The organism is Streptomyces sp. NPDC044044, assembly GCF_056434405.1.
In genome coordinates this window covers 335,434-447,673 of the sequence record NZ_JBWKFG010000010.1, presented here as the reverse complement: position 1 = coordinate 447,673, position 112,240 = coordinate 335,434, and the positions used below count along the sequence as shown (strand labels likewise).

112 protein-coding genes and 1 riboswitch (2 of these 113 running past the window's edge) are annotated in these 112,240 nt (G+C 70.9%); of the genes, 72 read left to right on the top strand and 40 right to left on the bottom strand.

Annotation, left to right across the window (positions count from 1 at the left end; all coding sequences use genetic code 11):
- Positions 1-61, bottom strand: partial view of a glycosyltransferase 87 family protein gene (locus AC07AG_RS35650; protein WP_478760535.1) — the start only. The gene continues 1,208 nt to the left of window position 1, outside the view; the window shows 61 of its 1,269 coding nt (coding positions 1-61); its start codon is at positions 59-61; its stop codon lies off the left edge, out of view.
- Positions 62-176: 115 nt separating this feature from the next.
- On the opposite strand from AC07AG_RS35650, the gene AC07AG_RS35645 reads away from it, so the two are divergent.
- Positions 177-1,319 carry a glycosyltransferase family 4 protein gene (locus tag AC07AG_RS35645; protein WP_478760533.1) on the top strand — a complete coding sequence of 381 codons (1,143 nt, stop codon included), beginning with the start codon at positions 177-179 and terminating at the stop codon, positions 1,317-1,319.
- 172 nt (positions 1,320-1,491) lie between these two features.
- Here the strand turns inward: AC07AG_RS35645 and AC07AG_RS35640 are convergent, their stop codons facing one another.
- Positions 1,492-3,288: an AMP-dependent synthetase/ligase gene (locus tag AC07AG_RS35640; RefSeq protein WP_478760531.1), complete on the bottom strand. Its 1,797-nt coding sequence runs from the start codon at positions 3,286-3,288 to the stop codon at positions 1,492-1,494.
- 319 nt (positions 3,289-3,607) lie between these two features.
- Between AC07AG_RS35640 and AC07AG_RS35635 the strand changes: the two genes are divergently transcribed.
- From AC07AG_RS35635 to AC07AG_RS35610, 6 genes are all read left to right on the top strand, one after another.
- Entirely contained in the window at positions 3,608-4,378 is a 771-nt protein-coding gene (locus AC07AG_RS35635) for a metallophosphoesterase family protein (RefSeq protein ID WP_478760529.1), read from the top strand.
- Between the two features lie 89 nt (positions 4,379-4,467).
- Positions 4,468-4,911 (top strand): SRPBCC family protein, encoded by a 444-nt coding sequence (locus tag AC07AG_RS35630; RefSeq protein ID WP_478760527.1) that lies wholly within the window; start codon positions 4,468-4,470, stop codon positions 4,909-4,911.
- A 114-nt stretch (positions 4,912-5,025) separates the two neighbouring features.
- Entirely contained in the window at positions 5,026-6,162 is a 1,137-nt protein-coding gene (locus AC07AG_RS35625; protein ID WP_478760525.1) for an ArsA family ATPase, read from the top strand.
- Between the two features lie 71 nt (positions 6,163-6,233).
- Positions 6,234-6,704 (top strand): DUF5304 domain-containing protein, encoded by a 471-nt coding sequence (locus AC07AG_RS35620; RefSeq protein ID WP_478760524.1) that lies wholly within the window; start codon positions 6,234-6,236, stop codon positions 6,702-6,704.
- 54 nt (positions 6,705-6,758) lie between these two features.
- Positions 6,759-7,700: an ROK family glucokinase gene (locus tag AC07AG_RS35615; RefSeq protein ID WP_249590389.1), complete on the top strand. Its 942-nt coding sequence runs from the start codon at positions 6,759-6,761 to the stop codon at positions 7,698-7,700.
- 89 nt (positions 7,701-7,789) lie between these two features.
- Positions 7,790-8,545 carry an endonuclease/exonuclease/phosphatase family protein gene (locus tag AC07AG_RS35610; RefSeq protein WP_478760522.1) on the top strand — a complete coding sequence of 252 codons (756 nt, stop codon included), beginning with the start codon at positions 7,790-7,792 and terminating at the stop codon, positions 8,543-8,545.
- 4 nt (positions 8,546-8,549) lie between these two features.
- On the opposite strand, the gene AC07AG_RS35605 is transcribed toward AC07AG_RS35610, so the two are convergent.
- The gene (locus AC07AG_RS35605; protein WP_478760520.1) at positions 8,550-9,257 is read right to left on the bottom strand and encodes a hypothetical protein; all 708 of its coding nucleotides are present in this window, start codon (positions 9,255-9,257) and stop codon (positions 8,550-8,552) included.
- Positions 9,169-9,948, bottom strand: coding sequence for an alpha/beta hydrolase (locus tag AC07AG_RS35600; protein ID WP_478760519.1), 780 nt, complete (start codon positions 9,946-9,948; stop codon positions 9,169-9,171). The genes AC07AG_RS35605 and AC07AG_RS35600 overlap by 89 nt, the downstream gene beginning before the upstream one ends.
- Positions 9,949-10,095: 147 nt before the next feature.
- Between AC07AG_RS35600 and AC07AG_RS35595 the strand changes: the two genes are divergently transcribed.
- From AC07AG_RS35595 to AC07AG_RS35575, 5 genes are all read left to right on the top strand, one after another.
- Positions 10,096-10,842 (top strand): lysophospholipid acyltransferase family protein, encoded by a 747-nt coding sequence (locus AC07AG_RS35595; protein WP_249593080.1) that lies wholly within the window; start codon positions 10,096-10,098, stop codon positions 10,840-10,842.
- Positions 10,843-10,906: 64 nt separating this feature from the next.
- On the top strand, positions 10,907-12,184 hold the full coding sequence (gene macS, locus AC07AG_RS35590; RefSeq protein ID WP_478760517.1) for a MacS family sensor histidine kinase: 1,278 nt from the start codon (positions 10,907-10,909) through the stop codon (positions 12,182-12,184).
- Positions 12,181-12,864 carry a response regulator gene (locus AC07AG_RS35585; RefSeq protein WP_478760516.1) on the top strand — a complete coding sequence of 228 codons (684 nt, stop codon included), beginning with the start codon at positions 12,181-12,183 and terminating at the stop codon, positions 12,862-12,864. Before macS ends, AC07AG_RS35585 begins: the two co-directional genes overlap by 4 nt.
- 134 nt (positions 12,865-12,998) lie before the next feature.
- Entirely contained in the window at positions 12,999-14,027 is a 1,029-nt protein-coding gene (locus AC07AG_RS35580; RefSeq protein ID WP_478760515.1) for a 6-phosphofructokinase, read from the top strand.
- Between the two features lie 116 nt (positions 14,028-14,143).
- Positions 14,144-15,148: a 2-hydroxyacid dehydrogenase gene (locus AC07AG_RS35575; protein ID WP_478760514.1), complete on the top strand. Its 1,005-nt coding sequence runs from the start codon at positions 14,144-14,146 to the stop codon at positions 15,146-15,148.
- Here AC07AG_RS35575 and AC07AG_RS35570 read toward each other — a convergent pair.
- The 3 genes from AC07AG_RS35570 to AC07AG_RS35560 all read right to left on the bottom strand — a co-directional run bounded on the left by AC07AG_RS35570 (position 15,145) and on the right by AC07AG_RS35560 (position 17,760).
- Positions 15,145-16,995, bottom strand: coding sequence for an anthranilate synthase family protein (locus AC07AG_RS35570; protein ID WP_478760513.1), 1,851 nt, complete (start codon positions 16,993-16,995; stop codon positions 15,145-15,147). The two genes, AC07AG_RS35575 and AC07AG_RS35570, sit on opposite strands and share 4 nt — an antisense overlap.
- 110 nt (positions 16,996-17,105) lie before the next feature.
- A complete protein-coding gene (locus AC07AG_RS35565; protein ID WP_361046300.1) occupies positions 17,106-17,162 on the bottom strand; it encodes a trp operon leader peptide in 57 nt (18 codons plus the stop codon).
- A 10-nt stretch (positions 17,163-17,172) separates the two neighbouring features.
- The gene (locus AC07AG_RS35560) at positions 17,173-17,760 is read right to left on the bottom strand and encodes a TetR/AcrR family transcriptional regulator (RefSeq protein WP_478760512.1); all 588 of its coding nucleotides are present in this window, start codon (positions 17,758-17,760) and stop codon (positions 17,173-17,175) included.
- A gap of 51 nt (positions 17,761-17,811) precedes the next feature.
- On the opposite strand from AC07AG_RS35560, the gene AC07AG_RS35555 reads away from it, so the two are divergent.
- From AC07AG_RS35555 to AC07AG_RS35545, 3 genes are all read left to right on the top strand, one after another.
- Complete coding sequence (locus tag AC07AG_RS35555; RefSeq protein ID WP_478760511.1) at positions 17,812-18,741, top strand: DUF2867 domain-containing protein; 930 nt, start codon at positions 17,812-17,814, stop codon at positions 18,739-18,741.
- 35 nt (positions 18,742-18,776) lie between these two features.
- Positions 18,777-20,129, top strand: coding sequence for a class II 3-deoxy-7-phosphoheptulonate synthase (locus tag AC07AG_RS35550; protein WP_249590400.1), 1,353 nt, complete (start codon positions 18,777-18,779; stop codon positions 20,127-20,129).
- Between the two features lie 136 nt (positions 20,130-20,265).
- On the top strand, positions 20,266-20,517 hold the full coding sequence (locus AC07AG_RS35545) for a (2Fe-2S)-binding protein (RefSeq protein ID WP_249590401.1): 252 nt from the start codon (positions 20,266-20,268) through the stop codon (positions 20,515-20,517).
- Positions 20,518-20,535: 18 nt separating this feature from the next.
- Here the strand turns inward: AC07AG_RS35545 and bfr are convergent, their stop codons facing one another.
- On the bottom strand, positions 20,536-21,015 hold the full coding sequence (gene bfr / locus AC07AG_RS35540; protein WP_160504564.1) for a bacterioferritin: 480 nt from the start codon (positions 21,013-21,015) through the stop codon (positions 20,536-20,538).
- Between the two features lie 174 nt (positions 21,016-21,189).
- Here bfr and AC07AG_RS35535 point away from each other — a divergent pair, with 174 nt between their 5' ends.
- Positions 21,190-21,822, top strand: coding sequence for a sulfite oxidase-like oxidoreductase (locus AC07AG_RS35535; protein WP_361045532.1), 633 nt, complete (start codon positions 21,190-21,192; stop codon positions 21,820-21,822).
- Positions 21,823-21,847: 25 nt separating this feature from the next.
- On the opposite strand, the gene AC07AG_RS35530 is transcribed toward AC07AG_RS35535, so the two are convergent.
- The 6 genes from AC07AG_RS35530 to thiO all read right to left on the bottom strand — a co-directional run bounded on the left by AC07AG_RS35530 (position 21,848) and on the right by thiO (position 27,752).
- Entirely contained in the window at positions 21,848-22,390 is a 543-nt protein-coding gene (locus AC07AG_RS35530; RefSeq protein WP_478760509.1) for a DUF4396 domain-containing protein, read from the bottom strand.
- Positions 22,391-22,468: 78 nt separating this feature from the next.
- Positions 22,469-23,380 carry a deoxyribonuclease IV gene (locus AC07AG_RS35525; RefSeq protein ID WP_478760507.1) on the bottom strand — a complete coding sequence of 304 codons (912 nt, stop codon included), beginning with the start codon at positions 23,378-23,380 and terminating at the stop codon, positions 22,469-22,471.
- An 85-nt stretch (positions 23,381-23,465) separates the two neighbouring features.
- On the bottom strand, positions 23,466-25,448 hold the full coding sequence (pknB, locus tag AC07AG_RS35520) for a Stk1 family PASTA domain-containing Ser/Thr kinase (protein ID WP_478760506.1): 1,983 nt from the start codon (positions 25,446-25,448) through the stop codon (positions 23,466-23,468).
- Positions 25,449-25,539: 91 nt separating this feature from the next.
- Positions 25,540-26,334 carry a thiazole synthase gene (locus AC07AG_RS35515; RefSeq protein WP_478760504.1) on the bottom strand — a complete coding sequence of 265 codons (795 nt, stop codon included), beginning with the start codon at positions 26,332-26,334 and terminating at the stop codon, positions 25,540-25,542.
- 6 nt (positions 26,335-26,340) lie between these two features.
- Positions 26,341-26,559 carry a sulfur carrier protein ThiS gene (thiS, locus tag AC07AG_RS35510; protein WP_478760503.1) on the bottom strand — a complete coding sequence of 73 codons (219 nt, stop codon included), beginning with the start codon at positions 26,557-26,559 and terminating at the stop codon, positions 26,341-26,343.
- Positions 26,556-27,752, bottom strand: coding sequence for a glycine oxidase ThiO (gene thiO / locus AC07AG_RS35505; protein ID WP_478760502.1), 1,197 nt, complete (start codon positions 27,750-27,752; stop codon positions 26,556-26,558). The genes thiS and thiO overlap by 4 nt, the downstream gene beginning before the upstream one ends.
- A riboswitch (TPP riboswitch) is annotated at positions 27,750-27,862 on the bottom strand. Its footprint overlaps the gene before it by 3 nt.
- Before the next feature lie 183 nt (positions 27,863-28,045).
- Between thiO and AC07AG_RS35500 the strand changes: the two genes are divergently transcribed.
- From AC07AG_RS35500 to AC07AG_RS35480, 5 genes are all read left to right on the top strand, one after another.
- A complete protein-coding gene (locus AC07AG_RS35500) occupies positions 28,046-29,212 on the top strand; it encodes an NAD(P)/FAD-dependent oxidoreductase (RefSeq protein WP_478760654.1) in 1,167 nt (388 codons plus the stop codon).
- Positions 29,213-29,279: 67 nt separating this feature from the next.
- On the top strand, positions 29,280-29,645 hold the full coding sequence (locus tag AC07AG_RS35495; RefSeq protein ID WP_478760500.1) for an Rv2175c family DNA-binding protein: 366 nt from the start codon (positions 29,280-29,282) through the stop codon (positions 29,643-29,645).
- 86 nt (positions 29,646-29,731) lie between these two features.
- On the top strand, positions 29,732-30,382 hold the full coding sequence (gene thiE, locus AC07AG_RS35490) for a thiamine phosphate synthase (protein WP_478760498.1): 651 nt from the start codon (positions 29,732-29,734) through the stop codon (positions 30,380-30,382).
- Between the two features lie 89 nt (positions 30,383-30,471).
- Positions 30,472-31,392 (top strand): methylenetetrahydrofolate reductase [NAD(P)H], encoded by a 921-nt coding sequence (gene metF / locus AC07AG_RS35485; protein WP_478760497.1) that lies wholly within the window; start codon positions 30,472-30,474, stop codon positions 31,390-31,392.
- A 45-nt stretch (positions 31,393-31,437) separates the two neighbouring features.
- A complete protein-coding gene (locus AC07AG_RS35480; protein WP_478760496.1) occupies positions 31,438-32,322 on the top strand; it encodes a hypothetical protein in 885 nt (294 codons plus the stop codon).
- Positions 32,323-32,365: 43 nt separating this feature from the next.
- Here AC07AG_RS35480 and AC07AG_RS35475 read toward each other — a convergent pair whose 3' ends face one another.
- The 5 genes from AC07AG_RS35475 to AC07AG_RS35455 form a co-directional block, all read right to left on the bottom strand.
- The gene (locus tag AC07AG_RS35475; protein ID WP_478760494.1) at positions 32,366-33,892 is read right to left on the bottom strand and encodes a phytoene desaturase family protein; all 1,527 of its coding nucleotides are present in this window, start codon (positions 33,890-33,892) and stop codon (positions 32,366-32,368) included.
- Positions 33,893-33,937: 45 nt separating this feature from the next.
- Positions 33,938-34,552: a DUF4126 domain-containing protein gene (locus AC07AG_RS35470; protein ID WP_249590415.1), complete on the bottom strand. Its 615-nt coding sequence runs from the start codon at positions 34,550-34,552 to the stop codon at positions 33,938-33,940.
- Between the two features lie 389 nt (positions 34,553-34,941).
- Complete coding sequence (locus tag AC07AG_RS35465; RefSeq protein WP_478760492.1) at positions 34,942-35,559, bottom strand: TetR/AcrR family transcriptional regulator; 618 nt, start codon at positions 35,557-35,559, stop codon at positions 34,942-34,944.
- Positions 35,560-35,609: 50 nt separating this feature from the next.
- Positions 35,610-37,694: a YhgE/Pip family protein gene (locus AC07AG_RS35460; protein ID WP_478760490.1), complete on the bottom strand. Its 2,085-nt coding sequence runs from the start codon at positions 37,692-37,694 to the stop codon at positions 35,610-35,612.
- Complete coding sequence (locus tag AC07AG_RS35455; RefSeq protein WP_478760489.1) at positions 37,666-38,448, bottom strand: ATP-binding cassette domain-containing protein; 783 nt, start codon at positions 38,446-38,448, stop codon at positions 37,666-37,668. The genes AC07AG_RS35460 and AC07AG_RS35455 overlap by 29 nt, the downstream gene beginning before the upstream one ends.
- A 161-nt stretch (positions 38,449-38,609) precedes the next feature.
- On the opposite strand from AC07AG_RS35455, the gene AC07AG_RS35450 reads away from it, so the two are divergent.
- From AC07AG_RS35450 to AC07AG_RS35440, 3 genes are all read left to right on the top strand, one after another.
- Positions 38,610-39,137, top strand: coding sequence for an SAV_6107 family HEPN domain-containing protein (locus tag AC07AG_RS35450; protein ID WP_249590419.1), 528 nt, complete (start codon positions 38,610-38,612; stop codon positions 39,135-39,137).
- A gap of 136 nt (positions 39,138-39,273) precedes the next feature.
- The gene (locus tag AC07AG_RS35445) at positions 39,274-40,050 is read left to right on the top strand and encodes a class I SAM-dependent methyltransferase (protein ID WP_249590420.1); all 777 of its coding nucleotides are present in this window, start codon (positions 39,274-39,276) and stop codon (positions 40,048-40,050) included.
- Positions 40,051-40,324: 274 nt separating this feature from the next.
- Positions 40,325-40,738, top strand: coding sequence for a DUF3040 domain-containing protein (locus AC07AG_RS35440; protein WP_249590421.1), 414 nt, complete (start codon positions 40,325-40,327; stop codon positions 40,736-40,738).
- A 99-nt stretch (positions 40,739-40,837) separates the two neighbouring features.
- On the opposite strand, the gene AC07AG_RS35435 is transcribed toward AC07AG_RS35440, so the two are convergent.
- The 4 genes from AC07AG_RS35435 to AC07AG_RS35420 all read right to left on the bottom strand — a co-directional run bounded on the left by AC07AG_RS35435 (position 40,838) and on the right by AC07AG_RS35420 (position 46,563).
- On the bottom strand, positions 40,838-43,270 hold the full coding sequence (locus tag AC07AG_RS35435; RefSeq protein ID WP_478760486.1) for a transglutaminase TgpA family protein: 2,433 nt from the start codon (positions 43,268-43,270) through the stop codon (positions 40,838-40,840).
- A 49-nt stretch (positions 43,271-43,319) separates the two neighbouring features.
- Positions 43,320-44,687: a DUF58 domain-containing protein gene (locus tag AC07AG_RS35430; RefSeq protein ID WP_361045490.1), complete on the bottom strand. Its 1,368-nt coding sequence runs from the start codon at positions 44,685-44,687 to the stop codon at positions 43,320-43,322.
- The gene (locus AC07AG_RS35425) at positions 44,687-45,706 is read right to left on the bottom strand and encodes an AAA family ATPase (RefSeq protein ID WP_361045487.1); all 1,020 of its coding nucleotides are present in this window, start codon (positions 45,704-45,706) and stop codon (positions 44,687-44,689) included. Before AC07AG_RS35425 ends, AC07AG_RS35430 begins: the two co-directional genes overlap by 1 nt.
- A 224-nt stretch (positions 45,707-45,930) precedes the next feature.
- Positions 45,931-46,563, bottom strand: coding sequence for a beta-class carbonic anhydrase (locus AC07AG_RS35420; RefSeq protein WP_478760484.1), 633 nt, complete (start codon positions 46,561-46,563; stop codon positions 45,931-45,933).
- A 357-nt stretch (positions 46,564-46,920) separates the two neighbouring features.
- Between AC07AG_RS35420 and rsmH the strand changes: the two genes are divergently transcribed.
- From rsmH to AC07AG_RS35340, 16 genes are all read left to right on the top strand, one after another.
- A complete protein-coding gene (gene rsmH, locus AC07AG_RS35415; protein WP_478760483.1) occupies positions 46,921-47,877 on the top strand; it encodes a 16S rRNA (cytosine(1402)-N(4))-methyltransferase RsmH in 957 nt (318 codons plus the stop codon).
- A gap of 48 nt (positions 47,878-47,925) precedes the next feature.
- Positions 47,926-48,495 (top strand): cell division protein FtsL, encoded by a 570-nt coding sequence (gene ftsL / locus AC07AG_RS35410; protein ID WP_478760481.1) that lies wholly within the window; start codon positions 47,926-47,928, stop codon positions 48,493-48,495.
- Between the two features lie 5 nt (positions 48,496-48,500).
- Positions 48,501-50,462 carry a peptidoglycan D,D-transpeptidase FtsI family protein gene (locus tag AC07AG_RS35405; RefSeq protein ID WP_478760479.1) on the top strand — a complete coding sequence of 654 codons (1,962 nt, stop codon included), beginning with the start codon at positions 48,501-48,503 and terminating at the stop codon, positions 50,460-50,462.
- A gap of 19 nt (positions 50,463-50,481) precedes the next feature.
- Positions 50,482-52,134 (top strand): UDP-N-acetylmuramoyl-L-alanyl-D-glutamate--2,6-diaminopimelate ligase, encoded by a 1,653-nt coding sequence (locus AC07AG_RS35400; RefSeq protein ID WP_478760477.1) that lies wholly within the window; start codon positions 50,482-50,484, stop codon positions 52,132-52,134.
- A 4-nt stretch (positions 52,135-52,138) separates the two neighbouring features.
- On the top strand, positions 52,139-53,551 hold the full coding sequence (locus AC07AG_RS35395) for a UDP-N-acetylmuramoyl-tripeptide--D-alanyl-D-alanine ligase (protein WP_478760475.1): 1,413 nt from the start codon (positions 52,139-52,141) through the stop codon (positions 53,549-53,551).
- Positions 53,548-54,618 (top strand): phospho-N-acetylmuramoyl-pentapeptide-transferase, encoded by a 1,071-nt coding sequence (gene mraY, locus AC07AG_RS35390; RefSeq protein ID WP_249590431.1) that lies wholly within the window; start codon positions 53,548-53,550, stop codon positions 54,616-54,618. Before AC07AG_RS35395 ends, mraY begins: the two co-directional genes overlap by 4 nt.
- Entirely contained in the window at positions 54,600-56,024 is a 1,425-nt protein-coding gene (gene murD, locus AC07AG_RS35385) for a UDP-N-acetylmuramoyl-L-alanine--D-glutamate ligase (RefSeq protein WP_478760473.1), read from the top strand. Before mraY ends, murD begins: the two co-directional genes overlap by 19 nt.
- A gap of 80 nt (positions 56,025-56,104) precedes the next feature.
- Positions 56,105-57,427 carry a putative lipid II flippase FtsW gene (ftsW, locus tag AC07AG_RS35380; protein ID WP_478760471.1) on the top strand — a complete coding sequence of 441 codons (1,323 nt, stop codon included), beginning with the start codon at positions 56,105-56,107 and terminating at the stop codon, positions 57,425-57,427.
- A 6-nt stretch (positions 57,428-57,433) separates the two neighbouring features.
- A complete protein-coding gene (murG, locus tag AC07AG_RS35375) occupies positions 57,434-58,528 on the top strand; it encodes an undecaprenyldiphospho-muramoylpentapeptide beta-N-acetylglucosaminyltransferase (RefSeq protein ID WP_160504531.1) in 1,095 nt (364 codons plus the stop codon).
- Positions 58,529-58,562: 34 nt separating this feature from the next.
- On the top strand, positions 58,563-59,360 hold the full coding sequence (locus AC07AG_RS35370; RefSeq protein WP_478760470.1) for a cell division protein FtsQ/DivIB: 798 nt from the start codon (positions 58,563-58,565) through the stop codon (positions 59,358-59,360).
- Positions 59,361-59,635: 275 nt separating this feature from the next.
- Positions 59,636-60,862 (top strand): cell division protein FtsZ, encoded by a 1,227-nt coding sequence (gene ftsZ, locus AC07AG_RS35365; RefSeq protein WP_478760469.1) that lies wholly within the window; start codon positions 59,636-59,638, stop codon positions 60,860-60,862.
- Positions 60,859-61,590 (top strand): peptidoglycan editing factor PgeF, encoded by a 732-nt coding sequence (gene pgeF, locus AC07AG_RS35360; protein WP_478760468.1) that lies wholly within the window; start codon positions 60,859-60,861, stop codon positions 61,588-61,590. The genes ftsZ and pgeF overlap by 4 nt, the downstream gene beginning before the upstream one ends.
- Positions 61,591-61,596: 6 nt before the next feature.
- A complete protein-coding gene (locus tag AC07AG_RS35355) occupies positions 61,597-62,316 on the top strand; it encodes a YggS family pyridoxal phosphate-dependent enzyme (RefSeq protein ID WP_478760466.1) in 720 nt (239 codons plus the stop codon).
- Between the two features lie 124 nt (positions 62,317-62,440).
- Positions 62,441-63,085 carry a cell division protein SepF gene (locus AC07AG_RS35350; protein WP_249590438.1) on the top strand — a complete coding sequence of 215 codons (645 nt, stop codon included), beginning with the start codon at positions 62,441-62,443 and terminating at the stop codon, positions 63,083-63,085.
- Positions 63,086-63,155: 70 nt separating this feature from the next.
- A complete protein-coding gene (locus tag AC07AG_RS35345) occupies positions 63,156-63,440 on the top strand; it encodes a YggT family protein (RefSeq protein WP_249590439.1) in 285 nt (94 codons plus the stop codon).
- A gap of 46 nt (positions 63,441-63,486) precedes the next feature.
- A complete protein-coding gene (locus tag AC07AG_RS35340) occupies positions 63,487-64,596 on the top strand; it encodes a DivIVA domain-containing protein (protein WP_361045454.1) in 1,110 nt (369 codons plus the stop codon).
- A 190-nt stretch (positions 64,597-64,786) separates the two neighbouring features.
- On the opposite strand, the gene ileS is transcribed toward AC07AG_RS35340, so the two are convergent.
- Positions 64,787-67,927: an isoleucine--tRNA ligase gene (gene ileS / locus AC07AG_RS35335; protein WP_478760463.1), complete on the bottom strand. Its 3,141-nt coding sequence runs from the start codon at positions 67,925-67,927 to the stop codon at positions 64,787-64,789.
- 351 nt (positions 67,928-68,278) lie between these two features.
- Positions 68,279-68,470 carry a DUF1059 domain-containing protein gene (locus AC07AG_RS35330; protein ID WP_478760462.1) on the bottom strand — a complete coding sequence of 64 codons (192 nt, stop codon included), beginning with the start codon at positions 68,468-68,470 and terminating at the stop codon, positions 68,279-68,281.
- A 317-nt stretch (positions 68,471-68,787) separates the two neighbouring features.
- Between AC07AG_RS35330 and AC07AG_RS35325 the strand changes: the two genes are divergently transcribed.
- The 5 genes from AC07AG_RS35325 to AC07AG_RS35305 all read left to right on the top strand — a co-directional run bounded on the left by AC07AG_RS35325 (position 68,788) and on the right by AC07AG_RS35305 (position 73,733).
- Positions 68,788-69,735: a TraR/DksA family transcriptional regulator gene (locus AC07AG_RS35325; protein WP_478760460.1), complete on the top strand. Its 948-nt coding sequence runs from the start codon at positions 68,788-68,790 to the stop codon at positions 69,733-69,735.
- A 78-nt stretch (positions 69,736-69,813) separates the two neighbouring features.
- The gene (lspA, locus tag AC07AG_RS35320) at positions 69,814-70,500 is read left to right on the top strand and encodes a signal peptidase II (RefSeq protein WP_478760459.1); all 687 of its coding nucleotides are present in this window, start codon (positions 69,814-69,816) and stop codon (positions 70,498-70,500) included.
- Positions 70,501-70,607: 107 nt separating this feature from the next.
- A complete protein-coding gene (locus tag AC07AG_RS35315; protein WP_478760457.1) occupies positions 70,608-71,549 on the top strand; it encodes an RluA family pseudouridine synthase in 942 nt (313 codons plus the stop codon).
- Entirely contained in the window at positions 71,546-72,016 is a 471-nt protein-coding gene (locus tag AC07AG_RS35310; protein WP_478760455.1) for a GNAT family N-acetyltransferase, read from the top strand. The genes AC07AG_RS35315 and AC07AG_RS35310 overlap by 4 nt, the downstream gene beginning before the upstream one ends.
- Before the next feature lie 127 nt (positions 72,017-72,143).
- The gene (locus AC07AG_RS35305) at positions 72,144-73,733 is read left to right on the top strand and encodes a Na+/H+ antiporter (protein WP_478760453.1); all 1,590 of its coding nucleotides are present in this window, start codon (positions 72,144-72,146) and stop codon (positions 73,731-73,733) included.
- Positions 73,734-73,768: 35 nt separating this feature from the next.
- Here AC07AG_RS35305 and AC07AG_RS35300 read toward each other — a convergent pair whose 3' ends face one another.
- Positions 73,769-74,860, bottom strand: a complete 1,092-nt coding sequence (locus tag AC07AG_RS35300; RefSeq protein WP_478760452.1) for a mechanosensitive ion channel family protein — start codon at positions 74,858-74,860, stop codon at positions 73,769-73,771.
- 30 nt (positions 74,861-74,890) lie between these two features.
- Between AC07AG_RS35300 and AC07AG_RS35295 the strand changes: the two genes are divergently transcribed.
- Positions 74,891-75,460 (top strand): dienelactone hydrolase family protein, encoded by a 570-nt coding sequence (locus tag AC07AG_RS35295; protein ID WP_478760450.1) that lies wholly within the window; start codon positions 74,891-74,893, stop codon positions 75,458-75,460.
- Between the two features lie 43 nt (positions 75,461-75,503).
- Here AC07AG_RS35295 and AC07AG_RS35290 read toward each other — a convergent pair whose 3' ends face one another.
- The 5 genes from AC07AG_RS35290 to AC07AG_RS35270 all read right to left on the bottom strand — a co-directional run bounded on the left by AC07AG_RS35290 (position 75,504) and on the right by AC07AG_RS35270 (position 81,808).
- Complete coding sequence (locus AC07AG_RS35290; RefSeq protein ID WP_478760449.1) at positions 75,504-77,009, bottom strand: serine/threonine-protein kinase; 1,506 nt, start codon at positions 77,007-77,009, stop codon at positions 75,504-75,506.
- A 41-nt stretch (positions 77,010-77,050) separates the two neighbouring features.
- Positions 77,051-78,730 carry an alkaline phosphatase D family protein gene (locus AC07AG_RS35285; protein ID WP_478760448.1) on the bottom strand — a complete coding sequence of 560 codons (1,680 nt, stop codon included), beginning with the start codon at positions 78,728-78,730 and terminating at the stop codon, positions 77,051-77,053.
- Positions 78,731-78,834: 104 nt separating this feature from the next.
- Positions 78,835-79,653, bottom strand: coding sequence for a thioredoxin domain-containing protein (locus AC07AG_RS35280; protein ID WP_478760447.1), 819 nt, complete (start codon positions 79,651-79,653; stop codon positions 78,835-78,837).
- A gap of 44 nt (positions 79,654-79,697) precedes the next feature.
- Positions 79,698-80,387, bottom strand: a complete 690-nt coding sequence (locus tag AC07AG_RS35275; RefSeq protein ID WP_478760445.1) for a hypothetical protein — start codon at positions 80,385-80,387, stop codon at positions 79,698-79,700.
- A 92-nt stretch (positions 80,388-80,479) separates the two neighbouring features.
- Positions 80,480-81,808 (bottom strand): DUF2252 domain-containing protein, encoded by a 1,329-nt coding sequence (locus AC07AG_RS35270; RefSeq protein ID WP_478760443.1) that lies wholly within the window; start codon positions 81,806-81,808, stop codon positions 80,480-80,482.
- A 190-nt stretch (positions 81,809-81,998) separates the two neighbouring features.
- On the opposite strand from AC07AG_RS35270, the gene dnaE reads away from it, so the two are divergent.
- Complete coding sequence (gene dnaE / locus AC07AG_RS35265; RefSeq protein ID WP_478760442.1) at positions 81,999-85,541, top strand: DNA polymerase III subunit alpha; 3,543 nt, start codon at positions 81,999-82,001, stop codon at positions 85,539-85,541.
- Positions 85,542-85,619: 78 nt separating this feature from the next.
- On the opposite strand, the gene AC07AG_RS35260 is transcribed toward dnaE, so the two are convergent.
- Positions 85,620-85,805 (bottom strand): hypothetical protein, encoded by a 186-nt coding sequence (locus AC07AG_RS35260; RefSeq protein ID WP_361045419.1) that lies wholly within the window; start codon positions 85,803-85,805, stop codon positions 85,620-85,622.
- A gap of 236 nt (positions 85,806-86,041) precedes the next feature.
- Between AC07AG_RS35260 and AC07AG_RS35255 the strand changes: the two genes are divergently transcribed.
- The 4 genes from AC07AG_RS35255 (at position 86,042) to AC07AG_RS35240 (ending at position 90,026) form a co-directional block, all read left to right on the top strand.
- The gene (locus tag AC07AG_RS35255; protein ID WP_478760440.1) at positions 86,042-87,310 is read left to right on the top strand and encodes an NYN domain-containing protein; all 1,269 of its coding nucleotides are present in this window, start codon (positions 86,042-86,044) and stop codon (positions 87,308-87,310) included.
- Between the two features lie 185 nt (positions 87,311-87,495).
- Positions 87,496-88,458 (top strand): ABC transporter ATP-binding protein, encoded by a 963-nt coding sequence (locus AC07AG_RS35250; protein ID WP_478760438.1) that lies wholly within the window; start codon positions 87,496-87,498, stop codon positions 88,456-88,458.
- Between the two features lie 40 nt (positions 88,459-88,498).
- Complete coding sequence (locus AC07AG_RS35245) at positions 88,499-89,317, top strand: ABC transporter permease (RefSeq protein WP_478760436.1); 819 nt, start codon at positions 88,499-88,501, stop codon at positions 89,315-89,317.
- A 34-nt stretch (positions 89,318-89,351) separates the two neighbouring features.
- Positions 89,352-90,026: a DUF2567 domain-containing protein gene (locus tag AC07AG_RS35240; RefSeq protein ID WP_478760434.1), complete on the top strand. Its 675-nt coding sequence runs from the start codon at positions 89,352-89,354 to the stop codon at positions 90,024-90,026.
- 35 nt (positions 90,027-90,061) lie between these two features.
- On the opposite strand, the gene AC07AG_RS35235 is transcribed toward AC07AG_RS35240, so the two are convergent.
- The 5 genes from AC07AG_RS35235 to AC07AG_RS35215 form a co-directional block, all read right to left on the bottom strand.
- Positions 90,062-90,136, bottom strand: a complete 75-nt coding sequence (locus tag AC07AG_RS35235) for a hypothetical protein (RefSeq protein WP_467690357.1) — start codon at positions 90,134-90,136, stop codon at positions 90,062-90,064.
- 40 nt (positions 90,137-90,176) lie between these two features.
- Positions 90,177-90,683, bottom strand: coding sequence for a Cys-tRNA(Pro) deacylase (ybaK, locus tag AC07AG_RS35230; RefSeq protein ID WP_478760431.1), 507 nt, complete (start codon positions 90,681-90,683; stop codon positions 90,177-90,179).
- Between the two features lie 17 nt (positions 90,684-90,700).
- Positions 90,701-91,441 carry an LON peptidase substrate-binding domain-containing protein gene (locus AC07AG_RS35225; RefSeq protein WP_478760429.1) on the bottom strand — a complete coding sequence of 247 codons (741 nt, stop codon included), beginning with the start codon at positions 91,439-91,441 and terminating at the stop codon, positions 90,701-90,703.
- An 11-nt stretch (positions 91,442-91,452) separates the two neighbouring features.
- Positions 91,453-92,460 (bottom strand): hypothetical protein, encoded by a 1,008-nt coding sequence (locus AC07AG_RS35220; RefSeq protein WP_478760428.1) that lies wholly within the window; start codon positions 92,458-92,460, stop codon positions 91,453-91,455.
- Between the two features lie 146 nt (positions 92,461-92,606).
- Complete coding sequence (locus AC07AG_RS35215) at positions 92,607-94,121, bottom strand: oxidoreductase (RefSeq protein ID WP_478760651.1); 1,515 nt, start codon at positions 94,119-94,121, stop codon at positions 92,607-92,609.
- A gap of 249 nt (positions 94,122-94,370) precedes the next feature.
- Between AC07AG_RS35215 and hisD the strand changes: the two genes are divergently transcribed.
- From hisD to AC07AG_RS35165, 10 genes are all read left to right on the top strand, one after another.
- A complete protein-coding gene (gene hisD / locus AC07AG_RS35210) occupies positions 94,371-95,696 on the top strand; it encodes a histidinol dehydrogenase (protein ID WP_478760426.1) in 1,326 nt (441 codons plus the stop codon).
- Positions 95,693-96,808, top strand: a complete 1,116-nt coding sequence (locus AC07AG_RS35205) for a histidinol-phosphate transaminase (protein ID WP_478760424.1) — start codon at positions 95,693-95,695, stop codon at positions 96,806-96,808. Before hisD ends, AC07AG_RS35205 begins: the two co-directional genes overlap by 4 nt.
- Complete coding sequence (gene hisB / locus AC07AG_RS35200) at positions 96,805-97,398, top strand: imidazoleglycerol-phosphate dehydratase HisB (RefSeq protein ID WP_135330188.1); 594 nt, start codon at positions 96,805-96,807, stop codon at positions 97,396-97,398. The genes AC07AG_RS35205 and hisB overlap by 4 nt, the downstream gene beginning before the upstream one ends.
- Before the next feature lie 4 nt (positions 97,399-97,402).
- On the top strand, positions 97,403-97,567 hold the full coding sequence (locus AC07AG_RS35195; protein ID WP_478760422.1) for a hypothetical protein: 165 nt from the start codon (positions 97,403-97,405) through the stop codon (positions 97,565-97,567).
- Positions 97,568-97,581: 14 nt separating this feature from the next.
- A complete protein-coding gene (gene hisH / locus AC07AG_RS35190) occupies positions 97,582-98,226 on the top strand; it encodes an imidazole glycerol phosphate synthase subunit HisH (protein ID WP_478760420.1) in 645 nt (214 codons plus the stop codon).
- Between the two features lie 17 nt (positions 98,227-98,243).
- Positions 98,244-98,972, top strand: a complete 729-nt coding sequence (priA, locus tag AC07AG_RS35185) for a bifunctional 1-(5-phosphoribosyl)-5-((5-phosphoribosylamino)methylideneamino)imidazole-4-carboxamide isomerase/phosphoribosylanthranilate isomerase PriA (RefSeq protein ID WP_361046294.1) — start codon at positions 98,244-98,246, stop codon at positions 98,970-98,972.
- A complete protein-coding gene (locus tag AC07AG_RS35180; RefSeq protein ID WP_478760419.1) occupies positions 98,969-99,388 on the top strand; it encodes a RidA family protein in 420 nt (139 codons plus the stop codon). Before priA ends, AC07AG_RS35180 begins: the two co-directional genes overlap by 4 nt.
- On the top strand, positions 99,385-100,140 hold the full coding sequence (gene hisF / locus AC07AG_RS35175) for an imidazole glycerol phosphate synthase subunit HisF (RefSeq protein WP_478760418.1): 756 nt from the start codon (positions 99,385-99,387) through the stop codon (positions 100,138-100,140). Before AC07AG_RS35180 ends, hisF begins: the two co-directional genes overlap by 4 nt.
- A 125-nt stretch (positions 100,141-100,265) precedes the next feature.
- Positions 100,266-100,907: a helix-turn-helix domain-containing protein gene (locus AC07AG_RS35170; protein ID WP_478760416.1), complete on the top strand. Its 642-nt coding sequence runs from the start codon at positions 100,266-100,268 to the stop codon at positions 100,905-100,907.
- Between the two features lie 14 nt (positions 100,908-100,921).
- Positions 100,922-102,169, top strand: coding sequence for an MFS transporter (locus tag AC07AG_RS35165; RefSeq protein ID WP_478760414.1), 1,248 nt, complete (start codon positions 100,922-100,924; stop codon positions 102,167-102,169).
- A gap of 17 nt (positions 102,170-102,186) precedes the next feature.
- Here the strand turns inward: AC07AG_RS35165 and AC07AG_RS35160 are convergent, their stop codons facing one another.
- Positions 102,187-102,600 (bottom strand): VOC family protein, encoded by a 414-nt coding sequence (locus tag AC07AG_RS35160; RefSeq protein WP_478760413.1) that lies wholly within the window; start codon positions 102,598-102,600, stop codon positions 102,187-102,189.
- Positions 102,600-103,235: a TIGR03085 family metal-binding protein gene (locus AC07AG_RS35155; protein WP_478760412.1), complete on the bottom strand. Its 636-nt coding sequence runs from the start codon at positions 103,233-103,235 to the stop codon at positions 102,600-102,602. Before AC07AG_RS35155 ends, AC07AG_RS35160 begins: the two co-directional genes overlap by 1 nt.
- Positions 103,236-103,315: 80 nt before the next feature.
- Between AC07AG_RS35155 and hisI the strand changes: the two genes are divergently transcribed.
- Positions 103,316-103,696 carry a phosphoribosyl-AMP cyclohydrolase gene (gene hisI / locus AC07AG_RS35150; protein ID WP_478760410.1) on the top strand — a complete coding sequence of 127 codons (381 nt, stop codon included), beginning with the start codon at positions 103,316-103,318 and terminating at the stop codon, positions 103,694-103,696.
- Here hisI and AC07AG_RS35145 read toward each other — a convergent pair.
- Positions 103,677-104,147: a hypothetical protein gene (locus tag AC07AG_RS35145; protein ID WP_478760409.1), complete on the bottom strand. Its 471-nt coding sequence runs from the start codon at positions 104,145-104,147 to the stop codon at positions 103,677-103,679. The genes hisI and AC07AG_RS35145 overlap by 20 nt on opposite strands.
- Positions 104,148-104,225: 78 nt before the next feature.
- Between AC07AG_RS35145 and AC07AG_RS35140 the strand changes: the two genes are divergently transcribed.
- The 10 genes from AC07AG_RS35140 to lgt all read left to right on the top strand — a co-directional run.
- Positions 104,226-105,728, top strand: a complete 1,503-nt coding sequence (locus tag AC07AG_RS35140) for an anthranilate synthase component I (RefSeq protein WP_478760407.1) — start codon at positions 104,226-104,228, stop codon at positions 105,726-105,728.
- Positions 105,712-106,407, top strand: a complete 696-nt coding sequence (locus AC07AG_RS35135; protein ID WP_478760406.1) for a TIGR02234 family membrane protein — start codon at positions 105,712-105,714, stop codon at positions 106,405-106,407. Before AC07AG_RS35140 ends, AC07AG_RS35135 begins: the two co-directional genes overlap by 17 nt.
- A 101-nt stretch (positions 106,408-106,508) precedes the next feature.
- Entirely contained in the window at positions 106,509-106,745 is a 237-nt protein-coding gene (locus AC07AG_RS35130; RefSeq protein WP_478760405.1) for an HGxxPAAW family protein, read from the top strand.
- Positions 106,746-106,843: 98 nt separating this feature from the next.
- A complete protein-coding gene (locus AC07AG_RS35125; RefSeq protein WP_478760403.1) occupies positions 106,844-107,287 on the top strand; it encodes a DUF2752 domain-containing protein in 444 nt (147 codons plus the stop codon).
- A gap of 185 nt (positions 107,288-107,472) precedes the next feature.
- Positions 107,473-108,282 (top strand): indole-3-glycerol phosphate synthase TrpC, encoded by an 810-nt coding sequence (gene trpC, locus AC07AG_RS35120; RefSeq protein ID WP_249590480.1) that lies wholly within the window; start codon positions 107,473-107,475, stop codon positions 108,280-108,282.
- Between the two features lie 9 nt (positions 108,283-108,291).
- Complete coding sequence (gene trpM / locus AC07AG_RS35115; RefSeq protein WP_478760402.1) at positions 108,292-108,450, top strand: tryptophan biosynthesis modulator TrpM; 159 nt, start codon at positions 108,292-108,294, stop codon at positions 108,448-108,450.
- Between the two features lie 139 nt (positions 108,451-108,589).
- Positions 108,590-109,876, top strand: a complete 1,287-nt coding sequence (gene trpB, locus AC07AG_RS35110; RefSeq protein ID WP_478760400.1) for a tryptophan synthase subunit beta — start codon at positions 108,590-108,592, stop codon at positions 109,874-109,876.
- The gene (trpA, locus tag AC07AG_RS35105) at positions 109,873-110,688 is read left to right on the top strand and encodes a tryptophan synthase subunit alpha (protein ID WP_478760398.1); all 816 of its coding nucleotides are present in this window, start codon (positions 109,873-109,875) and stop codon (positions 110,686-110,688) included. Before trpB ends, trpA begins: the two co-directional genes overlap by 4 nt.
- A 62-nt stretch (positions 110,689-110,750) precedes the next feature.
- Entirely contained in the window at positions 110,751-111,527 is a 777-nt protein-coding gene (locus AC07AG_RS35100) for a DsbA family protein (RefSeq protein ID WP_478760397.1), read from the top strand.
- 142 nt (positions 111,528-111,669) lie between these two features.
- Positions 111,670-112,240 carry the 5' portion of a prolipoprotein diacylglyceryl transferase gene (lgt, locus tag AC07AG_RS35095; RefSeq protein WP_478760395.1) on the top strand. 404 nt of this gene lie beyond the right edge of the window, so only the first 571 of its 975 coding nucleotides appear in the window; its start codon is at positions 111,670-111,672; its stop codon lies off the right edge, out of view.

Sequence of the window (112,240 nt, the reverse complement as noted above, 5' to 3'; positions counted from 1 at the left end):
TCAAGGCCCAGACGGTCAGGATCCGCACCACGCGCACCACGCCCCTTTTCGGATACTTCATTGTGGTTCGGTGAGTCATGATGCCGGGCATGGCTGTGCATGGGCCAAGAGGCGGGGCCGGTCAAGGGGGCGAGGCCGTTCCACGCCTTCGCGGGCTTTGGGTACTGTCGGCGACGATGCACAAGACCCTGATCGTCACGAACGACTTCCCGCCCAGGCCCGGTGGCATCCAGGCGTTCCTGCACAACATGGCGCTGCGCCTGGACCCCGAACAGCTCGTCGTCTACGCCTCCACGTGGAAGCGGGGGCGCGAGGGCGCCGATGCGACGGCCGCCTTCGACGCCGAGCAGCCCTTCAAGGTCGTACGCGACCCCACGACGATGCTGCTCCCGACCCCGCGCGTCACGCGGCGCGCGGTCGCGCTCCTGCGGGAACACGGCTGTGAGTCGGTGTGGTTCGGGGCGGCGGCGCCGCTCGGCCTGATGAGCCCGGCGCTGCGGAAGGCGGGCGCGAGGCGTCTTGTCGCCACGACGCACGGGCACGAGGCGGGCTGGGCCCAGCTGCCCGCGTCACGCCAACTGCTCCGCCGCATCGGCGACTCGACGGACACGATCACCTATCTGGGTGAGTACACGCGCTCGCGCATCGCCGCGGCGCTGAGCCCCGCGGCGGCCGGACGGATGGTCCAACTTCCGCCCGGCGTCGACGAGAAGACCTTCCACCCCGGCTCGGGCGGGGACGCGGTGCGGGCCCGCCTCGGTCTGACGGACCGGCCGGTCGTGGTCTGCGTCTCGCGGCTCGTGCCGCGCAAGGGGCAGGACACGCTGATCCTGGCCATGCCGAGGATTCTGGCGGCGGAGCCTGAAGCGGTGCTCCTGATCGTCGGGGGCGGCCCCTACGAGAAGGAGCTGCGGAAGCTGGCTGCCGAGACCCGGGTCTCGGACTCGGTTCGCTTCACCGGGGCGGTGCCGTGGGAGGAACTCCCGGCGCACTACGGCGCGGGCGACGTCTTCGCCATGCCGTGCAGGACCCGGCGGGGCGGCCTCGACGTGGAGGGCCTCGGGATCGTCTACCTGGAGGCTTCGGCGACCGGCCTCCCGGTCGTGGCCGGTGACTCCGGCGGGGCGCCGGACGCGGTGCTAGACGGTGAGACGGGGTGGGTCGTCCGGGGCGGCTCCCCGGAGGACGCGGCCGACCGGATCGTCACCCTGCTCCAGGACCCGGAGCTGCGGGCGCGGATGGGGGAGCGGGGCCGGGAGTGGGTGGAGGAGCGGTGGCGCTGGGATCTCTTGGCCGAGCGTCTTAAGGAGCTTCTGTAGCGCCTGACGGGGTGCCGCTGGGGGTTGGTGCGCGACTGACCGCTGTCACGGGCTGGCCGCGCAGTTCCCCGCGCCCCTTCAGGGGCGCGGGGAACTGCGCGAGCAACCACAAGCGACCGTGAGTCGCGCATCAAGACGAGCCCCCCACGGCGAGTGGGCGGCCCCGCCAACGCTACCCGCGGTAAATCGCCTCGATCTCGTCCGCGTAGTCCTTGGCCACAACATTCCGCTTCAGCTTCAGCGAAGGCGTCAGGTGGCCCGACTCCTCCGTGAACTGCGAAGCGAGGACACGGAACTTGCGCACCGACTCCGCCTTGGAGACCGCCGCGTTGCCGTCGTCCACCGCGCTCTGGATCTCCGCGAGGAAGTCCGCGTCCTTGCGCAGGGAAGCCGCCGTGGAGTCCGCGGGCTTCCCGTGGTCCAGGGCCCAGCGGCCCACGAACTCGTCGTCCACCGTGACGAGCGCGCCCACGAAGGGCCGGCCGTCGCCCACGACCATGCACTCCGCGACAAGGGCGTGCGCGCGGATACGGTCCTCGATCACCGCGGGGGCGACGTTCTTGCCGCCCGCCGTCACGATGATCTCCTTCTTGCGGCCGGTGATCCGGAGGTAGCCGTCCTCGTCGAGCGTGCCGATGTCGCCCGTGTGGAACCAGCCGTCGGCCAGCGCCTCTTCGGTCGCGCCCTCGTTGTTCCAGTACTCCGTGAACAGGTGCTCGCCGTGCAGCAGCACCTCGCCGTCGTCGGCGATCCGGACGACCGAGCCGGGCAGCGGCTGGCCGACCGTGCCGATCTTCTGGCGGTCCCAGGGGTTGAAGGCGGTGGCCGCGCACGACTCGGTGAGGCCGTAGCCCTCCAGGACCGTGAAGCCGATGCCGCGGAAGAAGTGGCCGAGGCGCTCGCCGAGCGGCGCGCCGCCCGAGATCGCGTACTCGCCGCGACCGCCGAGGACGGCCCGCAGCTTGCTGTAGACCAGCTTGTCGAACGTCTTGTACTTGATCTTCAGGCCGAGCGAGGGACCGCTCGGGGTGTCGAGCGCGCGGCTGTACGCGATCGCCGTGTCCGCGGCCTTGTCGAAGATCTTGCCCTTGCCGTCGGCCTGCGCCTTGGCGCGCGCCGAGTTGTAGACCTTCTCGAAGACGCGCGGGACGCCCAGGATCATGGTCGGCCGGAACGACGCCAGCTCGTCCGTGAGGTTCTTGACGTCCGGCGCGTGGCCCAGCTTGATCGGCGCCATCAGCGCGGCGACCTCGACCAGGCGCCCGAAGACGTGCGCGACGGGAAGGAAGAGAAGGACGGAGCACTCACCGGTACGGAACAGCGGCTTCAGGCGCTCCACCACGTTCCCGCACTCGGCGAAGAAGCTGCGGTGCGTGAGGACACAGCCCTTGGGGCGGCCCGTGGTGCCCGAGGTGTAGACGATGGTGGCCGGGTCGTCGGCGCCCGCGACCGCGCCGCGCTCGTCGACGGTCTCCTCGGAGACGTCGGCGCCCGCGCGGTTCAGCTCGGCGACGCCGCCGCGGTCGATCTGCCAGACGTTGACCAGGTCGGGAAGCCGGTCGCGCACGGCGTCGACGGCGGCGCTGTGCGCGTCGAGCTCCACGATGATCGCCACGGCGCCGGAGTCGCCGAGGATCCACTGGATCTGCTCGGCCGAGCTCGTCTCGTACACCGGCACGGTGATCGCGCCCGCGCTCCAGATCGCGAAGTCGAGGAGCGTCCACTCGTAGCGGGTGCGGGACATCAGGGCGACGCGGTCGCCGGGGCGCACTCCGGAGGCGATGAGCCCCTTCGCTGCGGCGCGCACCTCGACGAGGAATGTCTTGGCGTTGACGTCCTGCCAGGTGCCGTTCACCTTGCGGCCGATGACGGCGACATCCGGATGCTGCGCGGCATTTCTGCGGACGATGTCGGTCAGATTGCCGTCCGCAGGGACCTCGTACAGGGCCGGAAGGCTGAACTCGCGCAAGACTGCTGCTCCTACATAGGGCGCCGGCGCCACGACGTTGTGCGATGCGACGGTGCGGTCCAAGATCGGGCAGGTGCTCCGTGGAAATGGGGGGAAAGAAGGCTGGAGCACTACTGGACTGCCCGGACGTTACCCATGGGTATGGCTTGTTCGGTAGGGGGTCCGGGCCAGATGTTCGGTGCGTCACACGACGTTTGTGGTCTGAACCGCACAGTACGCCACGCCATTCCCGACTCGGAAGTAACCGCAGGTCCGCCCCCATCTCACCCCCTCTCCGGGCCTCTACCCACGTTTGCCCGCTCGTTCTAGGGTGATCGGCATGCCAGGTTTCCGGGTCAATGTGGTCAGTGACGTGCACGGCAACACAAAGGATCTCGCCCGCGCGGGCGAGGGAGCCGACGCGCTCATCTGTCTTGGTGACCTGGTCCTCTTCCTCGACTACGCCGACCACTCGCGCGGAATCTTCCCCGACCTCTTCGGCGAGGAGAACGCCGACCACCTCGTCGAACTGCGCACCGCCCGCCGGTTCGACGAGGCCAGGGACTTCGGCGCCCGGCTGTGGGCGGGGATGGACCGCGGGCAGGCCATCGAGAAGGCGGTGCGCAAGCAGTACGCCGAGATGTTCGCCGCCTTCCCCACACCGACGTACGCCACGTACGGCAATGTCGACATACCGGCCCTCTGGTCCGAGTACGCGGGCCCCGGCACCACCGTCCTCGACGGCGGCCGGGCCGAGATCGGCGGCCGGGTCTTCGGCTTCGTCGGCGGCGGCCTGCGCACGCCCATGCGGACGCCCTACGAGATCAGCGACGAGGAGTACGCGGCCAAGATCGAGGCCGTCGGCGAGGTCGACGTGCTCTGCACGCACATCCCGCCGGACGTCCCCGAGCTTGTGTACGACACCGTCGCCCGCCGCTTCGAGCGGGGCAGCAGGGCGCTGCTCACGGCCATTCACAAGACCCGCCCGAGGTACGCACTTTTCGGCCACGTCCATCAGCCTCTGACGCGGCGGATGAGGATCGGGGCGACCGAGTGTGTGAACGTGGGGCACTTCGCGAGCTCGGGCAGGCCGTGGGCCCTGGAGTGGTGACGGTCGGCCACTTCGTGCGCGGTAGCCTTCACGCGTCACACACGTAGACACCACCCCCGTACCGGACCGCATCTGGAGGAGCCACAGCGATGGCGGAACACACCAGCTCGAGCATCACGATCGAGGCGGCACCGGCCGAGGTGATGGCAGTGATCGCCGACTTCGCGCGCTACCCGGACTGGACGGGTGAGGTGAAGGAGGCCGAGGTCCTCGACACCGACGACCAGGGCCGCGCCAAGCAGGTCCGCCTCGTCATGGACGCGGGCGCGATCAAGGACGACCAGACGCTCGGTTACACGTGGACCGGCGACAACGAGGTCAGCTGGACCCTCGTCAAGTCGCAGATGCTGCGCTCGCTCGACGGGTCGTACCTCCTCAAGCCGTCGGGGACCGGCACGGAGGTCACGTACAAGCTGATCGTCGACGTCAAGATCCCCATGCTCGGGATGATCAAGCGCAAGGCGGAGAAGGTCATCATCGACCGGGCGCTCGCGGGACTGAAGAAGCGGGTGGAGTCGGGCCCGAAGGCCTGACACCGCGGGGGCGATCCGGTGGGTGGGCGGGGAAGATCCGCCCACGAAGCGGCGGCACGGGCCACCGGCCCGCGGTCAAGGGAGCCCCCGCCGGCTCACGTACCGTTCACCCTTATGCGCACCCTTTTGCTCACCGGCCCCGGCGGCTCAGGCCGAACCACAGTCGCCGCGGCCACGGCGCTGTCCGCCGCCCGCGAGGGGAAGCGGACCCTGCTGATCTCGGCGGACCGCGTCGACACTCTGGGCGCGGAGCACGCGAACCTCACCGTCCAGGGACTGGCCCCCGGCGACGAGTTCCGTGACGACCTCCTGGCCCTGCAGCAGCGTGCGGGATCCGCGCTCGACCTGCTGGGCGCCGGACGCCTCGAAGGCGAGGAGCTCACCCCGCTGCCCGGCAGCGACGAGCTGGCCCTGCTGCGCGCCCTGCGCGACGCCGGGCAGGGCGCGTACGACACCGTGGTCGTGGACCTGCCACCGGCGCCCCGCGCCCTCGCGGTCCTCGCCCTCCCCGAGCAGCTGCGCCGCTACCTCCGCAGGCTCCTTCCCGCCGAGCGGCAGGCCGCCCGCGCCCTGCGGCCGATGCTCGGCCGTATCGCGGGCGTCCCGATGCCCGCGGCCTGGCTGTACGAGACCGCGGCCCGCTGGGACATCGAACTCGCCGCCGCGCAGGCCGTGATCGAGGACCCGGGCACGACCGTCCGCCTGGTCGCCGAGCCGGGCCCCGCGGGCGCCGACGCCGTGCGCGCCGCCGCCACCGGCCTCGCCCTGCAGGGCCTGCGCACCGACGCCCTGACCGCCAACCGCGTCCTGCCCGACGACACCGCGGGCACGTGGCTCTCCGGGCTCGTCGCCCAGCAGCGCAAGACGCTGGCCGAGTGGGAGGACACGTACGGCGAGCGCCTCGGCCCGCTCCCGCACCTGGGGCGCGATCCGCGCGGCGCCGACGACCTGGCCGCCCTCGGGGTGCCCGCCCCCGCCGCGGCGCCCGAGCCCGTGAAGTGGCCCGTCCTCGACGCCCTCGCCGACGACGGCGTACTGGTCTGGCACATCCCGCTCCCCGGAGCCGTGCGCGAAGAGCTCGGCCTGATCAGGCGCGGCGACGAACTGGTCGTCACCGCGGGTCCCTTCCGGCGCATCGTCACCCTGCCCTCCGCCCTGCGCCGCTGCACCGTCGCGGGCGCCGGACTGCGCGACGGCGAGCTGCGCGTCCGGTTCTCGCCGGACCCGGATCTGTGGCCGCAGACACGGTGAACGGGCAACCGCCGTTCGGGTAACGTCGAGAGTACGAATCCATAGCCGCCCTCCGCAGGAGTCTGTCCGTCATGAGCGATGCCACCGAGCGCGAAGTGCCCGAACCCGAAGCGGCCGACACCGACGCCGACGCGTGGGAGAAGGCGTGCGCCGAGGACCTCGCGGAGGAGAAGGCCCGGCGCCGTGCCCAGTACGGGCCGCCACCCGGATCGGCGGGCGAGGAGCTGCGCAAGCTCGTCGACGCCGTGTCGGAGAAGCTGACCGGACTCCAGGGGCCGCTGTTCGGCGCGGTCGCTCAGGGCGCCGTCGAGCAGACCGTGAAGCAGGTCGTCCAGCAGGCGAAGGCTGCCGTCGAGCCGGTCATCGAGCGCAACCCCGACGTCTTCGACCACCTCGCCGCCGCGGGCAGTGAACTGCTCGCCGCCTACCGCTCCGCGGTCGAGGGCCAGGAGGGCCGCTGGACCCGCGGAAGCGACGCCGCGAAGGGTCCCGACCCCCGCGACGAGGGCCCCGGTCCCGCGGAACACATCGACCTGGACTGACTACCCCTCGGGTACGGTTGCCCATAGCGGGGCTCGACCGAAACTGAGGGACACATGGGACTCACCATCGGCGTCGATATCGGCGGCACAAAGATCGCGGCCGGAGTGGTCGACGAAGAGGGCACCATTCTCGACACCCACAAGGTGCCCACGCCGCCGACCGCCGAAGGCATCGTGGACGCGATCTGTGCCGCCGTGTCCGGGGCCGGCAAGGGGAACGACGTGGAGGCCGTCGGCATCGGCGCCGCCGGTTACGTCGACGACAAGCGCGCCACCGTTCTCTTCGCACCGAACATCGACTGGCGCCACGAGCCGCTCAAGGACAAGGTCGAGCAGCGGGTCGGACTGCCGGTCGTCGTCGAGAACGACGCGAACGCCGCGGCCTGGGGCGAATACCGCTTCGGCGCGGGCCAGGGCCACGAGGACGTCATCGTCATCACGCTGGGCACGGGCCTGGGCGGCGGCGTCATCATCGGCAACAAGCTGCGGCGCGGGCGCTTCGGCGTGGCCGCCGAGTTCGGGCACATCCGGGTCGTCCCGGACGGGCTGCTGTGCGGCTGCGGCAGCCAGGGCTGCTGGGAGCAGTACGCGTCGGGCCGCGCCCTGGTGCGGTACGGCCAGCAGCGGGCCAACGCGACGCCGGAGGCCGCGGAGATCCTCCTCGGGCTCGGCGACGGCACGGTCGAGGGCATCCAGGGCAAGCACATCAGCGAGGCGGCCCGGCAGGGCGACCCCGTCGCCGTCGACTCCTACCGCGAGCTGGCCCGCTGGGCCGGCGCGGGCCTGGCCGACCTGGCCTCGCTCTTCGACCCCTCCGCGTTCATCGTGGGCGGCGGGCTCTCCGACGAGGGCGAGCTGGTGCTCGACCCGATCCGGAAGTCCTTCCGGCGGTGGCTCATCGGCGGGCAGTGGCGTCCGCACGCGCAGGTGCTCGCGGCGCAGCTGGGCAACAAGGCGGGGCTCGTGGGCGCCGCCGACCTGGCGCGCCAGGGGTAGTTCCCGCTGATCGCGCCTGAGGCCCGCCGTCCCTTTCGGGGCGGCGGGCCTCGTCGTTGCCGTGCCGCTCAGCGCGTATCTTGATCCCCATGGTGACGCTCCCCAACTCCCGGACCGAAGACGACGGTTCAGCCGTGATCCGGGTGCTCAGTTACAACATCCGGTCCATGCGGGACGACACCGACGCGCTGGCCCGGGTCATCGCCGCGTGCGCGCCCGATCTCGTACTCGTCCAGGAGGCGCCCCGCTTCTTCCGGTGGCGCAAGAAGCTGGCGCGGCTCGCCCGCGCCGCCGATCTGGTGATGCTCTCGGGAGGTGCCACCGCCTCGGGGCCCGCGCTGCTCTGCTCGCTGCGGGCCACCGTCGAGCGGACCGAGGACGTGCTGCTTCCGCTGACGCCAGGACTGCACCGGCGCGGCTTCGCGACCGCTGTCGTGCGGTTCGGCGGCGCCAGGCTCGGCGTCCTGAGCTGTCATCTGAGCCTGCAGACCGACGAGCGGTACGCACAGGGCGGGATGCTGCTCGACCGGCTCGCCGGGATGGGCGTGGAGCACGCCGTCGCGGGCGGTGACCTCAACGACCGGCCCAAGGGGCGTACGTTCCGCAGGCTCGCGTCGGAGCTGCGGGACTGCTGGGCGACCGCGCCCTGGGGCGGCGAGAACACCTCGACGCCGTGGGACCCGCACCAGCGCATCGACGCGATCTTCGCGACGGCCGGGGTCGAAGTCATCGGCTGCGGTGTGCCGTTGGAGCTCGACGGGGTGAGCGAGGCGGATCTGCGGGCGGCCACCGACCATCTGCCGGTGCTCGCCGCCCTCAGGATCCCCGCAGCCGAGAGGCCCTAGCCCCCTAGACCACCGCGCCGCGGCCCGGGTCGTCGTCCTCTTCGTCGTCGCCCTTCATCCGCGACACCAGCGTGCCGAAGCCGCCGAGGAAGCCGCCGATGCTGAGCGCCGTCAGCCACCACGTCATCTCCCAGCCGAGCAGCACCGCGAGCAGAAGCAGCAGCGGGCCGCCGAGCACGGCGAGCCAGGCGAACTTCGCCGTGACGTCCGCGGCGGGCAGCGGTGGCGGCTCCGGCGGGACGAAGTGGCCCTCGTCGTCCTCGCCCAGGTCGTCGTCCGAGGCCTCGGGGGTTTCGTAGTCACGCGGGCCGCCCACGCCGGGGGCGAACGAGACGGAGCCGCCGAGCGTCTTCTTGGACCCGGAGTCGTCCGGGTCGTCGGGGGCGGTGGCGTCCTTGGCCGCGGCATCCGGAGCGCCGTTCGTCTCCGGTTCGAGCAGCGCCAGGTCCTCGATGGACTTGAAGGGCTTGGCGCCCGGCGGGTCCGCCGGTTCCTGGCCGTACCCCGCGACGATCGCCTGCCAGGCCGCGTCCTCGTCGAGCGGCAGTCCCTGGCCTTCTGCGGGCTCCTGCCTCTTCTCGGGCTCGCGGCTCTCGTCGCCGTCGGGTTCGATTCGGTCCTGCTCAGCCACCGGTGGCCGTCCCTTCCTTACCGACACTGGGGGCGAGCCGGCCGATGAACGCGTAGCTCTCCTCGAAGATCCGGTCCGCATCGTGGTCCAACGTCGCGACGTGGTAGCTCTGTTCCAGGATGGTCTCGGTGACGTCCGTGGACGACACCCGGCTGAGGATCCTGGCCGAGTCGGCGGGCGGCACCACATGGTCCTGCGGGCTGTGCAGGAGCAGCAACGGCTGGGTCACCTGCGGCAGTTCACGGTCGAGCCGCTGGAAGAACCGGCGCATCGAGTGCGCCGCGTGGAGCGGCACCCGGTCGTAACCGATCTCTTCCGAGCCCTCAAGGGCGATGTCGCTGGCGATGCCCTTCGTCGAGGGCACCAGGTGCCGGGCGAGCGGCAGCGCGTGCGCGGCCAGGCCGTGCACCTTGTTCGCCGGGTTGACCAGGACGATGCCCCGCACCTCGTCGCCGTGCCGGGCGGCAAGACGCAGCGTGAGCGCGCCGCCCATGGAGAGGCCGAGGACGAAGACCTCCGTGCACCGCTCCAGGAGCGCGCGCAGCTCCCGCTCCACCTCCGCGTACCAGTCCTGCCAGCCGGTGACCTGGAGGTCCTCCCAGCGTGTGCCGTGCCCGGGCAGCAGCGGGAGCGAGACGGTCAGGCCGCGGTCCGCGAGGTACTCGGCCCAGGGGCGCAGGGACTGCGGGGAACCGGTGAAGCCGTGACAGAGGAGGACGCCGACCTCGCCGCCCTCGTGGCGGTACGGCTCGGCTCCGGGGAGGACCGGCACTTCGGTCTCCTTCGTGAGATGTGGAGGAGTACTTCACCGTACGCGACCGGACTGACACCGACCAGGGTCGTCGGGCCCTTTGGAGCTACTGCGGGTTAAGGTCTGATCCACACTTAACAGGAGGCACACGGTTTGATCTACGGCGCAATGAAGGTCGCCATCGGAGGGCCCCTGAAGCTCGGCTTCAGGCCCTGGGTGGAAGGCCTTGAGAACGTACCCGCCGAGGGACCGGCCATCCTGGCGAGCAACCATCTCTCCTTCTCGGACTCCTTCTTCCTGCCCGCGGTCCTCGACCGCAAGGTCACCTTCATCGCGAAGGCGGAGTACTTCACGTCTCCGGGCGTGAAGGGCAAGCTCACGGCGGCCTTCTTCAAGGGCGTGGGCCAGCTGCCCGTGGACCGCTCCGGCGGACGCGGCGCGGGCGAGGCGGCCATCAAGAGCGGCATCGAGGTGCTTGAGCGCGGTGAGCTCTTCGGCATCTACCCGGAAGGCACGCGTTCGCCCGACGGCAGGCTCTACCGTGGCAAGCCCGGCGGCCTCGCGCGCGTGGCCCTCGCCACCGGGGCGCCCGTGCTCCCCGTGGCGATGATCGACACCGAGAAGATCCAGCCGCCCGGCAAGGTGGTGCCGAAGCTGATGCGGCCCGGCATCAAGATCGGCAAGCCGCTCGACTTCAGCCGGTACCACGGCATGGAGCACGACCGGTTCGTCCTGCGGGCGGTGACCGACGAGGTCATGTACGAGATCATGAAGCTTTCCGGCCAGGAGTACGTCGACGTGTACGCGACCGCTGCGAAGCGCCAGCTCACGGAGGCGGCGAAGGCCGAGAAGGAAGCGGAGAAGAAGGCGGAGAAAGCGGCCGCGGCGGCCGAGAAGGAACGGTCCGGCGCGTAATCGCGTCGCTGCACAGGGGAGCTGGGCGCTAGGGGGCGCCGCCGGCGACCAAGGGGTGGGGGACATGACCAAGCGCGTGCGCGTCATGAGGATGTCGGTCGAGCAGCCGCTGTGGCGTGCCCTGACCGGCTACCGCGTGCTGACGATGCTGTACGCGATCGGCCTCTTCGTGGCCGCGCACGAGAAGTTCGACCGCCCCTGGGTGGCCGTCGCGTACTACGTGGTGCTCGCGGGCTGGACCCTCGGCACGCTGCCGAAGGTCGCGAACGCGGCGAGCTGCACCAAGCGGTTCCTGGTCATCGACCTGACCATCGCGCTGGTCGGCATCCTGCTGACGCCGGTCGCCGACTCGCACCAGCGGATCGTCCACGACGGCCCGACGCTGCCGTCGATATGGACGGCGGGCGCGGTCCTCGCGTTCGCGATCAAGGGCGGCTGGCGGTGGGCGGCCTTCGCCTCCGCGCTCGTCGGCGTCGCCAACATCGCGCAGCGCGGCAGGCCCACCCAGGACACGCTCCACAACGTCCTGCTCGTCTGCATCGCGTCCATCGCCATCGGTTATGTCGTCGAGGTGGCCCGCGCATCCGAGCGCACCCTGGCCCGCGCCCTGGAGATCGAGGCCGCGACCCGCGAGCGTGAGCGCCTCGCCCGCGACATCCACGACAGCGTGCTCCAGGTCCTCGCGATGGTGCAGCGGCGCGGCAGCGCGCTCGGCGGCGAGGCGGCGGAGCTCGGCAGGATGGCGGGGGAGCAGGAGGTCGCGCTGCGCACGCTGGTGGCGGGCGGCCTGGTCCGGACGTCGCACGAGTCGGAGGACGCCTCACTCGGGGCCGTCGTCCGTGCGGTGGAGGAGCCCGAGGAGGACGAGGCCGCCGACGCGGAGCCCTGTGACCTGCGGTCGCTGCTCTTCCCGTACGCGGGCGCGAAGGTGACCGTCTCGGAGCCCGGCGCTCCGGTCGCCCTCGCGCCGAAGGCCGCGCGGGAACTGGCCGCCGCGGTGGGCGCCGCCCTGGACAACGTCCACCGGCACGCGGGCCCGGACGCCGGTGCCTGGATCCTCGTCGAGGACGAGCCGGACGCCGTGATCGTGACGGTGCGGGACGACGGCCCCGGCATTCCCGAGGGCCGTCTCGCGGAGGCCGAGGGGGAGGGGCGGCTCGGTGTCGCCCTGTCGATCCGGGGGCGCCTGCGGGACATCGGGGGCACGGCCGAGCTGATCTCCGTGCCGGGCCAGGGCACGGAAGTGGAACTGAGGGTCCCGCGGGCCGCCGAGAACATGGCGGCCCCGGCGGACCCACCGAACGTACGCAGCACACGGGGGAAGGCAGGAAAGGAACGATGAGCGAGCAGCAACAGCAGGACGGCACCGTCAGGGTCATGGTGGTCGACGACCACCCGATGTGGCGGGACGCGGTCGCACGGGACCTCGCGGAGGCAGGCTTCGACGTGGTCGCCACGGCGGGCGACGGCGAGCAGGCCGTGCGGCGCGCACAGGCCGCGGCGCCCGACGTCCTCGTACTCGACCTGAACCTGCCCCTGAAGCCGGGCGTCCAGGTCTGCAAGGAACTCGTCGGCGCCAACCCGGCGCTGCGCGTTCTCGTCCTCTCGGCAAGCGGCGAGCACGCCGACGTCCTGGAGGCGGTCAAGTCCGGCGCCACCGGCTATCTCCTGAAGTCGGCGTCCACGGCCGAGCTGACCGACGCGGTGCGCCGCACGGCCGTCGGCGACACGGTCTTCACGCCGGGCCTCGCGGGCCTTGTCCTCGGCGAGTACCGCCGCCTCGCGTCCGACCCGGCGCCCGGAGCGCCGGACGAGCCGAAGGCCCCGCAGCTCACCGACCGCGAGACCGAGGTGCTCCGGCTCGTCGCCAAGGGGCTGAGCTACAAGCAGATCGCCGAGCGCCTTGTCATCTCGCACCGCACGGTGCAGAACCACGTGCAGAACACCCTGGGCAAGCTCCAGCTGCACAACCGCGTGGAGCTCGTGCGGTACGCGATCGAGCGGGGTCTCGACGACGCGTGAACCCTCATAAGAGTGAACTCGGATGATCAACTCCCCAGTACCGGCCAGGAATTGACCGTCCGCACCGTCCCTGAGTGACCTGGATCACCATTAGCGTGACTCGCATCAGGTCACTCAGGTGAAGGGACTTTTCCATGCGGGTCGGAGTACTGACCGGAGGCGGCGACTGCCCCGGGCTCAACGCCGTCATCCGGGGCGTCGTCCGCAAGGGCGTGCAGGAGTACGGCTATGACTTCGTCGGCTTCCGGGACGGCTGGCGCGGTCCACTGGAGGGCGACACCGTCCAGCTCGACATTCCGGCCGTGCGGGGCATCCTGCCCCGCGGCGGCACCATCCTCGGCTCCTCGCGCACCAACCCGCTCAAGGAGGAGAACGGCGTCCGCCGGATCAAGGAGAACCTCGCCAAGTACGAGGTCGAATCCCTCATCGCGATCGGCGGCGAGGACACCCTCGGCGTCGCCGCGCGGCTCACCGACGAGTACGGCATCAATGTCGTCGGCGTACCGAAGACCATCGACAACGACCTCTCCGCCACGGACTACACCTTCGGATTCGACACCGCGGTGGGCATCGCCACCGAGGCGATCGACCGGCTGCACACGACCGCCGAGTCGCACATGCGCGTCCTGGTGGTCGAGGTCATGGGGCGGCACGCGGGATGGATCGCGCTGCACTCCGGGCTCGCCGGGGGCGCGAACGTCATCCTCATCCCCGAGCAGCGCTTCGACGTCGACCAGGTGTGTGCCTGGGTGACCTCGCGGTTCAAGGCGTCGTACGCGCCGATCGTCGTCGTCGCGGAAGGGGCCATGCCCAAGGACGGCGAGATGGTCCTGAAGGACGGCACGCAGGACTCCTTCGGGCATGTGCGGCTCTCGGGCGTGGGGGAGTGGCTGGCCAAGGAGATCGAGGGGCGGACCGGCAAGGAGGCGCGTACCACCGTCCTCGGGCATGTCCAGCGCGGCGGGACACCCAGCGCCTTCGACCGCTGGCTGGCCACGCGCTTCGGCCTGCACGCGATCGAGGCCGTGCGGGACGGTGACTTCGGGAAGATGGTCGCGCTGCAGGGCACGGACATCGTGCGGGTCCCGATCGCCGAGGCGACGGCCCGTCTGAAGACGGTGGATCCGAAGCTGTACTCCGAGGTCGGGGTCTTCTTCGGCTGATCTCCGGTGGGCGGGTGCCCTGCGCCGCCGCTTCGCGGCGGAACTCTCCCACCCGCCCACTCGCCCACCCGTTTCTCCGCAGTGCCGTATCGCCCCCTGATACCTAGACTCTCCCCATGGAAATCCTCGCCTTCGGCGTGCAGGCAGACGAGAAGCCGCTGATCGAGAAGGCCTTCGAGGGCCACCACGACATCCGCTGCCTGGACGTCTTCCTCTCCGAGGACACCGCCCCCATCGCCGCCGGCTACGAGATCATTTCCACCAGCGTCAACGCCGATCTCGGCAACCGCGTCCTGCAGACCCTCGCCGCGGGCGGGACGCAGATGATCGCCCAGCGTTCGACCGGGTTCAACAACATCGATCTCCAGGTCGCCGAGCGCCTCGGGTTCACCATCGCCCGCGTCTCGTACTACTCGCCGTACTCCGTCGCCGAGTTCGCCTGGACCCTGGCGATGGCCGTCAACCGCCGCATCGTCCGCGCCAGCAACCGCACCCGCGACTTCGATTTCAGGCTGGACGGCCTGATGGGCCGGGACCTGCGGGGCCGCACGGTCGGCGTGCTCGGCACCGGGAAGATCGGCGAGGCGTTCACCCGGATCGCGCACGGCTTCGGCATGAATCTGCTCGGCTGGGACGTCGCGGAGAACCCCGCGTGCGTCGAGCTCGGCATGAAGTACGTCGCCAAGGAGCAGCTCTTCGCCGACGCCGACCTGATCAGCCTGCACGTGCCGCTGCTCCCCGCCACGCAGCACCTCATCGGCGCCGACGCGCTGCGGATGATGAAGGACGACGCGATCCTGGTGAACTCCAGCCGAGGCGGCCTGATCGACACCGACGCCCTGGTCTCGGAGCTGCGCATGGGGCGCTTCGCGGGCGTCGGGCTCGACGTGTACGAGGCGGAGGCCGGGCTCTTCTTCCTCGACAAGTCGCTCGAAGCCATCGAGGACGACACCCTGGCCCGCCTGGTGACGTTCCCGAACGTCGTGGTCACCTCGCACCAGGCGTACTACACGGTGGACGCGGTCGGCCAGATCATCGACACCACGGTGCAGAACGTCCTGGACTACAAGGAGGGCCGCCGCAGCGAGAACGTGCTGGTCCCGGCGGCCCCCACGGCCTAGACCAGCACGCCGGACAGGAGCTCCCGCACGATCGCGGTCCCGCGCAGCGAGAGCACCGACTCCGGGTGGAACTGGACGCCCGCGAAACCGGGCCCCCGCAGCGCGTGGACCTCTCCCGTGGCCGTGTCCCTGCTGACCTCGATGCCGTGCGCCGCCAGTTCCAGGGACGTCTCCTCGTCGCAGTGGGCCACGAAGCTGTTGTAGAAGCCGACCGTCTCCGGCCGTCCGAACAGGTCGATCCGCGTCTGGGCGCCCTGGTACGGGACCTCCTTGCGGACGATCTCCAGGCCGAGCTCGGCGGCCAGGAGCTCCTGGCCGAGGCAGACGCCGAGGACACCGTGGCGGTGCTCGCGGATCACCTCGGCGGTCAGCGAGCGCAGGAAGGTCATCTTCGGGTCGGTGGGGTCGGAAGGGTCGCCGGGCCCGGGGCCCAGGACCAGCGGGCCCTCGTGCCTTTGGACCGTCTCCCGCAGCCCCGGCTCGTCGTAGCGGCGTACGGAGACCGTGAGGCCCGAGGAGCGCAGCAGATGCGCGAGCATCGCCGTGAACGTGTCCTCGCCGTCGATCACCAGGGCATGCCCGGACAGCTCGGCCGTCTGCTCCTGCATCCGCAGCCAGAACGGCGCGAGCCCGGCCCGCCTGCTGTCGAGCGCCGCGCGCACCCGCGGGTCGTCGGCGAGCGCGGGGCGTACGCGCTCGTCGCGGGGCCGCCCTGGCCGTACCCCGAGTGCGGCGAGCACGCCGGCCGCCTTCGCGTGCGTCTCGGCCACCTCGCTCGCGGGGTCCGAGCCGCGCACCAGCGTCGCGCCGACCGGGACCCGCAGACGGCCGTCCGCGGAGATGTCGGCGGTGCGGATCAGGATGGGGGAGTCGAGGGTCTGCGCGCCGCCCGCGTCACGGCCGATGAGGGCGAGGGCCCCCGCGTAGTAGCCGCGCCCGCCCGCTTCGTGCCGCTCGATGACGCGGCAGGCGTTCTGCACGGGCGAGCCGGTGACGGTCGCAGCGAACATCGTCTCCTTCAGGACCTCACGCGCGTCGAGCGACGACTTGCCCCGCAACTCGTACTCGGTGTGCGCGAGATGGGCCATCTCCTTCAGCCGTGGCCCGACGACGACCCCGCCCATGTCGCCGACGGTGCACATCATCTTGAGCTCCTCGTCGACGACCATCGACAGCTCCTCGGTCTCCTTGCCGTCGGCGAGGAAGGTGAGCAGATCGTCCGCCGTGGGGCCCTCGGCCGGGTAGCGGTAGGTCCCGCTGATCGGGTTCATGACGACCGTCCCGCCGGACATCCGCACATGCACCTCGGGGCTCGCCCCGACCAGGGTCCGGTCCCCGGTGTGCACGACGTACGTCCAGTAGGCGCCCCGCTCGCCCACGAGCAGCCTGCGGAAGAGGGCCAGGGCGTCCGCCCTGCCGAAGCCGGGGATCTCACCTTCGTACGTCCGGCGGATGACGAAGTTCGCGCCCTCGCCCCGCCCGATCTCCTCGCGCAGGACCCGCCCGACGATCTGCCCGTACGCGGCGTCGTCGACGTCGAAGGCCCCGCCCTCGACGCGAACATCGTGGGCCGGAAGCGTCGACAGGGCCTCGGAGAGCGGGAGTTCGTACGTCTCCTCGGGCGTCAGGACCGCCAGCGGCGTGCCGTCGTCGCGTACGTCGAAACCGCGCTCCCTGATCTGCCGGAAGGGGATCAGGGCGAGGCCCTCGTCGGGGATGTCGGCGAGCCGGTCGTACGTGCCGACGGCGCCGATCAGGACCTCGACCGTGTCGTGGTCGTGGCCGGGGGTGCGGCGGCGCAGGACGGCGAAGGGGCGGTCGTCGGACAGGAGCTCTGTCAGGTGCATCGGTGTGGTTCCTTCTCACTCGGAGAGGAACGGCCCCGGCCTCGCGGAGGTCCGGAAAGCACTGAAGGCCGCCCCTCGGGCGGCCTTCGCGAGTCTCGAAACGCGCAGAATCAGTGGGCCGCCGGATGAGCGGGCCACCACCAGTTTCGGTTCGTCTGCGCGTGCATGTCCCGCACCCTAGCGCATCATCAGGACGTCCAGGGCCTCGTCGAGATACGCGCCGAACTCGTCGGCCGGGGGCAGCGCCGACGGCACCGCGTGCCCGAGCTGCGCGTGCCCCAGATAGACCGTGTACGCCAGCAGCCCGCGCCGCCGTGCCTCCGGCCCGGGGAAGCCGAGCCCGGCGAAGAGCTCGGCGACGTACGCCACGCGGCGCTCGGTCACGCGGAGCAGGACCTCGGCGACCTGGGGGTGCGACGCGGTCGCGAGGAGGGCGACCTCCAGGGGGTCGGACGTGGCCGACGCGATGGCCTCGGCGAAGAGCAGACGGACGCGCCTGCGGGGGTCGGGCTCGGCCTCGACCTCCTGGATCGTCTCCTCGGTGTTGATCTGTGCCCAGCGGTTCAGAGCGGCCTCGATGAGCGCGTCACGGTTGGCGAAGTGCCAGTAGAAGCTCCCCTTGGTGGTGCCGAGCCGGACGGCCAGGGGCTCCACGGCGACGGCCGCGAGCCCGCCCTCGCCGATCGCGGTGAGGGCGGCGTCCGCCCAGTCCTGAGCGGTGAGGCGGGGCTTGCCCGCGGGCTTCTTCTGCTGCCGTTGCACCATGTCCGTACGGTACCGTATGGTCGACCATACGCCAGCGTATGGAGGTTCGCGATGAGCACGGTACTCAACGAACACGAGCGCGTGATCGAGGCTCCGGCGGAGGTGGTCGGCGCCCTGCTCGACCGGCTCTCCGTCGATGACGACCCGATCTTCCCGACGCCCGCCTGGGAGCCGATGGTCCTCGACCGCCCGCTCGGCGTGGGCGCGACCGGCGGCCACGGCCCGGTCCGCTACGGCGTCACGGAGTACGAGCAGGGGCGCCGCGTGCGCTTCGCCTTCACCCCGCCGGACAACGGCTTCCACGAGATGGCCGTCGAGCCGATGGGGGAGGGGCGCTGCCGCGTCCGTCATGTCCTGGAGACCGGGCTGCGCGGCCGCGACCGCCTGCTGTGGCCCGCCGTCGTCCGGCCCCTGCACGACACGATCATCGAAGAGGTCTTCGACAACATCGAGCGGGCCGCGACGGGCGGCTGCGCCCGTCCCGTGCGGTGGTCGCCCAGGGTGCGGCTGTACAACCGGCTCATGTGGAGCCGCCCGGAGACCGTCGGGACGCCCGAGTCCGCCCACCTCATCCGCACCGCCGTCGACCGCCCCGGCTACGAGGACGCGTACCGCATGGAGCTGCTCCCCGGGCAGCCGCGCGACCCGGAGGCCTGGACCGGCATCCTGCGCGACGCCTTCCCCGTCCTCGCCCGCGAGGGCGACGAGCTGCTCCTGGAGGTGGACACCGCGGGCCTGACGGCGCGCGCCTCGATCTTGGTCGACGGCCGGCACGTCACGCTGAGCACCGTCGCGCGGGCCGACACGCTGCGCGGCCGGATCTACTGGGGCGTGGTCAGGCGCGTGCACCCCTTCATGGCCCGCACGATGCTGCGCCGCACGCACCGCAGGCTCGCCCTCGCTGCACCGCACGCGGGCGACCGGGAGGCCGGACGTCGGCGCTCCGCTGTGTCTGCTCCGTCTCACTTGGTGAGCGGGTGAATGGACGGCAGACATCACCCCGTAATGTTGTGGGGGTGACCGTGAACGCTAAGACCACCCCAACCGGTGGCAACACCTGGCGAGACCTTCCCGCGGCGCAGCAGCCTGAGTACCCCGATGCCGAGGCTCTGCGCGATGTGATCGCGGAGCTCGAGTCGTATCCGCCGCTCGTCTTCGCGGGCGAGTGCGACCAGCTGCGCGCCCGACTGGCCTCCGTCGCCAAGGGAGAGGCGTTCCTGCTCCAGGGCGGCGACTGCGCCGAGGCCTTCGACGCCGTGTCCGCCGACCAGATCCGCAACAAGCTGAAGACGCTGCTCCAGATGGGCGCTGTCCTCACGTACGCGGCCTCCGTGCCCGTCGTGAAGGTCGGCCGTATCGCGGGGCAGTACTCGAAGCCGCGCTCCAAGGGCACCGAGACCCGCGACGGCGTGACCCTGCCGACGTACCGCGGCGACTCGGTCAACGGCTTCGACTTCGACGAGAAGTCCCGCGTCCCGGACCCCGAGCGCCTGAAGCGGATGTACAACGCGTCCGCCTCGACGCTCAACCTGGTGCGCGCCTTCACCACCGGCGGTTACGCCGACCTGCGCCAGGTGCATGCCTGGAACCAGGACTTCGTGAAGTCGTCCCCCTCGGGCCAGCGCTACGAACAGCTGGCGCGCGAGATCGACAACGCGCTCAACTTCATGCGCGCCTGCGGGACGGACCCGGAGGAGTTCAAGACCGTCGAGTTCTACGCCTCGCACGAGGCGCTGCTCCTCGACTACGAGTCGGCCCTCACCCGCGTGGACTCGCGCACCGGGCGGCTCTACGACACCTCGGGCCACATGGTCTGGATCGGTGAGCGCACCCGTCAACTGGACGGCGCGCACATCGAGTTCGCCTCCAAGGTGCGCAACCCGATCGGCATCAAGCTCGGCCCGACGACGACCACGGAGGAGGCGCTGCAGTACATCGAGCGCCTCGACCCGGACCGCGAGCCCGGCCGTCTGACCTTCATCGTCCGCATGGGCGCCGACAAGGTCCGCGACAAGCTCCCCGAGCTGGTCGAGAAGGTCACCGCGTCCGGCGCGACCGTCGCCTGGGTCACCGACCCGATGCACGGCAACACCTTCGAGGCGGCATCCGGTCACAAGACCCGCCGCTTCGACGACGTGCTCGACGAGGTCAAGGGCTTCTTCGAGGTCCACAAGGGCCTGGGCACGCACCCGGGCGGCATCCACGTCGAGCTCACCGGTGACGACGTCACCGAGTGCGTGGGCGGCGGCGACGAGATCTTCGTCGACGACCTGCACCAGCGCTACGAGACGGCCTGCGACCCGCGCCTGAACCGCAGCCAGTCCCTGGACCTGGCGTTCCTGGTGGCGGAGATGTACCGCGACCAGTAGTTATTCCCGCGAGACGCGACGGTGGGGCACGGATCCATGTGATCCGTGCCCCACTGGCGTATCGGGGGCTTTTGTGGACCCGGGGTCATGGGTAAGGTTAGGTTAGCCTCACCGATTAATCGGGACGGCGCCGCCGATGAATCCTGTCCGGGAGGTGAACCGCGTGTACGTCTGCAACTGCTTCGGGGTCACCGAGGCGCAGGTGAAGCAGCACGCGGCCGACGGCGCCTGCACACCCCGCCAGATAGCGTCCGCCAGCAAGGCGGGCACCGACTGCGGTTCGTGCGTACGGAGCATTCAGGCGCTCCTCGGCCGGGGCACGTGCCCCCGCAGGGAGCTCGCCGACCAGGGCCAGCCCGTCCTCACCGGCCTGGACGAGGCCGCCTGAGCCCTCTCTCGGCTCGGGTCAGCTCTCCGGCTGCTCGATGAGCTGCGAGATGTAGAGCGGCTCGCCCAGCTTCTCGACCAGTTCCAGCTGGGTGTCGAGATAGTCGATGTGGTGCTCCTCGTCCTCGAGGATCGACTCGAAGATATTCGCGGAAGTGATGTCCCCCTTGCCGCGCATCACCTCGATACCGCGCTTGAGGCGGTCGATCGCCTCCGCCTCGATCTGCCGGTCGGCCTGGAACATCTCCGTGACGGTCTGACCCACGCGCACGTGGAAGAGCCGCTGATAATTGGGCAGGCCGTCGAGGAAGAGAATCCGGTCGGTCAGGATCTCCGCGTGCTTCATCTCGTCGATCGACTCGGACCGGGTGTACTTCGCGAGCTTGGGCCAGCCGAAGTTCTCCTGCATCTTGGCGTGGAGAAAGTACTGGTTGATCGCCGTGAGCTCGGCGGTCAGCTGCTCGTTGAGAAATTCGATGACCTCGGGGTCGCCCTGCATCGCAGAGGCTCCTTCCACGTGGTAACTGGGCAGGTTCCGCGCATCCTTGCACCGGTGTGAGTGACCGTCCAGTAAGTGCACGCTTAGTAGGAGTTGCCCCAATCAACGGCTGACCAGCCACTGTCGGCGGCCTCCTGGTCACGTCCACCTACCCAGGTCTGTCAGGATGGACGCATGGGTCAGTCGGCGGATCGCGCATCTCGGGAAGCAGTGGAGCCGGAGCTTCCACCGGGGCAGCGACTGCAGCGGGGCTGGCCGGTCACCCACTACGGTCCGGTGCCGAAGTTCCGCCCGGAGCGCTGGGAGTTCAGGGTCTTCGGGGCCACCGCCGACGGGGACAAGCACTGCTGGACGCACGAGGAGTTCTCGGCGCTTCCGTACGCCACCGTGGTCGGCGATCTGCACTGCGTCACGAAGTTCAGCATGCTCGGCGCCGAATGGGGCGGTGTGCCCGCGCGTGCGCTGCTGGAGATCGCGCCGCCCGCGCCCGACGCCACCCACGTGATGGTCTGGGCCGAGTACGGCTTCAGCTCGAATCTGCGGATGGCCGACTTCATGGACGAGCGCACGATTTTCGCCACCCACAAAGGGGGAGAGCTGCTGACCGCCGAGCACGGTTTCCCGCTGCGGCTCGTGGTGCCCCACCTCTACGCGTGGAAGGGGCCCAAGTGGGTCCGAGGCGTGGAGTACATGACCGCCGACCGTCGCGGCTTCTGGGAGGAGCGCGGCTATCACAACGTCGGCGACCCCTGGACCGAGCAGCGCTACTCGTACCAGGAAGAGCCCGGGGACGGCCCCGAGCTCTAGTCCCGCTTCTTTCCGTTCTGCCTGGTCAGTGGTGGTACTGGTGGACCACGGCGTGGCCCTTGCCGCGGCCGATCATCCACTTGTTGACCGGGACGGTGATCACGAAAGCGGCTGCCAGGGCGATGGCGAGGATCCACCAGAACATGGGGTCCGAGAGGTGGGCGTCCATCGCTCCCGGCCAGAACGCGATCACGCCGTTGTCGATGAGCTCCATCACTGCGATGGACAGGGTGTCCGCGGCGAGCGCGACCCGGAACGCCGTCCTGAAATCGACGCCCGCCTTGAGGATGCCGCGCAGGGTCAGGGCGTAGCCGAAGAAGAAGGCCAGGGTGATCGCGAGGATCATCGTCTGCAGGTTGCCCCAGCCGAGCGCGGTGCCGATGACCATGCCGAGGATCTCGCCGATGGCGCATCCGGTGAGGCAGTGCAGGGTCGCCTGGGCCGCCATCCGCCAGCTGACCTTGCCCATGCCGTGGTGCCCTTCGTGGGCGTGGTGCGCGTGCTCGTGGTCCCCGTGCTCGGGGCTGTGGTGCGCGTGCTCGGCATGAGTGTCGTGGCCGTGCTGCATGAGAGTCCCCCAACGTCGGATATCGGTTCCTGCCGCCTGGCAAGAACCGTATACCCCTGGGGGGTATTCCTCAAGGGATCACCGGAGTCTCTGGATGCTCCTGAGCTCCTTCAGCCGCGCCACGTCCGCCGCGTGACCTTCCTTGCCGCCGGGCGTCTCGATGATCAGCGGTACGTCCGCGGTCGCGGGGTGGAGCATGAGCTCGCGGAAGGGCTCCTCGCCGATGTGGCCGGTGCCGATGTTCTCGTGGCGGTCCTTGTGGGCGCCGACCACGTCCTTGGAGTCGTTGGCGTGCACCAGCTTCAGGCGGCCCTCGCCGACGGTGTCGACAAGGAGGTCCAGCGTCTGCTTCATGCCGCTCGGCCCGGTCAGATCGTGACCCGCCGCGAAGATGTGGCAGGTGTCCAGGCAGACGCCCAGCTTCGGGTGGGCGTCGAGGGCGTCGAAGTACGGGCCGAAGTCCCAGGTGCGTGAGCAGAGCGAGAAGCCCTGGCCCGCGGTCGACTCCAGGAGGAGGAAGGGGTCGTCGTCGTGCGTCAGCTCGTCGAGGAGCGGCAGCATCCGGTCACGCACCTGCTTCAGCGCGACGCTGCGGTCCCGGCCGCCGGTCGCCGAGCCGGTGTGCACGACGACGCCGAGCGCGCCGATCTCGCGGGCCCGGCGCAGCGAGTGGCGCAGGGACTCCACGGACTTCTCGGCGGTCGCCTCGGTGTGCGAGCCGAAGTTGATGAGGTAGGGCGCGTGGACGTACGCGGGGATGTTCTCGGCGGCGCAGGCCGCGCGGAACTCCTCGTCCTGCTTCGGGTTGCCGGGCGGGGTCGCCCAGCCGCGCGGGTTGGCCACGAAGACCTGGACGGCCTCGGCACCCAGCTCCCGGGCGTACGAAAGCCCTACGGAGGCAAGACCGCCGGCGACGGGGACGTGGCCGCCGACGGGATTGCGGCAGGGGGTGCCGCTGGACGCGCTGCTGGGGGACTTGTTGCTGCTCACGCGCTCAAGGGTGGCATGGGCGCGAGGGCGCCCTGCCGCCGGATCCCGCCGGGCGCCCCGTCAGGGGCGCGGGGAACTGCGCGAGCTAACGGATCTCGATCGTGACCGTGGAACCCTTGGGCGCCTCGTCGCCGCCCTCCACCGACTGGCCCTTGACCGTGTCCCCGAAGATGCCGAGCAGCCCGCGGTCCTCGTCGACCTCGAAGCCCGCGTCCTCCAGCTTCTGCGTGGCGTCGTCGACGCTCATGCCCTCGACGTCCGGGACCTCGATCATCTCCGGGCCCTTGGAGAGCGTCAGCGTGACCGTGTCACCCTCGGCGAGGCGCTTCTGGCCCTCCCTGGGGGACTGGTCGACGACCGTGCCCTTGTCCTCGTCCGAGTGGACCCGCTTCGTCTCGATCTTGACCTTGAGGCCCAGGTCCTCGAGCTCGGCGGTCGCGTCGGCCTGGGAATCGCCCGTCACGTCGGGGACCTCGACCTCGGGGCCCTTGCTGACGACGATCGCGATGGCCGAGCCCGCCTTGCGCTTGGTGCCCGACTGCGGGTCCGTGCTGATCACGGAGCCCCTGCGCACCTCGTCGCTGAAGGCCTTGGTCGTCATCCCGGGAGCGAGCCCGACGTCCTTGAGCTTGTTCTTGGCCGCGGCCAGCGGGGTGCCCTTGAGGCTCGGGACCTTCACGATCTCGGGGCCCATCGAGACGGTCAGCGTCACGCTGCCGTTGTCGCGGATGCGCTCGCCCGCCCCGGGGTCGGTGGCCATGACCGTGCCGCGCTTGTCGGTGTCGCTGTACGCGCGCTTGACGTCCTTCACGTCGAGTCCGGCTTCGCCGAGGCGCTCCTTGGCCGCCGCCTCGGTCTTCGCCAGGAGCGGCGGGACCTTCGTGAACTGGCCGGAGTTGATGTACCAGACACCGGCGCCGAGCCCGAGCGCGAGCAGGACGGCGGCCACGACCACCATCGCGCGGCGGCGCGGATCGGGGGCTCGCCTGCGGTCGGGGGCGGCCGGTGGCGCCGGCGGAGGCGTCTGCAGGATGCTCGTGCGGTTGAGCTGGTCCTCGCGGCCCTGCTGGTCCCGCTGGTCCTGCTGGTTCTGATCGCCGTCCGTGGGGAGCGGCAGCTGCACGGACCGCACCGCGCGCGGAATCACGCTCGTACGGTCGTCGGAGTTGTCGTGTCCGTGCTCCGTCGTGTGCGCCTGCGGCGGCACCGCGTCCAGCTGCTCCAGGGAGAGCGCGGCCCGCGCCTCCCTGGCCTGCCCGAGGAGCGCCACCGCGTCGTGCGGGCGGACGTCGGGGTTGCGGGCGGTGGCGGACGCGACCAGCTCGTCGAGCTCGACGGCGAGCCCCGGAACCACCGCCGACGGGGGCGGCACGTCCTCGTGGAGGTGTTGGTAGAGCACCTGGGCGGGCGACTCGCCGGAGTGCGGCTTGGCGCCGGTCAGCATTTCGTAGAGCACGACCCCGCACGCGTACACATCCACACGCGTGTCGGCCGTGCCGTGCTCTATCTGCTCGGGGGCGAGATAGGAGACCGTGCCCAGGACCGTGCCGGTCGTGTTCGTGACGGTGTCCACCGCGCGCACGAGCCCGAAGTCGGCGACCTTGACCCGGCCGTCATCCCCTATGAGGACGTTCTCCGGCTTCATGTCGCGGTGCACGAACCCGGCGCGGTGCGCGGCGCCGAGCGCGGCGAGGACCGGCTCCAGGATGTCGAGGGCCGCGCGCGGCTGCAGGGCGCCGCGCTCGCGGAGCACGTCACGCAGGGTGCAGCCGGCGATGTACTCCATCGCCAGATAGACGTACGCGCCGTCGGCGCCCTGGTCGTACACCCCCACCACGTTCGGGTGGGAGAGCCGGGCGATCGACTTCGCCTCGCGGATGAAGCGGTCGACGAAGGAGACGTCGGCGGCAAGCGTCGGGTGCATCACCTTGAGCGCGAGCACGCGGTCGAGGCGGGTGTCCACGGCCCGGTAGACCGTGGCCATCCCGCCCACCGCGATCCGCCCGTCCACGCGATAGCGGCCGTCGAGCACCTGCCCGACGAGCGGGTCCTGAAGGGTCGTGTCCACGCAGGGAGTCTACGAGCCACCGCTGACACGGTTGCCCGCCCGGGTTGGCTCGGGCCCCGACTGCAGCCGAGCTGTGACAGGCACGCGACGCTCAGAAGGCGGGCCGCTCCGGATCGAGCCGGGCCATGCCCTCCGCGGGCGACGACGCCTCGGCGAAGTGCCGCCGGGGGATCCGCCCGGCCCGGTACGCGAGGCGCCCCGCCTCGACCCCGTGCCGCATGCCCTCGGCCATGAGGACGGGCTCCTGCGCACGCGTCACGGCGGAGGCGAGCATCACACCCGCGCACCCCAGCTCCATGGCGAGCGCGGCGTCGGACGCCGTCCCCGCACCCGCGTCCAGGATCACCGGCACGCCCGCGCGTTCGACGATCAGCTGGAAGTTGTGCGGGTTGCGGATGCCGAGCCCGGAGCCGATGGGGGAGCCGAGCGGCATGATCGCCGCGCAGCCCACGTCCTCCAGCTTCCGGGCGAGGACCGGGTCGTCGTTCGTGTACGGCAGGACCGTGAAGCCGTCGTCGACCAGGGTCTCGGCGGCGTCGATGAGCTCGATCGGGTCGGGGAGCAGCGTGCGCTCGTCCGCGATGACCTCCAGCTTGACCAGGTCGGTGCCGAGCGCCTCCCGCGCCAGGCGGGCGGTCAGGACGGCCTCGCCCGCGGTGAAGCAGCCCGCCGTGTTCGGCAGGACCCGGATGCCGAGCCGGTCGAGGACGGAGAGCACCGAGCCCTGCACACCGGGGTCGAGACGGCGCATCGCGACCGTCGTCAGCTCCGTCCCGGAGGCGATGAGGGACCGTTCGAGCACGTCCAGGCTGGGCGCACCGCCCGTACCCATGATCAGGCGTGAGGAAAGGGTGAGCCCGCCGATGACGAAGGGATCGTCTGCCATGTCGGTTCAGCCTCCTTGGACGGCGGTGAGGACCTCGACACGGTCCCCTTCGGTGAGCTGCGTGGTGGACCACTGGGTGCGCGGTACGACGGTTTCGTTGAGCGCGGCGGCGACCCCGGAGCGGGCCGCGGTGAGGGTGGCGACGAGGGCTTCGAGCGTGGTGCCCGCGGCCACGTCGCGTGCCTCTCCGTTGACGGAGACGGCGGTGACGGCTGAGAGAGTCATGCGGGCTGCTCCATGAAGCGCTGCGTGAGGGGGTCGCGGACGAAGCGCTCGGGGGTGAACCCCCGCGCCTCGTCGGGCAGTTCACCGGTGGTCAGGGCGTGCGCCATGACGTCACCGGTGACGGGCGTCAGAAGGACGCCGTTGCGGTAGTGGCCGGTGGCCAGCTGGAGGCCGGGGAGCGCGGTCGGGCCGAGCAGCGGCGCGTTGTCGGGGGAGCCGGGGCGCAGGCCCGCGCGGGTCTCGGTCAGCGGCAGTTCCGTGATGCCGGGTACGAGCTCGTGGGCGTCCCGAAGCAGCTCGTACACGCCGCCCGCGGTGACCGTCGTGTCCCAGCCGAGCTCCTCGCTGGTCGCCCCGACGACCAGCTCGCCGTTCTCACGCGGCACGAGATAGACGTGGCTGCCGCGCACGACGGCGCGCACGGTGCGGCTCAGGAACGGCGCGTACCGCTCGGGCACCGTGAGCCGCAGGACCTGCCCCTTCACGGGGCGCACGGGCGGCAGAACACCCTCCGGTACCCCGGCCAGGCGCCCGCTGAGGCTGCCCGCCGCGAGCACGGTCTGACCGGCGTCCAGGGCGGTGCCGTCGGCGAGGATGACTCCCGTGGCCCGGTCACCCGTGACCGTGAGGCGCTCAGCCCACGCGCGGTGGAAGACGACGCCCGCACGCTCGCAGGCCACGAGGAGCGCCGCGGCGAGCCTGCGCGGGTCGACCTGGTGATCGCCGTCGACGCGAAGCCCGCCCCGGACACCCGGCGCGAGCATCGGCTCCAGACGGCGGCACTCGCGCCCGCTCAGCCACTCCGACGCGAGCCCCGACTGCTGCTGAAGGGCGTGCAGCTCCCGCAGATGGGCGCGGTCGTCGGAGTCGAGCGCGACGGCGAGCGTGCCGCACGCGCGGTAGCCGAGATCGCGGCCGCTCGCCTCCGTCAGCTCGGCCGCGAACTCCGGATAGCGCCGCGCGGAGGCCAGATTCAGGCCGAGCAGCGTCTGCTCGCCGTAGTGCAGCTCGGTGACGGCGGCCAGCATGCCCGCGGCCACCTGCGCCGCGCCGCCGCCCGGCTCGGGGTCCACGACCGCCGTGGACAGGCCGCGCTGCGCCGCCCGCCAGGCCGTGACCAGGCCGATGATGCCGCCCCCGACGACCACGACGTCGGTCGTGCGGGTCGTAACGGGTGGTGTACGTGAATGCATGGGCGTCCAGCCCCTCCCTTCGCCGGCATGACCCGGATCAGGTTCGTACGGTCGGAGGCCGTCCAGCCTCCCTCTCAGCCCGGTACGTCCGGGCTCCCGCGAGTGCTCTGCACGGCCACCCTAGCCCCTGGCGTCCGGCGGCAGTAGGGGAACTGTCCGGGTATGGGCGGTGACGGTGTGTCAGAGATCTCCCCGTCGCACCCTGAGGCGCGCGTCGCCCGCCGTCCTACAGTGATCGGGTGAGTGAGCAGCGGAGTCACCAAGAGCGCCGGGTCGTCATCGTCGGCGCGGGCATGGCCGGGGTGCAGACCGCCGTGGCCCTGCGCGAGCAGGGGTTCGCCGGTGCGGTCACCCTGATCGGCGCGGAACCCCACCAGCCCTACGACAGGCCACCGCTGTCCAAGGCCGTGCTGCTCGGCAAGGCGGAGGGCTCCGCCTTCGACATCGACTTCGAGGCGCTCGGCATCGAGCTGAGCCTGGGCCACGAGGTCACGGGCGTGCGCCCCGACGACCACGAACTGGACACCGAGCGGGGCCCCGTCGCGTACGACGCCCTCGTCATCGCCACCGGCGCCCAGCCGATCCTGCTGCCCGGCGCTTCCGGAGTCCCGGGCGTCCACCTGCTGCGCACCCTCGACGACGCCGAGCGGCTGCGGCCCGTGCTCGCCGAGCAGCACCGCATCGTGGTCGTCGGCGCGGGCTGGATCGGCGCCGAGTTCGCGACCGCCGCACGTGAGGCGGGCTGCTCCGTCACCGTCGTCGAGGCCGCCGAGCGGCCGCTCGCGGGGGCGCTGCCCGCGGACGTCGCGGCGCCGATGACGTCCTGGTACGCCGATTCCGGGGCCGAACTGCGCACCCACGCGCGCGTGCAGCGCGTCGAGCCCGGCAGCGTCCTCCTGGACGACGGCACGCGGCTGCCCGCGGACGCGGTCGTCGTCGGCATCGGCGCACGCCCCGCCACGGACTGGCTCGCGGGCTCCGGCATCACGCTCGGCGCCCACCGGGAGATCCTGGCCGACGACCACCTTCGGACGTCGCAGCCCGACGTGTACGCGGTCGGCGACTGCTCGTCCTTCCCTTCGGGAAGGTATGGCGAGCGCCTTCTCGTGCACCACTGGGACAACGCCCTCCAGGGCCCGCGCACGGTGGCGGCGAACATCATCGGCGAGACCCCTTCGGCGTACGACCCCGTCCCGTACTTCTGGTCCGAGCAGTTCGGCCGCTTCGTCCAGTACGCCGGACACCACGCGTCCGCCGACGAGCTGGTGTGGCGCGGCGACCCCTCGGGCGCGGCCTGGACCGTGTGCTGGCTCCGAGGGGGCGCCCTGGTCGCCGTGCTCGCGGTGGGCCGCCCCAGGGACCTGGCGCAGGGCCGCAAACTGATCGAGGCGGGCGCCCACCTCTCCCCCGAACTGGCGTCGGACCCCGCGGTACCGCTGAAGAAGGCAGTGCCGGCGTAGCAGTGCCGGCGTAAAGGAAGGGCCCGCTGCCCGGCCGCTGTCGGTGCCCGGAGATACGCTTATCCCCGTGACCGAGATTGACGCAAAGACTGATGCTCTCGTCCCCGAGTGGCTCCACCTCCCCGACATCGCAGAAAAGCTCGACGTCGAGGTGACGCGTGTGCGCCAGCTGGTCAAGGAGGGCCAGCTGATCGCCGTGCGCCGTGGTGAGAACCGCGCGCTCGCGGTGCCGGCCGCCTTCATCGACGGCGACAAGATCGTCAAGGGCCTCACGGGCACCTTGACGCTCCTGAGGGACGACGGCTTCTCCGACGAAGAAATGCTGGAGTGGCTCTTCACTCCCGATCCCACCCTGCCCGGCACCCCCGCGCAGGCTCTGAGCGAGAATCGCGGCACGGAGGTGAAGCGCCGCGCCCAGGCGCTCGCCGTCTGACCGACACGGAAAACCGTTGCGTGCGGGCCGCGCGTCCCCGGTGGACACGCGGCCCGTGGGCCACCGACAACCCGGGGGACATCTCCATGGCCACCAAGCCTGCCCGCGAGCAGCTCGCGGACGCCCGCCTCTACCTGTGCGTGGACGCCCGCAGGCGCCAGGGAGACCTCCCGGAGTTCCTCGACGCCGTCCTCGGCGGCGGCGTCGACATCGTGCAGCTGCGGGACAAGGGCATGGAGGCGGCCGAGGAGCTCGAACACCTCCAGGTCTTCGCCGAAGCCGCCCGCCGGCACGGCAAGCTCCTCGCGGTGAACGACCGCGCGGACGTCGCGCACGCCATCGGCGCCGACGTCCTGCACCTGGGCCAGGGCGACCTGCCCGTGCCCGCGGCCCGCCGCATCCTGGGCGACGACGTGCTCGTCGGCCGCTCCACGCACGCCGACGCCGAGGCGGCGTCGGCGGCGACGCAGGACGGCGTGGACTACTTCTGCACGGGACCCTGCTGGCCGACCCCCACCAAGCCGGGCCGGCACGCCCCGGGGCTCGACCTCGTCCGGTACACGGCCTCGCTCGGCACGGACCGCCCGTGGTTCGCCATCGGCGGCATCGACGCGGGCAACCTCGACGAGGTGCTCGAAGCGGGCGCCCGACGCGTCGTCGTCGTGCGGGCGATCACCGAGGCGGACGATCCGGCGGCCGCGGCGGCCGACTTCGCGAAGCGACTGCGTTCGGCCTGATCGGCGATCTTCGGCCAACCTTCGGGGACAGTGTCCGCAGGTTGGACGGAGATTGGCCGGTAGCGGTGCCCCGTAGCTAATCTGCCCGTATGGCCCTAGGCACTGCTTCCACCAGATCTGATCGCGCACGCACCGTGCGTGACATGCTCGCGACCGGCGAGACGACGTACTCGTTCGAGTTCTCGGCGCCGAAGACCCCGAAGGGCGAGCGGAACCTGTGGAACGCCCTGCGCCGGGTCGAGGCGGTGGCCCCCAGCTTCGTCTCCGTGACGTACGGAGCGGGCGGCTCGACGCGTGCGGGCACGGTCAAGGAGACGGAGCAGATCGTCGCCGACTCGACGCTCACGCCGGTCGCGCACCTGACCGCGGTCGACCACTCCGTGGCCGAACTGCGCAACATCATCGGGCAGTACGCGGACGCGGGCATCAGGAACATGCTCGCGGTCCGCGGCGACCCGCCCGGCGACCCCCTCGCCGACTGGGTCAAGCACCCCAAGGGCCTTGAGTACGCCGCCGAACTGGTCCAGCTGATCAAGGAGTCGGGCGACTTCTGCGTCGGCGTCGCGGCCTTCCCCGCGATGCATCCGCGCTCGGCCGACTGGGACACCGACGTCCGGCACTTCGTCGACAAGTGCCGCGCCGGCGCCGACTACGCGATCACACAGATGTTCTTCTACCCGGAGGAGTATCTGCGCCTTCGCGACCGGGTCGAGGCCGCGGGCTGTTCGACGCCGATCATCCCGGAGATCATGCCGGTGACGAACGTGCGCATGCTGGAGCGGCTGCCCCAGCTCAGCAACGCTTCCTTCCCGCCCGCGCTCAAAGAGCGCATCCTCACAGCCAAAGACGATCCGGCGGCTGTACGCTCCATTGGCATCGAGTTCGCGACGGAGTTCTGCGCGCGGTTGCTGGCCGAGGGTGTCCCGGGACTGCACTTCATCACGCTCAACAACTCCACGGCGACTCTGGAAATCTACGAGAATCTGGGCCTGCATCACCCGCAGGCCTGACCGGCCGTACCCCTGGGGGCGGCGGCCGCGGGGAGAGGGGCGTACATGGGCTGGACGGTCCTCTACATCGCGTTCGGATGCGTCGCGCTGTGGCTGCTCGGCGAGGTGCTGCTGCAGTACAAGGCGCGGCTGCGCTGGCGTCTGCTCGCCTTCGGCGGCTTCCTCGGCGTGGTCATCGGCGTGCTGCTGCCGTCGGTGGTCGTCATCGGGATCGGCGCGATCGCCTTCGCCACGGGACAGACGTACGTGACGCTGTCGTTCCGCCGCGGCTTCTCGACCGGCTGGGCGCTCGGCGGCCAGCCCGGCCTGAGCAAGCGCCGCAAGACGTCGCCGCGGGGCGGTGCGGAGGCCTCCCAGGACCCGACGCTCCAGGTGTCCGACCTCGAGTTCGAGCAGGCGGGCCCGGCAGGACCGCCGCCCGAGACCGCTCCCGGCACCGGGGTCTACGCGCCGGAGCCGCTGCCCGACGACACCGGGCAGTACGGCATCTACAGCGACACGGCATACGACCAGCAGCAGTCCGCCACGGCGGACAGCGGCTACGGCTACGACACGTACGCCGCCGCGGGCTACGACCCCCAGCAGCCGTACGCGTACGGCGAGACGGGGCAGCAGCAGTACGCCGCGTACTCCGACCCGTACATCGGCACGCAGACCTACGGCGGCCAGCAGAGCTACGACACGTACGGCGACCAGCAGCAGTACGCCCCCTATCCCGCCGCTCCCACCGCCGATCCGTACGGCACCGGGGCCGGGACGTACAACGAGACGCCGCCCGGCGGGGTCTGGGTGCCCCAGCAGCGCAGCGTCGAGGACCCCTACGGCCAGTACGGCGGCGAACTCCCGCCGGAGCAGCCGTATCCCTACCAGGGCGACCAGTCCCAGGGGAACGGTTACGACGCGGGGTACAACGAGCAGTACCGGTACTGATCAGCGGGAGCGTCGGGAGCGTCGGCTCATTGCGCGCACCGGTTCACTGCGAGCCCCGGAAGTCCGGTCCCTCCACGATCAGTCCGGCGACCAGCGTGCCCGACATGCCCGCGTGCGGAAGCCCGCCGCCCGGGTGCGCCCAGCCGCCCGCTGCGAAGAGCCCCGGCAGGCGCGTGCTGTTGGCCGGGTGCAGCAGTCGGCCGTCGCCCGCCGCAAGGGACGGGGGCGGGACCGCGCCGCCGTCGGCGCCGGTGGCCCGCGCGATGTCGGCGGGGGTGCGGACCTCGCGCCAAAGCAGGCGCTCCCGCAGTCCCGGCACCACGGCATCGGCACGGTCGAGCAGGCGCTCCACGTCCGCCTCGGTGACCTCCGCGTGAGCGGGCACCGTGGCCGTCAGCGTGACCGCCTCGTGCCCGGCGTCGGGGATGAGCGCCGGGTCGTCCGGGCGCAGCACCGTGAGGGTGGGGGCGGCGGGCAGTCCGGGGCGGTCCCCGAAGAGCCGGTCGAGCTCGTCCAGGCGGTCCGATGTGTGAAGCACCGTCCGGTGAGGTGTGCCCTCGGGCCGGGCGCCGCGCAGCGCGAGAAGGACCATGAGGCGGCTGGGCAGTCCGGACCGGGCCCGCACTTCACCCTCCGCCCGTATGTTCACACCGGATGCGCCGGACATGCCGGATACACCGGACAACAAGCCGTCCAGTGCGCCCGGCGCGACACCGGCGACCACGAAGTCCGCCTCCTGCGCCGTCCCGTCCGCGAGCTCGACGCCCGCCGCGCGGCCGTCCTTCTCGATGATCCGGGTGACGGGGGAGTCGAACGCGAACTCCACCCGCCGGGCCAGGCAGCGCTCGTACACGGCGCGTGCCAGCGCGCGCATCCCGCCGCGCACGGACCACGCGCCGAAGGTGTGTTCCAGGTAGGGCAGGACGGCCGCGCTCGCCGGGGTCGACCGGGGGTCGAGGCCGCACGCGAGGGCGTACTGCTCGAGGAGTGCGAGGAGCCGTGCGTCGCCGCCCAGTTCGAGCTCGCCGACCTCGGTGAGGGTGCTCGCGCGCCGCTCGCGCCGCAGGAGGCGCTTGTGCGGCACCGAGGGGTAGGGCTCGCGGTCCGCGAGGACCTGCCAGTTCGGCCAGAGCGGCTCTTCCAGGAGGGGGCGGCGGGTGCGGTCCCATGCCTCACGGGCGCGGTTCATGTACGCCGACCAGGCGGCGCCCGCGCCGTTGCCCAGCGCCGCGTCGAGGGCCTCGCCGACGCCCGCGCGCGAGGCGTTCGGCAGATCGGCCGCCGTGCCGTCCGCGAAGACGTGCCGCACGGCGGGCTCCACCTGGGACAGTTCGACGCACTTCTCCAGCGGCTCCTTGCCCGTCTTCACGAACAAGTCGCGATAGACGGCGGGGAGATGCAGGAGGCCGGGGCCCGTGTCGAAGGCGAAGCCGTCCCGCTCCACGCTGCCGAGCGCGCCGCCGTACGTACCCGACCGCTCGTGGACCACCACCCGGTGGCCCGCGACGGCCAGCCGGGCGGCGGCCGCCATCGCGCCCATCCCGGCGCCGATCACCACAATCCGTGCCATGCCAGGGACTTTATCGGCCACCACTGACAGTCACGCCGGGAGCCCTCAGTCCGGCGGCCGTCCCGCATGCGCCGCCAGCCGTCTCTCCTCGCGGCGCTGCGCCCTGCGCCGCAGGAACCGCCGGATCCGCGAGACCAGGAAGTAGAGCAGGATCAGGCCGAGCACCAGCAGCACCGCCGCGATGATCGCGGCCGCCTCCGGATAGAACATCGCGAAGCTGACGATCCCGCCGACCCCGAGATCCTCCGCCGTGCTCACGATGACGTTGCTGAACGGCTCCGGCGAGGTGTTGATCGCCATCCGCGTCCCGGCCTTCACGCAGTGGCTTGCCAGCGCGGTCGAACCCCCCACCGCCCCCGCCGCCAGGTCGGGCAGCGAACCGCTCTGGCCCGCGAGCAGCGCACCGACCACGGCGCCGGACACCGGCCGGATCACGGTGTGCACCGTGTCCCACACCGAGTCCACGTAAGGGATCTTGTCGGCGACGGCCTCGCAGGCGAAGAGGACACCGGCGACGATCAGCACATCAGGACGCTGCAGCGACTCGGGCACCTCGTCGGTGATCCCGGTCGCGCCGAAGACACCGAGCAGAAGGACCACGGCGTACGCGTTGATCCCGCTGGCCCAGCCACTGGTGAAGACCAGGGGGAGTACGGACACGGACGCGATCGTAACCAGTAGGGAACGTTCCGGCCTGGGGATGAGCACCCAGGTCTGAGTATCCGTACCTAGTGATGGAGATGAGTATCAGCGCGGATGGGTCCCGACCTGCGCAGACGGAAGAGTGAGGGACACGGAGAGGGGCGCAGCGCCCGTACCGCCGACACGGGGCGGCGGAACGGCGCGGCGCCCTTAACCGCTCCTCCCACCCCGCCGAAGGTGGGAGCGAGACACGGGGTGACGGGCGGCGGCTCGGGGATGACCACCCGGGGGGCCGAACGGGGGAACGCGGGGGAACGCGGAAGGCGCCGGTCCGGTGCCGCCTGGAGATCAGGTGGCACCGGACCGGCGCCTTTGCGTGCACGGCGTGGGGCCCGCCCGGGGACGGCTCAGCGCCCTCCGCTCACCCGGCCCTGCAGCAGTCGCGAGAGCGCCGAGTGGACGTCGTCGAGGGAGCGCTCCGGCTGGAAGGCCTGCCAGTCGAGGGCGGCCACCAGGACCATCCCGACGAGCGCGGCGGCCGTCAGGGGGATGTCGATCTCCTCGCTGAGCTCGCCGTTCTCCACGCCGGCCCGCAGGACGTCCTCGACGACGGCGACCGCCTGCTGCCTGACCACCATCAGGGTGGACTGCCAGGCGCGGTTGGTGCGCCACAGCTCGGCCACGTACAGCTGGGTGAAGGCGGGGTAGCGGTCGATGAAGACCAGGCCCGCCCTGATCATCGCGTCCAGCGCGTCGACCTGCGTGCCGCCGCTGCCCGCCGCCTTCTCGGACGCCTCCTTCAGGGAGGCGGTGAGCAGCCCGACGCCGTGCCGAAGCAGCTCTTCGAAGAGGACCGATTTGCTCGCGAAGTTGTAGTAGACCGTGCCCTTCGCGACCCCGGCCCGCTCGGCGATCTCGTCGACCGTCGTGGCCGAGAAACCCTGCTCCGCGATGAGGGTGACGGCGGCCTCGTAGAGCTTCTGCCGGGTGGCCTCACGCCGGGTGCTGGTTGCGCTGCTGTCCATGGGCCTGATTCTCACAGGTCCTGCCGCTCGCACAGGCTCGGTTGCGGGTCTCACAGGCTCAGCTCCGGGTGCAGCCGGTCCAGGGTCCACACCTGCTTGCGGCGCGCGGAGAGCGCGGTGAGCGCGAGGGCGCCCGCGGTGAAGGCCGTGAGGACCACGCACGCCTGCCAGACGGGGCCGAGACCGCCGCCCGTGATGAGCCTGCGCAGGGCGTCGACGACGTAACTCATCGGCAGGAAGGGGTGGATCGCGCCGAAGAACGACGGACTCGTCTGGACGGGGTACGTGCCGCCCGCCGAGGTCAGCTGGAGCATCAGGGCCGCGAGGACGAGGATCCGCCCGGCCGCCCCGAAGCGTGCGTTCAGCCACTGCACGATCGCCGCGAAGCAGCACGTCACCAGGCAGAGGAAGCCCACCGTCCCGGCCGCTCGCGCCATCTGCAGGCCAAGGCCCCAGTGCAGGACGGACATCAGGGCCGCCGTCTGGAGCACGCCCAGGGCGGCGACCGGCAGCCAGCCCGCGAACGCGATCCGCCAGGCGGAGGCGCCCGCGGCGAGCGCGCGCCGGTTGAGCGGCTGGATCAGCATGTACGCCACCATCGCGCCGACCCACAGGGACAGCGGGATGAAGTACGGCGCGAAGCCCGTGCCGTAGTTGGGCGCCTTGTGCATCGACTGGGAGGCGAGCTGCACCGGGTCGGCCATGACGTCGGTGCGCTGGTCGCGGTCCTTCTTGCCGTAGTCGGGGATCTTCTTGACGCCGTCGTGCAGCCCGCCGGACAGCTTCTCGGAGCCGTCGGCCAGCTTGAACAGGCCGCCCTTGAGGTCGCTCGCGCCCGTCTTGAGCTTGCCCACGCCGGTGTCGAGGTCCGTGGCGCCGGTCTTGGCGGTGCCGAGGCCGGTGTGCAGCTTCTTGGCGCCCTTGGCGACCTTCCCCGCGCCCGTGTTGAGGTCGTTGATCTGGGTGACGGCCTTGTCGAGGTCCTCGTTCAGGTGCGGTGCGCGGTCGGCGAGCGCCTGGGACTTCTTCTGCAGCGTGTCCAGGTGCTTGCGGATCTTCTTGACGTCGCTGTTCTGGTCCTTGACCACGGTGTTCATGTCGTCCGCGATGGTCGACACGTTCTCCGCGGCGGTCTTGGCCTTCTTGAGCTGCGGGCAGCCCGGGTCGGGGACGGGGAGGTTCTCGCAGCGCTCCGTGTAGAGGCCGCCGATGATCTCGGACCCCTTCTTGGCGCCCTCGGCCGCCTCGGGCGCCAGCTTGACCCAGGTGTCCAGGTTGCCGCGCAGGGCCTTGGAGGAGTCGGCGACGAGCTGGGCCGTGTCGCCGATGGTCTTGCCGTTGTCCTTCAGGAAGGGCCGCACCTGGTCCGCGGTGCCGTTGACCTTGTCGGCCAGCTTCTGGGTGCCGTCCGAGACCTTCTTCGAACCGCTCTGCAGGTCAGCGGCGCCCTTGTCGAGCTTCTTGATGCCCCCTGCCAGGTCGCTGCTGCCGTCCTTGGCGTCCTTGAGGCCGGTCACGAGCTTCTTCGAGCCCTTCTTGGCCTCTCCGATGCCGCTGTCGAGCTTGTCGGCACCCTTGGCGGCCTTCTCGGTCGCCCCGTGGATGTCGGAGAACGAGATGAAGATCTTGTCGAGGAAGGAGCGCGACGCCTTGGTGGAGGCCGCCGTGCGCACCTCGGAGAAGACCGTCCGGGAGATCTGCCCGACGATGTAGTTGTTGGCGTCGTTCGTACGGACCCGAAGAGCGCCCGTCTCCGGGGAGTCTCCGGAACTGGACGCGATGCGCTTGCTGAAGTCGGCCGGCATCGTCAGGGACAGGTAGTACGTCCCGTCCTCGACGCCCTTGCGCGCCTCCGCGGAACTCACCTCGTGCCAGTCGAAGGTCTTGCTGTCCTCGAGCCTGTCGACGATGCCGTCGCCCACCGCGAGCTTCTTGCCCGAGGCCGTGGCTCCCTTGTCGTCGTTGACGAGCGCCACGGGGATGCGGTCGAGACGGCCGTACGGGTCCCAGAACGAGCACAGGTACAGCGCCCCGTACAGCAGGGGCAGCAGCAGGAGCGCGGCGAGGGCCGCGCGCGGCAGCTTCCCCCTGCCGAAGCGCCTGAGCTCAAGAGCGGCCAGCTTCGGCGAGCGCATCCGCCGTCTCCTTGTCGTCGTCGTTCGAGTCGGCCGGTTCGGCGGGCTTTTGGTCCGTGGACACGGCGACCGCGTCCTCGGGTGCTTCGCTGCACACGGCGACGACGGTGGTGCCGCTCTGTGCGAGGGACCTCAACAGGGCCCAGGCCTCGCCCCGTTCGGCCTCCGAGAGCTTGAGGTCGACGTCGTCGACGCCCAGCAGCCGGGGCCGCCCGATCAGGGCGAGCGCCACGGAGAGCCGCAGCGCCTCCAGGCGCTCCAGGTCACGCACGGAGGTCCGCCGTCCCTTGGGCAGCGACTCCATGTCGAGCCCGGCCGCGGCCAGCGCGGTGTCGATCCGCAGCCGTGCCTCGTTCGCCCGCTCGGCGCGCGGCCTCAGCAGACCCCGCAGGGATCCGCCGAACCGCCGCTCCAGAAGCGCCCGTTCGTGCAGATGCTCGGCCACGGTCAGCGCCGGATCGAGATCCGTCACGCCGGGCACGGGCCCGAGCGCGCTGATCCGGCGCACCGCGGCGAGCTGCTTGGGCAGCGGGAAGCCCCCCACGGAAGCCTCGCCCTCCGTGGGGCGCATCCGCCCGGTGAGCGCGAGCAGCAGACAGGTCCGGCCCGATCCCGAAGGCCCCTCGACCGCGATCAGCGACCCGGGGCCGGCCTCGACACCGACCCCGCGGAACGCCCAGCCCCGCGGTCCCTTGAGCCCGAACCCCCGCGCTGTGACGGCGGCTCCCCGCGCGCCGTCGCTTGGCCCGTCCACAGTTCCCCCTCGCACCCTCTTTTGAACTGACTGGTCAGTGCAAAAACTAGCCCGAACCTACGATCGAGGCAAAAGCGCAGGTCAGAGCCGATTGTCAGTGGCGTACTCCACGATGGGCACATACGGCCACCACGCCGTTACGCGACGACAGGAGGTTCGTCATGGCCAGCACTTCCGCAGCAGCCGCACGTCGGCACCGCCCCGTCGGCCCTGCCCCTGTAGCCACCGGCCCCGCGAGCGACGTCCACCCCGTCCTGCGCCGGGCCACGGCCCCGCCCGCCGCACTCGAACTGCTCGCCCAGGCCCGCGCCGGCATCGACGAGGCCGCGCACCTGGAGACTCCGAACGAGCGCTATGCCACGGCCCATCTCGCGGCCCTGCGCACCGCGGCCGCGGTCCTCGCCGCCCGCGGCCGCCCCGAGACGACCACGCGACGCAGGCAGCGGATCCGGAGCGCCTGGGAAGTGCTCCCCGAGATAGCCCCCGAACTGACCGAGTGGAGCGCCCTGTTCGCCTCCGGCGCGCCACGCAGGGCCCGCGCCGAGGCGGGCATACAGGGCGCGGCCACCGTCAGGGACGCGGACGACCTGCTGCGTGACGTGGCGATGTTCTTACGCATCGTCGAGCGGATGCTGGTGCTGCAGCCGGTGCTGCCCCAGCCCAGGCAGGAGCCGCCGGACGCGAGCTGAGACGGGTGACGGGGCAGTGGGCCGAAGGCAATAGGGTGGGAGCGCCCGCACCCTCCTTCCTGCGGCAAGAGCAGACGGAGGGAACCCCCTAGCTCCGCCGCGGACATGCGGTGGACGCGCCGAGGAGTCAACTGCCGTGTCGGACCCGATGCGCCCCCGCGCTTCTCTCCGTACCGCCGTGGTCTGGGAGGTCCTGAAGGACGCTCTCGACCGCCGGGTCAAGGCCACGGGCCGGGAGTCACACTCCCTCGACGTGCTCGACACCGGAGGCGGCAGCGGCAACTTCGCCGTGCCCGTCGCCCGGCTCGGCCACCGCGTCACGGTCGTCGACCCGAGCCCGAACGCCCTCTTCGCGCTGGAGCGCAGGGCCGCCGAGGCAGGCGTCGCGGACCGGGTGCGCGGCGTCCAGGGCGACGTGCACGGCCTCTTCGACGTCGTGGAGCGCGCCGGGTTCGACGCCGTCCTGTGCCACGGCGTCCTGGAGTACGTGGACGACCCCGCCGAGGGCGTGCGCAACGCGGTCAGCGCGCTGCGGCCCTCCGGCACCCTCAGCCTGCTCGCCGCCGGCCTCGGCGGTGCCGTGCTCGCCAGGGCGCTCGCCGGGCACTTCACCGAGGCCAGGCAGGCGCTCGGCGACCCGGCCGGACGCTGGGGCGACGGCGACCCCGTGCCCCGGCGCTTCACCGCCGAGCAGCTCACCGACCTCGTCGAGGGCACGGGCATCAGGGTCGACGCGGTGCACGGGGTGCGGGTCTTCGCGGACCTGGTTCCCGGCGTCCTCGTGGACACCGAGCCCGGCGCCCTCGAGGCCCTCCTCAAGCTGGAGGCGGCCGCCGCTGAGCTCGCCGCCTTCCACTCCGTGGCCACCCAGCTGCATGTGCTCGGTGAGACCCGGGATGCCGACGAGGCCTGACGTCGGCCGTGGCTGCCTCGCTGATCAGCGACGCAGCCGCACATGGAGTACGGCACACACCCCCCGAACGGGCTATGGGCGCCGTATGATCGAGGCAGACCGTCCGGCATGCCGGACCGGCCGCTGGGGAATGCACGCTTCAGCGAGCCGGAGCGGCAGGGTGGTCCGGTTTGGCGAAGTTGGCGCAGAGGGGCGGGTTTCACGGGGGCGATTCCCTGCCTATCCTGAAGGGGACCCCCGGTCGCCCCGGCGACTGCACGATGAGGAGGACTCCGTGCCGCTCTCGGAGCACGAGCAGCGCATGCTCGAGCAGATGGAGCGAGCGCTGTACGCCGAAGATCCCAAGTTCGCGACAGCGCTCGAGGGAAGCGGGCTGCGTACGTACACCCGGCGACGGGTCTACCAAGCGGTCGCGGGCTTCCTTGTAGGTATCGCCCTTCTCATGGCCGGAATGGTCGCCCAGCAGATCTGGGTGAGCGTGGTGGGATTCCTCGTCATGCTGGGATGTGCGGTACTCGCCGTCACCGGATGGCGCAAAGCGCCCAAGCCAGGTGAACAACCGGCCGCAGGCACGCCCACGGCACCGGGCGCAGCCCCGGCAGCCCGTCGGCAGACCAGGCAGCGCCGGTCGATGATGGACCGGATCGAGCAGCGTTGGCAGCGCCGCCGCGACGAACAGGGCCAATGATTTTCTAGCTCTTCAGCAGAGCGCACGACCATGCGTAAGGGGTGACCGCCAGGCGGTCACCCCTTACGCATGCCCTCGGCCCCCTCCCGGGAGGGGGCCTCAGCCCTCCTGCTGCGACGGCCGTGACGGTGGCGAAGGCCTCCGCAGCGCCGTCCACCGCTTCGCGATCCGCTCGGACCACCGCTCCTTGAGCGCCGCTCCGCGGTCCGAGACCGCCCACACCACCCGTGCGGCCGAACGCGGGGCAAGCGTTGCCCGCAGCCGTGCCGGACGGCTCGCCGTGGCCCGCAGACCGTCACCGACGCGGTGCACGTCGTCGGCCAGACCGGCCGCGGGCTGGGGCCGTGGCGCGTAGAGCACCTGCTCGACCGCGGCAGCCAGGCGATGGACGGACTCCGCGGGCGCCGCGGCAAGCTGTCCGACGCGGACGATCCGGGCCGCCGCCTTGCGCGGGGTCTGCGACTCGTCCGGCGCGATCCCGTGGTCCCAGGCCGTGTCGGTCACTTCGAGCCAGGCGGCAAGGGTCCGTGCCGCCGCGTCCGCCTCGGTGCGGCCGGGGGAGCCCAGGCGCACCGCGCGGATCCGCTTGCGCCACAGCATCGGCAGCAAGGGCACACCGAGCACCACGAGCGCCCCCAGGGCCACGAGCACGATCATGCCGATCGGCGGACCTTCACCGCCCGAACCGCCCGCGATCGCCGGGGCCGAGCTCGCGCAGCCGCCCTGCCGCTGCTGGTCGGGCGGGCAGCTCGCCGAGGCCGAGGGCACATCGGACGGCGCCGACGAAGAGGTCGGCTCCGGCGACGACGGGTCGCTCGCACCGTCGGACGGGGTGTCCGGGCGCGTGTAGTCCGGCACCGTGCCGCGGTTCGGGGTCGGCTCGAAGCGGGTCCAGCCCACGCCCTCGAAGTACAGCTCGGGCCAGGCGTGCGCGTCCCGCAGACCGACCGACATCGAACCGTCCGCCTGTGCGGCACCGGGCGTGAAGCCCACCGCGACGCGCGCCGGGATGTCCAGCGTCCGCGCCATCGAGGCCATGGCGAACGAGAAGTGGACGCAGAAGCCTTCCTTCTGCTCCAGGAAGCGGGCGATCGCCGCAGGACCGCTGCCCGCACGTACCTGCGTGTTGTACGTGAAGCCGCCCTTCGAGGCGAACCAGTCCTGGAGCTTGACCGCTTTCTCGTAGTCGTTCGACGTGCCCTTGGTGATCTGGCGGGCCTCGGAGGCGACCACGGACGGCAGGGTGTCGGGCACCTTGGTGAACTCCTCCGCGATCTGCCTGGGCGGCGCGGACGCGTTGGCGAGCTGCTCGGCGGTCGGCTGCACGACGAGGCTCTTGACCTCGTACTGCGCGCCGCGCGTCGTCTGCCCGCGGTCACCGACCAGGGCGCGCCCCACCGGCTCGTACCGCCAGCGGCCGTTGATCTTCACCTCGCTCGCCGGGTAGGGCATCGGCAGCCAGTTCTGCGCATAGCCGTCGGCGGCCGAGATGTTCGTCTGGATCTCGCTGCGCGGGACGTCGGGGTAGAGACCGGGCGGGTCCTCCAGGCGCGGCGGTACGTCCTCGATGCTGCGGACGGTGGTCTTCCAGGTCGTGCCGTCGAACTGGTCGAGGGAGACGATCCGCAGGTAGAGGTTCTCGGTCTCCTTGGCGTTCGTCTTGTACGAGATGACCTCGCGGTCGTCCGGTTCGTTCAGGCTGTCTTGGAGGGCGACCAGCGGATTCACCGCCGAAATCGTGCCGCCACCGCCGGAACCCGAGCCTCCGGCGCCACCGGAACCGTCCAGGAGGCCGCCGTCCAGGGCGGGCAGCGCGAGCGGCACCACCAGGGCGATGCCCAGCGCGACCGCGCCGATGCGCCGTCCCGTGCGGACCGGTGCGATGGCGCCGCTGTCGCTCTCCAGGCCCCCCGAGATCCGTCCGGGCGCGCGCGCCGCGCCCCCGAAGACCCGCCCCCACTGGGAGAGCCGGTCCCGGCCCTCGGCGAGGAGCAGCAGGAGATACCCCGCCGCCGCGAGCAGGAACCACAGCCACCCCGCCCCGTCCCCGGAGAGCCCCGCGGCGACCGAGTACAGCGCGAGCAGCGGAAGACCCGCGGGCGCCGCCGTACGGAACGTCACCGCGAGGGCGTCCACCGCGAGGCCGATCACCAGGACGCCGCCGACCAGCATCAGCCGGATGCCGTCACTGAGCGGCGCCGGGATCGCGTACTGCCCGACGTCGTTGCCGCCCGCCTCGAGCAGCATCCCGAACTCCCGGAACACATCGGGCCCCGGGAGCACCCCGCCGATCGCCTGCCCGCGGGCGAACACCAGCGTCAGGAGCAGCAGGGTCACAAGCGCCTGCACCGCGACCGTGACCGGCCGGGCCAGCGGGACCCGCCGGGTGAGCGCGCCCGTGCCGCTCTGCAGCGCGAGCAGGATCGCCGCCTGGACGAACCACGTCGCCGGATCGACGAGCGGCAGCAGCGCACCCGATGCCATCAGCGTGGCCGCCGTGGCACAGAGCGCGAGTCGCGCGCGCCCACTCATGAACGTCCCCCTGTTGTCGTGCCTGTGGTCCCGCCGGACGGGCCGCCGCTCATCCCCAGCCCCCGGTCGTCGTCCCCGCCGCCGGGGCGGGGCCCGTGCTCGCCCGCAGATGGTCCGCCTGGCGCCACAGGTCCACCAGGGCGACCCCCGGGGGTACCGCAACGGCCGTCCAGCCCGCCTCGCGCAGCATCCGGACCCGCTCGTCGCCGGGGCCCGAGGGCGCGCCACCGGGGCCCTGGGCCCAGGCCGTGCTGTCCAGGACGAAGGCGACAGCGGCTCCGCTGCGCTGGCGCATCTTGGCGGCCACCGTCGCCTGCTCCTCGTCGAGGTCGCCGAGGAAGGCGATCAGCAGGCCTTCGTTGCCCCCGCGTAGCACGTCGTACGCGGGTGAGAGCCCCGCGCCGTCCGAGTGGTCGATCACCGCGAGGGTGTCCATCATCAGTCCCGCCGCGTCCGCCGACTCCTGGCTGGCGCCCGCGAAACCGTCCGAGCCCTCGCCCGGCACCGAGTTTCCGGTGTCGGTCAACAGCCGTACCGAAAAGCCCCGTTCGAGCATGTGCACCAGGGCGGACGCCGTGCCCGACACCGCCCACTCGAAGGCCGAGTCGGGACCCGCGCCCCGGAAGGCGTGCGCCCGGGTGTCCAGGAGCACCGTGCAGCGGGCCCGCTGCGGCTGCTCCTCGCGGCGCACCATCAGCTCCCCATAGCGAGCCGTGGAGCGCCAGTGGACGCGGCGCAGGTCGTCGCCGTGGCGGTAACCCCGCGGGATCACGTCGTCCTCGCCCGCGAGGGCAAGGGAGCGGTGCCGCCCGTCTCCGTACCCCTTGGCCTCGCCGGTGAGGCGCACCGGAGGCAGCGCCTCCACCCGCGGGATGACCGTCAAGGTGTCGTACGTCGAGAAGGAGCGGGTCAGTTCGCACATCCCGAAGGGGTCCGTCAGACGCAGCTGCAGCGGCCCCAGCGGATAGCGCCCCCGCAGATCCGAACGGACGCGGTAGGACACCTCGCGGCGGCCTCCCGCCTCCACCCGGTCGAGCACGAACCGGGGCCGCGGCCCCAGGACGTAGGGCACCCGGTCCTGGAGCATGAGCAGGCCCGTGGGCAGCCGCGAGACGTTGTCCATCCGCAGATGGACACGGGCCTCGGAACTGGCGGGCACGCGCGCGGGGGAGAGCCTGCGGCTGCCCGCGACGCGGTAGCGGGTGCGGTAGAGCACCGTCGCGCACACCAGCGGCAGCACGGCGAGCAGCAGCCCGACCCGGAGCAGATCACTCTGGCCCAGGACGTAGGCGCAGACGGCGGCGGCGATCCCGGCCGCGAGGAACGAACGCCCGCGCGTGGTCAGTCCCGCGAGCGCGGTCCGCAGTCCGCCCTTGCCCTCCTCGGCCTGCGCCGGCTGCGGCCCCCCGGCCGCCATCACAGCCTCCGTGCGCCGGGCGGCTGCTGATTGAAGTAGCCGCTGTTCGGCTGGACGGCGGCCGGTACGGGCGTGCGCTGGAGGATCTCCAGGACGACCGACTCGGCCGTACGCCGGTTCAACTGGGCCTGTGCCGTGGGCAGCAGCCGGTGCGCGAGCACCGCCACGGCGAGGGCCTGGACGTCGTCCGGCAGGGCGAACTCCCGGCCGCTGAGCGCCGCGGACGCCTTGGCCGCCCGCAGCAGGTGCAGCGTCGCGCGCGGGGAGGCCCCGAGTCTCAGGTCCGGGTGGTTGCGGGTCGCCCCGACCAGTTCCACGGCGTACCGCCGCACGGCGTCGGCGACGTGGACCGTGCGGACCGCGTCGATGAGCTTCACGATGTCGTGCGCGTGCGCCACCGGCTGGAGGTCGTCGAGCGGCGAGACACCGCCGTGCACGTCCAGCATCTGCAGTTCGGCCTCCGGGTTCGGATAGCCGATCGAGACGCGCGCCATGAAACGGTCGCGCTGCGCCTCGGGCAGGGGATAGGTCCCCTCCATCTCGACGGGGTTCTGCGTCGCCACCACCATGAAGGGGCTCGGCAGCTCATAGGTCTGCCCGTCGATGGTGACCTGGCGCTCCTCCATGGACTCAAGGAGCGCGGACTGCGTCTTGGGAGACGCGCGGTTGATCTCGTCGCCGATCACGATCTGCGCGAAGATCGCGCCGGGCTTGAACTCGAAGTCCCGGCGCTGCTGGTCGAAAATGGACACACCAGTGATGTCCGACGGCAGCAGGTCGGGCGTGAACTGGATGCGTCGCACCGAGCAGTCGATGGACCGCGCCAGTGCCTTGGCGAGCATGGTCTTGCCCACGCCCGGTACATCCTCGATCAGCAAGTGCCCCTCGGCGAGGAGCACGGTCAGCGAAAGCCGTACGACCTCTGGCTTGCCCTCGATCACACCCTCCACCGACCTGCGGACACGCTCCGCTGTGGCGGTCAGATCTGTGAGGCTCGCTCGATCGTCATAGGTCGTCACCCGGCCCTCCTCGGACACGTTCTCCGGGCCGACGCTGAATGTGCGGCCCGGCCCACCCCGAATCACGGACACCGCGCCCGAATGGTTCAGCGCGATGCCCACCCCGCATTCTTGTTGGGCATACCGGGTTGTGTCACTCGCCCGTGGATAACTGGCGGCGATATGTCGCGCCTTACGGCCTTTTGACCGCCGAGCCGGTCCGGAAAGGTCCGGTCAGGACCCGGTCACGCAGGGTCGATCTCCCGCAGCAGACCCGTGGTCACATCGAAGACGAATCCGCGCACATCGTCGGTGTGCAGAAGGAACGGCGAGGTCCGCACGCGCTGCATCGACTGCCGTACGTCCTGATCGACGTCGCGGAAGGCCTCCACCGCCCAGGCGGGCCGCTGGCCGACCTCGAGCTCCAGCTCGTGCCGGAACTCCTCGGTGAGGCTCTCCAGGCCGCAGCTGGTGTGGTGGATCAGTACGACACTCTTCGTGCCGAGCGCGCGCTGGCTGATCGTCAGGGAACGGATGACGTCGTCCGTGACGACACCGCCCGCGTTGCGGATGGTGTGGCAGTCGCCCAGTTCGAGGCCGAGCGCGTCGTGGAGGTCGAGGCGGGCGTCCATGCAGGCGACGACGGCCACGCCCAGGACGGGGCGGGCGTCCATGCCGGGGTCGGTGAAGCCGGAGGCGTAACGCTGGTTCGCCTCGACGAGACGGTCCGTGACGGTGCCGGCGGTGGCTATGTCACCGGTCGGTTCTGCGGGGACGCCGGAGGCATGGCCCGTAGGAGATGCGGAAGTCGACATGACTATGACGGTAGTCGGCACGGATCGCTCGGGCCCGCTGTGAGATGGGACAAAGAACGTCAATGACTCTTGTTGTGAGGCAACCCACAGGAGTGGCCCGCGTGCGCCCGAACGGGTGACGGAGCCCGATCCGCGGCTCCCGCGACGACCCGTCCGCGACGCGCAGGCCAGTTGATTGACCGGGCGACACGGTGGACTAAAGTGACGCGAAGTGGGAGCCGTGACCCTGCTCCCCGCTGGACTGTTCACCCGGGGATTCCCTGAATCCCCCCACGTGCGCGGCGCGTACGTACGGCTCGGCCTCCTCCCGCTCCCGGTCGGCTGACGCCACTTCCCCGGCGCCAGCAGGCCGTTCCCCTTCCCGAGCGGGCGGGGACCCGGCCGTGCGCACGATCACCGCGCCGGATCTGAGAGGGCCCTTTGAGCCAGACCCGACACGTCCCGGTGATGCTCCAGCGATGCCTGGACCTGTTGGCCCCCGCGCTGGCCCAGCCGGGCGCGGTCGTCGTCGACTGCACCCTCGGGCTCGGCGGCCACAGCGAGGCCCTCCTGTCCACCTTCCCGTCGGCCCGCCTCATCGGCCTGGACCGCGACAAGGAAGCACTGCGGCTCTCCGCGGAGCGGCTCGCCCCCTTCGGCGACCGGGCCGAGCTGGTCCACGCGGTCTACGACGAACTGCCCGACGTGCTCGACCGGCTCGGCATCGCGAAGGTCCAGGGCGTCCTGTTCGACCTCGGCGTCTCCTCCATGCAACTCGACGAGGCGGACCGAGGGTTCGCCTACGCGCAGGACGCGCCCCTGGACATGCGCATGGACCAGACGACCGGCGTCAGCGCGGCCGAGGTCCTCAACACGTACGCACCGGGCGAGCTGGTGCGGATCCTGCGTCAGTACGGCGAGGAGAAGCAGGCCAAGCGGATCGTGGGCGCCGTCGTGCGCGAACGCGAGAAGGAGCCGTTCAGCAACAGCGCGCGGCTCGTCGAGCTGATCCGTGACTCCCTGCCGCAGGCCGCCAAGCGCACCGGCGGCAACCCCGCCAAGCGCACCTTCCAGGCCCTGCGCATCGAGGTCAACGGCGAGCTGAGCGTCCTGGAGGCGGCCATCCCGGCAGCCGTGAAGACGCTCGCCGTCGGCGGCCGCATCGCCGTCCTCTCGTACCACTCGCTCGAGGACCGCCTGGTCAAGCAGGTCTTCGCGGCCGGCGCCGCGACGACCGCGCCGCCCGGACTGCCCGTCGTCCCCGAGCGCTACCAGCCCCGGCTCAAGCTGCTCACGCGCGGCGCGGAGCTGCCCACCGAGGAAGAAGTCGCCGAGAACCGCCGGGCCGCCCCGGCACGGCTGCGGGGTGCGCAGCGCATCCGCGAGGAGACTCTGTGAAGTGCTCCCGCCAGGAGGACGTGTGAACGGCGTCCCTGAGGAGGCCCCATGAGCAAGAAGCCCGAGCTGCGCGGGAGAGCCGCCAGGCTCGCGCGGCTGCTGCCGTCGGGGCCGAGCCAGGCCGCGCGCACGCCTTTCGTGCTGCTGGTCGTGCTGCTGCTCGGCGGCGGTCTGATCACCCTGCTCATCCTGAACTCCTCGCTCAACGAAGGCTCGTTCCAGCTGAGCGAGCTCAAGAAGGAGACGACGGAGCTCACCGACCAGGAGCAGGAGCTCCAGCGGGACGTGGACGCCTACGCCGCTCCCGACGCCCTCCAGCGCCGTGCCCGCGAGCTCGGCATGGTGCCGGGCGGCGACCCGGCCTTCCTGAACCCGGACGGCACCGTGCGCGGTGTCCCCGGAGCCGCCGAGCAGTCCGCGCTGCAGACCGACCCGCGCCCGCAGGAGGTCGCGTCCCCTGCGCCCTCGGTCTCGATCCCGGTGTCGAGCCCGTCCCCGGCGCCGCAGGCATCCCCGGCGCCCGCCGCCACACCCGCCGTTCCTCCCGCCGTTCCTTCAGAAGCCCCGCCCACGCCCACCCCCTCCGCGAAGCCCGGCCCCACGACCTCCGGCAGGTGACGTAAGTGACGGACCGCCAACCCCCGCGACGCAGGGTCCCGGGCCCCGCGCGGCCCTCGCGCCCCGCACGTCCCGGACAGCAGCGCCGCCCGGGAGCGGGGGCCCGCCCCGCCGCCCGCCGCCCGCGCCCCGCCGCCTCAAAGGCCCGCACCATCCGGCTCGGCAGCCCGCGGCCCCGCCTTCGCATGGTCAGCCTCGGTCTGACCCTGGTGATGCTGGCCTTTGTCGTACGCCTCCTCCAGGTGCAGGCGGTCGACGCGAGCGTGTACACCACCAAGGCCGAGAAGAACCGCTACTTCAGCCACATCCTGGCCGCCGAGCGCGGCGGCATCACCGACCGCAGCGGCGTCGAACTGGCCGCCAGCGTGGACGCGTACGACATCACGGCCGACCCCACGATGTTCACGGCGAAGGAGATGGGCATCAAGGACGCGCCCGAACAGGCCGCGGCCCTCCTCGCCCCGATCCTCGACAAGGACGTCGACCGGCTCACCGAGCAGCTCAAGACCCCCAAGACGCGCTACGTCCTGCTCGCCCGCCGGCAGACCCCGCAGGTCTGGAAGCAGATCAAGGACCTGCGCGGCGCGCTCGCCGAGAAGCAGCGTGCCGACGAGAAGAGCGCCAACGTCCTCGCGGGCGTCTTCCAGGACCCCAGCAGCAAGCGCGTGTACCCGAACGACACCCTGGGCGCCGGGATACTGGGCTGGGTCAACGCCGAGGGCAAGGGCGCGGGCGGCCTGGAGCAGCAGCTCAACAAGGAACTCGCGGGCAAGGACGGCAAGATCAGGTATGCCCAGTCCGGCGGCCATCAGGTGCCGACCGCGGGCAGCACGGAGACGCCCGCCGTGCCCGGCTCGGACGTCGAGCTCACCATCGACCGCGACATCCAGTGGGCCGCGCAGAGCGCCATCAGCAGGCAGGTGGAGAAGTCCAGGGCGGACCGCGGCTACGTGATAGTGCAGGACAACAAGACCGGCGAGATCCTCGCGATGGCCAACGCGCCGGGCTTCGACCCGAACGACCTCTCGCAGGCCGACGGCACGGCCCTGGGCAACGCCTCGCTCCAGGACGCCTTCGAGCCGGGCTCGACCGCCAAGGTCATGTCCATGGCCGCCGTCCTGGAGGAGGAGGCGGCCACGCCCGGCACGCATGTGACGGTCCCCAACCGGCTGCACCGCGGCGACCGGCTCTTCCAGGACGACATCGACCACCCGACCTGGCACCTCACGCTCAACGGAGTGCTCGCCAAGTCCAGCAACATCGGCACGATCCTGGCCACCGGCGAGCTGGGCAAGACCCAGCGGGAGGCCAACAAGTCGCTCTACTCGTACCTGCGCAAGTTCGGCATCGGCAGGGAGACCGGGCTCGGCTTCCCCGGCGAGACGTCCGGCATCTTCGCGCCCGCCGACAAGTGGTCCACCTCGCAGCAGTACACGATCCCGTTCGGCCAGGGATTCTCGATCAACGCGATGCAGGCGGCCTCCGTTTACTCGACCATCGCCAACGACGGCGTGCGCATCGAGCCCACGCTGGTGCGCGGCACCAAGGGCCCCGACGGGCGCTTCACGCCCGCGCCCAAGCCCAAGAAGACCCGCGTGGTGAGCGAGAAGACCGCCAAGACGGTGTCGCACATGCTCGAGTCGGTCGTCGACGACGAGGAGGGCACCGGCACCAAGGCCCGCATCCCCGGCTACCGGATCGCGGGCAAGACCGGTACGGCCAACCGGGTCGACCCGGAAACCGGCAGGTACAAGGGTTACACCTCGTCGTTCGCCGGGTTCGCGCCCGCCGACAAGCCGCGCGTCACCGTCTACTGCGCGATCCAGAACGCCACCAAGGGCAGCTACTTCGGCGGCCAGATCTGCGGCCCCATCTACAAGGAAGTCATGCAGTTCGCCCTCAAGACGCTCCAGGTCCCGCCCACAGGCAAGGGCGCGGCCCGGCTCCCCGTCACCTTCGAACCCTGAGCCCTACCAGGACAAACCCGTGACAACGATCACCCCGCGGCCGGGGAACCAGCCCCCGCCACACCGCCCGCTTCGCCCAACAGCCGGTGCGCCCGGTACGCTCACCGCCGTGCCACACGCCGATCAGTCCCAAACCACCCAGAAGGGCGTTCCCGTGACATATCCGGGACCGCCGCGGCCGGTCCAGGTCTCCGCGACGCCGCTCGCCAGGATCGCCGATCAGCTGGGCGTCGCCGCCCCGGGCACGGGGGAGGTCAGCGGCATCACGCACGACTCCCGCGCGGTCCGGCCCGGCGACATCTACGCCGCGCTGCCCGGCGCCCGGCTGCACGGCGCCGACTTCGTCGCCCAGGCCGCCGACCTCGGCGCCGCCGCGATCCTCACCGACCCGACGGGCGCCGACCGCGCGGCCGTCACGGGCCTGCCGGTCCTGGTCGTCGCCGACCCGCGCGGCTCCATGGGGGAGCTCGCGGCCACGGTGTACGGCCATCCGGGGCGCGATCTGCTGCAGATCGGCATCACCGGGACGTCCGGCAAGACCACGACGGCCTACCTCGTCGAGGGCGGCCTCAAGGGCATCCGGTCGACCGGCCTCATCGGCACGGTCGAGATGCGCATCGGCGACGAGCGGATCAAGTCCGAGCGGACGACCCCCGAGGCGACCGACCTCCAGGCGCTGTTCGCGGTGATGCGCGAACGCGGCGTCGAGGCCGTCGTCATGGAGGTCTCCAGCCACGCCCTCGTGCTCGGCCGGGTGGACGGCTGCGTCTTCGACGTCGCCGTCTTCAACAACCTCAGCCCGGAGCACATGGAGTTCCACTCCGACATGGAGGACTACTTCCAGGCCAAGGCGCAGCTGTTCACCAAACAGCGCTCCCGGCTCGGAGTGGTCAACTTCGACGACGAGTACGGCCGCAGGCTCATCACCGAGTCGGAGGTCCCCGTCACCACCTTCTCCGCCGAGGGCCACCCCGACGCCGACTGGCGCGCGGAGGACGTCGAGGTCATGCCGTTCGACTCCACGTTCGTCGCGGTCGGCCCGAAGGGCGAGCGGATCACCGCGAGGTCCCCGCTCGCCGGCCCCTTCAACGTCGCCAACACGCTCGCCGCGATCGTCTCGCTCGCCGTCGCGGGGATCGACCCGCAGCAGGCCGCCGACGGCGTCGCCGCGGTCCCGGGCGTCCCCGGCCGCCTGGAGCGCATCGACGAGGGCCAGCCCTACCTCGCGGTCGTCGACTACGCCCACAAGACGGACGCCGTCGAATCGGTCCTGCGCGCCCTGCGCAAGGTCACCGAGAACAAGCTGCACATCGTCCTCGGCTGCGGCGGCGACCGGGACAAGACCAAGCGGATGCCGATGGGCGCCGCGGCGGCCAGGCTCGCCGACACCGCCGTGCTGACCGCCGACAACCCCCGCGGCGAGGACCCCCTGGCGATCCTCGCCACGATGCTCGCCGGCGCCGCCGACGTGCCGTCCCACGAGCGCGGCGACGTCGCCGTCTTCGAGGACCGCGCCACCGCCATCCGCGCGGCCGTCGCCCTGGCCGAACCGGGCGACACGGTGCTCGTCGCGGGCAAGGGCCACGAGCAGGGGCAGGACATCGCCGGGGTGGTGCGTCCCTTCGACGACCGCCAGGTACTTCGCGAAGCTATCCAGCAAACCCAGGGATGAATCTGTGATCGCCCTCTCCCTCGCCGAGATCGCCACTGTCGTCGGCGGGCAGACGTACGACATACCGGATCCGTCCGTCCAGGTCACCGGACCGGTCGTCAGGGACTCCCGTGAAGTGGAGCCCGGCAGCCTCTTCGTCGCCTTCGCGGGCGAGCGCGTCGACGGCCACGACTACGCGGCCGCGGTGGTCGAGGCGGGCGCCGCCGCCGTCCTTGCCTCGCGCCCCGTCGGCGTACCGGCCATCGTCGTCGACGACGTGCAGGTGGCGCTCGGCGCCCTTGCGCGGCACGTCGTGGAGCGGCTCGGCGCGACGCTGGTCGCGCTCACCGGCTCCGTCGGCAAGACCAGCTCCAAGGACCTGCTCGCCCAGGTCCTGCGGAGCAAGGCGCCCACGGTCTTCACGCCCGGCTCGCTCAACAACGAGATCGGCCTGCCGCTCACCGCCCTCAGCGCCACCGACGAGACACAGTTCCTCGTCCTGGAGATGGGCGCGCGCGGCATCGGCCACATCCGCTACCTCACCGGCCTCACCCCGCCGAAGATCGGCCTCGTGCTCAACGTCGGAACCGCCCACATCGGCGAGTTCGGCGGACGCGAGCAGATCGCACAGGCGAAGGGTGAACTCGTCGAGAGTCTCCCCGCGGACGGCACCGCCGTCCTGAACGCCGACGACCCGCTGGTGCGCGCCATGGCTTCGCGCACGAAGGCGCGCGTCCTGCTCTTCGGAGAGTCCGCCGACGCCGACGTCCGTGCCGAGAATGTCCGGCTCACGGAGATCGGACAGCCTGCCTTTACGCTGCACACACCCTCCGGGTGCAGCGACGTGACCTTGCAGCTGTACGGTGAGCACCACGTGTCGAACGCGCTTGCCGCGGCCGCCGTCGCCCATGAGCTGGGCATGTCCGCAGACGAGATCGCCCGCGCGCTCTCCGACGCGGGCACGCTGTCCCGCTGGCGGATGGAGGTCACCGAGCGCCCGGACGGCGTGACGGTCGTCAACGACGCCTACAACGCGAACCCCGAGTCCATGCGAGCCGCCCTGCGCGCGCTCGTGTCCATGGGCAAGGGACGTCGTACGTGGGCGGTGCTCGGTCACATGGCCGAGCTCGGTGACGAGGGGCTCGCCGAACACGACGCGGTCGGACGGCTCGCTGTCCGACTGAACGTGAGCAAGCTCGTGGCAGTCGGGGGCAGGGAAGCGTCCTGGCTCCAACTGGGCGCATACAACGAGGGTTCGTGGGGTGAGGAGTCGGTGCACGTGTCCGACGCACAGGCGGCGATCGACCTGCTGCGCAGCGAGCTGCGCCCGGGAGACGTCGTGCTGGTGAAGGCTTCCAGATCGGTCGGTCTCGAGCGGGTCGCCACGGCGCTGCTCGATGACTGCGCGTCGTCCGAGGGGCAGGTCGCCGGCCGATGAGGCAGATCCTCTTCGCGGGTGTGATCGGGCTCTTCCTGACCCTGGTCGGAACCCCGCTCCTTATCAAGTTCCTTGCCCGCAAGGGCTATGGGCAGTTCATCCGGGACGACGGCCCGCGCGAGCACCACAGCAAGCGCGGTACGCCGACCATGGGTGGCATCGCCTTCATCCTCGCCACGCTCATCGCGTACTTCCTCACGAAGATCATCACGGGGACGGAGACCACGCTCTCCGGTCTCCTCGTGCTCTTCCTGATGGCGGGCATGGGCCTCGTCGGATTCCTCGACGACTACATCAAGATCGTCAAGCAGCGCTCGCTCGGCCTGCGCGCCAAGGCGAAGATGGCGGGCCAGCTGATCGTCGGCATCGGCTTCGCCGTGCTCGCGCTGAACTGGCCGGACAGTCGCAACCAGACCCCGGCCTCCACCAAGCTGTCGTTCGTCACGGACTTCGGCTGGTCGATCGGCCCGGTGCTCTTCGTGGTCTGGGCGCTGTTCATGATCCTCGCGATGTCGAACGGCGTGAACCTCACCGACGGCCTCGACGGCCTGGCCACCGGCGCCTCCGTGATGGTCTTCGGCGCGTACACCTTCATCGGTGTCTGGCAGTACCAGGAGTCCTGCGCCAACGCCGTCACGCTGACCAACCCGCAGGCCTGCTTCGAGGTCAGAGACCCACTCGACCTGGCCGTGGTGGCCTCCGCGCTGATGGGTGCCTGCTTCGGCTTCCTGTGGTGGAACACCTCGCCCGCCAAGATCTTCATGGGTGACACCGGCTCGCTGGCCCTCGGCGGCGCGCTCGCCGGTCTCGCGATCTGCTCCCGCACGGAGCTGCTCATCGCGCTCCTCGGCGGCCTGTTCGTCCTGATCACCATGTCCGTCGTGATCCAGGTCGGCTCCTTCAAGATGACCGGCAAGCGAGTCTTCAAGATGGCGCCACTGCAGCACCACTTCGAACTCAAGGGGTGGTCCGAGGTCCTTGTGGTGGTCCGCTTCTGGATCATCCAGGGCATGTGCGTGATCGTCGGACTCGGCCTCTTCTACGCAGGATGGGCAGCCAAGAAGTGACCAGCTGGCAGGGGAAGAACGTCACCGTCGCCGGGCTCGGCGTCTCCGGGATCCCGGCGGCCCGCGTGCTGCACGGCCTGGGCGCGGTCGTCACGGTCGTCAACGACGGCGACGACGAGCGCTCCCGTACGCAGGCCGACGAGCTGGCGGCCGAGGGCATCACCGTCCGCCTCGGCGACGGGGCCACCCTGCCCGAAGGCACCGAACTCATCGTCACCACGCCCGGCTGGCAGCCGGACAAGCCGCTCTTCGCGGCCGCCGCGGCTGCCGGCGTCGAGGTGTGGGGCGACGTGGAGCTGGCCTGGCGCCTGCGCGGCCCCGACGCCGCGCCGTGGCTCGCGGTCACCGGCACGAACGGCAAGACGACGACCGTGCGGATGCTGGCCTCGATCCTGGAGGCGGCCGGTCTGCGGACCGCCGCCGTCGGCAACATCGGGGTCTCGCTGCTCGACGTCGTCACCGGCGACGAGACGTACGACGTGCTCGCCGTCGAGCTCTCCAGCTACCAGCTGCACTGGGCGCCCTCGCTGCGCGCCCACTCCGCGACCGTCCTGAACCTGGCGCCCGACCACCTGGACTGGCACGGCTCCATGGAGGCGTACGCCGCCGACAAGGGCCGCGTCTACGAGGGCAATCAGGTCGCCTGTGTCTACAACGTCGCGGACAAGGCCACCGAGGACCTGGTCCGCGGCGCCGACGTCGAAGAGGGCTGCCGCGCCATCGGTTTCACGCTGAACGCGCCCGCGCCCTCGCAACTGGGCGTCGTGGACGGCATTCTGGTCGACCGTGCCTTCGTGCCGGACCGTCAGAAGCAGGCGCAGGAGCTCGCCGAGATCTCCGACGTGCGGCCGCCTGCCCCGCACAACATCGCCAACGCCCTGGCCGCGGCCGCTCTCGCGCGCGCCTACGGCGTGCCGCCGACGGCCGTGCGCGACGGTCTGCGCGCCTTCCGTCCCGACGCCCACCGCATCGAACACGTCGCCGACGTGGCCGATGTGGCGTACGTCGACGACTCCAAGGCCACCAACACCCACGCCGCGGAAGCCTCGTTGGCCGCGTACGAATCGATCGTCTGGATCGCGGGCGGGCTCGCCAAGGGCGCCACCTTCGACGAGCTGGTCGCCAAGTCGGCGAAGCGGCTGCGGGCCGTCGTCCTGATCGGCGCCGACCGCGCGCTGATCCGCGAAGCCCTCGCGCGACACGCGCCCGAGGTCCCGGTCGTCGACCTCGACCGGACCGACACTGGGGCGATGTCCGATGCGGTACGACAGGCTGCACGGCTCGCCGAGCCGGGGGACACCGTACTGATGGCCCCGGCCTGTGCGTCGATGGACATGTTCACCAACTACAACAAGCGTGGTGACGCGTTCGCGGACGCGGTCCGCGAACTCGGCGCGAGCGCCTGACGCGGGCCCCTTGGTCCGGGGGCGCCCGGCACCCTTAGGAGGGCACGTGGCAGCGTCGTGGTGGCCGGTCGGGGGTCTCGATGGCAGGCAGTAGCGGGCGCGCGCCCACGCGCCTCGCCAAGAGGCCCGCGCCGGTCCGTTCCGCGGGCGCACCCCGCCCGCCGCGGGAGAACGCGGTACGGCGGTTCTACACCCGCGCCAAGCGGGCCTGGGACCGGCCCCTGACCGCGTACTACCTCATCTTCGGCAGCAGCCTGCTGATCACCGTGCTCGGCCTGGTGATGGTCTACTCGGCGTCGATGATCCAGGCGCTGCAGCTGGACCTGCCCGCCGCGTACTTCTTCCGCAAGCAGTTCGTCGCGGCCGTGCTCGGCTCGATCCTGCTGCTCGTGGCCATGCGCATGCCCATCAAGCTGCACCGGGCGCTCGCCTACCCGATCCTCGCCGTGACCGTCTTCCTGATGGTGCTCGTGCAGGTCCCCGGGATAGGGCGCAGCGTCAACGGAAACCAGAACTGGATCTATCTGGGCGGCCCCTTCCAGCTGCAGCCCAGTGAGTTCGCCAAGCTCGCCCTCGTCCTGTGGGGCGCGGACCTGCTCGCCCGCAAGCAGGACAAGCGCCTGCTCACCCAGTGGAAGCACATGCTGGTGCCGCTCGTCCCGGTCGCCTTCATGCTGCTCGGACTGATCATGCTGGGCGGCGACATGGGCACCGCGATCATTCTCACGGCGATCCTTTTCGGCCTGCTCTGGCTCGCGGGGGCCCCGACGCGGCTCTTCGCGGGGGTGCTCTCGATCGCGGCCCTGCTCGGCGTGATCCTCATCAAGACCAGCCCCAACCGCATGGCGAGGCTCGCCTGCATCGGTGCCACGGATCCGGGCCCCGGCGACCAGTGCTGGCAGGCCGTGCACGGGATCTACGCCCTGGCCTCCGGCGGATTCTTCGGTTCCGGCCTCGGCGCGAGTGTGGAAAAATGGGGTCAACTGCCGGAACCGCACACCGACTTCATCTTCGCCATCACGGGGGAGGAACTCGGCCTGGCGGGGACGCTGTCGGTGCTCGCTCTGTTCGCGGCTCTAGGCTATGCGGGTATCCGCGTGGCCGGACGCACGGAGGACCCCTTCGTACGGTATGCCGCGGGAGGCGTGACCACCTGGATCACGGCGCAGGCCGTGATCAATGTCGGTGCGGTGCTCGGTCTGCTGCCGATCGCCGGTGTCCCGCTCCCGCTGTTCTCCTACGGGGGCTCAGCCCTGCTGCCGACCATGTTCGCCATCGGACTCCTCATCGCCTTCGCGCGGGAGGACCCGGCGGCAAAGGCGGCCCTGGCCATGCGGCAACCTCGGGTGAGATGGAACACGATGAGACGGCGCGTCAAGGCGCGTTCGTCCGGAGAGCGGTGAATTTCGGTGCATGTCGTACTCGCCGGTGGGGGGACCGCCGGCCACATCGAGCCCGCGCTCGCCCTCGCGGACGCCCTGCGGAGGCAGGACCCGACCGTGGGCATCACGGCCCTGGGCACGGAGCGTGGACTCGAGACCCGACTCGTACCCGAGCGGGGCTACGAACTCGCGCTGATCCCGGCCGTTCCGCTGCCGCGCAAGCCCACCCCTGAACTGATCACCGTCCCGGGGCGGCTGCGCGGCACGATCAAGGCGGCGGAGCAGATCCTGGAGCGTACGAAGGCGGACTGCGTGGTCGGCTTCGGCGGCTATGTCGCGCTGCCGGGGTACCTCGCGGCCAAGCGGACCGGGACGCCGATCGTCGTACACGAGGCCAACGCGCGTCCCGGCCTCGCCAACAAGATCGGTTCGCGGTACGCCCACGGGGTGGCCGTCGCCACGCCGGACAGCAAGCTGCGCAACTCCCGCTACATCGGCATCCCGCTGCGCCACACCATTGCCACGCTCGACCGGGCCCGGGTCCGTCCGGAGGCGCGCGCCGCCTTCGGCCTCGACCCGAACCTGCCGACGCTGCTGGTCTCCGGTGGTTCGCAGGGCGCGCGGCGGCTCAACGAGGTCGTCCAGCAGGTCGCTCCGGTGCTGCAGCGCGCCGGGATCCAGATCCTGCACGCGGTCGGCCCGAAGAACGAAATGCCGTACGTCGAGAACATGCCCGGTATGCCGCCCTACATCCCGGTACCGTACGTGGACCGGATGGACCTCGCGTACGCCGCGGCGGACATGATGCTCTGCCGCGCGGGCGCGATGACCGTCGCCGAACTCTCCGCCGTCGGGCTTCCGGCCGCCTACGTCCCGCTGCCCATCGGCAACGGCGAACAGCGGCTGAACGCCCAGCCGGTGGTCAAGGCGGGCGGTGGACTCCTGGTGGACGACGCCGAACTGACGCCCGAGTGGGTGCAGGGCAACGTCCTCCCGGTGCTCGCTGATCCGCACCGGCTGTACGAGATGTCGCGTGCCGCATCGGAGTTCGGCCGCAGGGATGCCGACGACCTGCTCGTCGGCATGGTGTACGAGGCGATCGCCTCACGCCGCAACGGGTGAGACGGCACTAGAAGGCAGAAGAAGGCAGGGGACCGTGGCCGGACCGACCACCGCCGAACGGCAGAAGTCTGCTTCTGGTGGGTCCCGCCCGCCCCGCCCGTCGCGCTCCCGCGTACGCATGCCGCGGCCGCGCACCCTGATCCTCTCGCTGACCGCACTCGTGCTGCTCGGTGCGGGAGGCATCTGGCTGTTCTACGGCTCGCAGTGGCTGCGCGTGGAGCGCGTGACGACGTCCGGCACCCGGATCCTGACGCCCGAAGAGGTGCGCGAAGCCGCCGCGGCGCCGGTCGGGGCGCCACTGATCTCGGTCGACACCGACGCTCTTGAGGACCGGCTGCGCAAGAAACTGCGGCGTATCGACTCGGTCGACGTGGTCCGTTCCTGGCCGCACGGAATCGGTCTGAAAGTGACTGAACGCAAGCCGGTTCTGCTTATCGAAAAGGGCGGAAAGTTCGTCGAAGTGGACGCCAAGGGCGTGCGATTCGCCACGGTCGGACACGCCCCGAAGGGCGTTCCGCTCCTGGAATTGAGGCCGGATCAGGAGAACGCGGCGGCGAGTCTGCGCCGTTTCGACTCCCACCGCCTGCGGCGCGAGTCGGTACGGGTCGCGGGCGCGCTTCCGGCCGCCGTGGCCCGTGACACCCGGGTCGTCAAGGTCCGTTCGTACGACTCGATCTCGCTGGAGTTGAGCGGCGGGCGCACCGTAGCGTGGGGCAGCAGCGAGAAGGGCCGGACGAAGGCAAGCACACTCACCGCCCTGATGAAAGCCGCCCCCAAGGCACGGCACTTCGATGTGAGTGTCCCCACCGCCCCTGCTTCATCGACGAGTTGACGCATATCGTCGCAGGCCAGCACCCTGGTTCGGCAGCGCTACGGCTGATCACATAGGGTGAAAAGAAAAACGGGAGGTTCGGCGTGTTCGTTGAACGTGCGCCACTTGTCGACTTAGTGTCCTGTTCGGAAGAGTCCAAGGAACAGACACACTGGTAACCCTAAACTTCAGCGTTAGGGTTCGGGTCGGCGTTCGGACCGTCCCATTCGGCATCAGTCGTCGCGGCGCGAACCCGCGAGGCGGCGACACGTAACTCGAGGCGAGAGGCCTTCGACGTGGCAGCACCGCAGAACTACCTCGCAGTCATCAAAGTCATCGGTGTCGGCGGCGGTGGTGTCAATGCCATCAACCGGATGATCGAGGTCGGTCTCAAGGGCGTCGAGTTCATCGCCATCAACACCGACGCGCAAGCCCTGTTGATGAGCGACGCCGACGTCAAGCTCGACGTCGGCCGTGAACTCACCCGTGGCCTCGGCGCCGGAGCCAACCCGGCAGTCGGCCGCAAGGCGGCAGAAGACCACCGCGAGGAGATCGAGGAGGTCCTCAAGGGGGCCGACATGGTCTTCGTCACCGCCGGCGAAGGCGGTGGCACCGGCACGGGCGGCGCACCTGTCGTCGCCAACATCGCTCGCTCCCTGGGCGCCCTGACCATCGGCGTCGTCACCCGGCCGTTCACCTTCGAGGGCCGTCGTCGCGCCAATCAGGCCGAGGACGGGATCGCGGAGCTGCGCGAAGAGGTCGACACCCTCATCGTCATCCCCAACGACCGGCTCCTGTCCATCTCGGACCGGCAGGTCAGCGTTCTGGACGCCTTCAAGTCGGCGGACCAGGTCCTGCTCTCCGGTGTCCAGGGCATCACCGACCTCATCACGACCCCCGGTCTGATCAACCTCGACTTCGCCGACGTCAAGTCGGTCATGTCCGAGGCGGGTTCGGCCCTCATGGGCATCGGATCGGCGCGCGGCGACGACCGCGCGGTGGCCGCCGCCGAGATGGCGATCTCCTCGCCCCTGCTCGAGGCGTCCATCGACGGAGCGCGGGGAGTCCTGCTCTCCATCTCCGGCGGCTCCGACCTCGGCCTCTTCGAGATCAACGAAGCGGCCCAACTGGTCAGCGAGGCGGCCCACCCCGAGGCCAACATCATCTTCGGCGCCGTCATCGACGATGCCCTGGGCGACGAGGTCCGGGTCACCGTCATCGCGGCGGGCTTCGACGGTGGTCAGCCACCGTCCAAGCGGGACACCGTCCTCGGCTCGGCATCGTCGGCCAAGCAGCGTGACGAGCAGCCGGCGGCCACGAGCCGTCCGGCCGAGTCCCGTTCGCCCTACGGCGGCCTCGGCAGCGTCACGTCGCACGACGAGCCGTCGTCCCCGGAGCCCGTCGAGGCGCCCGCGGTCAACGAAGCCCCGTCCGCGCCCGTGGCCCCGCCGCAGGTTCCGCCGGCCCGTCCGTACCAGGACAGCCAGGCCGAAGAGCTGGACGTGCCGGACTTCCTGAAGTGATAAGCCAGTACAGCACTGCGAGCGGCGCGCACTTCGCCTTCACCGACAGGTGGGGCGGAGTGAGCGCCGTTCCGTACGAACAGCTCAACCTCGGCGGTGCGGTCGGCGACGACCCGCAGGCCGTGCGCACGAACCGTGGGCTCGCCGCCACGGCCCTTGGCATCGATCCGGCGCGCGTCGTCTGGATGAACCAAGTTCACGGCCCCGATGTCGCCGTGGTCGACGGACCCTGGGGCAGCGATGCCGAGATCCCGGCGGTCGACGCCGTGGTGACCGCACGCCGGGGCCTCGCCCTGGCGGTCCTCACCGCGGACTGCACGCCCGTCCTGCTCGCCGACCCGGTCGCCAAGGTCGCGGCGGCGGCTCACGCGGGGCGGCCGGGCATGCTGGCGGGGGTCGTCCCCGCCGCCGTCGAGGCGATGGTGAAGCTGGGCGCCGACCCGGCCCGTGTCATCGCCCGCACCGGACCCGCCGTCTGCGGCCGCTGCTACGAAGTGCCTCAGGAGATGCGCGCCGATGCCGCCGCCATCGAGCCCGCGGCGTACGCCGAGACGAGCTGGGGCACTCCGGCGGTCGACGTGACCGCGGGGGTGCACGCCCAGCTGGAGCGGCTCGGGGTGCGCGACCGGGAGCAGTCGCCGGTGTGCACCCTGGAATCCGGTGACCACTTCTCGTACCGCCGCGACCGGACCACCGGTCGTCTCGCGGGCTATGTCTGGCTGGACTGATAGGGCATGACGGACCGTAAGTCTCAACTCGCCGCAAATCTGGCGGAGGTCGAAGAGCGCATCGCCGCGGCGTGCGCGGCGGCCGGGCGCAAGCGGGAGGAGGTGACCCTGATCGTGGTCACCAAGACCTACCCCGCGAGCGATGTGCGGATCCTCTCGGAGCTCGGCGTGCGTCACGTCGCCGAGAACCGCGACCAAGACGCGGCCCCCAAGGCCGCCGACTGCGCGGATCTTCCCCTTACTTGGCACTTTGTCGGTCAATTGCAGACCAACAAGGTCCGTTCTGTGGTCAGTTACGCCGATGTGGTCCAGTCCGTGGACCGCCCCAAGCTGGTCACGGCTCTCTCGGCGGGAGCCGTGCGCGCGGAGCGGGAACTCGGCTGCCTGATCCAGGTCGCTCTCGACGCCGAGGAGAACGGGCGGGGCGAGCGCGGGGGCGTGGGACCCGGCGGAATCGAGGAGTTGGCCGGACTCGTGGCACAGGCTCCGGGGCTGCGGCTCGACGGTCTGATGACCGTGGCGCCGCTCACCGGTCCGTACGCGGGGCGGCAACAGGCGGCGTTCGAGCGCCTTGTGGAATTCTCAACCCTTATGCGCGCGGCTCATCCGGCTGCGAACATGGTGTCGGCAGGGATGAGTGCGGACCTCGAACAGGCCGTGGCGGCCGGAGCGACACATGTGCGCGTCGGTACGGCGGTACTCGGAGTCCGACCCGGGCTCGGGTAACGTCGCCAAGAAGTCGGACCACAGCAGAAAATATGGTCATTCTCGCTGTTGGGCGGGGAGACCTCGTGGATCGCGGGCAGTTGGTGACGACAGCCGATCCACCACAGAGCGGAGGACTCAGAGCATGGCCGGCGCGATGCGCAAGATGGCGGTCTACCTCGGCCTCGTGGAGGACGATGGGTACGACGGTCCGGGGTTCGACCCCGATGACGAGTTCGAACCCGAGCCGGAGCCCGAGCGGGACCGCAGGCGGCATGAGCCGCCCCACCAGTCGCACCAGTCCCGTCAGGCGCACGTGTCTGAAAGGGACGAATCGGTACGAGTGGTGCAGCCCCCCGCACAGCGTGAGCCGGTCGCCCATTCCGCTTCGCTAGCCGCGGAATCAGGACGTCCGGCGCGAATCGCCCCCGTGGCATCCATCACACCTGAACGCCAGAGCCTGGAGAAGAACGCACCGGTGATCATGCCCAAGGTTGTGTCCGAGCGGGAGCCCTACCGCATCACCACGCTGCACCCCCGGACCTACAACGAGGCCCGTACCATCGGGGAACACTTCCGCGAAGGCACTCCGGTGATCATGAATCTGACCGAGATGGACGACACGGATGCGAAGCGACTTGTCGACTTTGCCGCCGGTCTCGTCTTCGGCCTCCATGGCAGCATTGAGCGAGTGACGCAGAAGGTGTTCCTGTTGTCGCCTGCTAACGTCGATGTAACGGCGGAGGACAAGGCTCGCATCGCAGAGGGCGGGTTCTTCAACCAGAGCTGAGACGTAAGTGACGCAGTAACGCAGAACCGGCTAACGCAGCACGAGTAACAGGGGAGAGGGAACCGCGAACATGAGCGTGGTCTTGCAGGTGCTTTACATCGCGCTGATGTGCTTCCTCATCGTGTTGATCTTCCGGTTGGTCATGGACTACGTCTTCCAGTTCGCCCGCTCATGGCAACCCGGCAAGGCGATGGTGGTCGTTCTGGAGGCCACCTACACTGTCACTGATCCACCGCTCAAGCTTCTGCGGCGGTTCATTCCGCCGCTGCGTCTCGGGGGCGTGGCGCTCGACCTGTCCTTCTTCGTACTGATGATCATCGTCTACATCCTGATCACCGTCGTGAGCGGCTTGTGAACGATACGGTCTTGCCGAATGCCGACGACTACGTTGAGGTGAAGAGATGCCGTTGACCCCCGAGGACGTGCGGAACAAGCAGTTCACGACCGTCCGCCTCCGAGAAGGCTATGACGAGGACGAGGTCGATGCCTTCCTCGATGAGGTCGAAGCCGAACTGACTCGCTTGCTCCGCGAGAACGAAGACCTGCGCGCCAAACTGGCAGCAGCGACCCGCGCCGCTGCGCAGAACCAGCAGCAGGGCGGGATGCGCAAGCCTCCGGAACCGCAGGACCAGCGCGGTCCGGGCGCCCCCGTGCCCGCCGCAATATCGGGCCCGCAGCCGGTGCCGCCGCAGCAGCAGCACCCGCAGCAGCATCCGCAGCACCAGCAGATGGGCGGTCCGCCGCAGCTGCCCGGTGGCGCGCCGCAGCTGCCCGCAGGACCCAGTGGGCACGGCCCGCAGGGTGGTCCGCAGGGTCCCGGCCCGATGGGCCAGGGCGGTCCGATGGGCGGCCCCATGGGTGGTCCCATGGGCGGCCACGGTCCGCAGATGCCCCAGCCCGGCCAGGGCCCCGGTGGCGACAGCGCCGCTCGCGTGCTCTCCCTTGCCCAGCAGACCGCTGACCAGGCGATCGCGGAGGCCCGTTCCGAGGCCAACAAGATCGTCGGCGAGGCTCGTTCGCGCGCCGAGGGCCTTGAGCGTGACGCCCGTGCCAAGGCCGACGCCCTGGAGCGGGACGCGCAGGAGAAGCACCGCGTGGCGATGGGCTCCCTGGAGTCCGCTCGCGCCACGCTGGAGCGCAAGGTCGAGGACCTGCGCGGCTTCGAGCGCGAGTACCGCACGCGTCTGAAGTCCTACCTGGAGTCGCAGCTCCGTCAGCTGGAGACCCAGGCCGACGACTCGCTGGCCCCGCCGCGGACCCCGGCGACGGCCTCCCTTCCGCCGTCCCCGGCGCCTTCCATGGCACCGGCCGGCGCGGGCGCCCCGTCGTACGGCGGTCAGCAGTCGATGGGCGGCAACCAGCCCACCGCCGGTCCGTCCTATGGCGGCCAGCAGCAGATGTCGCCGGCGATGACCCAGCCGATGGCGCCGGTGCGGCCGCAGGCCCCGCAGCCCATGCAGCAGGCTCCGTCGCCGATGCGTGGCTTCCTCATCGACGAGGACGACAACTGACGGCCGTTTCCACGCCTTAGGCGTCGGCAGCGTTCAGGGCGAGGCCCCCAGTTCTCCTGGGGGCCTCGCCCTTTTGTGTGCCCGCCCGTCGGAGGGTGCAGAAACGTTCATCTGTCCGTGGGACACAACGCCGAAGGCCCGGTCCCGCCAAGATCTTTGGCGGGACCGGGCCTTCGGTGACTCCTGGCGGTTACGCCTTGCGGAGGCGGAACGTCAGGGACAGGGACTCGTCCGAGAACGTCTCGCCGTACGTGTCGTCGGCCTCGCCCTGGGCGAAGTCCGTGGCGAGGACCTCGTCCCCGATGAGGTCGGCGTGGTCGGACAGGGCCGTGATCACGGCCGGGTCCGTGGAGGTCCAGCGCAGGGCGATCCGGTCCGCGACGTCCAGGCCGCTGTTCTTGCGGGCCTCCTGGATCAGGCGGATCGCGTCACGGGCGAGGCCTGCCCGGCGCAGCTCCTCGGTGATCTCCAGGTCGAGGGCGACCGTGGCACCGGAATCCGACGCCACCGACCAGCCCTCGCGCGGGGTCTCCGTGATGATGACCTCGTCCGGGGCCAGCGTGATCTTCTCGCCGTCGACCTCGACCGACGCCGTGCCCTCACGCAGGGCCAGGGACAGCGCGGCGGCGTCCGCGTCCGCGACGGCCCTGGCGACCGCCTGGACGCCCTTGCCGAAGCGCTTGCCGAGGGCGCGGAAGTTGGCCTTCGCGGTGGTGTCGACCAGTGATCCGCCGACCTCGGAGAGCGACGCGAGCGAGGAGACGTTGAGCTCCTCGGTGATCTGGGCGTGCAGCTCCGGGTTGAGCGACTCGAAGCCCGTGGCCGCGATCAGGGCGCGGGAGAGCGGCTGGCGGGTCTTGACGCCCGACTCCGCGCGCGTGGCGCGGCCCAGCTCCACCAGGCGGCGCACGAGTACCATCTGCCGCGACAGGTCCGGGTCGATCGCCGACAGGTCGGCCTCGGGCCAGGACGTCAGGTGGACCGACTCCGGGGCGTCCGGGGTGACGGACACCACCAGGTCCTGCCAGACGCGCTCGGCGATGAACGGCGTGAGCGGGGCCATGAGGCGGGTGACCGTCTCCAGGACCTCGTGCAGGGTGCGCAGGGCCGCCTTGTCGCCCTGCCAGAAGCGGCGACGGGAGCGGCGTACGTACCAGTTGGAGAGGTTGTCGACGAACGTGGACAGGAGCTTGCCCGCGCGCTGGGTGTCGTAGCCCTCCAGGGCCTGCGTGACCTGGTCGGTGAGCGCGTGCAGCTCGCTGAGCAGCCAGCGGTCCAGGAGCGGGCGGTCGGCGGGCGCCGGGTCGGCGTCGCTGGGGGCCCACTTCGACGTACGGGCGTACAGGGCCTGGAAGGCGACCGTGTTCCAGTACGTCAGGAGCGTCTTGCGGACGACCTCCTGGATCGTGCCGTGGCCCACGCGGCGTGCCGCCCACGGGGAGCCGCCGGCCGCCATGAACCAGCGCACGGCGTCGGCGCCGTGCTGGTCCATCAGCGGGATCGGGTCCAGGGTGTTGCCCAGGTGCTTGGACATCTTGCGGCCGTCCTCGGCGAGGATGTGGCCGAGGCAGACCACGTTCTCGTAGGACGACTTGTCGAAGACGAGCGTGCCGACCGCCATCAGCGTGTAGAACCAGCCGCGGGTCTGGTCGATGGCCTCCGAGATGAACTGCGCCGGGTACCGGCTCTCGAAGAGCTCCTTGTTCTTGTGCGGGTATCCCCACTGCGCGAACGGCATCGAACCGGAGTCGTACCAGGCGTCGATGACCTCGGGGACGCGCGTCGCCGTCTCCTGGCAGGTCGGGCAGGGGAAGGTCACCGCGTCGATGTACGGGCGGTGCGGGTCGAGCTCCGACTGGTCGGTGCCCGTCAGGCCGGAGAGCTCGGCGCGTGAGCCCACGCACGTCAAGTGGCCTTCCTCGCAACGCCAGATGGGCAGCGGGGTGCCCCAGTAGCGGTTGCGGGACAGGGCCCAGTCGACGTTGTTGGTCAGCCAGTCGCCGAAGCGGCCGTGCTTGACCGAGTCGGGGAACCAGTTGGTCTTCTCGTTCTCCTGGAGGAGGCGGTCCTTGATGGCCGTCGTGCGGATGTACCAGGACGGCTGCGCGTAGTAGAGGAGCGCGGTGTGGCAGCGCCAGCAGTGCGGATAGCTGTGCTCGTACGGGATGTGCTTGAAGAGCAGACCGCGGTCCTGGAGGTCCTCGGTGAGCTTTTCGTCGGCCTTCTTGAAGAAGACACCGCCCACGAGCGGGACGTCCTCCTCGAAGGTGCCGTCGGGACGCACCGGGTTCACGACCGGGAGGCCGTACGAGCGGCAGACCTTGAGGTCGTCCTCACCGAAGGCGGGGGACTGGTGGACCAGACCGGTGCCGTCCTCGGTGGTGACGTAGTCGGCGTTGACCACGTAGTGGGCCGGGGCCGGGAACTCCACGAGCTCGAAGGGGCGCTGGTAGGTCCAGCGCTCCATCTCGGCGCCGGTGAAGGTCTTGCCGGTGACCTCCCAGCCCTCGCCGAGGGCCTTCTCGACGAGCGGCTCGGCGACCACGAGCTTCTCTTCGCCGTTCGTCGCGACGACGTACGTGACGTCCGGGTGCGCGGCGACCGCGGTGTTCGAGACGAGGGTCCACGGAGTGGTCGTCCACACCAGGAGTGCCGCCTCGCCCGCGAGGGGGCCGGAGGTGAGCGGGAAGCGGACGAAGACGGACGGGTCGACGACCGTTTCGTAGCCCTGCGCCAGCTCGTGGTCCGAGAGGCCGGTGCCGCAGCGCGGACACCAGGGGGCGACGCGGTGGTCCTGGACCAGGAGGTCCTTGTTGAAGATCTCCTTCAGGGACCACCAGACGGAGTCGACGTACTCGGGGTTCATGGTGCGGTACGCGTCGTCGAGGTCGACCCAGTAGCCCATGCGGGTCGTGAGGTCGGCGAAGGCGTCGGTGTGCCGGGTCACGGACTCGCGGCACTTGGCGTTGAACTCGGCGATGCCGTACGCCTCGATGTCCTTCTTGCCGTTGAACCCGAGCTCCTTCTCGACCGCGAGCTCGACCGGCAGGCCGTGGCAGTCCCAGCCGGCCTTGCGGGCGACGTGATAGCCCCGCATGGTGCGGAAGCGCGGGAAGACGTCCTTGAAGACGCGGGCCTCGATGTGGTGGGCGCCCGGCATGCCGTTGGCGGTGGGCGGGCCCTCGTAGAAGACCCACTCGGGGCGGCCCTCGGACTGCTCCAGGCTCTTGGCGAAGATCTTCTGCTCGCGCCAGAAGTCGAGCACGGCGTGCTCAAGGGCGGGCAGGTCGACCTGGGCGGGCACCTGGCGGTACTGCGGCTGCGTGTTCAACGCGCTTCCTCCGGCGGACGATTCCGTTCCGTCGGAGGGACGAGAGCCGCTTGTCGCGCTCCCGCGGTACCACCCTCCTTGGCCTTCCAGGCGCGTGTGACGCCCGGGAAAGCCCCCTCATTGGGGTCGCGATGCCGGGTCTACTGGCCTGCGGCGGGCCCGGGGGCCCACTGCTGGTGGTTCTTCCGGCGGCTCAGGGGTGATCTTCGCGTCGCGCCTGCCCCCGGGCTCACACCGTCCCCGGGTCGCTCATGGCCGCTTACGCCGCTACTCGTCCCCATCCACGCTTCTCGCTCCGGCCAGTGTACGGGGCCGGGGTGTACGGGGCCGACCGGATTTCGGGCGGCCGCCTCAGGCGTGCTGGGGGACCTCGTCCCTCAGGGAGTCGCGGACCATCTTTTGCAGCTCCGGGCTGTCGGTGTGCCCGTGGACGGACACGGCGTGCTCGCTGGCGGCGCGGACCACTTCCTCCTCCTCGCCGGAGATGGCGAGGGTGCAGTTGGTCTCGCTCGGGAATTCGCGGCAGTCGGCTGTCTTGCGCATGACGCACCTTCTCTGGTCATGTCCAATTTTATGCCTGATTTCCGCCTCGAAGCGGCCTTGAAGCGGCCTCGGGCCCCATGCCGCCGGGGCCGGGGTGACTGACCCGAATGGCGACATGTGGAGCGCCGGGATCCTGGCCCGTCGTACCGGCCGGATTACCCGGCTGGGAGCTGGGCACAACGCATGCATGTTCGCCGCGCTGCACCCGTGGGGCGGGCGTATCGAGCGGCGTGCCCCGTTGCCGCGGGCCTTGAGTCGATTTATCGTCCCAGCACGATTGCGCGAGCAAGATCACAAAATGTGAAGGGGCCGCGGCCATGGTGGCGAAGAAGACCGCCGTACAGCATTCGGCGTCGGGCAGATCCACGGGCGCGGCCACACAGGGAGCAGGCGGGACGCACGGTTCTCAGGGCCCGCACGAGGCCGCCAAGCCCGTCGGCGAGAAGGCTGCGGCCAAGAAGACCGCAGCCAAGAAGACCACGAAGAAGGCGGCCGTCAAGAAGGCCGTCGCCAAGAAAGCGGCCGTCAAGAAGGCCGTCGCCAAGAAGGCGGTCGCCAAGGTCGCCGATGCCGCCAAGAAGACGGCAGCCGGGGAGGGCCCCGCCAAGGAGTCCGCTGCGGCCAAGAAGACTCCCGCCGCGAAGAAGGCTCCGGCGAAGAAGACAGCCGCAAAGAAGAGCGCCGCCAAGAAGAGCACCGCCACGAAGAGCACAGCCAAGAAGACGGCCGAGACAGCGGCCGAGGGCGCGGCTCAGGCCGCGGAGACGACGGGAGCCACGACAGTGGTCACGAAGAAGACTCCGGGCACGGCGACGGCAGCGAAGAAGCCGACGGCGGTGCCCAAGGCGCGTGTCGCCGCCGCGGAGCCCGGTGAGCTGGCGGTCCGGCCCGGCGAGGACCCCTGGACCCCGGACGAGGTCGAGGAGGCCCGTGCGGAGCTCCAGAGCGAGGCGCTGCGGCTCGGAGCCGAGATCTCCTCCTCCGAGGACGCCCTCGCGGGCCTGATGCGTGACTCCGGGGACGGCGCGGGCGACGACGACGCGGACACCGGCACGAAGAACATCACGCGGGAACACGAGATGTCCCTGGCCGCCAATGCGCGCGAGATGCTCGAACAGACCGAGCGCGCCCTGGAGCGCCTTGACGCGGGGACGTACGGCATCTGCGAGAACTGCGGCAATCCCATCGGCAAGGCGCGGATGCAGGCCTTCCCCCGCGCGACGCTGTGCATGGACTGCAAGCAGAAGCAGGAACGGCGCTACTGAAGGCGGCCTGACCACCTGATGCCGTACGTGTGTGCCGTACCCTCGTCCCCAGTCAGGTACCTAGGTTGAGGGACTCACGTGGCAGAGGCGGAGCGCATCATCGGTACGCCGGACATCCCTGAGGCGGCTGGGACCGAGCCGGAGCAGTCCGCCTCGGGCTCCGGCGAGGCGACGGGACAGAGCGAGCAGGGCGAGCAGGCCGCCAAGGACGAGCAGGCCGCCAAGAGCGAGCAGACCTCGTCGGACGAGCAGGCTTCGCCGGGCGAGCAGCGCCCCAAGGGCAAGCGCAAGATCCTCGTCCTGTTCGCGGTGGCCGTGCTGGCGTACGCCCTGGACCTCGTCAGCAAGATGATCGTCGTCGCGAAGCTGGAGCACCACGAGCCGATCGAGATCATCGGCGACTGGCTGCAGTTCAACGCCATCCGGAACGCGGGCGCCGCCTTCGGGATCGGCGAGGCCTTCACCGTGATCTTCACCTGCATCGCGGCGGCCGTGATCGTCGTGATCGCCCGCCTGGCCCGCAAGCTCTACAGCCTGCCGTGGGCGATCGCTCTCGGCATGCTGCTCGGCGGCGCCCTGGGCAACCTCACCGACCGGATCTTCCGCGCACCCGGGGTGTTCGAGGGAGCGGTGGTCGACTTCATCGCGCCGAAGGGCTTCGCGGTGTTCAACCTCGCGGACTCGGCGATCGTGTGCGGCGGCTTCCTGATCGTGATCCTGTCCTTCCGCGGTCTCGACCCGGACGGGACCGTCCACAAGGACTGAGCGTCCACAAGGACTGACTGTCCACAGGGGCTGAGCGGGCCGCTGCCGGGGCGCCCGGCGGGGATGCGTGGTGCGGGAGTGTCGGTGGCCTCCTGCATACTCAATGGGTGAGCACGATTCCCGAGATCCGCACCCTGCCCGTGCCGGACGGCCTGGAGGGCGAGCGCGTAGACGCCGCCATCTCTCGCATGTTCGGTTTTTCCCGCACGAAGGCCGCCGAGCTGGCGGCGGCAGGCAAGGTGATGGTCGACGGCAGCGTGGTCGGCAAGTCCGAGCGTGTGCACGGCGGCGCCTGGCTGGAGGTGGAGATGCCGCAGGCGCCCGCTCCGGTGCAGATCGTCGCCGAGCCCGTCGAGGGCATGGAGATCATCCATGACGACGACGACATCCTCGTGATCGTCAAGCCGGTGGGCGTGGCCGCGCACCCGAGCCCCGGCTGGACCGGCACCACGGTGATCGGCGGCCTCGCGGCCGCCGGGTACCGCATCTCGACCTCGGGTGCCGCGGAGCGCCAGGGCATCGTGCACCGCCTGGACGTGGGCACGTCCGGTCTGATGGCGGTCGCCAAGTCGGAGCGCGCGTACACCTCCCTGAAGCGCCAGTTCAAGGAGCGCACGGTCGACAAGCGCTACAACGCGCTGGTGCAGGGCCACCCCGACCCGATGAGCGGCACGATCGACGCCCCCATCGGGCGCCACCCGAACCACGACTACAAGTGGGCGGTCACGGCCGAGGGCAAGCCCTCCGTCACGCACTACGACCTCATCGAGGCGTTCCGCGCGGCCTCCCTGCTCGACATCAAGCTGGAGACGGGGCGCACGCACCAGATCCGCGTGCACATGGCGGCCCACCGGCACCCGTGCGTGGGCGACCTGACGTACGGCGCGGACCCCACGCTCGCCAAGCGGCTCGGCCTCACGCGCCAGTGGCTGCACGCGGTGCGGCTCGGCTTCGAGCACCCCGGTGACGGGCAGTGGGTGGAGTTCGAGAGCACCTATCCGGACGACCTCCAGCAGGCGCTCGACCGGGTGCGGGCCGAGAGCGCATGAGCGCCGGGGTCACCTGCCGCGTCGCGGTCGAGGCCGACGACCTGGAGGCCTGCTTCGCGGTCCGCAAGGAAGTCTTCGTCGCCGAGCAGCAGGTCCCTGAGGACCTTGAGTACGACGCGTACGACGCCGGGGCGGTGCATGTCCTCGCGGTCCGTGAGGACGGCCTGCCGCTGGGCACAGGACGTCTGCTCTCCGGTGCGGCGGCCGCGGCCAAGAACGGCGGGGACCCCGAGGTGGGCGCGCTCGGCCGCCTCGCGGTGACGCGGGCCGCGCGCGGACTCGGGGTCGGTGCGGCCCTGGTGCGGGCGATCGAGGAAGCGGCACGCGCGCGTGGCCTCACCGCGATCGACCTGCACGCGCAGACGCATGCGCTGGGGTTCTACGAACGACTGGGGTACGTGGTCTACGGCCCCGAGTTCCCGGACGCGGGCATCGCGCACCGCGCCATGCGGAAGTCGCTGGACTGAGCCGGGGGGGCCTCGCCGGGCGAGGGTGCCGGAGGGGCAAAGGCCTGGTTCGCGGGGGATGCGTGGCAGGGTTGAGGTCTTGATCGTCTGAGCCCCGAACCGCCTCGAAACCGCCGGAGGGCGCACCGTGGACCAACTGGCGCTGCTGCTCGTTCTGTTGCTCGGCGCCGTGGTGACGGTGCCGCTGGGGGAGCGGCTCGGGCTGCCCGCGCCCGTCCTCATGACGCTGGCCGGAATCGTTCTCGCCTTCGCTCCCTGGGTCCCGAACGTCGAGATCCCGCCCGACTACATCCTTCCGCTGGTCCTCCCGCCCTTGCTGTACGCGGCTGTCCAGCGCACCTCGTGGCGGCAGTTCGCGGCCAACAGACGCCCCATCTTCCTGCTCGCCGTGGCCCTGGTCTTCGTGACGACGGCGGCGGTCGCCGCGGTCGCGGGCTCGGTCGTTCCCGGGCTGCCGATCGCCGCCGCCGTGGCGCTCGGCGCGCTCGTGGCGCCGCCCGACCCGGTCGCAGCGACAGCCGTCGCCGGGTCGCTCGGACTGCCGCGGCGGCTCGTGTCGATCCTGGAGGGGGAGGGGCTCTTCAACGACGTCACGGCCATCGTGCTCTATCACGTGGCGATCGCGGCGGCGGTGAGCGGGACGTTCTCGTGGCCGGAGGCGGTGGGGCAGCTCGCGCTCTCCGCGGTGGTCGCCGTCGCCGTGGGGTTCGCGCTCGGCTGGCTCACCAACAAGCTCATGGGGCTGCTCGGTGAGGCCACCCTGCAGACCGGCCTGACGCTGCTCGTGCCCTTCGTGAGCTATGTCCTCGCCGAGGAGCTGTTGGGCTCCGGCGTGCTCGCCGTACTGACCACGGCGCTCTACCTCGCTGAGCACGCCGCCGATGCCGACGACGTGCTCGGGCGGATCACCGGGCAGACGTTCTGGCAGATCGTCGACACCCTGGTCACCGGCGTCGCCTTCGGGCTCATCGGGCTCGAACTGCACAACGTCTTCGGCACGGCGAGCGGCCGCGAGCCGCAGATGCTCGGCTGGGGCGCCGCGGTCGTCGCCGTCGTCGTCGGCGTACGCCTGATGTGGCTGCTGCCGGCGACCTGGCTCGCCAAGCGCCTGCACAAGCTGCGGGACGTCGACGAGGAGATCCCGACGACCTGGCGCGAGACCGTCGTCATGTGGTGGTCGGGGATGCGCGGCGTGGCATCGGTGGCCCTTGCCCTCGCCATTCCGCTGAAGACGGACAGCGGGGAGCCCTTCCCGGCCCGGGACGAGATCATCTTCATCGCCTTCTGCGTCATCATGGCGACCCTCGTCGTCCAGGGGCTCACCCTGCCCTGGCTGGTGAGGAAGCTCGGGGTGCGCGCGGACACCGACGTCGAGCGGGCCATCGAGCGGGATCTCGCCATCCGGGCGGCCAAGGCGGCCAAGCGGCGCCTCAAGGAGATCGAAGAGGTCGAGGAGCTGCCGGAGGACCTCTCGGAGCGGCTGCTGCGCGGGGCGTTCGACATCGGCGCGAGGATCAGCCCCGACATCGTCGACGACGAACGGCGCGAGCGGTACTCCAAGCGCGCCGACCGCCTCAAGGCGGTCCAGCGCATCCAGCGCGACATGATGTCGGCCGCCCGCCACGAGATCCTCGCGGCGCGCAGCGAACCCGGCGCCGATCCCGAGATCGTCGACCGGGTCCTGCACCACCTCGACGTACGCAGCCTGCGGTCCTGACGCGGGCGCGGGCCCGCCGCGGCCCCGGGTGCGGCTCAGCCGCGGCCCGTGCGCGGCACGATCGGCGGGGGCGGATGCGGGTGGTCGTCCTGAGGCGGCAGTTCGGCCCAGGCCGTGTTGACCCGCGGCAGCGCGTACGCGTGGTGCTCGGCCAGCCAGCGGACGAGGTGCTCGCGCACCGTGACCCGCACCGTCCAGATGTCGTCGGCGTCCTTGGCCGTGACCAGGGCGCGGACCTGGATCGTGTTCGGCGTCGTGTCCGTGACCGCCAGGCCCCAGTCCCTGCCGTCCCAGGCGGCGCACTCGCGCAGGATGTCCTGGAGCTGCTCGCGCATCTCGGTGACGGGCGCCGTGTGGTCCAGCTGGAAGAAGACCGTGCCGGTCATCTGCGAGCCGCCGCGCGACCAGTTCTCGAAGGGCTTCGACACGAAGTACGACACCGGCATCGTGATCCTGCGCTCGTCCCAGGTCCGCACGGCAAGGAAGGTCAGCGTGATCTCGTCGATCGTGCCCCACTCGCCGTCCACGACGACCGTGTCGCCGATCCGCACCATGTCGCCGAAGGCGATCTGCAGCCCCGCGAAGAGATTGGCGAGCGTGGACTGGGCCGCGACGCCCGCGACGATGCCCAGGACTCCCGCCGACGCCAGCAGCGACGTCCCGGCCGCCTGCATGGCGGGGAAGGTCAGCAGCATCGCCCCGACGGCCACGACACCGACGATCGCGGTGACCACCCGCTGGATGAGGGTGACTTGCGTACGCACCCGGCGGACGCGGGCCGGGTCGCGGTGGGCGCCCGCGTAGCGCGCGTAGGTGGCCTCGACGATGGCCGTCGCGATGCGGACGAGGAGCCAGGCCACCGAACCGATGAGCACCAGGGTCAGGGTCTGCGCGATGCCCGCCGAGTGGTCCTCGGCGATCTTCGCGTGTTCGAAGGAGCCGCGCAGCAGGGCGGCGCACAGGGCGAGTTGGAGTGGCAGTCGGCAGCGGCGCAGCAGACCCCACAGCGGATTGTCGGGGTGGCGGTCGTCGGCCCGGCGCAGCAGCACGTCGGCCAGCCAAACCACGGCCAGCGTGAGCACGACCGAGCCGCCGACCACGATCAACGGACGCAGTACGTTCTCCATGCCCACGAGGGTAAGTGGCACGATGGCCCCATGAACATCATGCTTTTCCACTCGACGTACGGGCTGCGGCCCGCGGTGCACGCTGCGGCCGAGCGGCTGCGCGCCGAGGGGCACGAGGTGACGACGCCCGATCTGTTCGAAGGGCGCACCTTCGACACCGTCGAGGAAGGCATGGCCTTCAAGGACGAGCTCGGCAAGGACGAGCTCCTGAAGAGGGCGATTCTGGCCGCCGCGCCGTACTCCGAGCGGGGTCTCGTCTACGCCGGGTTCTCGTTCGGCGCCGCCACCGCGCAGACCCTCGCCCTCGGCGACGCCAAGGCGCGCGGGCTGCTGCTCCTGCACGGCACGTCCGACATCGCGGAGAACACGACGGTGGACGAGCTGCCGGTGCAGCTGCACGTCGCCGAGCCGGACCCGTTCGAGACGGACGACTGGCTGAGCGCGTGGTACCTGCAGATGGGGCGGGCCGGAGCCGACGTCGAGGTCTACCGATACGCCGGAGCCGGTCACCTCTACACCGACCCCGACCTGGACGACTACGACGCCGAGGCGGCGGAGGCCACGTGGCGGACGGCGATCGGCTTCCTGGAGTCGCTCTAGGTCCGTAGGGGACCCCCTCCAGCTTCTGAGGGCCCGCGGCCCGTCACGCGCGCGTGCAGCGTCCCACCGGGGCGCTCACGGGAGGCTTGCACTGCAGGTCGTAGTCGCCGCCGCTGGAGCTGAGATACCGCCCGACGCATTCGTCGCCCGCGGTCCTGCCGCGCTCGGCGCAGAACCGCAGGGCGGCCCGGCCGTCCGCGAAGGGCCCCGGGGCGTAGATCACCCAGAAGCCGGGCCGCAGCGAGGCGTAGTCGTCGCTGCGCACGTACTCCGCCTCCGGCACGTCCTTGCGCACGGCCGCGAGCCGGCGGTCACGGGCGTCCGCGCCTGACCCGACCGGCTCGGAGAACAACTGGGCGACCCAGCTGCCCGCTGCGGGCGGGGCGCCGGGCGAGGAGGACTCCGGTGACGTGGTGGGGCCGGGGCTCTCGCTCTTGTCGGGGCTCTCGCCGCGGTCCGGGCTCCTGGGCGCCTTCGTGGGGTCGGGTGACGCCGGGGAGGAAGCCGACGCGGAGGAACTCCCGCCGCCCTTGTCCTCATCCCCGCCCGTGCCGCCCCCGCCCCGCAGCGCGAGCATCAGCGCGGCACCGCCCACCAGGGCGAGCGCCACGGCGACCGCCGCTGCGATGACCGGCGTACGTCTGCGGGGCTCGGCGGGCAGCCGCGCCACCGTGACCGGAGGGCGCTCCGAAGTCTCCGTAGGCTGCCAGGCGATCCCGTGCGCCACCGCGGCGAGCATCGCGTCCAGGCGCCCCGCGTCCGGGCGCAGCGCAGGATCCCGTACGAGCAGGGCGCTCAGGACCGGCGCGAGCGGCCCGGAGCGCACCGGCGGCGGCACGGGGTCGTCGAGCACGGCGGCGAGCGTGGCCAGCGTCGTGGCGCGGCGCAGCGGGCTGATGCCCTCCACGGCGAGGTAGAGCACGAGGCCGAGCGACCAGAGGTCGGCCGCCGGGCCCTGGTCCGTGCCGCGGATGCGCTCGGGCGCCATGTACTCCGGGGAGCCGATCAGGTCGCCGGTCGCGGTGAGTTGGGTGGAGCCCCGCAGCGTCGCGATGCCGAAGTCCGTGAGGACCACGGAGGGGCCCGCGCCGCCGGGTGTCTCGGCCCGCAGCAGGATGTTGGCGGGCTTCACGTCCCGGTGCAGGATGCCCGCCGCGTGGGCGACGCGCAGCGCCGAGAGCAGCTCGCGGCCGATGCGGGCCGCCTCCTGCGGCGGCAACGTGCCCTGCTCCAGGAGATCCTGGAGCGTGCGCCCCGGCAGCAGCTCCATCACCAGCCAGGGGTGCGCGCCCGTGTCCACGATGTGATGGATCGTCACCACATGCGGGTGGTTGATCCGGGCCAGCGCCCTGGCCTCGCGCAGCACGCGCTCCCGCAGGACGCGCGACTCCTCGCCCGTCAGCTCCCGCTCGGTGGGCCGGACTTCCTTGATGGCCACCTCGCGGTGCAGCACGGTGTCGCGCGCCCGCCACACCGTGCCCATGCCTCCGCTGCCGAGCCGCTCCAGCAGCTCGAAGCGCCCGTCCACCACGTCCCCCTGGCCACTCATGTCGCAAGAGTAAGGGGCGCCGGAGAAGCGCGTGACCCGGGTCAGCGCACCGGGGAGTACGCCCGCTCGACCCTCTGTGTGCCGCTGAGGGTGCGGTACGAACGGGCCCACGAGGAGGTCGCCCGGGGGTCCTTGCGGTCGGACAGGACGTAGTAGTCCATTTGGGACCGCTCGGCCGTGACGTCGAGGACGCCGTAGCCGTGCGAGTCCATGTCCAGCCACTTCACATGGCGGTTGGCCGCCTTCACCGCGCCCACCGCGACCAGCGAGAGGGTGTGCGGGGCGACGTGCAGCATGTCGTCCACGTTGTCCGAGGTCACGGAAGTGACCACGAACTCCGTGGCCGCGGAGGGCGAAGCGGGGTACGTGGCGGCCCTGACCGGTACGTCGTTCGCCCAGGCCATGTGGATGTCACCGGTGAGGAAGACCGTGTTCCGGATGGCCTTGTCGACCAGGTGGGAGATGAGCTCCTTGCGGTCGTCGGTGTAGCCGTCCCACTGGTCGCCGTTGATCGCGAGGCCTTCCTTGGGCAGGCCGAGCAACTCCGCGATGGGTTCGAGCAGATGGGCCGGTACGGAACCGAAGGCGACCGGCGAGATCATCACCGAGGTGCCGACCAGCTTCCAGGAGGCGTCGGACGAGGCGAGGCCCGCCTTCAGCCAGTCGAGCTGGGCGCGGCCCGTGATCGTACGGTCCGGGTCGTCCACGTCGCCGCTGCCGAACCCCGCCTGCTCGGAGCGGAAGGAGCGCAGGTCGAGCAGGTGCAGATCGGCCAGCTTGCCGAAGCGGAGGCGCCGGTAGACGGTGCCTTCGGTGGAGGGGCGTACGGGCATCCACTCGAAGTAGGCCTGTTTGGCGGCCGCCATGCGCTGCGCCCAGCCGCCCTCGGTCTCCGGGGAGTGGTTCACCGCGCCGCCCGACCAGGTGTTGTCGGCGAACTCGTGGTCGTCCCAGATCGCGATCAGCGGGTGCGTGGCGTGCATCGCCTGCGCGTCCGGGTCGGTCTTGTGGGCGCCGTGCCGGGTGCGGTAGTCGGCGAGACTGACGATCTCGTGCCGCGGCTCGTGCAGGCGCACTCCGTACTCGGCGGCCGGGTACTCGCCGCTCTGGTACTCGTAGATGTAGTCGCCGATGTGCAGCACCGCGTCGAGTTCGGTGCGGGCCGCGAGATGGCGGTACGCGGAGAAGTAGCCGGCCTCCCAGTTGGCGCAGGACACCACGCCGAAACGGACACCGGGGGCCGCCGATTCGTGCGCGGGGGTGGTGCGGGTGCGGCCGACGGGGGAGTGCACCGGGGCGCCGTCGTCCCCCGGGTCGCCCGCGGAGAAGCGGAAGTAATAGGTGGTGGCCGGGCTCAAGCCCCTTACGTCGGCCTTCACCGTGTGGTCGGCCGCGGCGCGCGCGGTCGTGCTGCCGTGGGCGACGACCTGGGTGAAGCTCTTGTCCTTGGCTATCTCCCATCTCACTTCGGTGTCCGGCCCTCTGCCGGAGCCCGGCGAGGCCTCAGGGGTCGGCGTCACGCGGGTCCACAGCAGGACCCCGTCGGGCAGCGGGTCGCCCGAGGCGACTCCGTGGTGGAAGGCGGGTCCTTCGGCGGCGTGCGCGAGGGGGGCGGCGGCGAGGGGCGCGAGGGCCGCGGTGGCGGCAGCGGCCTTCACGACCGTACGGCGGCTCGGGGCCGCGGAGTTGAGCGAACTGAGGGTGCTGTTTCGACTGGTCACGGGCGATTACCTTACTGATCAGTAATCGCCAAGAGCGGGCGAACTCCGAAACGTTCGCCCGCTCTTTCGCCAACCGCCGCTCAGCGAGCGGCCCTACCGTCCGTTCAGCCCTTGAGCGCCGCGGCGATGGCCGTCTTGTACTCCTCGACCGTCGAGGGCGCGTTCTTCTTGTCGGCGCCGGTCAGCTTCTTGCCGTCCATGACGAAGGAGGGGGTGCCGTCGACGCCGTCCTTGTTGTCGTCGAACTTCTTCGACATCTCCAGGGCCCAGCGGTCGTACGTGCCGTCCTTGACGTCCTTCGCGAAGGTCTTGCTCTTCTTGAGCTCGGGGACCTGATTCGCGATCTTGGTCAGGACCGCGTCGTCCTTGAACTTGTCCTCGGTCTCGGAGGGGTGGTTCTCCTTGGAGAACATCGCCTTCTTGAAGTCGAGGAATGCCTGGTCGCTCACGTTCAGGGCGGCACCGAGCGCGCTGAGCGCGTTCTTGGAGCCCTCACCGGTGAGGTTGCGGTCGAGGAACGAGGCACCGATGAACTGGATCTTGTACTTGCCGTCCTTCAGGTCCTTCTCGACCGTCGGGCCGACCGTCTGCTCGAAGCTGGCGCAGACCGGGCAGCGCGGGTCCTCGTAGACCTTGAGGGTCTTCTTGGCGCTGTCCTTGCCGATGACGACGGTCGTGCCGTCCGTGCCCGTGGAGTTCGCCGGCTTGACCAGCTTCTCGTCCTTGGCGGCTTCCCAGTGGCCGGGCTTGTTGGACTGCATGACGGCGTAGCCGACGCCGCCCGCGATCGCGAGGACCGCGACGACGGAGACGCCGACGATCAGCGACCGCTTGCGCTTCTCGCGCTTGCGCTCGGCTTCCTGCTGGGCGCGGATCCGCTCGCGGGCCGCCGACTTGGCCGCCTGGCTGTTGCGCTTGCTCATGATGATGTTCTCCGTAGGGGTGACATGCGTGGGGACGGTGGTGCTCAGGCGAAGACGGCCGAGCACGGCGGTCCACGCCGTCCCACGAAATGCACGAGAAGCCGCGTACGCGCGGTCCGGACCCGGCGTGCGGGGCGCGGGGCCCGGCGCAGCGGCCGAAGGCGGATGCCCACCGCGGCGACCGCGATGAGCAGCGGCCGGAAGGTGGACGCGGCCACCGCGCGCAGGACCTGGGCCAGGGCGCGCTCACCGCGCCGCAGCCAGAGTGCCGCGAGCAGGCCGACCCCGATGTGCGCGCCGAGCAGCAGCCAGGCCGCGCCGGGATCGGCATCGGCGAGCAGCACGGCGGCGGCACGGTGTCCGTCGCCGCCGGTCATCTGGGCCAGCGGGGTGCCGACGCCGGCACCGCCGCACAGCACGTCGAAGCCGACGGAGCGCAGCGGGCCCGCGACGGGGCCGCCCGCCTGGCCGTAACAGACGTGCTGCCCCGTGGTGAACACCGTGTCGGCGGCCAGTTCCAGCGGGATCAGGAGGGCTGCGATGCGGCCGTAGCCACGCTCGCGCCCCGCCAGGGCGTACGCGATGACGAAGACCGCGGCGGCGATCACCGCGACGGTGGTCAGCGGCAGCGGGGCGCGGGACAGCAGGACGTGCGACGCGGCGGAGAGCGTCACGACGAGCGTCGTGAACAGCGCCGCGCGCACGGCTCTGAGCTGGGTCCCGGATATGTCCATCGCGCAGCCGAGTGTGCCATGTGCTCCCGTAAGCCAGCCCTAAAGGGTGCCTATGAGTTGCACGGCTGACTCACACGGCATCGTCTCCGTGCCTACAGACCCGGAATCCGACCGTTGCGGAACAGGTCGACGAAGATCTGGTGGTCCCTGCGGGCCCGTGCGCCGTACTCGTGCGCGAAGTCCACGAGGAGGTCGCCGAAGCCCTCTTCGTCCGCCGCGATGGCGGCGTCGATCGCGCGCTCCGTGGAGAACGGCACCAGGTCCGAGTGATTGCTCTCGTCGTCCGCGGCGGAGTGCATCGTGGCCGTGGCGCGGCCCAGGTCGGCGATGACCGCGGCGATCTCGTCCCAGTCGTCGATGTCCGACCAGTCCAGGTCCACGGCGTACGGAGAGACCTCGGCGACCAGCTGCCCGGCGCCGTCCAGCTCGGTCCAGCCCAGCCAGGGGTCGGCGTGCGCCTGGAGCGCGCGCTGCGAGATGACCGTGCGGTGGCCCTCGTGCTGGAAGTAGTCACGGACCGCGCCGTCGGTGATGTGGCGCGAGACGGCCGGGGTCTGGGCCTGCTTGAGGTAGATCACGACGTCGTTCTCCAACGCGTCGCTGTTGCCCTCCAGGAGGATGTTGTACGAGGGCAGTCCCGCGGAGCCGATGCCGATGCCGCGGCGTCCGACGACGTCCTTCACCCGATACGAGTCGGGGCGGGTGAGCGAGGACTCGGGCAGCGTCTCCAGATAGCCGTCGAAGGCGGCGAGCACCTTGTACCGGGTGGCCGCGTCGAGCTCGATGGAGCCGCCGCCGGGGGCGAAGCGGCGCTCGAAGTCGCGGATTTCCGTCATGGAATCCAGGAGCCCGAAGCGGGTCAGCGAGCGCGCGTCGCGCAGCGCGTCCAGGAGCGGGCCCTGGGCGGTGTCCAGGGTGAAGGGCGGCACCTCGTCGCTCTTGGCGCCGGTGGCCAGGTCGTGGATCCGCTCGCGGTACGCGGCGGCGTAGACCCGCACCAGGTCGGTGATCTGCTCGTCGCTGAGCGCCTTCGTGTACCCGATCAGGGCCACGGAGGCGGCGAAGCGCTTCAGGTCCCAGGTGAAGGGGCCGACGTACGCCTCGTCGAAGTCGTTCACGTTGAAGATCAGGCGGCCCTGGGCGTCCATGTACGTGCCGAAGTTCTCCGCGTGCAGGTCGCCGTGGATCCACACCCGTCCCGTGCGCTCGTCCAGGTAGGGACCGCCGTGCTGCTCGCGCTCCAGGTCCCCGTAGAAGAGGCAGGCCGTGCCGCGGTAGAACGCGAAGGCGGAGGCGGCCATCTTCCGGAACTTCACCCGGAACGCGGCGGGGTCCGCGGCGAGCAGCTCGCCGAACGCGGTGTCGAAGACGGAGAGGATCTGCTCGCCGCGCTGCTCAGCGGTGGGCTGCGGTTCCGACATCGCGGGGTGCCTCCAGGTAACGGGTGGTGCCAGGTCGTGCATGACATTCGGGACAGGTGTTCCGACCTGTCCAACGCACGACGGTACCCCCGAGTGCCCGTCGCTTGTCAGTGCCGCGGATTAGACTTCCACGCTGTCCCCCCAGACTGCCCGCAGCCTGTCACCATTCGTTCTCCGGAGGCCTTCCGCCGTGACCAAGCCGCCCTTTACGCACCTCCACGTCCACACCCAGTACTCGCTGCTGGACGGTGCCGCGCGGCTCAAGGACATGTTCAATGCCGCCAATGAGATGGGCATGACGCACATCGCCATGTCCGACCACGGCAACCTCCACGGGGCGTACGACTTCTTCCACTCGGCGCAGAAGGCGGGCGTCACGCCGATCATCGGCATCGAGGCGTATGTGGCGCCGGAGTCGCGGCGCGACAAGCGGAAGATCAAGTGGGGCCAGCCGCACCAGAAGCGCGACGACGTCTCCGGTTCGGGTGGTTACACCCACAAGACGATCTGGGCGGCGAACAGCACCGGCCTGCACAACCTCTTCCGGCTGTCATCGGACGCGTATGCCGAGGGCTGGCTGCAGAAGTGGCCGCGCATGGACAAGGAGACGATCTCCCAGTGGTCGGAGGGGCTCATCGCCTCCACCGGCTGCCCCTCCGGAGAGCTCCAGACCCGCCTTCGCCTTGGCCAGTACGAGGAGGCCCGCAAGGCGGCGGGCGAGTACCAGGACATCTTCGGCAAGGACCGCTACTTCCTGGAGCTGATGGACCACGGCATCGACATCGAGCACCGGGTCCGTGACGACCTCCTGAAGATCGGCAAGGAGCTGGGGATCCCGCCCCTGGTCACGAACGACTCGCACTACACGTACGCCCACGAGTCGACCGCGCACGACGCCCTGCTCTGCATCCAGACCGGCAAGAACCTCTCGGACCCGGACCGCTTCCGCTTCGACGGCACCGGCTATTACCTGAAGTCGACCGACGAGATGTACGCCATCGACTCCTCGGACGCCTGGCAGGAGGGATGCCGGAACACGCTTCTGGTGGCGGAGCAGATCGACACCACCGGGATGTTCGAGAAGCGCGACCTCATGCCGAAGTTCGAGATCCCGGACGGCTTCACCGAAGTCACCTGGTTCCAGGAGGAGGTCCGGGTCGGCATGGGCCGCCGATACCCGGGCGGTGTCCCCGACGACCGGCAGAAGCAGGCCGAGTACGAGATGGACATCATCATCCAGATGGGGTTCCCGGGGTACTTCCTCGTGGTCGCCGACTTCATCATGTGGGCCAAGAACAACGGCATCGCGGTGGGCCCCGGCCGTGGCTCCGCGGCCGGCTCGATCGTCGCGTACGCCATGGGCATCACCGACCTCGACCCGATCACGCACGGCCTGATCTTCGAGCGGTTCCTGAATCCCGAGCGCGTCTCCATGCCCGATGTCGACATCGACTTCGACGAGCGCAGGCGCGTCGAAGTGATCCGGTATGTGACCGAGAAGTACGGCGCCGACAAGGTCGCCATGATCGGCACGTACGGAAAGATCAAGGCGAAGAACGCCATCAAGGACTCCGCGCGCGTGCTCGGATATCCGTACGCGATGGGCGACCGCCTCACCAAGGCGATGCCCGCCGACGTCCTCGGCAAGGGCATCGACCTCTCCGGCATCACGGACCCCAAGCACCCGCGCTACAGCGAGGCGGGCGAGATCCGGGGGATGTACGAGAACGAACCGGACGTGAAGAAGGTCATCGACACCGCCAAGGGTGTGGAGGGCCTGGTCCGGCAGATGGGCGTGCACGCGGCCGGCGTCATCATGTCCAGCGAGCCGATCGTGGACCACGCCCCGATCTGGGTGCGGCACACGGACGGCGTGACGATCACGCAGTGGGACTACCCCCAGTGCGAGTCGCTCGGCCTGCTCAAGATGGACTTCCTGGGTCTGCGCAACCTCACCATCATGGACGACGCCGTCAAGATGGTGCGCAACGACAAGGGCATCGACCTGGAGATGCTCTCGCTCCCGCTCGACGACCCCAAGACCTTCGAACTGCTCTGCCGCGGTGACACGCTCGGTGTCTTCCAGTTCGACGGCGGCCCGATGCGTTCGCTGCTGCGCCAGATGCAGCCCGACAACTTCGAGGACATTTCCGCCGTCTCGGCCCTGTACCGGCCGGGCCCGATGGGCATGAACTCGCACATCAACTACGCGGAGCGCAAGAACGGCCGCCAGGAGATCACGCCGATCCACCCGGAGCTCGAAGAGCCCCTGAAGGAGACGCTCGGCCTGACCTACGGCCTCATCGTGTACCAGGAGCAGGTGCAGAAGGCCGCGCAGATCATCGCCGGGTACTCCCTCGGTGAAGCCGACATCCTGCGCCGCGTGATGGGCAAGAAGAAGCCCGACGAGCTGGCGAAGAACTTCGTCCTCTTTCAGGAGGGAGCGAAGAAGAACGGCTTCTCGGACGCGGCGATCCAGGCCCTGTGGGACGTCCTGGTGCCCTTCGCCGGATACGCGTTCAACAAGGCGCACTCATCGGCGTACGGCCTGGTCACGTACTGGACCGCCTACCTCAAGGCGAACTACCCCGCCGAGTACATGGCGGCGCTGCTCACCTCGGTGAAGGACGACAAGGACAAGTCGGCCGTCTATCTGAACGAGTGCCGGCGCATGGGCATCAAGGTCCTGCCGCCCAACGTGAACGAGTCCGTGCACAACTTCGCCGCGCAGGGCGACGACGTGATCCTGTTCGGCCTGGAGGCGGTCCGCAACGTCGGTACGAACGTGGTGGATTCGATCATCCGGTCGCGCAAGGCCAAGGGGAAGTTCGCCTCCTTCCCCGACTACCTCGACAAGGTCGAGGCCGCCGCCTGCAACAAGCGGACCACGGAGTCGCTGATCAAGGCGGGCGCCTTCGACACCATGGGGCACACCCGCAAGGGCCTGACCGCGCAGTACGAGCCGATGATCGACAACGTCGTGCAGGTCAAGCGCAAGGAAGCGGAAGGACAGTTCGACCTCTTCGGGGCGATGGGTGACGAGGGCGCCGGGGACGAGCCGGGCTTCGGGCTCGACGTGGAGTTCACCACCGACGAGTGGGAGAAGACGTATCTCCTCGCCCAGGAGCGGGAGATGCTCGGTCTGTACGTCTCCGACCACCCGCTCTTCGGCCTGGAGCACGTCCTGTCCGACAAGGCCGACGCGGGCATCGGGCAACTCACCGGCGGTGACTACTCGGACGGCTCGATCGTCACCATCGGCGGCATCATCTCCGGCCTCCAGCGCAAGATGACCAAGCAGGGCAACGCCTGGGCCATCGCCACGGTCGAGGACCTCGCGGGTTCCATCGAGTGCATGTTCTTCCCGGCGACGTATCAGCTGGTCTCGACCCAACTCGTCGAGGACGCCGTGGTGTTCGTCAAGGGCCGCCTCGACAAGCGCGAGGACGTGCCGCGCCTCGTCGCGATGGAGATGCAGGTTCCCGACCTGTCGAACGCGGGCACCAACGCGCCCGTCCTCATCACCATCCCGACGGTGCGCGTGACGCCGCCGATGGTCAGCCGCCTCGGTGAGATCCTCAGCCACCACCGGGGCAACAGCGAGGTGCGGATCAAGCTCCAGGGGGCGCAGAAGACCACGGTGCTGCGGCTCGACCGCCACCGGGTGCAGCCGGACGCGGCGCTCTTCGGCGATCTGAAGGTGCTGCTCGGAGCGTCCTGTCTGGCCGGATAGGTCATAGAAGAAACAAAAAGAAGGGGCGCACCCGGCAATCCGGGTGCGCCCCTTCACGCATATACGCCTGCGTGTACGTCAGTTGTGGCCGAAGCGACGCTGGTGCTTGCGGGCGACCTCGGCCGGGCTGCCCTGCGACTGCACGGCGTCCTTCATCCTCGACTCGGCCTGCTCCGCGGACGACTTGGCCTGCTCCTGCGCCTGCTCCGCCGCCGAAGCGCGGTTGTGATCGTCGCCCTGCTTGCGGTTCTTGTTCTTGGCCATGGTGATCTTCCTCCTGAAGGGGATCTGGGGGCCAGGACGCGACCAGATTCACATATGCCGACAAGCTGCGCATTTCAGAGAATTACCGTGCGTAATAAGCCCTGTCGGAGAGTGAAGTCGGGATACGCCACGCCGAAGATCGAGTTCCGGCCGTTAACCTCCCGCTGGTCGGGCAGACTCGAAGGAAACCCGAACCATTACTTCCAGGGAATCTCCAGGGAAAGAGGGTGGATCGCGTGGACCGCTGCATCGTCCTGGTGGACGCCGGGTATCTGCTGGGTGCCGCCGCGAGTCTCCTCGCGGGTGAGCCCTCCCGGTCCCGGATCACCGTCGATCACACCGCCCTGATCCAGGGCATCCGTGAGCGCGCCGAATCCGACACCGAGCGCCCCCTGCTCCGGATCTACTGGTTCGACGGCGCCCCCGACCGCGTACCGCAGCCCGAGCACCGAAGGCTGCGGGTCATGCCGCGCGTGACGGTCAGGCTCGGGGCCCTGACCCGCAGCGACGGGCGGTGGGCCCAGAAGGGCGTCGACGCCGCCATGCACGCCGAGCTGACGGAGCTGGCCCGCAACCGCGCCTGCTCGGACATCGTGCTCGTCACCGGCGACGGGGACCTGCTGCCCGGCATGATGGCCGCCAAGGAGCACGGCGTCGCCGTCCACCTGTGGGCCGTGCAGGCCGCCGACGGGGACTACAACCAGTCCGAGGACCTCGTCGCCGAGGCCGACGAGCGCCGCGTCCTCGACCGTGCCTGGATCACCAAGGCCGTACGCCCCAAGGAGCTCACCGGCGTCTGCGCGCCCCCGCCCGTGCCGCGACCCGAGATCGCCGCGATCCTCTCCGCGCCCCTGCCGGAGTCCGCGCTCGCGGCCAGCGCCCAGCGGGCCGCCGACGAGGCCGCCGGGGTCCACCACGACCAGCACGGTCAGCACGGTCAGCACGCCGAAGCCGGGGCCAACGGCGACAGCGGCGCCGCTCACCACCCGCCGGGCAAGGGCGTACCCACCCCCAAGGACCTGGCGGCCCTGCGCGGCCCCGGCACGCAGCCCGCCGCCCCGCACCCCACGAACGCGACGCTGCGCTGGTCCTCCGACAAGGGCTGGGTCGAGCGCCCCGGCGGCGCCGCCGAGAGCCCGGAGGCCGCCGCCCTGCCGACGCTCGCCCAGCTGACGACGGCCGAGCAGCGCTGGGCCGACCGCGAGGAGGACATCACCACCGTCGGCGGTGATCCTTTCGAGGTCGGGCAGGTGTTCGCGCGCCGCTGGATGGCCCGCCTGCCGGAACAGCACAACCTGCAGAAGCTCTCGACGATGTACCCGCGCATCCCGCACCGCGTCGACGGCGAGCTCCTGCGGTACGCGGCGCGCTTCGGTCTGCTGGCCCACAAGGACGACCAGATCGACGAGCACGACCGGTACGCGATCCGGGCGGGCTTCTGGCGCGAGATCGACGTCCACACGGCGGTCGAGCACGCACCGGTGGGCGACCGCTCCGGCGAGTGACCGAACAGGTACGCGAACGGGTGAGGGACACACGTCCCGCAGATGACTGATACGGGGCGTACGGGGCGCCCCGGGCGTCGTACCGGGCACGCGACCCCGTACTCTCGTCCTTCGTGAGTACGCGCTCGGCACAGGCAGTCCGACAGGGGCTCCGACAGGGTCACGGCAGTGATGCCGTCTGCGCGGTGCGCGACCTCGTCAAGACGTATCCCGCCGCCCGTGGCAGGCGCGGCACGCCCGCGACGCCCGAGGTGCGCGCCACCGACGGCATCAGCCTGGAGGTCAGGCGCGGCGAGATCTTCGGCCTTCTCGGGCCCAACGGCGCCGGCAAGTCCACCCTCGTACGCCAGCTGACCGGCCTGATGCGGCCCGACAGCGGGAGCGTCGAGATCCTCGGGCACGACATCCTGCGCCACCCCGAGCGGGCCGCGCGGATCCTCGCGTACCTGGGGCAGGAGTCCACCGCCCTCGACGAGCTGACCGTCTCGCTCGCCGTCGAGACGACCGCGCGGCTGCGCGGCCTCGATGTGCGCGCCGCGCGGGTCGAGCGGGACGCCGTACTCGAAGAACTGGCGCTCACCCCGCTCGCGTCGCGCCCCCTGAAGAAGCTCTCCGGCGGGCAGCGCAGGCTGGCCTGCTTCGCCACCGCCCTGGTGGGGGAGCGGCCGCTCCTCGTCCTCGACGAGCCGACGACCGGCATGGACCCCATCGCGCGGCGCGCGGTGTGGGGCGCGGTCGACCGGCGCAGGGCCGAGCGCGGCACGACCGTGCTGCTCGTCACCCACAACGTCATCGAGGCTGAGACGGTCCTCGACCGCGTCGCCGTCCTCGACCACGGCAAGGTCATCGCCTGCGACAGCCCCCTGGGGCTGAAGGAGCAGGTCGCGGGAGAGGTCCGGGTGGAGCTCGTCTGGCGGGAGCGGGCGCCGCTGGACGTCCCCGAGGTCGCGGCGCTGCGCTCGTCCGCGGTGGAGTCCGGGCGGCGGTGGTCCTTGCGGCTCGCCCCCGACGAGGCGCGGGCCGCGGTCGCGGCGGTCACCGGCGGGGCCGCCTTCGCCGCCCTGGACGATTTCACCCTGGCCACACCGAGCCTGGAGGATGTGTATCTCGCCCTGGGCGGGAACGGGGAAGGGCTGGTGAAGGGGTGACCTTCGCCGGGCGGATGAACTGCAACAGGAGGGCCGTTCGGTGAGTGCCGTTCCCCTGGAAGCGGCCGTACGGGCCGACGAGCGCGAGCGGCAGAGCGACGTGGCCGCGCCCCTGGGGCCCCGTGCGCGGCTGTTTCCCGCGCTCGCGGCCGTCTACCGGGCGCAGCTGTCCCGGGCGCGGGTCGCGCGGATTCCGCTGCTCTTCGTGGCGACCTTCCAGTCCGTCGGGATCATGATCCTGATGCGGGGCGTCGTCGACGGGGGCGGTGAGGCGCGTGCCGTCGTCGCCGGGTCCTCCGTGCTCGTCGTCGCGTTCGTCGCGCTCAACCTGCTCGCGCAGTACTTCGGGCAGCTGCGGGCCGACGGCGGCCTCGACCACTACGCGACGCTGCCCGTGCCGCCCGCTTCGGTGGTCCTGGGGGCGGCTGCCGCCTACGCCTCGTTCACCGTGCCGGGCACCTTCGTCACCGCGGTCGTCGGGTGCGGCCTCTTCGGGCTCCCGATGACGAACCTGTGGGTGCTCGTCGCGGTGATCCCGCTGGCGGGTGCCGCGCTCGCCGGGCTCGGCGCCGCCCTCGGGCTGCTCGCGCCCCGCCCCGAACTGGCCACGCTGCTCGGCCAGTTGGGCATGTCGGCGGCGCTGCTCCTCGGCGTGCTCCCGGCCGAGCGGATGCCCGGCTTCCTGCAGTACGCCCGTGACCTGCTGCCCTCGACGTACGGAGTCGAGGCGTTCGCCCATACCTTCGGGCCGCATCCGGACTGGGCGGCCGTCGCCCTCGATCTCGCCGTCTGCGCGGGGGTCGGCGTCGCCTCGCTGGCGATCGCCACCTGGGCCTACCGCCGTGCGGCTGTGCGGTGACGCGGTCCTCAGGAAGGACTGGCACCATGTGTGGGTGACTGCACCGCTGACGCCCTCCCAGCCGCCCCATGACCGGCCCCCGCACGACCCCTGGCAGCAAGCCGCTCAGCCGTCCGGAGCCGTTCCCACGTCGGCTCATGAGGAGGACGGTCCTGGCATGAAGACCGAAGTGCGGCAGGCCGCAGTGATCATGGTCGCGGTTGCTGTCTGCGGCGTACTGCTCGGCCTCCTGTGGCTGTGGCTCGCGCCGCGGGTCCCGCTGGTGGCCGACAGCGACGCGGTGTACCTCAAGGACACCGAGGGCGAGCAGGCGATCGGGGTCGACGGAACGTTCACTCTGCTCGGGCTCGCGTTCGGCGCCGTGACCGGCGCCGTGGTGTTCCTGCTGCGCAAGCGGGGCGGGATTCCGCTGGTCGTCGGCCTGACGGCCGGAGGGCTGCTCGCCGCGGTGATCGGCTGGCGGCTCGGGATCTTCCTGGGCCCCGAGACCGACGTCGTCGCCCACGCGAAGTCCGTGGGCAAGGGCGTCGCGTTCGACGCGCCCCTGGAGCTCAAGGCCAAGGGCGCGCTCCTTGCCTGGCCCGTGGCGGCGCTCCTTGTCCACCTCGGGCTCACCGGGCTCTTCGGGCCGCGGGACCCCGAGCCGTACCCCCTGCCCTACGGGGACCCCGACCGGGCCGAGGGCGGCCCTGGCCCTACCGGGGCGTGAGGCCGCCGCGGAAGCCGCCCCGCGCCCGTCCGGCGTCAGGCGGGGCGCCTCCCGTGGTTCGCCTTGCCCTTGCGCACCCGCCACTTCCTCTTGCGCGTCTTCTTCGACATGAGGGTGGTACTAGTCGAGCCGAGGCCCTGCGTCGAGGGCCTATTCACGCCCGATCGGGGCCAGTACCGCGCCCGTGAGACACGCCAGGTCGCCGGGGGCCAGCTCCACTTCGAGGCCCCTGCGGCCCGCCGACACGCAGATCGTCGCGTGCGACGAGGCCGAGTCGTCCAGGACCGTGCGGAGCTTCTTGCGCTGGCCCAGGGGCGAGATGCCGCCCCGTACGTAACCCGTGGTGCGTTCGGCGGCCGCGGGGTCCGCCATCACCGCGCGCTTGCCGGAGACCGCCGTGGCCAGGGCCTTGAGGTTCAAGGTGCCCGCCACGGGGACCACGGCCACCGTCAGCTCGCCGTCGACCTCCGCGACCAGGGTCTTGAAGACCCGGCCGGGGGAGACGCCCATGGCCTGGGCCGCCTCCTCGCCGTACGAGGGGTGCGCGGGGTCGTGTTCGTAGGCGTGGACCGTGTAGGCCGCGCCCGCCGCGGTGAGGGCGACCGTCGCCGGGGTGCCGCCCGTGCCCGACTGCTGCTTCTTCTGCTTCTTCGCCAAAGCGCTCGCGCCTTACGTCAGTTGAGGCTCGTGGTGCCGCGCGTCAGGTCCGTCGCGGGCAACGACGGCAGATTACGGATGATGGCGGTCTCCGCGCGAAGGAGTTTCAGCTCGTCGTGCAGGCGCGACGCCGTGTCGGGCGCCTCCAGGAGCCGCTGTTTCGTCGGGGTGTCCAGGACGGCCGCGGCCGCGACCAGATACGACACCACGGACGGGTCGTCCGGCAGTTCCGCGCCCGTGGACAGGGAGCGCTCACGCGCCCCCGCGAGGCGCTTCTGGTAGGCGCGGAAGGCCCGCAGGACGCCCGCGGCCAGCGCGCCGGCCTCCTCGCCCGGCTCCTCGGGCAGCTCCTCGACCTCCGCGGTCAAAAAGGCGCCCGAGGTGTCGATCGAGTGCAGGCGCACGCGCGAGGTGCCGGTGGCGAGGACCTCGAAGCCGCCGTCGGCGCGCTCCCTGATCGTCGCCGCGTCCGCGATGCAGCCCACCGCGTGGAAGGCCTTGAGCGGGTCGTCGCCGAAGCCGGCGGTCGGCCCCTGCTCGGGCTGGGATGTGGGGTCGGGGAGGCCCGGGGCGCTCGGCGCGACCTCGAGGCCGTCGCGGATCGCGACGACCGCGAAGAGACGCTGCTCCTCGTCGGGAGTCTTGAGCAGGTCGCGCATCATGGCGCGATAACGCTCCTCGAACACGTTCAGCGGGAGCACGAGTCCCGGGAACAGCACCGAGTTGAGCGGGAAGAGCGGAAGCCGGACGGTGGTCACGAGCCTCAAGCCTAATGGTCGTCTGAGTGCGGACGTCCGCCACCGGTGCGCAGCGGGGTCTCGGAGGCCACCTCGATGCGTATGCCGTCGCGCAGTTCCAGGAACTGGCCGAGGGGGTCGTCGGCCATGCGGTCCCAGGGAAAGGACGTCGCGTGGGGCCCGATGAGGCGCAGTTGTTCGAGGGCGTCGCTCCACCGCTCCAGGCGTACGAGGACGTACGCGAGGACGTTGCGGACCTCGGCGGGCCAGGGATCCCCGGCCTCGTACTCCCGGGACACGGTGATCCCGAGGTCGGCCGCGGCGTCCAGGCGCTCGCGCGGCACGCTCCCCGACGAGCTGGTGAGGTAGGCGAACGCGGCCCGCGCGGGCAGCGCCTGGATCAGCGAGCCGGGCAGCGCGTCGCGCGCGGCACGCTCGGCGAAGTCGAAGCACTGCCGGTGCGATCCGTACCAGGAGGCCGAGAGGTACTGCAGGGCCGAGGCGTGGCAGCCGTAGTGGTGCGAGGAGCGGTGCACCGCCTCGGCCCAGATCTCGTCGAAGACCGAGTGCGGGGCGTGGGTGCCGCGGGCGTAGTCCAGGGCGATCCGCCAGGGCACGGGGTCGCGCGGGTCGGCCTCGGCGGCCGCGGTGAGCAGGGGCGCCGTCTCGCGCAGGAGCTCGGCGCGTGCGGGCGACTCCCAGCCGCGGACGACCGCGAGCTCGGCCTTGACGAGCAGCGCGTCCGGGTCGTGCGGCGCGGCGGACTGCCAGTCGTCGAACCACTCGGAGCGGGAGCGGGCGAAGGCGGCGAGGCGTGTCGTGTAGCGGTCGCGGTTCTCCCACTCGTTGCCCTCGCGGGTCATGGCGAGCAGCTTGGCCGCGGGGTCGTAGTCGCCACGGCCCGCGGCGACCAGGGCGGGGCCGAGCCGGTCGTCGGGCGCGTCGAGGAGCACCTCGTCGTCGGGGGTCAGACCGGCGGCCAGGAGAGGGGTGTTCCTGACCATGCGTGCGGTGCGGATCAGGGCGCGCAGAAATGCCATCGTGTGGGTATTGAAAACCGCAGGTGGGGGTAGGGCCAGGGGGTAGCCGGTGAAGCTTTCGTATCGGTCGTTCGGTTGCCTGACACGTGGTCAAGGGCAGGTAAAATTTCCACCCCCGTAGGCGGTCTGCGGCCCCCGCGGCCCCCTCAGTTCCTGCGCAGCAGCCTCGTCGCCCCCGCCGCGACCGTCGTCGCGAGCACCCAGCCGAGCAGGATCAGGATCGCCGCGAACCACTGCCAGCCGCCGCGCAGCTGCCAGTAGCTGTCCTGGCCGAGGTTGATGACCGGCAGCAGCAGGTCGAGGGAGAAGAGCGCGGGGTTCCAGTTCGGGTGCTCGCCCGGTTTGATCGCCGGGTGGTCGGCGCGCGTGAAGGCCACCGCGCTCACCGCCCAGAGCACCGCCATCCAGAGGGCCGCCCGGCCGGGACGGTAGCCGTAGGCCACCGTCCAGTCCTGGGCGAAGCCCCAGAGCTTGGCCGCGAGCGGCAGGGTCTCGCGGCGTCGGCGCTGCTTGGCGAGCAGGACCTCGCGGGCGTCGGCGTCCTCGCCGCCGTTGCGCAGGACGGTGGCCAGCTTCTCGTACGGCTCCGGGTTGTACTCGGCGGTCGCGGCCGCCACCCAGCTCAGCCGCCGGGAGAGCGGGAAGCTGCCGAGCGGGACGAGGTTCTCGTAGCTGAAGCCGCCCATCTGGAGGCCGCCGGGCCCTGGCCAGCTGGTCGACTTGTCGATGAGGTTGACGACCTTGGCGCCGGACAGGATGATCTTGCCGCGCTGCGGGGCCTCGCCGAGGAAGCGCAGCTCGGGGGTCTGGACGCGGCGCAGCGACACCTCCTGGTCGTTCTCCAGGGTGAAGCGCGCCTGGGCCAGGTCGACGGCGTCGCCGAAGCGCCCGTCGTCGAGCCGTATGCCGCCCTGGCACTCGAAGCGCTGGATACGGGTGCCGCGCGGGGGAGTCGTGCCGCTGGTCATGGGGGGATCGCCGAGCGCGGCGGGCGTCATGTAGAGCGTGCGCTCCACGGTCATCTGCGGGGCGTTGAGCGCACGCTGGCCGTACGGATTGGCGAGCTTGCTGCCGCGCAGGCTGAAGGAGACGCCGACCTTCGCGCCGCGCAGGCTCAGCTGGCCGTGCGACTCCATCATCTCGGCCTGCAGGTCCTGCCCGACCGAGAGCCCGTCGCCCATGATCGAGTTGCCGCGCCGGTCGCGGTAGATCACGGCCTGGTTGATCAGCAGGTCGGTGCCGATCTGGGCGTCCGTGAGCCGCATGCCGTTGTGGATCCGGCAGCGCGGCAGATGCAGATCGCCCTCCGTGTGCACGCGGGCCGCCTCCACGCGCGGGATCGAGCAGTTGACCAGGCGCAGCGTGGTGAACTTGGCCTCGGGGACGAGCACTTCCTTCTCGAAACGGCAGTGCTTCAGCTCCGCGTAGGGAAGGACCTCGCCGCCCGCCAGGTCGAGCACGTCCGTGATCTGGAGCCCCGAGAGCTTCAGCGACGACACCCGGCCCGAGAGCGCGGGCGGCCCCTCCAGGAGCAGCCAGCACACGATGCGCGCGCGCACGCTGCGCTCCGGACCCCAGGGGTGGCCGCCGTGCGGATCGTCCGCCATCGGGTCTCCCGACCGGAGGTCATAGACGCTGCCGTTGCGGAAGGCCTGCCACATGCCGATCTCGGCCGCGGTCAGTCCGTCCGGCGGGTCACCGATGCCGGTGTCGTCGACCACTGCTGTTGTCCTCCCCGTACCGCGCTCCCGTACGCGTTCTCGTACTGCGATGCGCCTGTGTCTCGTACACCTGTTTCATGCCCGCTCAGTGACGGGCTGAACGCTAGTGGTGAACGTGGTCTTCCGGGATCTATATCAGCCAGTGATACGGAGTCCGGACCGGAATCCGGGTCTGAGAGAATTGGCCACGTGATCTCCCGAATCGATCTGCGCGGCGACGCCCTCCCCGAGGGTCCCGCCCTGCGCGCCCTGCTGCCCCGTGCCGACTTCGACGTCGCGGCCGCCCTGGAGAAGGTGCGGCCCATCTGCGAGGACGTGCATCATCGTGGCGACGCGGCGCTGATCGAGTTCGCGCAGAAGTTCGACGGGGTACGGCTGACGCAGGTCCGCGTCCCCGCGAGCGCCATCGCCGAGGCGCTGACCGGCCTCGACCCGGCCGTGCGCGAGGCGCTGGAGGAGTCGATCCGCCGCGCCCGCATCGTCCACCGCGAACAGCGCCGCGCCCCGCACACCACCCAGGTCGTGCCCGGCGGCACGGTCACCGAGAAGTGGGTGCCGGTCGAGCGCGTGGGGCTCTACGCCCCCGGCGGCCGCTCGGTCTACCCGTCCTCCGTGATCATGAACGCGGTCCCGGCGCAGGAGGCGGGCGTCGAGTCGATGGCGCTCGCGTCCCCGCCGCAGGCCGACTTCGGGGGCCTTCCGCACCCGACGATCCTCGCCGCCTGCGCCCTCCTCGGCATCGACGAGGTGTACGCGGTCGGCGGCGCCCAGGCCGTCGCGATGTTCGCGTACGGCACCGAGACCTGCGCCCCGGCCAACATGGTCACCGGGCCCGGCAACATCTGGGTCGCCGCGGCCAAGCGCTACTTCACCGGCCGCATCGGCATCGACACCGAAGCGGGCCCGACCGAGATCGCGGTCCTCGCCGACGACACGGCCGACGCCGTGCACGTCGCGTCCGACCTGATCAGCCAGGCCGAGCACGACCCGCTCGCCGCCGCCGTCCTGGTCACCGACTCCGTGGCCCTGGCCGACGCGGTCGCCAAGGAGCTGGAGCCGCAGGTCGCGGCGACCAAGCACGTCGAGGACCGGATCGTCCCCGCCCTGGAGGGCAGGCAGTCCGCGATCGTCCTGGTCGACGGCCTGGAGGAGGGCCTGCGCGTCGTCGACGCGTACGGCGCCGAGCACCTGGAGATCCAGACCGCGGACGCCGCCGCCGTCGCGGAGCGCGTGAAGAACGCGGGCGCGATCTTCGTCGGCCCGTGGGCGCCCGTCTCCCTCGGCGACTACTGCGCCGGCTCCAACCACGTCCTGCCGACGGGCGGCTGCGCCTGCCACTCCTCGGGGCTCAGCGTCCAGTCGTTCCTGCGCGGCATCCACATCGTCGACTACACCCGCGAGGCACTGGCCGACGTGGCCCACCACGTGGTGACGCTCGCCGAGGCCGAGGACCTGCCCGCGCACGGTGCGGCAGTCAAGGCCCGCTTCGGATGGAAGGTGCCCGGGGAAAAGTGACCAACATCGACGACCTTCCCGTACGCGACGAACTGCGCGGCAAGTCCCCCTACGGCGCCCCCCAGCTCGACGTACCCGTACGCCTGAACACGAACGAGAACCCCTACCCGCTCCCCGAGCCGCTCGTCGAGCGCATCGCCGAGCGCGTCCGCGAGGCGGCCCGCGACCTCAACCGCTACCCCGACCGTGACGCGGTCGAGCTGCGCACCGAGCTCGCCCGCTACCTCACGAAGACCGGCGGCCACGAGGTCACCCTCGCCAACGTGTGGGCGGCCAACGGCTCGAACGAAGTCATCCAGCAGCTCCTGCAGACCTTCGGCGGGCCAGGACGCACCGCCATCGGCTTCGAGCCCTCGTACTCGATGCACGGACTGATCGCGCGCGGCACCGGCACCGGCTGGATGTCGGGCCCGCGCGGCGACGACTTCACGATCGACGTCGAGGCGGCGGCCAAGGCCATCGCCGAGAACCAGCCGGACGTCGTCTTCATCACCACCCCCAACAACCCCACGGGCAACGCCGTCTCGGCCGACACGGTCCTCGCGCTCTACGAAGCCGCGCAGGCCGCGAAGCCCTCGATGGTCGTGATCGACGAGGCGTACGTCGAGTTCAGCCACGGCGACTCGCTGCTCCCGCTGCTCGCGGGACGGCCGAATCTCGTCGTGTCGCGCACGATGTCCAAGGCCTTCGGCGCGGCAGGGCTGCGCCTCGGCTACCTCGCCGCAGACCCGGCGGTCGTCGACGCCGTACAGCTCGTACGCCTGCCGTACCACCTGTCGGCCGTCACGCAGGCCACCGCGCTCGCCGCCCTTGAGCACACCGACACGCTCCTGAAGTACGTCGAGCAGCTGAAGCAGGAGCGCGACCGTCTGGTGAGCGAGCTGCGGGCGATCGGCTATGAAGTGACCGACTCCGACGCCAACTTCGTCCAGTTCGGGCGGTTCGAGGGCGAAGGGGCCGCCCACGCGGTCTGGCAGCGGATCCTCGACCGGGGCGTCCTGGTCCGGGACAACGGAGTACCGGGATGGCTGCGCGTCAGCGCAGGAACCCCGGAAGAGAACGACGCGTTCCTCGATGCGGTACGCGAACTGAAGAAGGAGCAGCAGGCATGAGCCGCGTTGGACGGGTCGAACGGACCACGAAGGAGACGTCGGTCCTCGTCGAGATCGATCTCGACGGCACCGGCAAGGTCGAGGTGTCGACGGGTGTCGGTTTCTACGACCACATGCTCGACCAGCTCGGCCGCCACGGCCTCTTCGACCTCACGGTCAAGACCGAGGGCGACCTGCACATCGACACGCACCACACCATCGAGGACACCGCCCTCGCCCTGGGCGCCGCCTTCAAGCAGGCGCTCGGCGACAAGGTCGGCATCTACCGCTTCGGCAACTGCACGGTCCCGCTCGACGAGTCGCTCGCCCAGGTGACCGTCGACCTCAGCGGCCGTCCCTACCTCGTGCACACCGAGCCCGAGACCATGGCGCCGATGATCGGCACGTACGACACGACGATGACCCGGCACATCCTGGAGTCCTTCGTCGCGCAGGCCCAGATCGCCCTGCACGTGCACGTGCCCTACGGCCGCAACGCCCACCACATCGTGGAGTGCCAGTTCAAGGCCCTCGCCCGCGCGCTGCGCTACGCATCGGAGCGCGACCCGCGCGCCGCCGGGATCCTCCCCTCCACGAAGGGCGCGCTGTAAAGCCATGACCGGTCTCAACACCATCCTGATCGTCGTCGGCCTCTTCCTGGTCGGCGGCATCATCTCCTTCGTCAAGCAGGGGATGCCCAAGAGCCTGATCACGCTGCTCTCCATCGGCGCGGCCATGTGCCTGGTCGCGGGGGTCATGCGGCTCGACTACTGGAACTGAGGGGCGTACGCGAGATGAGCACTCCCCAGAAGAAGGTCGTCGTCTTCGACTACGGCTTCGGGAACGTCCGTTCCGCCGAGCGCGCCCTCGCGCGCGCGGGCGCGGAGGTCGAGATAACCCGTGACTACGACACGGCCATGAACGCCGACGGCCTCCTCGTCCCCGGTGTCGGCGCCTTCGCCGCCTGCATGCAGGGGCTCAAGGAGGCGCGCGGCGACTGGATCGTGGGCCGCAGGCTCGCGGGCGGCCGTCCCGTGATGGGCATCTGCGTGGGCATGCAGATCCTCTTCGCGCGCGGCATCGAGCACGACGTGGAGGCCGAGGGCCTCGACGAGTGGCCCGGCACCGTCGAGCCGCTCAAGGCCGACATCGTCCCGCACATGGGCTGGAACACGGTCGATGCACCGGAGGGCTCGCAGCTGTTCGCGGGCCTGGACGCCGAGGCCCGCTACTACTTCGTGCACTCGTACGCCGTGCACCACTGGGACTTCGAGGCGGGCAACCCCGCCTTCCGCGCGCCCAAGGTCGCCTGGACCACGCACGGCGAGCCCTTCGTGGCCGCCGTCGAGAACGGCGCGCTGTGGGCCACGCAGTTCCACCCCGAGAAGTCCGGCGACGCCGGCGCCCAGCTCCTCACCAACTGGATCGGAACCCTCTAGGGATGTCAGGGAATTCTGTGAGCAAGCTCGAACTCCTCCCGGCCGTCGACGTCCGCGACGGCCAGGCCGTGCGCCTCGTCCACGGCGAGTCCGGATCGGAGACCTCCTACGGCTCCCCGCTGGAGGCCGCCCTCTCCTGGCAGCGGTCGGGCGCCGAGTGGCTGCACCTGGTCGACCTGGACGCCGCGTTCGGCACCGGCGACAACCGCGCGCTCATCGCCGAGGTCGCGGGCGCCATGGACATCAAGGTCGAGCTGTCCGGCGGCATCCGTGACGACGAGACGCTCGCCGCCGCACTCGCCACCGGCTGCACCCGCGTGAACCTCGGCACCGCCGCCCTGGAGACCCCGGAGTGGGTCGCCAAGGTCATCGCCGAGCACGGCGACAAGATCGCGGTCGGCCTCGACGTACGCGGCACGACCCTGCGTGGCCGCGGCTGGACCCGCGACGGCGGCGACCTGTACGAGACCCTGGAGCGCCTCAACTCCGAGGGCTGCGCGCGCTATGTCGTCACCGACATCGCCAAGGACGGCACGCTGCAGGGCCCGAACCTGGAGCTCCTGCGCAACGTCTGCGCGGCCACGGACCGCCCGGTGGTCGCCTCCGGCGGCGTCTCGTCCCTGGACGACCTGCGCGCGATCGCCGAGCTCGTCCCGCAGGGCGTCGAGGGCTCCATCGTCGGCAAGGCGCTGTACGCGAAGGCCTTCACGCTCGAAGAGGCCCTCGCCGCGGTGGCGTCGTCATGAGTGACGTCGTGCGCCGGGTGAGCTCGGGCGGCCCCTGGGAGGAGGCCATCGGCTACTCCCGCGCCGTCGAGCTGCCCAACGGCCTTGTCCTGGTGTCGGGTTGTACGTCAGTGGTGAACGGCGTCATAGACGCCGGGACCCCCTACGAGCAGGCGGCCAACGCCTTCCACACGGCCGTCGAGGCGCTCAAGCAGCTGGGCCTCGGCCGTGAGCACGTCGTACGCACCCGCATGTATCTGACCCACGCGCGGGACGTGGAGGAGGTCGGCCGGGCCCACAAGGAGCTCTTCGACGACGTCCGCCCCGCCGCGTCGATGATCATCGTCTCCGGCTTCATCGACCCGAGCCTGGTCGTCGAGGTCGAGGTCGAGGCGTACCGCGGAGCCCAGGAAGCCCGGGGAGCTGAGTCGTCATGACCCTCTCCGTACGCGTGATCCCCTGCCTGGACGTGGACAACGGCCGGGTCGTCAAGGGCGTCAACTTCCAGAACCTGCGTGACGCGGGCGACCCCGTCGAGATGGCCAAGGTGTACGACGCCGAGGGCGCCGACGAGCTCACCTTCCTGGACATCACCGCGTCGTCCGGCAACCGCGAGACGACGTACGACGTGGTCCGCCGCACCGCCGAGCAGGTCTTCATCCCGCTCACGGTGGGCGGCGGCGTCCGCACCGCCGAGGATGTCGACAAGCTCCTGCGCGCCGGCGCGGACAAGGTGGGCGTGAACACGGCCGCCATCGCACGGCCCGAGCTGATCCGCGAGATCGCGGAGCGGTTCGGCCGCCAGGTGCTCGTCCTTTCGGTGGACGCCCGCAGGACTGCCTCCGGGAGCTTCGAGGTGACGACCCACGGCGGCCGCAAGTCCGCCGGGATCGACGCCGTCGAGTGGGCGCACCAGGCCGCCGAGCTCGGCGCGGGAGAGATCCTGCTCAACTCGATGGACGCGGACGGCACGAAGGACGGCTACGACATCGAGATGATCGCGGCGGTACGCCGTCACGTGACCGTCCCGGTGATCGCGTCCGGGGGAGCGGGCCGCCTCGACCACTTCCCGCCCGCGATCGCGGCGGGCGCGGACGCGGTGCTCGCCGCGTCGGTCTTCCACTTCGGTGACCTGCGGATCGGCGAGGTGAAGGACACCCTTCGGGAGGCGGGCCACCCCGTCCGCTGAGGGCTCTTCCGCGTAAGCCCTGGTCACCCTGGATGTGGTGACCGGGGCTTTCTGCTGCCCAGATGCGAAGGGAAAGTTGCGCAATTTATATTGCGCAAGCTTTCTTTCGTATCTACGGTGAAGGCATGAACGCCAAGCAGCCCGAGCCCCGCGAGCCCGGTGCGTCCCGAGAACAGCCCGGTGCGTCCCGAGAACTCCGCCGCATCACCGACGTCGGCACGCTCAAGGCCTTCGGGCACCCCCTGCGCCTGAAGATCTACAGCACGCTCCGGGTGGCGGGAGCATCGACCGCATCGCAGCTGGCGGGGCAGGTCGACGAGGCGGTCTCGCTGGTCAGCTACCACCTGCGCAAGCTCGCCGAGCACGGCCTCATCGAGGAGGCCGAGACGCAGAGCGAGGACGCGCGGGAGCGGTGGTGGCAGGCCGCGCAGGAGACCTTGAGCTTCCGGCACGAGGACTTCAAGGACACACCGGAGGGCGCAGCCGCGCACACGGCCGTCGTCCGCACGCTGATCGCCCAGCGCGAGGAGCAGTACGAGACCTATCTCGCCCAGCAGGAGGCCTGGGGCGCCGAGTGGCGCAAGGCAGCCGACCAGTCGGACTTCCTCGCCCGCCTGAACCCCGCCGAACTCACCCGGCTCAACGCCGAGATCCACGCCCTGATCAAGACGTACGAGGCGCAGGGCAAGGCCGCCGAGGCGGCGGGCGACACCGAGGGGCGCGAGAACGTCGCCGTGCACCTGGCCAGCTTTCCGTTCCGGATCTGAGAGGGCTGGCCCACGTGACCACCACCGGCATACGCACGGCCCCGCCCACCGGGAAACCCGCGCACCGGGACGGCAACGTCCTGCGCTGGCTGAGCGCCTACACCGCCTCGATGATCGGCGACAGCGTCTACTTCGTCGCGCTCTCCTGGGCCGCGGCCCGCAGCGGCAGCCCCGCGCAGGCCGGTCTCGTCCTGGCCGTCGGCTCCGTGCCGCGCGCCGTGCTCATGCTGGGCGGCGGCGTGATCGCCGACCGCTTCGGGCCCCGCCGCGTGGTCATCGGGAGCGACGCGGTGCGCTGCGCGGTGATCCTCGCCGTGGCCGTGCTGCTCCTCGTCGCGACCCCCGGCATCTGGCTCCTGGTGCTCGTCGCCCTGCTCTTCGGCGCCGTCGACGCGCTGTTCCTGCCGAGCGTCGGCGCCCTGCCGCCGCGCATCACGGCCCCGGGGCAGCTCGGCCGGGTGCAGGGCATGCGGGGATTCGCGCAGCGCGTCGGCACGGTCGCCGCCGCGCCGGTGGGCGGCCTCGCGGTGGCGGTGGGCGGGCCCGCGGCGGGGTTCGGTGTGGCGGGTGTGCTCTTCGCGGTCTCACTGGCGCTGCTGATGGCCGTACGCGTCCGGGAACCGGCCCCGGACGACGCGGCGGGGACCAGTGAGAGCGCCCGGCGCCAACTCGTGGGCGGGCTGCGGTACATCCGCGGACACCGGGTGCTCGCCCCGCTGCTCCTGGTGGCCGCCGTGATGGAGCTCGGCTTCGCCGGACCCGCCAACATCGGCGTCGTGCTGCTCGCCGACGAGCGTGGCTGGGGCGCCGCAGGCATGGCGTGGACCGTGGGCGGCTTCGGTGTCGGCGCAGGCGCGTCGGCGCTGCTGCTCGCCGTGCGCGGGCGGGTGGCGCGGGCCGGAGCCGTGCAGTCCTGGGGAGTGGTGGCGGGCTCCGTGGCGCTGGCCGCGATCGGCTTCGCGCCGTCGATGGGCGCCGCCGCGGTGGCCGGACTCTGCGTGGGCCTGTGCACCGGCCTCGGCGGCGCGCTCATCGGAGCCCTCGTCCAGACCGTCACCGCACCCGCCTACCTGGGGCGCGTCACCTCCGTGGCGACGCTGTTCACCGTGGGCATCGCCCCCATGACGTACCCCGTGGTCGGTGCGGCGATCGGCGCCTGGGGCGTCGAGCCGGTCTTCGCGGCCAGCGCGGCGGTGAGCGCCGCCGGGGGAGTGCTCGGCCTCTGCTCCCGCGCCCTGCGCCACGCCGAGCTGCCGCACTGAAGCGGCTACTTCTACTTCTACTTCGCGTTCTGCTTCGCGGGCGCGTCCTGCATGAGCTGCACCAGATTCCCCACCGTGTCGTCGAGCACCGCGGTGATCACCGGCCCCTGCTCCTCGGGCCCCTGCGTGAACCGGACCCCGAGGCCGCCGAGCCGCGCGTGCTCGGCCCGCACGTCGTCGACCCCGAAGACGATGCACGGGATCCCCGCCTCGTACAGCGCCTTGCGATAGGGCCCCGCGATGGGGCCCTCGCCCGACTCCAGGAGCAGCTCCAGGTCCGGCTGCGCGCCCGCCGCGCCCACGGTGACGAAGACCTGTCCCGCCACCATGTCGACGTGATGCCGGGTCTCGAAGCCCAGGACGTCCGTGTAGAAGGCGTGGGCCTTGGCCACGTCGTCCACGTACACCCCGGTCATCGCGACCCTGATCATCAGATGCCCAGTTGCTTGGTCTCGTGCAGCCGGGCGATCGCGTCCTTGTCCCCGTCGAGCTCTACATCGGCCGCGTCCTGCCGCCCGTGCACGAACATCAGCAGCTCGCCGGGCTCCCCGGTGACCGTCACCACGGGGGTGCCGCGGTGCGCCACCGCCGTCTGGCCGTCCGGGCGCCGCAGGACCACGCCCACCGGCGCCTTGCGGCCCACCAGGCGGGCCATCTTCTCCAGGCGGGACCACAGGGTGTCCGAGAAGACCGGGTCGAGCTCGCGCGGCGTCCAGTCCGGCTGGGCGCGGCGCACGTCCTCGGTGTGGACGTAGAACTCGACGGCGTTCGACGCCTCGTCGATCTGCTTGAGGGAGAAGGGCGAGAAGCGCGGCGGACCGGTCCTGATCAGCTGGATCAGTTCCTCGTACGGCTTCGCGGCGAACTCGGCCTGCACACGCTCCAGGCGCGAGGCCAGCTGCTTGATCAGCAGCCCGCCCGCGGCGTCCGCGCGGCGCTCGCGGACCACCACATGGGCCGCGAGATCACGGGTGTTCCAGCCCTCGCAGAGGGTGGGGGCGTCAGGGCCCTGCGCCTCCAACAGATCGGCGAGGAGAAGTCGTTCACGCTTGGCATGGGTCGACATGCCCCCAGCCTACGACTCGGCACGTGGTCCGCCCAGTGGACACGGGCCACAGGGGTGCGGGCACGCGGCACAATGGCCTCATGACCGCCACGCCCCCGCCCAGCAGCCTCGACCCCGAGATCGCCGCCCGCCTCAAGCGCGACGCGGACGGACTCGTCCCCGCCGTCGCCCAGCAGTACGACACCGGCGAGGTGCTGATGCTGGGCTGGATGGACGACGAGGCGCTGCACCGCACGCTCACCACGGGGCGCTGCACCTACTGGTCGCGCAGCCGCCAGGAGTACTGGGTCAAGGGCGACACGTCCGGGCACTTCCAGTACGTGAAGTCCGTGGCCCTGGACTGCGACGCGGACACCGTCCTGGTCCAGGTCGACCAGATCGGCGCCGCCTGTCACACGGGCACCCGCACCTGCTTCGACTCCGACTCCCTCACCGTGTCCTTCACCGGCACCGGAGAGTGATCGTCTCGCCGTCCCGCAGCACGATGCGGGACGGATCGCCGGCCCAGCGGCGCCCGGCGACATCGGCGCCGCACTTCTCCCGTACCCCGCTCACGCCCCACTCGGTCATGAACTGACCCAGGGTGAAGTCCCGCCACTCCTCCGACTCCACGTGCAGGGTGCCCGTCGTGTCGTGCGTGTGCAGCGGGCTGTAGCGGGGCTTGGGGCCCGAGCGGTCGATGCCGATGTCCGCGGGGACGGTGACGGGACGGCCGCCGGAGTACACCTTCAGGGTGGTGTGGATGTGCATGTCCATCGCCTCGGAGTCGAGCATCTCCAGACCCGCGGCCCGGACCCGCTCGGGCACGTCCTTGGGGGCGGGCCACACCACGGGGCCGGGGGCGGAGGCCGCGAACGCGGTCGAGGCGAGAACGAGGGCAAGGGCGGGCAGCGTACGGCGGTTGGTCGTCATCGTTCCGTTCTAGTGGCAGGCACTGTGCCTGTCGGCCCGCAACACCGCCTGCCACCCGCACGGCCGTAAGCTCCTCCCATGGATCTCGAGACCTTCCGCAAGCTCGCGAGCGACCGCCGAGTGATCCCCGTCAGCCGCAGGCTCCTCGCGGACGGTGACACTCCGGTCGGGCTCTACCGCAAGCTGGCCGCAGAGCGCACCGGCACGTTCCTCCTGGAGTCCGCGGAGAACGGCCGGTCCTGGTCTCGCTACTCCTTCGTCGGCGTCCGCAGCGCCGCCACCCTCACCACCCGCGACGGCGAGGCCCACTGGCTGGGCACCCCGCCCGTCGGCGTCCCCACTTCGGGTGACCCGCTCGACGCCCTGCGCGCCACCGTCGAGGCCCTGCACACCCCGCACGACCTGGCGTCCGGGATGCCGCCCTTCACCGGAGGCATGGTCGGGTACCTCGGCTACGACATCGTGCGGCGCCTGGAGAAGATCGGCCCCGGCGAGCGGGACGACCTGAAGCTGCCCGAGCTGACCATGCTGCTCACCAGCGACCTCGCCGTCCTCGACCACTGGGACGGCTCCGTCCTGCTGATCGCCAACGCGATCAACCACAACGACCTGGAGACGGGCGTCGACGAGGCGTACGCCGACGCGGTCGCCCGCCTCGACGCCATGGAGGCCGACCTGTCACGGGCCGTCTCCCAGCCCCCGGCCGCCCTGCCGCCTTCCGAGCTCCCGGAGTACACCGCGCTGTGGGGCGGCGAGCAGTACCAGGAAGCCGTCGAGGACATCAAGGAGCGCATCCGCGCGGGCGAGGCCTTCCAGGTCGTGCCCTCCCAGCGCTTCGAAACCCCTTGTGAAGCAAGCGCGTTGGACGTCTACCGCGTACTGCGGGCCACCAACCCCTCGCCGTACATGTACCTCTTCCGCTTCGACGGATTCGACGTGGCCGGGTCGTCGCCCGAGGCCCTCGTCAAGGTCGAGGACGGGCGCGCCATGGTGCACCCCATCGCGGGCACCAGGCCGCGCGGCGCGACCCCGCAGGAGGACCAGGCGCTCGCCGACGAGCTGCTCGCCGACCCCAAGGAGCGGGCCGAGCACCTGATGCTGGTCGACCTGGGCCGCAACGACCTGGGGCGCGTCTGCGAGCCCGGCTCGGTCGAGGTCGTCGACTTCATGTCCATCGAGCGGTACTCCCACGTCATGCACATCGTGTCGACGGTCACCGGACAGGTCGCCGAAGGGCGCACCGCCTTCGACGTCCTCACGGCCTGCTTCCCCGCGGGCACCCTCTCCGGCGCCCCCAAGCCCCGCGCGATGCAGATCATCGACGAGCTCGAACCCTCCCGGCGCGGCCTGTACGGCGGGTGTGTCGGATATCTCGACTTCGCCGGTGACTCCGACACCGCCATCGCCATCCGTACCGCGCTCCTGCGCCAGGGCACGGCATACGTCCAGGCGGGCGCCGGGGTCGTCGCCGACTCCGACCCCGTGGCCGAGGACACCGAGTGCCGCAACAAGGCGGCGGCGGTCCTGCGAGCCATCCACACGGCGAACCGGCTGCGGCGTCCCGATGGACGTGAGGGATAGTGGAGGGGTGACTTCTGCCGTACCACCGCCCCGCACCCAGGCCGCCGACGCAGCCGATGCCGACGCCGAGCCCGAGACCCGGGCCCAGCGCAGCGGTCGCCGCAGCATCGCCGTGGCCCTGCTGTTCGGCGCGGTCGGCGCGGCCCTCACGCTGCTCGCGTCCCGTCAGACCTGGGCGAAGGGCACCGCTTCCGTGGCGGGCGGAGAGCTGCCGCTGAGCGCCACGGGCAGCGACGTCACGGGCGTGCCCGCGGCCCTGGCGATAGTGGGGCTCGCCGCGCTCGTCGCCGTCTTCGCCGTCCGCAAGGCCGGGCGGATGCTGGTCTCGCTGCTGCTCACGCTGAGCGGCGCGGGCACCGTGGCCGCCGCGCTCCTCGCCGCCGACGACAGCGGCGCGCTCGACGAGAAGGCCGCGGAGGCCTCCGGCGACGCCGCCGCGACGATCGGTGATCTCAGCCACACGGCCTGGCCGTACGCGGCGGCGGGCGCGGGCCTGCTGCTCCTGATCGCCGGGCTGCTCGCCCTGACGTACGGCAGGTCCTGGCCCGCGATGTCGGGACGCTACGAACGCGACGGAGCGCCGCGCCCGCGCAAGGCGCCGCCCAAGGTCGACCCGGACCGTCCCGAAGACCTGTGGAAGGCACTCGACCGCGGCGAGGACCCGACGCGCGAGGCATGACCCCGCGTCCGTACCCGCGCGCGGGTACGGGACAATGGAGCGGTGAGCGCTCGGCTCACCCCACGCATCACCACCACGCATACAGCAACGAGGAGCAAGTCATGGCGGGCACGAGCCACGGACACACCCCGGCCGCCTGGACCGGTGTCATCATCGCCTTCATCGGTTTCTGCGTTTCGGGTGCCTTCATGGTGATGGCCAACCCGCTGGGCTTCTGGGCCGGCATGGTCATCATCGCCGCCGGTGGCGTCGTGGGCATGGTCATGCGTGCCGCGGGCCTGGGCCAGGCGAAGCGCCAGCGGCAGCCGCAGGGCCAGCTCGCGCACTCCGAGGGCTGAGGTCCTCACCGACGTACGTGGGAGGCGGTCCCGGCAGGTGCCGGGGCGGCCTCCTTTCGCGTTTCCCTGCCGGGCACAGAGGGGCGCCGAAGGGCACAATGCATCGGGTGAACGCTGAACCCGAGAGCGCGGCACCACCGGCCGGCACCGCACTGCGGCGGCTGGCCGTGCCCGTCGGAGTGCTCGGCTCGGTGATCGCCGCCTTCGCCTACGTCGGGACGGTCGACCCGAACGAACCCGGCCACTACCCCACCTGCCCGCTGCTGCAGCTCACCGGCGTCTTCTGCCCCGGCTGCGGCGGACTGCGCAGCGCCCACGCCTTCATCCACGGAGACCTCACGGCGGCACTGGGCGCCAACGCCCTCGCCGTCGTGGGCTACGGCGTCTTCGCGGTCGTGTGGACCCTCTGGGCGGCCCGCGCGGCGCGCGGACGACGGCTGCGGATCGCGTTGGGGCCCGCACAGCTGTACGGGATCGGGGTGCTGATCGCCGTGTTCACCCTCGTACGCAATCTGCCGTTCGGGGCATGGCTGCACCCTTGATATTTCGAGAAACCGCAGGCAGCAGGGGTGCCGGGTGTCCAGGTCGTGGGACTGGCGTCAACCGGATGCGGGGCCTTCGCCCTCCTGCGGATACCATCGCAGTGACCATCGGAATGCCTGATGAGGCAGCCGAACAGCTTGAGGTTCAAACAGCAGCTTCACCGTCAGGGAAGGGGGCCGCTCGCGTGAGTGTGCTCGACGAGATCATCGACGGAGTCCGTGCCGACCTCGCGGAACGGCAGGCGCGCGTCAGCCTCGACGAGCTCAAGGAGCGCGCGGCCAAGGCTCCCGCGGCCAAGGACGGGGTCGCCGCGCTGCGTGGCGACGGCGTCAAGGTCATCTGCGAGGTCAAGCGCTCCAGCCCGTCCAAGGGCGCGCTCGCCGCGATCGCCGACCCGGCAGGACTCGCGGCCGACTACGAAGCGGGCGGCGCCGCCGTCATCTCCGTGCTCACCGAGGAGCGCCGCTTCGGCGGTTCGCTCGCCGACCTGGAGGCCGTCCGGGCCAAGGTCGACATCCCGGTGCTCCGCAAGGACTTCATCGTCACCTCGTACCAGCTGTGGGAGGCGCGTGCCTACGGCGCCGACCTCGCCCTGCTGATCGTGGCCGCCCTTGAGCAGCCCGCCCTGGAGTCCCTCATCGAGCGCGCCCATTCGATCGGCCTCACGCCGATCGTCGAGGTGCACGACGAGGACGAGGCCGAGCGGGCCGTGGACGCGGGCGCGCGGGTCATCGGCGTCAACAACCGCGACCTCAAGACCCTGAAGGTCGACCGCTCCACCTTCGAGCGCGTCGCGCCCGAGCTGCCGGACAGCGTCGTCAAGATCGCCGAGTCCGGTGTGCGCGGGCCGCACGACCTCATCGCGTTCGCCAACGCGGGCGCCGACGCGGTGCTCGTGGGCGAGTCCCTGGTGACCGGCCGCGACCCGAAGGGCGCGGTCTCCGACCTGGTCGCCGCGGGCGCGCACCCGGCCCTGCGCCACGGGCGGAGCTGACCCCTCCCGATGACCGCCTTCGCCCGCCTCGCACCCGGCTGCCGCCCCCGCGGCTGCCGGGCGCCTGCGCGGCGTGTGCGGGGTCGCCGAGTGCGGTACCACATCGGGGCCGAGCCGGGGCAGATCCCCGGGATGCGATGGCGGAGCGGCGCCTTGTGCGCCGCCTGAACTGAAGAGCCCCGCGCCGTTGCCGGCCAGGGTTCCGTCGCGCCTGCGGCCCGTCCTGGGCTTGTCGCGCAGTTCCCCGCGCCCCTGACGGGGCGCACCACCGCCCGTTGTCATCGCCAGCCCTGACAAGGATCCAGCCATGCCCAGCGAGTTCTTCATCCCGGACCCCGAGGGTCAAATCCCCAGCACCGAAGGCTACTTCGGCGCGTTCGGCGGCAAGTTCATCCCGGAGGCCCTCGTCGCCGCCGTGGACGAGGTCGCCGTCGAGTACGACAAGGCCAAGAGCGACCCCGAGTTCGCCCGCGAGCTCGACGACCTCCTGGTCAACTACACCGGCCGCCCCAGCAGCCTCACCGAGGTGCCCCGGTTCGCCGAACACGCCGGGGGCGCCCGCGTCTTCCTCAAGCGCGAGGACCTGAACCACACCGGCTCGCACAAGATCAACAACGTGCTCGGCCAGGCCCTGCTCACCAAGCGCATGGGCAAGACCCGCGTCATCGCGGAGACCGGCGCCGGTCAGCACGGCGTCGCCACCGCCACCGCCTGCGCGCTCTTCGGCCTCGAATGCACCATCTACATGGGCGAGATCGACACCGAGCGCCAGGCCCTGAACGTGGCCCGCATGCGCATGCTCGGCGCCGAGGTCATCGCCGTGAAGTCCGGCAGCAGGACCCTGAAGGACGCCATCAACGAGGCGTTCCGCGACTGGGTAGCCAACGTGGACCGCACGCACTACCTCTTCGGGACCGTGGCGGGCCCGCACCCCTTCCCGGCCATGGTGCGCGACTTCCACCGCGTCATCGGGGTGGAGGCCAGGCGCCAGATCCTGGAGCGCGCGGGACGTCTTCCCGACGCCGCCGTCGCCTGTGTGGGCGGCGGCTCGAACGCCATCGGCCTCTTCCACGCCTTCATCCCGGACGCGGGTGTCCGGCTCATCGGGTGCGAGCCCGCGGGCCACGGCATCGAGACCGGCGAGCACGCGGCCACGCTGACCGCCGGTGAGCCGGGGATCCTGCACGGCTCGCGGTCGTACGTCCTCCAGGACGAGGAAGGGCAGATCACCGAGCCCTACTCGATCTCCGCCGGACTCGACTACCCGGGCATCGGCCCCGAGCACGCCTACCTCAAGGACAGCGGCCGCGGCGAGTACCGCGCGGTCACCGACGACGCGGCGATGCAGGCCCTGCGCCTCCTGTCGCGCACCGAGGGCATCATCCCGGCCATCGAGAGCGCCCACGCGCTCGCCGGGGCGCTGGAGGTCGGCAAGGAGCTGGGCAAGGACGGGCTGATCATCATCAACCTGTCCGGACGCGGCGACAAGGACATGGACACGGCCGCCCGCTACTTCGGGCTGTACGACACGGACGCCGCCGTCGAGGCGGACGCGGGCACCGGTGCCGCGGAGATCGAGGGGGACGCCAAGTGAGCGGCAACATCCAGCTGTTGGACGAGACCCTCGCCGCGGCCAGGTCCGAGGGCCGATCGGCCCTCATCGCCTACCTCCCGGCCGGGTTCCCGACCGTGGACGGCGGCATCGCGGCCGTCAAGGCCGTCTTCGAGGGCGGCGCCGACGTCGTGGAGGTCGGTCTGCCGCACAGCGACCCGGTCCTCGACGGTCCCGTCATCCAGACCGCCGACGACATCGCGCTCAAGGCGGGCCTGAAGATCGCCGACGTGATGCGCACGGTGCGCGAGGCCTTCGAGGCGACCGGCAAGCCGGTGCTCGTCATGACGTACTGGAATCCGATCGACCGCTACGGCGTCGAGCGCTTCACCGCCGAGCTCGCCGAAGCGGGCGGCGCCGGGTGCATCCTGCCCGACCTGCCCATCCAGGAGTCCGCGCTGTGGAGGGAGCACGCCGAGAAGCACGGCCTCGCGACGGTCTTCGTCGTCGCGCCGAGCAGCAAGGACGAGCGGCTCGCCACGATCACGGCGGCCGGTTCCGGCTTCGTGTACGCGGCCTCGCTGATGGGAGTCACGGGCACCCGCGCGTCCGTCGGCGAGCAGGCGCAGGAGCTGGTCCGGCGCACCAAGGCCACCACCGGCCTGCCGGTCTGTGTCGGCCTCGGCGTCTCCAACGCCCACCAGGCCGCCGAGGTCGCGGGCTTCGCCGACGGCGTGATCGTCGGCTCCGCCTTCGTCCAGCGGATGCTGGACGCGCCGGACGAGGCCGCGGGCCTCGCCGCCGTCCGCGCGCTCGCGGGTGAGCTCGCCCAGGGAGTTCGCGGCAACGCGTAACTCGTATGGGTGGACCTGGGACCGGGGAGGCTGCTCGTGCCTCCCCGGTTCGTTGGCGGGGTGTGAGCGAGAAGAACCGTGAGGGAAAGCGCGCGGCCCGCGACCGGCTGGCGGAAGAGCGAGAGCGGCAGAAGTCGCGGGACAAGCAGCGCAGGGTGTTGATCGTGAGTGCCGCCGTCGTGGGCGTGCTCGCCCTCGCCGCCGTGGCCGGTCTGGTCGCTGCCAACTCGGGTGACGACAAGGAGACTTCGGGCCCCTTGTCCGCCCCCAAGGGGGCCAGCGGCGAGGATCAGCTCGCGATCCCCGTGGGCAAGGAGAGCGCCAAGTCCACCCTCACCATCTGGGAGGACTTCCGCTGCCCCGCCTGCAAGCAGTTCGAGGACACGTATCGCAAGACGATCCACGAGCTCACCGACAAGGGCCAGCTCAAGGTCGAGTATCACCTGGCCACGATCATCGACGGGAACATGGGCGGCACCGGCTCCCTGCGCGCGGCCAACGCGGCGGCGTGCGCCCAGGACGCCGGGAAGTTCACTCCGTACCACGACGTGCTGTTCACGAATCAGCCCCCGGAGACGGACGACGCGTTCAGCAAGAACAGCAAGCTGATCGAGCTCGCGGGCGGGGTGGACGGCCTGGTCACCGACACCTTCAAGAAGTGCGTGGACGACGGCAAGCACGACAGCTGGGCCAACAAGTCGAACCAGGCATTCCAGGAAGCGGGCCTGCAGGGCACGCCGAGCGTGCTGCTCGACGGCAAGAACATCTTCGGTGACCAGAAGAATCCGCTGACCCCGGCGAAGCTGAAGGCGAAGGTGGAGGAAGCCAACCAGGGCTAGCGGCGCCTCGGAGCGGCCTATCCGAGGTTCTCCCAGTCCTCTCCCGGGCCTGGCGCGAGCCTCTGCGACGAGCCCCTGTTATGGAGACGTAGCCGGGCTGGTTGCCTTGGGCACCGCCCGGCACGGTAGCGTCGGACCTGCCATGGACCTTGCCTTCATTCCCAGCCCGTCGCGCGGTGTGGTCGAACTCGGACCCATTCCGCTGCGCGGCTACGCGTTCTGCATCATCATCGGCGTCTTCGTCGCCGTCTGGCTCGGCAACAAGCGGTGGATCGCTCGCGGAGGCCGCCCAGGCACCGTGGCCGACATCTCCGTCTGGGCCGTGCCGTTCGGCCTCGTCGGCGGGCGTCTCTACCACGTGATCACGGATTACCAGCTGTACTTCAGCGAGGGCCGTGACTGGGTGGACGCCTTCAAGATCTGGGAGGGCGGCCTCGGTATCTGGGGCGCGATCGCGTTCGGCGCGGTCGGCGCCTGGATCGGCTGTCGCCGGCGCGGCATCCCGCTGCCGGCCTGGGCCGACGCGCTGGCTCCCGGCATCGCCTTCGCCCAGGCGATCGGCCGCTGGGGCAACTGGTTCAACCAGGAGCTGTACGGCAAGGCCACGGACCTGCCGTGGGCGCTGAAGATCACGTCGGCGGAGGACGGCCGGGTCCCCGGCACGTACCACCCGACGTTCCTCTACGAGTCGCTCTGGTGCATCGGTGTCGGCT

Excerpts from the sequence above, each read along its gene's own strand:
- trpB (WP_478760400.1), top strand. The coding sequence starts at position 108,590 with ATGCCCAGCGAGTTCTTCATCCCGGACCCCGAGGGTCAAATCCCCAGC.
- AC07AG_RS35555 (WP_478760511.1), top strand. The coding sequence starts at position 17,812 with ATGAGCACGGTACTCAACGAACACGAGCGCGTGATCGAGGCTCCGGCG.
- AC07AG_RS35295 (WP_478760450.1), top strand. The coding sequence starts at position 74,891 with ATGAACATCATGCTTTTCCACTCGACGTACGGGCTGCGGCCCGCGGTG.
- AC07AG_RS35475 (WP_478760494.1), bottom strand. The coding sequence starts at position 33,892 with ATGGCACGGATTGTGGTGATCGGCGCCGGGATGGGCGCGATGGCGGCC.
- bfr (WP_160504564.1), bottom strand. The coding sequence starts at position 21,015 with ATGCAGGGCGACCCCGAGGTCATCGAATTTCTCAACGAGCAGCTGACC.
- AC07AG_RS35450 (WP_249590419.1), top strand. The coding sequence starts at position 38,610 with ATGGCCAGCACTTCCGCAGCAGCCGCACGTCGGCACCGCCCCGTCGGC.
- AC07AG_RS35560 (WP_478760512.1), bottom strand. The coding sequence starts at position 17,760 with ATGGTGCAACGGCAGCAGAAGAAGCCCGCGGGCAAGCCCCGCCTCACC.
- AC07AG_RS35635 (WP_478760529.1), top strand. The coding sequence starts at position 3,608 with ATGCCAGGTTTCCGGGTCAATGTGGTCAGTGACGTGCACGGCAACACA.
- AC07AG_RS35435 (WP_478760486.1), bottom strand. The coding sequence starts at position 43,270 with ATGAGTGGGCGCGCGCGACTCGCGCTCTGTGCCACGGCGGCCACGCTG.
- AC07AG_RS35290 (WP_478760449.1), bottom strand. The coding sequence starts at position 77,009 with ATGAGTGGCCAGGGGGACGTGGTGGACGGGCGCTTCGAGCTGCTGGAG.
- AC07AG_RS35340 (WP_361045454.1), top strand. The coding sequence starts at position 63,487 with ATGCCGTTGACCCCCGAGGACGTGCGGAACAAGCAGTTCACGACCGTC.
- trpM (WP_478760402.1), top strand. The coding sequence starts at position 108,292 with ATGACCGCCTTCGCCCGCCTCGCACCCGGCTGCCGCCCCCGCGGCTGC.
- AC07AG_RS35215 (WP_478760651.1), bottom strand. The coding sequence starts at position 94,121 with ATGTGGCAGGCCTTCCGCAACGGCAGCGTCTATGACCTCCGGTCGGGA.
- AC07AG_RS35195 (WP_478760422.1), top strand. The coding sequence starts at position 97,403 with ATGACCGGTCTCAACACCATCCTGATCGTCGTCGGCCTCTTCCTGGTC.
- AC07AG_RS35585 (WP_478760516.1), top strand. The coding sequence starts at position 12,181 with ATGAGCGAGCAGCAACAGCAGGACGGCACCGTCAGGGTCATGGTGGTC.
- AC07AG_RS35430 (WP_361045490.1), bottom strand. The coding sequence starts at position 44,687 with ATGGCGGCCGGGGGGCCGCAGCCGGCGCAGGCCGAGGAGGGCAAGGGC.
- thiE (WP_478760498.1), top strand. The coding sequence starts at position 29,732 with ATGGCCACCAAGCCTGCCCGCGAGCAGCTCGCGGACGCCCGCCTCTAC.
- hisI (WP_478760410.1), top strand. The coding sequence starts at position 103,316 with ATGACCGCCACGCCCCCGCCCAGCAGCCTCGACCCCGAGATCGCCGCC.
- AC07AG_RS35570 (WP_478760513.1), bottom strand. The coding sequence starts at position 16,995 with ATGCACCTGACAGAGCTCCTGTCCGACGACCGCCCCTTCGCCGTCCTG.
- AC07AG_RS35155 (WP_478760412.1), bottom strand. The coding sequence starts at position 103,235 with ATGTCGACCCATGCCAAGCGTGAACGACTTCTCCTCGCCGATCTGTTG.
- AC07AG_RS35515 (WP_478760504.1), bottom strand. The coding sequence starts at position 26,334 with ATGGCAGACGATCCCTTCGTCATCGGCGGGCTCACCCTTTCCTCACGC.
- AC07AG_RS35625 (WP_478760525.1), top strand. The coding sequence starts at position 5,026 with ATGCGCACCCTTTTGCTCACCGGCCCCGGCGGCTCAGGCCGAACCACA.
- ftsL (WP_478760481.1), top strand. The coding sequence starts at position 47,926 with ATGAGCAAGAAGCCCGAGCTGCGCGGGAGAGCCGCCAGGCTCGCGCGG.
- AC07AG_RS35645 (WP_478760533.1), top strand. The coding sequence starts at position 177 with ATGCACAAGACCCTGATCGTCACGAACGACTTCCCGCCCAGGCCCGGT.
- AC07AG_RS35125 (WP_478760403.1), top strand. The coding sequence starts at position 106,844 with ATGCATCGGGTGAACGCTGAACCCGAGAGCGCGGCACCACCGGCCGGC.
- AC07AG_RS35145 (WP_478760409.1), bottom strand. The coding sequence starts at position 104,147 with ATGACGACCAACCGCCGTACGCTGCCCGCCCTTGCCCTCGTTCTCGCC.
- AC07AG_RS35460 (WP_478760490.1), bottom strand. The coding sequence starts at position 37,694 with ATGCGCTCGCCGAAGCTGGCCGCTCTTGAGCTCAGGCGCTTCGGCAGG.
- AC07AG_RS35575 (WP_478760514.1), top strand. The coding sequence starts at position 14,144 with ATGGAAATCCTCGCCTTCGGCGTGCAGGCAGACGAGAAGCCGCTGATC.
- AC07AG_RS35350 (WP_249590438.1), top strand. The coding sequence starts at position 62,441 with ATGGCCGGCGCGATGCGCAAGATGGCGGTCTACCTCGGCCTCGTGGAG.
- AC07AG_RS35630 (WP_478760527.1), top strand. The coding sequence starts at position 4,468 with ATGGCGGAACACACCAGCTCGAGCATCACGATCGAGGCGGCACCGGCC.
- hisF (WP_478760418.1), top strand. The coding sequence starts at position 99,385 with ATGACCCTCTCCGTACGCGTGATCCCCTGCCTGGACGTGGACAACGGC.
- metF (WP_478760497.1), top strand. The coding sequence starts at position 30,472 with ATGGCCCTAGGCACTGCTTCCACCAGATCTGATCGCGCACGCACCGTG.
- AC07AG_RS35595 (WP_249593080.1), top strand. The coding sequence starts at position 10,096 with ATGAAGGTCGCCATCGGAGGGCCCCTGAAGCTCGGCTTCAGGCCCTGG.
- AC07AG_RS35480 (WP_478760496.1), top strand. The coding sequence starts at position 31,438 with ATGGGCTGGACGGTCCTCTACATCGCGTTCGGATGCGTCGCGCTGTGG.
- thiS (WP_478760503.1), bottom strand. The coding sequence starts at position 26,559 with ATGACTCTCTCAGCCGTCACCGCCGTCTCCGTCAACGGAGAGGCACGC.
- AC07AG_RS35465 (WP_478760492.1), bottom strand. The coding sequence starts at position 35,559 with ATGGACAGCAGCGCAACCAGCACCCGGCGTGAGGCCACCCGGCAGAAG.
- AC07AG_RS35580 (WP_478760515.1), top strand. The coding sequence starts at position 12,999 with ATGCGGGTCGGAGTACTGACCGGAGGCGGCGACTGCCCCGGGCTCAAC.
- AC07AG_RS35620 (WP_478760524.1), top strand. The coding sequence starts at position 6,234 with ATGAGCGATGCCACCGAGCGCGAAGTGCCCGAACCCGAAGCGGCCGAC.
- mraY (WP_249590431.1), top strand. The coding sequence starts at position 53,548 with ATGAGGCAGATCCTCTTCGCGGGTGTGATCGGGCTCTTCCTGACCCTG.
- AC07AG_RS35545 (WP_249590401.1), top strand. The coding sequence starts at position 20,266 with ATGAATCCTGTCCGGGAGGTGAACCGCGTGTACGTCTGCAACTGCTTC.
- thiO (WP_478760502.1), bottom strand. The coding sequence starts at position 27,752 with ATGCATTCACGTACACCACCCGTTACGACCCGCACGACCGACGTCGTG.
- ftsW (WP_478760471.1), top strand. The coding sequence starts at position 56,105 with ATGGCAGGCAGTAGCGGGCGCGCGCCCACGCGCCTCGCCAAGAGGCCC.
- AC07AG_RS35530 (WP_478760509.1), bottom strand. The coding sequence starts at position 22,390 with ATGCAGCACGGCCACGACACTCATGCCGAGCACGCGCACCACAGCCCC.
- macS (WP_478760517.1), top strand. The coding sequence starts at position 10,907 with ATGACCAAGCGCGTGCGCGTCATGAGGATGTCGGTCGAGCAGCCGCTG.
- AC07AG_RS35330 (WP_478760462.1), bottom strand. The coding sequence starts at position 68,470 with ATGCGCAAGACAGCCGACTGCCGCGAATTCCCGAGCGAGACCAACTGC.
- murD (WP_478760473.1), top strand. The coding sequence starts at position 54,600 with ATGGGCAGCCAAGAAGTGACCAGCTGGCAGGGGAAGAACGTCACCGTC.
- AC07AG_RS35535 (WP_361045532.1), top strand. The coding sequence starts at position 21,190 with ATGGGTCAGTCGGCGGATCGCGCATCTCGGGAAGCAGTGGAGCCGGAG.
- AC07AG_RS35615 (WP_249590389.1), top strand. The coding sequence starts at position 6,759 with ATGGGACTCACCATCGGCGTCGATATCGGCGGCACAAAGATCGCGGCC.
- hisH (WP_478760420.1), top strand. The coding sequence starts at position 97,582 with ATGAGCACTCCCCAGAAGAAGGTCGTCGTCTTCGACTACGGCTTCGGG.
- AC07AG_RS35500 (WP_478760654.1), top strand. The coding sequence starts at position 28,046 with ATGGCCGGGGTGCAGACCGCCGTGGCCCTGCGCGAGCAGGGGTTCGCC.
- AC07AG_RS35260 (WP_361045419.1), bottom strand. The coding sequence starts at position 85,805 with ATGGCCAAGAACAAGAACCGCAAGCAGGGCGACGATCACAACCGCGCT.
- AC07AG_RS35310 (WP_478760455.1), top strand. The coding sequence starts at position 71,546 with ATGAGCGCCGGGGTCACCTGCCGCGTCGCGGTCGAGGCCGACGACCTG.
- AC07AG_RS35140 (WP_478760407.1), top strand. The coding sequence starts at position 104,226 with ATGGATCTCGAGACCTTCCGCAAGCTCGCGAGCGACCGCCGAGTGATC.
- hisB (WP_135330188.1), top strand. The coding sequence starts at position 96,805 with ATGAGCCGCGTTGGACGGGTCGAACGGACCACGAAGGAGACGTCGGTC.
- AC07AG_RS35325 (WP_478760460.1), top strand. The coding sequence starts at position 68,788 with ATGGTGGCGAAGAAGACCGCCGTACAGCATTCGGCGTCGGGCAGATCC.
- AC07AG_RS35170 (WP_478760416.1), top strand. The coding sequence starts at position 100,266 with ATGAACGCCAAGCAGCCCGAGCCCCGCGAGCCCGGTGCGTCCCGAGAA.
- AC07AG_RS35135 (WP_478760406.1), top strand. The coding sequence starts at position 105,712 with ATGGACGTGAGGGATAGTGGAGGGGTGACTTCTGCCGTACCACCGCCC.
- AC07AG_RS35300 (WP_478760452.1), bottom strand. The coding sequence starts at position 74,860 with ATGGAGAACGTACTGCGTCCGTTGATCGTGGTCGGCGGCTCGGTCGTG.
- AC07AG_RS35180 (WP_478760419.1), top strand. The coding sequence starts at position 98,969 with ATGAGTGACGTCGTGCGCCGGGTGAGCTCGGGCGGCCCCTGGGAGGAG.
- AC07AG_RS35275 (WP_478760445.1), bottom strand. The coding sequence starts at position 80,387 with ATGGACATATCCGGGACCCAGCTCAGAGCCGTGCGCGCGGCGCTGTTC.
- AC07AG_RS35220 (WP_478760428.1), bottom strand. The coding sequence starts at position 92,460 with ATGGCATTTCTGCGCGCCCTGATCCGCACCGCACGCATGGTCAGGAAC.
- AC07AG_RS35605 (WP_478760520.1), bottom strand. The coding sequence starts at position 9,257 with ATGCGGACCGGATCTTCGAGGAGAGCTACGCGTTCATCGGCCGGCTCG.
- AC07AG_RS35270 (WP_478760443.1), bottom strand. The coding sequence starts at position 81,808 with ATGTCGGAACCGCAGCCCACCGCTGAGCAGCGCGGCGAGCAGATCCTC.
- AC07AG_RS35610 (WP_478760522.1), top strand. The coding sequence starts at position 7,790 with ATGGTGACGCTCCCCAACTCCCGGACCGAAGACGACGGTTCAGCCGTG.
- AC07AG_RS35130 (WP_478760405.1), top strand. The coding sequence starts at position 106,509 with ATGGCGGGCACGAGCCACGGACACACCCCGGCCGCCTGGACCGGTGTC.
- AC07AG_RS35160 (WP_478760413.1), bottom strand. The coding sequence starts at position 102,600 with ATGATCAGGGTCGCGATGACCGGGGTGTACGTGGACGACGTGGCCAAG.
- AC07AG_RS35345 (WP_249590439.1), top strand. The coding sequence starts at position 63,156 with ATGAGCGTGGTCTTGCAGGTGCTTTACATCGCGCTGATGTGCTTCCTC.
- AC07AG_RS35355 (WP_478760466.1), top strand. The coding sequence starts at position 61,597 with ATGACGGACCGTAAGTCTCAACTCGCCGCAAATCTGGCGGAGGTCGAA.
- AC07AG_RS35280 (WP_478760447.1), bottom strand. The coding sequence starts at position 79,653 with ATGAGCAAGCGCAACAGCCAGGCGGCCAAGTCGGCGGCCCGCGAGCGG.